This window comes from Undibacterium sp. GW821-FHT11H02 (genome assembly GCF_058808015.1).
On sequence record NZ_JBXARG010000002.1, the window covers coordinates 57,672 to 173,014 of the forward strand.

108 protein-coding genes (2 of these 108 cut by a window edge) are annotated in these 115,343 nt (G+C 47.4%); 69 read left to right on the forward strand and 39 right to left on the reverse strand.

Annotated elements, in window-relative coordinates:
• The 3 genes from AC1RR2_RS02530 to AC1RR2_RS02540 form a co-directional block, all read right to left on the reverse strand.
• A protein-coding gene (locus AC1RR2_RS02530) for an SPFH domain-containing protein (RefSeq protein WP_493220737.1) crosses the window boundary here: on the reverse strand, window positions 1–1,336 show its 5' portion. Its footprint begins 779 nt before the window's first position; 1,336 of the gene's 2,115 nt are visible here — the first part of the coding sequence; its start codon is at window positions 1,334–1,336; its stop codon lies beyond the left edge, outside the window.
• A 251-nt stretch (window positions 1,337–1,587) separates the two neighbouring features.
• On the reverse strand, window positions 1,588–2,067 hold the full coding sequence (locus tag AC1RR2_RS02535; RefSeq protein ID WP_493220738.1) for a 2OG-Fe(II) oxygenase: 480 nt from the start codon (window positions 2,065–2,067) through the stop codon (window positions 1,588–1,590).
• Between the two features lie 282 nt (window positions 2,068–2,349).
• On the reverse strand, window positions 2,350–3,060 hold the full coding sequence (locus AC1RR2_RS02540) for a hypothetical protein (RefSeq protein WP_493220739.1): 711 nt from the start codon (window positions 3,058–3,060) through the stop codon (window positions 2,350–2,352).
• Window positions 3,061–3,280: 220 nt separating this feature from the next.
• On the opposite strand from AC1RR2_RS02540, the gene AC1RR2_RS02545 reads away from it, so the two are divergent.
• A complete protein-coding gene (locus tag AC1RR2_RS02545; protein ID WP_493220740.1) occupies window positions 3,281–4,138 on the forward strand; it encodes an alpha/beta hydrolase in 858 nt (285 codons plus the stop codon).
• A gap of 69 nt (window positions 4,139–4,207) precedes the next feature.
• On the opposite strand, the gene AC1RR2_RS02550 is transcribed toward AC1RR2_RS02545, so the two are convergent.
• The gene (locus tag AC1RR2_RS02550) at window positions 4,208–5,026 is read right to left on the reverse strand and encodes an alpha/beta hydrolase (RefSeq protein WP_493220741.1); all 819 of its coding nucleotides are present in this window, start codon (window positions 5,024–5,026) and stop codon (window positions 4,208–4,210) included.
• A 231-nt stretch (window positions 5,027–5,257) separates the two neighbouring features.
• On the opposite strand from AC1RR2_RS02550, the gene AC1RR2_RS02555 reads away from it, so the two are divergent.
• Window positions 5,258–5,773, forward strand: coding sequence for a GNAT family N-acetyltransferase (locus AC1RR2_RS02555; RefSeq protein WP_493220742.1), 516 nt, complete (start codon window positions 5,258–5,260; stop codon window positions 5,771–5,773).
• Between the two features lie 57 nt (window positions 5,774–5,830).
• Here the strand turns inward: AC1RR2_RS02555 and AC1RR2_RS02560 are convergent, their stop codons facing one another.
• The gene (locus AC1RR2_RS02560) at window positions 5,831–6,466 is read right to left on the reverse strand and encodes a LysE family translocator (protein ID WP_493220743.1); all 636 of its coding nucleotides are present in this window, start codon (window positions 6,464–6,466) and stop codon (window positions 5,831–5,833) included.
• Window positions 6,467–6,651: 185 nt separating this feature from the next.
• Between AC1RR2_RS02560 and AC1RR2_RS02565 the strand changes: the two genes are divergently transcribed.
• Window positions 6,652–7,107, forward strand: coding sequence for an Lrp/AsnC family transcriptional regulator (locus AC1RR2_RS02565; RefSeq protein ID WP_493220744.1), 456 nt, complete (start codon window positions 6,652–6,654; stop codon window positions 7,105–7,107).
• A gap of 63 nt (window positions 7,108–7,170) precedes the next feature.
• Here the strand turns inward: AC1RR2_RS02565 and AC1RR2_RS02570 are convergent, their stop codons facing one another.
• The gene (locus AC1RR2_RS02570; RefSeq protein WP_493220745.1) at window positions 7,171–8,010 is read right to left on the reverse strand and encodes a substrate-binding periplasmic protein; all 840 of its coding nucleotides are present in this window, start codon (window positions 8,008–8,010) and stop codon (window positions 7,171–7,173) included.
• A 141-nt stretch (window positions 8,011–8,151) separates the two neighbouring features.
• Window positions 8,152–8,382, reverse strand: a complete 231-nt coding sequence (locus AC1RR2_RS02575; RefSeq protein ID WP_493220746.1) for a hypothetical protein — start codon at window positions 8,380–8,382, stop codon at window positions 8,152–8,154.
• A gap of 159 nt (window positions 8,383–8,541) precedes the next feature.
• Between AC1RR2_RS02575 and AC1RR2_RS02580 the strand changes: the two genes are divergently transcribed.
• Complete coding sequence (locus tag AC1RR2_RS02580; RefSeq protein WP_493220747.1) at window positions 8,542–11,649, forward strand: TonB-dependent receptor; 3,108 nt, start codon at window positions 8,542–8,544, stop codon at window positions 11,647–11,649.
• A 216-nt stretch (window positions 11,650–11,865) separates the two neighbouring features.
• Here AC1RR2_RS02580 and AC1RR2_RS02585 read toward each other — a convergent pair whose 3' ends face one another.
• Entirely contained in the window at window positions 11,866–12,630 is a 765-nt protein-coding gene (locus AC1RR2_RS02585; protein WP_493220748.1) for a hypothetical protein, read from the reverse strand.
• 214 nt (window positions 12,631–12,844) lie between these two features.
• Here AC1RR2_RS02585 and AC1RR2_RS02590 point away from each other — a divergent pair, with 214 nt between their 5' ends.
• The 5 genes from AC1RR2_RS02590 (at window position 12,845) to sugE (ending at window position 15,377) form a co-directional block, all read left to right on the forward strand.
• Window positions 12,845–13,486 carry a Vat family streptogramin A O-acetyltransferase gene (locus tag AC1RR2_RS02590; protein ID WP_493220749.1) on the forward strand — a complete coding sequence of 214 codons (642 nt, stop codon included), beginning with the start codon at window positions 12,845–12,847 and terminating at the stop codon, window positions 13,484–13,486.
• A gap of 12 nt (window positions 13,487–13,498) precedes the next feature.
• A complete protein-coding gene (locus AC1RR2_RS02595; protein ID WP_493220750.1) occupies window positions 13,499–13,900 on the forward strand; it encodes an ACT domain-containing protein in 402 nt (133 codons plus the stop codon).
• 149 nt (window positions 13,901–14,049) lie between these two features.
• A complete protein-coding gene (locus tag AC1RR2_RS02600; RefSeq protein ID WP_493220751.1) occupies window positions 14,050–14,418 on the forward strand; it encodes an NINE protein in 369 nt (122 codons plus the stop codon).
• Window positions 14,419–14,455: 37 nt separating this feature from the next.
• A complete protein-coding gene (locus AC1RR2_RS02605) occupies window positions 14,456–14,953 on the forward strand; it encodes a GNAT family N-acetyltransferase (RefSeq protein ID WP_493220752.1) in 498 nt (165 codons plus the stop codon).
• A gap of 103 nt (window positions 14,954–15,056) precedes the next feature.
• On the forward strand, window positions 15,057–15,377 hold the full coding sequence (gene sugE / locus AC1RR2_RS02610; RefSeq protein WP_493220753.1) for a quaternary ammonium compound efflux SMR transporter SugE: 321 nt from the start codon (window positions 15,057–15,059) through the stop codon (window positions 15,375–15,377).
• 375 nt (window positions 15,378–15,752) lie between these two features.
• Here the strand turns inward: sugE and AC1RR2_RS02615 are convergent, their stop codons facing one another.
• From AC1RR2_RS02615 to AC1RR2_RS02645, 7 genes are all read right to left on the reverse strand, one after another.
• Window positions 15,753–16,829 carry a branched-chain amino acid ABC transporter permease gene (locus AC1RR2_RS02615; protein WP_493220992.1) on the reverse strand — a complete coding sequence of 359 codons (1,077 nt, stop codon included), beginning with the start codon at window positions 16,827–16,829 and terminating at the stop codon, window positions 15,753–15,755.
• Between the two features lie 61 nt (window positions 16,830–16,890).
• Window positions 16,891–17,907, reverse strand: a complete 1,017-nt coding sequence (locus tag AC1RR2_RS02620) for a branched-chain amino acid ABC transporter permease (RefSeq protein ID WP_493220754.1) — start codon at window positions 17,905–17,907, stop codon at window positions 16,891–16,893.
• A 314-nt stretch (window positions 17,908–18,221) separates the two neighbouring features.
• Window positions 18,222–18,956 (reverse strand): ABC transporter ATP-binding protein, encoded by a 735-nt coding sequence (locus AC1RR2_RS02625; protein ID WP_493220755.1) that lies wholly within the window; start codon window positions 18,954–18,956, stop codon window positions 18,222–18,224.
• Window positions 18,949–19,737 carry an ABC transporter ATP-binding protein gene (locus tag AC1RR2_RS02630; protein ID WP_493220756.1) on the reverse strand — a complete coding sequence of 263 codons (789 nt, stop codon included), beginning with the start codon at window positions 19,735–19,737 and terminating at the stop codon, window positions 18,949–18,951. The genes AC1RR2_RS02625 and AC1RR2_RS02630 overlap by 8 nt, the downstream gene beginning before the upstream one ends.
• A gap of 7 nt (window positions 19,738–19,744) precedes the next feature.
• Window positions 19,745–20,971: a substrate-binding domain-containing protein gene (locus AC1RR2_RS02635; protein ID WP_493220757.1), complete on the reverse strand. Its 1,227-nt coding sequence runs from the start codon at window positions 20,969–20,971 to the stop codon at window positions 19,745–19,747.
• A 47-nt stretch (window positions 20,972–21,018) separates the two neighbouring features.
• Complete coding sequence (locus tag AC1RR2_RS02640) at window positions 21,019–21,903, reverse strand: alpha/beta fold hydrolase (RefSeq protein ID WP_493220758.1); 885 nt, start codon at window positions 21,901–21,903, stop codon at window positions 21,019–21,021.
• 243 nt (window positions 21,904–22,146) lie between these two features.
• Complete coding sequence (locus AC1RR2_RS02645; protein WP_493220759.1) at window positions 22,147–24,432, reverse strand: TonB-dependent receptor; 2,286 nt, start codon at window positions 24,430–24,432, stop codon at window positions 22,147–22,149.
• Window positions 24,433–25,009: 577 nt separating this feature from the next.
• Here AC1RR2_RS02645 and AC1RR2_RS02650 point away from each other — a divergent pair.
• Both AC1RR2_RS02650 and pbpC read left to right on the forward strand, forming a co-directional pair.
• Window positions 25,010–25,948 (forward strand): LysR family transcriptional regulator, encoded by a 939-nt coding sequence (locus AC1RR2_RS02650; RefSeq protein ID WP_493220760.1) that lies wholly within the window; start codon window positions 25,010–25,012, stop codon window positions 25,946–25,948.
• A 143-nt stretch (window positions 25,949–26,091) separates the two neighbouring features.
• On the forward strand, window positions 26,092–28,464 hold the full coding sequence (gene pbpC, locus AC1RR2_RS02655) for a penicillin-binding protein 1C (RefSeq protein ID WP_493220761.1): 2,373 nt from the start codon (window positions 26,092–26,094) through the stop codon (window positions 28,462–28,464).
• Between the two features lie 44 nt (window positions 28,465–28,508).
• Here pbpC and AC1RR2_RS02660 read toward each other — a convergent pair whose 3' ends face one another.
• Window positions 28,509–29,117 (reverse strand): dienelactone hydrolase family protein, encoded by a 609-nt coding sequence (locus AC1RR2_RS02660; protein WP_493220762.1) that lies wholly within the window; start codon window positions 29,115–29,117, stop codon window positions 28,509–28,511.
• 194 nt (window positions 29,118–29,311) lie between these two features.
• Here AC1RR2_RS02660 and AC1RR2_RS02665 point away from each other — a divergent pair, with 194 nt between their 5' ends.
• Complete coding sequence (locus AC1RR2_RS02665) at window positions 29,312–29,767, forward strand: FKBP-type peptidyl-prolyl cis-trans isomerase (RefSeq protein ID WP_493220763.1); 456 nt, start codon at window positions 29,312–29,314, stop codon at window positions 29,765–29,767.
• A gap of 349 nt (window positions 29,768–30,116) precedes the next feature.
• On the opposite strand, the gene AC1RR2_RS02670 is transcribed toward AC1RR2_RS02665, so the two are convergent.
• Window positions 30,117–30,869 carry a helix-turn-helix domain-containing protein gene (locus tag AC1RR2_RS02670; RefSeq protein ID WP_493220764.1) on the reverse strand — a complete coding sequence of 251 codons (753 nt, stop codon included), beginning with the start codon at window positions 30,867–30,869 and terminating at the stop codon, window positions 30,117–30,119.
• A 179-nt stretch (window positions 30,870–31,048) separates the two neighbouring features.
• On the opposite strand from AC1RR2_RS02670, the gene AC1RR2_RS02675 reads away from it, so the two are divergent.
• Window positions 31,049–31,810: a hypothetical protein gene (locus AC1RR2_RS02675; RefSeq protein WP_493220765.1), complete on the forward strand. Its 762-nt coding sequence runs from the start codon at window positions 31,049–31,051 to the stop codon at window positions 31,808–31,810.
• A gap of 9 nt (window positions 31,811–31,819) precedes the next feature.
• Here AC1RR2_RS02675 and AC1RR2_RS02680 read toward each other — a convergent pair whose 3' ends face one another.
• Window positions 31,820–32,896: an MBL fold metallo-hydrolase gene (locus AC1RR2_RS02680; RefSeq protein WP_493220766.1), complete on the reverse strand. Its 1,077-nt coding sequence runs from the start codon at window positions 32,894–32,896 to the stop codon at window positions 31,820–31,822.
• A 210-nt stretch (window positions 32,897–33,106) separates the two neighbouring features.
• Here AC1RR2_RS02680 and AC1RR2_RS02685 point away from each other — a divergent pair, with 210 nt between their 5' ends.
• From AC1RR2_RS02685 to AC1RR2_RS02795, 23 genes are all read left to right on the forward strand, one after another.
• Window positions 33,107–33,499 carry a MerR family transcriptional regulator gene (locus AC1RR2_RS02685; RefSeq protein WP_493220767.1) on the forward strand — a complete coding sequence of 131 codons (393 nt, stop codon included), beginning with the start codon at window positions 33,107–33,109 and terminating at the stop codon, window positions 33,497–33,499.
• A 284-nt stretch (window positions 33,500–33,783) separates the two neighbouring features.
• Window positions 33,784–34,968, forward strand: coding sequence for an isovaleryl-CoA dehydrogenase (locus AC1RR2_RS02690; RefSeq protein ID WP_493220768.1), 1,185 nt, complete (start codon window positions 33,784–33,786; stop codon window positions 34,966–34,968).
• Between the two features lie 194 nt (window positions 34,969–35,162).
• Window positions 35,163–36,926 (forward strand): bifunctional isocitrate dehydrogenase kinase/phosphatase, encoded by a 1,764-nt coding sequence (aceK, locus tag AC1RR2_RS02695; protein ID WP_493220769.1) that lies wholly within the window; start codon window positions 35,163–35,165, stop codon window positions 36,924–36,926.
• Between the two features lie 200 nt (window positions 36,927–37,126).
• Entirely contained in the window at window positions 37,127–38,308 is a 1,182-nt protein-coding gene (locus AC1RR2_RS02700) for an acetyl-CoA C-acetyltransferase (protein ID WP_493220770.1), read from the forward strand.
• Window positions 38,309–38,520: 212 nt separating this feature from the next.
• The gene (locus tag AC1RR2_RS02705) at window positions 38,521–39,189 is read left to right on the forward strand and encodes an SDR family oxidoreductase (protein WP_493220771.1); all 669 of its coding nucleotides are present in this window, start codon (window positions 38,521–38,523) and stop codon (window positions 39,187–39,189) included.
• Between the two features lie 222 nt (window positions 39,190–39,411).
• Complete coding sequence (locus tag AC1RR2_RS02710; RefSeq protein WP_493220772.1) at window positions 39,412–40,545, forward strand: acyl-CoA dehydrogenase family protein; 1,134 nt, start codon at window positions 39,412–39,414, stop codon at window positions 40,543–40,545.
• 203 nt (window positions 40,546–40,748) lie between these two features.
• Window positions 40,749–41,354 carry a 2-hydroxychromene-2-carboxylate isomerase gene (locus AC1RR2_RS02715; protein WP_493220773.1) on the forward strand — a complete coding sequence of 202 codons (606 nt, stop codon included), beginning with the start codon at window positions 40,749–40,751 and terminating at the stop codon, window positions 41,352–41,354.
• 113 nt (window positions 41,355–41,467) lie between these two features.
• Entirely contained in the window at window positions 41,468–41,869 is a 402-nt protein-coding gene (locus AC1RR2_RS02720; RefSeq protein ID WP_493220774.1) for a rhodanese-like domain-containing protein, read from the forward strand.
• A gap of 30 nt (window positions 41,870–41,899) precedes the next feature.
• A complete protein-coding gene (locus AC1RR2_RS02725) occupies window positions 41,900–42,178 on the forward strand; it encodes a hypothetical protein (protein ID WP_493220775.1) in 279 nt (92 codons plus the stop codon).
• A 93-nt stretch (window positions 42,179–42,271) separates the two neighbouring features.
• Window positions 42,272–42,649 carry a YchJ family protein gene (locus AC1RR2_RS02730; RefSeq protein WP_493220776.1) on the forward strand — a complete coding sequence of 126 codons (378 nt, stop codon included), beginning with the start codon at window positions 42,272–42,274 and terminating at the stop codon, window positions 42,647–42,649.
• 149 nt (window positions 42,650–42,798) lie between these two features.
• Window positions 42,799–44,421, forward strand: a complete 1,623-nt coding sequence (locus AC1RR2_RS02735) for a carboxyl transferase domain-containing protein (RefSeq protein WP_493220777.1) — start codon at window positions 42,799–42,801, stop codon at window positions 44,419–44,421.
• 219 nt (window positions 44,422–44,640) lie between these two features.
• Entirely contained in the window at window positions 44,641–45,423 is a 783-nt protein-coding gene (locus AC1RR2_RS02740; RefSeq protein ID WP_493220778.1) for an enoyl-CoA hydratase/isomerase family protein, read from the forward strand.
• Window positions 45,424–45,731: 308 nt separating this feature from the next.
• Entirely contained in the window at window positions 45,732–47,096 is a 1,365-nt protein-coding gene (gene bioA, locus AC1RR2_RS02745; protein ID WP_493220993.1) for an adenosylmethionine--8-amino-7-oxononanoate transaminase, read from the forward strand.
• Window positions 47,093–48,277: an 8-amino-7-oxononanoate synthase gene (bioF, locus tag AC1RR2_RS02750; RefSeq protein ID WP_493220779.1), complete on the forward strand. Its 1,185-nt coding sequence runs from the start codon at window positions 47,093–47,095 to the stop codon at window positions 48,275–48,277. The genes bioA and bioF overlap by 4 nt, the downstream gene beginning before the upstream one ends.
• 248 nt (window positions 48,278–48,525) lie before the next feature.
• The gene (gene bioD, locus AC1RR2_RS02755; protein ID WP_493220780.1) at window positions 48,526–49,212 is read left to right on the forward strand and encodes a dethiobiotin synthase; all 687 of its coding nucleotides are present in this window, start codon (window positions 48,526–48,528) and stop codon (window positions 49,210–49,212) included.
• Window positions 49,213–49,223: 11 nt separating this feature from the next.
• A complete protein-coding gene (bioB, locus tag AC1RR2_RS02760) occupies window positions 49,224–50,279 on the forward strand; it encodes a biotin synthase BioB (protein WP_493220781.1) in 1,056 nt (351 codons plus the stop codon).
• Between the two features lie 220 nt (window positions 50,280–50,499).
• Window positions 50,500–52,494 (forward strand): acetyl/propionyl/methylcrotonyl-CoA carboxylase subunit alpha, encoded by a 1,995-nt coding sequence (locus tag AC1RR2_RS02765; RefSeq protein WP_493220782.1) that lies wholly within the window; start codon window positions 50,500–50,502, stop codon window positions 52,492–52,494.
• Window positions 52,495–52,688: 194 nt separating this feature from the next.
• Complete coding sequence (locus tag AC1RR2_RS02770; protein WP_493220783.1) at window positions 52,689–53,111, forward strand: endonuclease domain-containing protein; 423 nt, start codon at window positions 52,689–52,691, stop codon at window positions 53,109–53,111.
• Between the two features lie 36 nt (window positions 53,112–53,147).
• Window positions 53,148–54,077, forward strand: a complete 930-nt coding sequence (locus AC1RR2_RS02775; protein WP_493220784.1) for a 2-hydroxyacid dehydrogenase — start codon at window positions 53,148–53,150, stop codon at window positions 54,075–54,077.
• Window positions 54,078–54,080: 3 nt separating this feature from the next.
• Window positions 54,081–55,013: a hydroxymethylglutaryl-CoA lyase gene (locus AC1RR2_RS02780; protein ID WP_493220785.1), complete on the forward strand. Its 933-nt coding sequence runs from the start codon at window positions 54,081–54,083 to the stop codon at window positions 55,011–55,013.
• Between the two features lie 8 nt (window positions 55,014–55,021).
• Window positions 55,022–56,086, forward strand: coding sequence for an acyltransferase family protein (locus tag AC1RR2_RS02785; RefSeq protein WP_493220786.1), 1,065 nt, complete (start codon window positions 55,022–55,024; stop codon window positions 56,084–56,086).
• A gap of 144 nt (window positions 56,087–56,230) precedes the next feature.
• Complete coding sequence (locus AC1RR2_RS02790) at window positions 56,231–57,022, forward strand: TIGR00266 family protein (protein ID WP_493220787.1); 792 nt, start codon at window positions 56,231–56,233, stop codon at window positions 57,020–57,022.
• Window positions 57,023–57,648: 626 nt separating this feature from the next.
• Window positions 57,649–58,182 (forward strand): hypothetical protein, encoded by a 534-nt coding sequence (locus AC1RR2_RS02795; RefSeq protein WP_493220788.1) that lies wholly within the window; start codon window positions 57,649–57,651, stop codon window positions 58,180–58,182.
• A 26-nt stretch (window positions 58,183–58,208) separates the two neighbouring features.
• Here the strand turns inward: AC1RR2_RS02795 and gshA are convergent, their stop codons facing one another.
• Window positions 58,209–59,795: a glutamate--cysteine ligase gene (gene gshA, locus AC1RR2_RS02800; protein WP_493220994.1), complete on the reverse strand. Its 1,587-nt coding sequence runs from the start codon at window positions 59,793–59,795 to the stop codon at window positions 58,209–58,211.
• A 357-nt stretch (window positions 59,796–60,152) separates the two neighbouring features.
• Between gshA and AC1RR2_RS02805 the strand changes: the two genes are divergently transcribed.
• Window positions 60,153–61,433 carry an Hsp70 family protein gene (locus AC1RR2_RS02805; RefSeq protein WP_493220789.1) on the forward strand — a complete coding sequence of 427 codons (1,281 nt, stop codon included), beginning with the start codon at window positions 60,153–60,155 and terminating at the stop codon, window positions 61,431–61,433.
• 160 nt (window positions 61,434–61,593) lie between these two features.
• Window positions 61,594–63,819, forward strand: coding sequence for a bifunctional diguanylate cyclase/phosphodiesterase (locus AC1RR2_RS02810; protein WP_493220790.1), 2,226 nt, complete (start codon window positions 61,594–61,596; stop codon window positions 63,817–63,819).
• 69 nt (window positions 63,820–63,888) lie between these two features.
• Here AC1RR2_RS02810 and queC read toward each other — a convergent pair whose 3' ends face one another.
• Genes queC through AC1RR2_RS02825 form a run of 3 tightly spaced genes read right to left on the reverse strand, consistent with a single transcriptional unit; the run spans window position 63,889 to window position 66,520 of the window.
• Window positions 63,889–64,599: a 7-cyano-7-deazaguanine synthase QueC gene (gene queC, locus AC1RR2_RS02815; RefSeq protein ID WP_493220791.1), complete on the reverse strand. Its 711-nt coding sequence runs from the start codon at window positions 64,597–64,599 to the stop codon at window positions 63,889–63,891.
• Between the two features lie 54 nt (window positions 64,600–64,653).
• Window positions 64,654–65,412, reverse strand: coding sequence for a DUF3108 domain-containing protein (locus tag AC1RR2_RS02820; RefSeq protein WP_493220792.1), 759 nt, complete (start codon window positions 65,410–65,412; stop codon window positions 64,654–64,656).
• On the reverse strand, window positions 65,402–66,520 hold the full coding sequence (locus AC1RR2_RS02825; RefSeq protein ID WP_493220793.1) for a DUF3108 domain-containing protein: 1,119 nt from the start codon (window positions 66,518–66,520) through the stop codon (window positions 65,402–65,404). The genes AC1RR2_RS02820 and AC1RR2_RS02825 overlap by 11 nt, the downstream gene beginning before the upstream one ends.
• A 141-nt stretch (window positions 66,521–66,661) precedes the next feature.
• On the opposite strand from AC1RR2_RS02825, the gene AC1RR2_RS02830 reads away from it, so the two are divergent.
• On the forward strand, window positions 66,662–67,510 hold the full coding sequence (locus AC1RR2_RS02830) for a PhaM family polyhydroxyalkanoate granule multifunctional regulatory protein (protein ID WP_493220794.1): 849 nt from the start codon (window positions 66,662–66,664) through the stop codon (window positions 67,508–67,510).
• A 111-nt stretch (window positions 67,511–67,621) separates the two neighbouring features.
• On the opposite strand, the gene AC1RR2_RS02835 is transcribed toward AC1RR2_RS02830, so the two are convergent.
• The gene (locus tag AC1RR2_RS02835; protein WP_493220995.1) at window positions 67,622–68,161 is read right to left on the reverse strand and encodes a glutathione peroxidase; all 540 of its coding nucleotides are present in this window, start codon (window positions 68,159–68,161) and stop codon (window positions 67,622–67,624) included.
• Window positions 68,162–68,521: 360 nt separating this feature from the next.
• Here AC1RR2_RS02835 and rfaE2 point away from each other — a divergent pair, with 360 nt between their 5' ends.
• The gene (gene rfaE2, locus AC1RR2_RS02840) at window positions 68,522–68,998 is read left to right on the forward strand and encodes a D-glycero-beta-D-manno-heptose 1-phosphate adenylyltransferase (protein ID WP_493220795.1); all 477 of its coding nucleotides are present in this window, start codon (window positions 68,522–68,524) and stop codon (window positions 68,996–68,998) included.
• Window positions 68,999–69,083: 85 nt separating this feature from the next.
• Here the strand turns inward: rfaE2 and trmL are convergent, their stop codons facing one another.
• Both trmL and AC1RR2_RS02850 read right to left on the reverse strand, forming a co-directional pair.
• A complete protein-coding gene (gene trmL, locus AC1RR2_RS02845) occupies window positions 69,084–69,554 on the reverse strand; it encodes a tRNA (uridine(34)/cytosine(34)/5-carboxymethylaminomethyluridine(34)-2'-O)-methyltransferase TrmL (RefSeq protein ID WP_493220796.1) in 471 nt (156 codons plus the stop codon).
• Between the two features lie 269 nt (window positions 69,555–69,823).
• Window positions 69,824–70,576: a ComF family protein gene (locus tag AC1RR2_RS02850; protein ID WP_493220797.1), complete on the reverse strand. Its 753-nt coding sequence runs from the start codon at window positions 70,574–70,576 to the stop codon at window positions 69,824–69,826.
• Window positions 70,577–70,731: 155 nt separating this feature from the next.
• On the opposite strand from AC1RR2_RS02850, the gene AC1RR2_RS02855 reads away from it, so the two are divergent.
• The 7 genes from AC1RR2_RS02855 to AC1RR2_RS02885 all read left to right on the forward strand — a co-directional run bounded on the left by AC1RR2_RS02855 (window position 70,732) and on the right by AC1RR2_RS02885 (window position 76,817).
• Window positions 70,732–71,643, forward strand: a complete 912-nt coding sequence (locus AC1RR2_RS02855; RefSeq protein WP_493220798.1) for a methyltransferase domain-containing protein — start codon at window positions 70,732–70,734, stop codon at window positions 71,641–71,643.
• A 226-nt stretch (window positions 71,644–71,869) separates the two neighbouring features.
• Window positions 71,870–73,060 carry a cytochrome c oxidase subunit II gene (gene coxB, locus AC1RR2_RS02860; RefSeq protein WP_493220799.1) on the forward strand — a complete coding sequence of 397 codons (1,191 nt, stop codon included), beginning with the start codon at window positions 71,870–71,872 and terminating at the stop codon, window positions 73,058–73,060.
• A gap of 17 nt (window positions 73,061–73,077) precedes the next feature.
• Complete coding sequence (gene ctaD / locus AC1RR2_RS02865; protein WP_493220800.1) at window positions 73,078–74,682, forward strand: cytochrome c oxidase subunit I; 1,605 nt, start codon at window positions 73,078–73,080, stop codon at window positions 74,680–74,682.
• A 113-nt stretch (window positions 74,683–74,795) separates the two neighbouring features.
• Window positions 74,796–74,900: a cytochrome oxidase small assembly protein gene (locus AC1RR2_RS02870; RefSeq protein WP_222612416.1), complete on the forward strand. Its 105-nt coding sequence runs from the start codon at window positions 74,796–74,798 to the stop codon at window positions 74,898–74,900.
• A 54-nt stretch (window positions 74,901–74,954) separates the two neighbouring features.
• Window positions 74,955–75,521 (forward strand): cytochrome c oxidase assembly protein, encoded by a 567-nt coding sequence (locus AC1RR2_RS02875; protein WP_493220996.1) that lies wholly within the window; start codon window positions 74,955–74,957, stop codon window positions 75,519–75,521.
• 13 nt (window positions 75,522–75,534) lie between these two features.
• A complete protein-coding gene (locus tag AC1RR2_RS02880) occupies window positions 75,535–75,750 on the forward strand; it encodes a DUF2970 domain-containing protein (protein ID WP_493220801.1) in 216 nt (71 codons plus the stop codon).
• 206 nt (window positions 75,751–75,956) lie between these two features.
• Complete coding sequence (locus AC1RR2_RS02885) at window positions 75,957–76,817, forward strand: cytochrome c oxidase subunit 3 (protein ID WP_493220802.1); 861 nt, start codon at window positions 75,957–75,959, stop codon at window positions 76,815–76,817.
• A gap of 66 nt (window positions 76,818–76,883) precedes the next feature.
• Here AC1RR2_RS02885 and AC1RR2_RS02890 read toward each other — a convergent pair whose 3' ends face one another.
• The gene (locus AC1RR2_RS02890; protein ID WP_493220803.1) at window positions 76,884–77,084 is read right to left on the reverse strand and encodes a twin transmembrane helix small protein; all 201 of its coding nucleotides are present in this window, start codon (window positions 77,082–77,084) and stop codon (window positions 76,884–76,886) included.
• A 33-nt stretch (window positions 77,085–77,117) separates the two neighbouring features.
• On the opposite strand from AC1RR2_RS02890, the gene AC1RR2_RS02895 reads away from it, so the two are divergent.
• From AC1RR2_RS02895 to AC1RR2_RS02915, 5 genes are read left to right on the forward strand one after another with little or no spacing between them, the layout of a single operon-like run.
• Entirely contained in the window at window positions 77,118–77,837 is a 720-nt protein-coding gene (locus tag AC1RR2_RS02895; protein ID WP_493220804.1) for an SURF1 family protein, read from the forward strand.
• Window positions 77,818–78,414: an SCO family protein gene (locus AC1RR2_RS02900; protein WP_493220805.1), complete on the forward strand. Its 597-nt coding sequence runs from the start codon at window positions 77,818–77,820 to the stop codon at window positions 78,412–78,414. The genes AC1RR2_RS02895 and AC1RR2_RS02900 overlap by 20 nt, the downstream gene beginning before the upstream one ends.
• 42 nt (window positions 78,415–78,456) lie before the next feature.
• Window positions 78,457–79,509 (forward strand): COX15/CtaA family protein, encoded by a 1,053-nt coding sequence (locus AC1RR2_RS02905; protein WP_493220806.1) that lies wholly within the window; start codon window positions 78,457–78,459, stop codon window positions 79,507–79,509.
• A 47-nt stretch (window positions 79,510–79,556) separates the two neighbouring features.
• Window positions 79,557–80,441 carry a heme o synthase gene (gene cyoE, locus AC1RR2_RS02910; RefSeq protein WP_493220807.1) on the forward strand — a complete coding sequence of 295 codons (885 nt, stop codon included), beginning with the start codon at window positions 79,557–79,559 and terminating at the stop codon, window positions 80,439–80,441.
• A 1-nt stretch (window position 80,442) separates the two neighbouring features.
• Window positions 80,443–81,060 (forward strand): SCO family protein, encoded by a 618-nt coding sequence (locus AC1RR2_RS02915; protein WP_493220808.1) that lies wholly within the window; start codon window positions 80,443–80,445, stop codon window positions 81,058–81,060.
• Window positions 81,061–81,160: 100 nt separating this feature from the next.
• Here AC1RR2_RS02915 and rpoH read toward each other — a convergent pair whose 3' ends face one another.
• The 4 genes from rpoH to ftsY all read right to left on the reverse strand — a co-directional run bounded on the left by rpoH (window position 81,161) and on the right by ftsY (window position 85,133).
• A complete protein-coding gene (gene rpoH / locus AC1RR2_RS02920; protein WP_493220809.1) occupies window positions 81,161–82,060 on the reverse strand; it encodes an RNA polymerase sigma factor RpoH in 900 nt (299 codons plus the stop codon).
• Window positions 82,061–82,298: 238 nt separating this feature from the next.
• Window positions 82,299–83,216, reverse strand: a complete 918-nt coding sequence (locus tag AC1RR2_RS02925) for a cell division protein FtsX (protein WP_493220810.1) — start codon at window positions 83,214–83,216, stop codon at window positions 82,299–82,301.
• A 27-nt stretch (window positions 83,217–83,243) separates the two neighbouring features.
• Window positions 83,244–83,978, reverse strand: coding sequence for a cell division ATP-binding protein FtsE (locus AC1RR2_RS02930; RefSeq protein ID WP_493220811.1), 735 nt, complete (start codon window positions 83,976–83,978; stop codon window positions 83,244–83,246).
• A 57-nt stretch (window positions 83,979–84,035) separates the two neighbouring features.
• Window positions 84,036–85,133 (reverse strand): signal recognition particle-docking protein FtsY, encoded by a 1,098-nt coding sequence (gene ftsY, locus AC1RR2_RS02935; RefSeq protein WP_493220812.1) that lies wholly within the window; start codon window positions 85,131–85,133, stop codon window positions 84,036–84,038.
• A gap of 229 nt (window positions 85,134–85,362) precedes the next feature.
• On the opposite strand from ftsY, the gene rsmD reads away from it, so the two are divergent.
• From rsmD to AC1RR2_RS02950, 3 genes are all read left to right on the forward strand, one after another.
• On the forward strand, window positions 85,363–86,004 hold the full coding sequence (rsmD, locus tag AC1RR2_RS02940; RefSeq protein WP_493220813.1) for a 16S rRNA (guanine(966)-N(2))-methyltransferase RsmD: 642 nt from the start codon (window positions 85,363–85,365) through the stop codon (window positions 86,002–86,004).
• Between the two features lie 106 nt (window positions 86,005–86,110).
• The gene (gene coaD, locus AC1RR2_RS02945; RefSeq protein WP_493220814.1) at window positions 86,111–86,599 is read left to right on the forward strand and encodes a pantetheine-phosphate adenylyltransferase; all 489 of its coding nucleotides are present in this window, start codon (window positions 86,111–86,113) and stop codon (window positions 86,597–86,599) included.
• Window positions 86,600–86,646: 47 nt separating this feature from the next.
• On the forward strand, window positions 86,647–86,907 hold the full coding sequence (locus AC1RR2_RS02950; RefSeq protein WP_493220815.1) for a YfhL family 4Fe-4S dicluster ferredoxin: 261 nt from the start codon (window positions 86,647–86,649) through the stop codon (window positions 86,905–86,907).
• 21 nt (window positions 86,908–86,928) lie between these two features.
• On the opposite strand, the gene AC1RR2_RS02955 is transcribed toward AC1RR2_RS02950, so the two are convergent.
• Window positions 86,929–88,062 (reverse strand): GGDEF domain-containing protein, encoded by a 1,134-nt coding sequence (locus AC1RR2_RS02955; protein ID WP_493220816.1) that lies wholly within the window; start codon window positions 88,060–88,062, stop codon window positions 86,929–86,931.
• A gap of 120 nt (window positions 88,063–88,182) precedes the next feature.
• Here AC1RR2_RS02955 and AC1RR2_RS02960 point away from each other — a divergent pair, with 120 nt between their 5' ends.
• The 4 genes from AC1RR2_RS02960 (at window position 88,183) to AC1RR2_RS02975 (ending at window position 91,255) form a co-directional block, all read left to right on the forward strand.
• A complete protein-coding gene (locus AC1RR2_RS02960; RefSeq protein WP_493220817.1) occupies window positions 88,183–88,977 on the forward strand; it encodes a hypothetical protein in 795 nt (264 codons plus the stop codon).
• 244 nt (window positions 88,978–89,221) lie between these two features.
• The gene (locus tag AC1RR2_RS02965; protein WP_493220818.1) at window positions 89,222–90,208 is read left to right on the forward strand and encodes an RHS repeat domain-containing protein; all 987 of its coding nucleotides are present in this window, start codon (window positions 89,222–89,224) and stop codon (window positions 90,206–90,208) included.
• Window positions 90,192–90,572, forward strand: coding sequence for a hypothetical protein (locus tag AC1RR2_RS02970; RefSeq protein WP_493220819.1), 381 nt, complete (start codon window positions 90,192–90,194; stop codon window positions 90,570–90,572). Before AC1RR2_RS02965 ends, AC1RR2_RS02970 begins: the two co-directional genes overlap by 17 nt.
• A gap of 152 nt (window positions 90,573–90,724) precedes the next feature.
• Window positions 90,725–91,255 carry an REP-associated tyrosine transposase gene (locus AC1RR2_RS02975; RefSeq protein ID WP_493220820.1) on the forward strand — a complete coding sequence of 177 codons (531 nt, stop codon included), beginning with the start codon at window positions 90,725–90,727 and terminating at the stop codon, window positions 91,253–91,255.
• A 262-nt stretch (window positions 91,256–91,517) separates the two neighbouring features.
• On the opposite strand, the gene AC1RR2_RS02980 is transcribed toward AC1RR2_RS02975, so the two are convergent.
• Window positions 91,518–92,570 carry an alpha/beta fold hydrolase gene (locus tag AC1RR2_RS02980; protein WP_493220821.1) on the reverse strand — a complete coding sequence of 351 codons (1,053 nt, stop codon included), beginning with the start codon at window positions 92,568–92,570 and terminating at the stop codon, window positions 91,518–91,520.
• Window positions 92,571–92,771: 201 nt separating this feature from the next.
• Between AC1RR2_RS02980 and AC1RR2_RS02985 the strand changes: the two genes are divergently transcribed.
• Window positions 92,772–92,960, forward strand: a complete 189-nt coding sequence (locus AC1RR2_RS02985; protein WP_493220822.1) for a hypothetical protein — start codon at window positions 92,772–92,774, stop codon at window positions 92,958–92,960.
• A 906-nt stretch (window positions 92,961–93,866) separates the two neighbouring features.
• Here AC1RR2_RS02985 and ychF read toward each other — a convergent pair.
• The gene (gene ychF, locus AC1RR2_RS02990) at window positions 93,867–94,958 is read right to left on the reverse strand and encodes a redox-regulated ATPase YchF (protein ID WP_493220823.1); all 1,092 of its coding nucleotides are present in this window, start codon (window positions 94,956–94,958) and stop codon (window positions 93,867–93,869) included.
• Window positions 94,959–95,099: 141 nt separating this feature from the next.
• The gene (locus AC1RR2_RS02995; RefSeq protein ID WP_493220824.1) at window positions 95,100–96,485 is read right to left on the reverse strand and encodes an MATE family efflux transporter; all 1,386 of its coding nucleotides are present in this window, start codon (window positions 96,483–96,485) and stop codon (window positions 95,100–95,102) included.
• A gap of 229 nt (window positions 96,486–96,714) precedes the next feature.
• Here AC1RR2_RS02995 and AC1RR2_RS03000 point away from each other — a divergent pair, with 229 nt between their 5' ends.
• The 5 genes from AC1RR2_RS03000 to AC1RR2_RS03020 all read left to right on the forward strand — a co-directional run bounded on the left by AC1RR2_RS03000 (window position 96,715) and on the right by AC1RR2_RS03020 (window position 101,841).
• Window positions 96,715–97,671 carry an SPFH domain-containing protein gene (locus AC1RR2_RS03000; RefSeq protein WP_493220825.1) on the forward strand — a complete coding sequence of 319 codons (957 nt, stop codon included), beginning with the start codon at window positions 96,715–96,717 and terminating at the stop codon, window positions 97,669–97,671.
• Window positions 97,672–97,686: 15 nt separating this feature from the next.
• Window positions 97,687–97,815, forward strand: a complete 129-nt coding sequence (locus AC1RR2_RS03005; RefSeq protein ID WP_493220826.1) for a hypothetical protein — start codon at window positions 97,687–97,689, stop codon at window positions 97,813–97,815.
• A gap of 3 nt (window positions 97,816–97,818) precedes the next feature.
• Window positions 97,819–98,313 (forward strand): hypothetical protein, encoded by a 495-nt coding sequence (locus AC1RR2_RS03010; RefSeq protein WP_493220827.1) that lies wholly within the window; start codon window positions 97,819–97,821, stop codon window positions 98,311–98,313.
• Window positions 98,314–98,319: 6 nt separating this feature from the next.
• The gene (locus AC1RR2_RS03015; RefSeq protein WP_493220828.1) at window positions 98,320–98,517 is read left to right on the forward strand and encodes a type II toxin-antitoxin system antitoxin; all 198 of its coding nucleotides are present in this window, start codon (window positions 98,320–98,322) and stop codon (window positions 98,515–98,517) included.
• Between the two features lie 540 nt (window positions 98,518–99,057).
• On the forward strand, window positions 99,058–101,841 hold the full coding sequence (locus AC1RR2_RS03020; RefSeq protein ID WP_493220829.1) for a TonB-dependent receptor plug domain-containing protein: 2,784 nt from the start codon (window positions 99,058–99,060) through the stop codon (window positions 101,839–101,841).
• A 117-nt stretch (window positions 101,842–101,958) separates the two neighbouring features.
• On the opposite strand, the gene pth is transcribed toward AC1RR2_RS03020, so the two are convergent.
• Both pth and uvrA read right to left on the reverse strand, forming a co-directional pair.
• Window positions 101,959–102,537 carry an aminoacyl-tRNA hydrolase gene (gene pth / locus AC1RR2_RS03025; protein WP_493220830.1) on the reverse strand — a complete coding sequence of 193 codons (579 nt, stop codon included), beginning with the start codon at window positions 102,535–102,537 and terminating at the stop codon, window positions 101,959–101,961.
• 550 nt (window positions 102,538–103,087) lie between these two features.
• Window positions 103,088–105,955 carry an excinuclease ABC subunit UvrA gene (uvrA, locus tag AC1RR2_RS03030; protein WP_493220997.1) on the reverse strand — a complete coding sequence of 956 codons (2,868 nt, stop codon included), beginning with the start codon at window positions 105,953–105,955 and terminating at the stop codon, window positions 103,088–103,090.
• A 371-nt stretch (window positions 105,956–106,326) separates the two neighbouring features.
• Between uvrA and AC1RR2_RS03035 the strand changes: the two genes are divergently transcribed.
• The 3 genes from AC1RR2_RS03035 to AC1RR2_RS03045 all read left to right on the forward strand — a co-directional run bounded on the left by AC1RR2_RS03035 (window position 106,327) and on the right by AC1RR2_RS03045 (window position 109,303).
• Window positions 106,327–107,574: an MFS transporter gene (locus AC1RR2_RS03035; RefSeq protein ID WP_493220831.1), complete on the forward strand. Its 1,248-nt coding sequence runs from the start codon at window positions 106,327–106,329 to the stop codon at window positions 107,572–107,574.
• 237 nt (window positions 107,575–107,811) lie between these two features.
• Window positions 107,812–108,321, forward strand: a complete 510-nt coding sequence (gene ssb / locus AC1RR2_RS03040; protein WP_493220832.1) for a single-stranded DNA-binding protein — start codon at window positions 107,812–107,814, stop codon at window positions 108,319–108,321.
• Between the two features lie 190 nt (window positions 108,322–108,511).
• A complete protein-coding gene (locus AC1RR2_RS03045; protein WP_493220833.1) occupies window positions 108,512–109,303 on the forward strand; it encodes an EAL domain-containing protein in 792 nt (263 codons plus the stop codon).
• Window positions 109,304–109,361: 58 nt separating this feature from the next.
• Here the strand turns inward: AC1RR2_RS03045 and AC1RR2_RS03050 are convergent, their stop codons facing one another.
• The 3 genes from AC1RR2_RS03050 to AC1RR2_RS03060 all read right to left on the reverse strand — a co-directional run bounded on the left by AC1RR2_RS03050 (window position 109,362) and on the right by AC1RR2_RS03060 (window position 114,355).
• Window positions 109,362–109,778, reverse strand: a complete 417-nt coding sequence (locus AC1RR2_RS03050; RefSeq protein ID WP_493220834.1) for a hypothetical protein — start codon at window positions 109,776–109,778, stop codon at window positions 109,362–109,364.
• Between the two features lie 479 nt (window positions 109,779–110,257).
• The gene (locus AC1RR2_RS03055) at window positions 110,258–113,590 is read right to left on the reverse strand and encodes an EAL domain-containing protein (RefSeq protein WP_493220835.1); all 3,333 of its coding nucleotides are present in this window, start codon (window positions 113,588–113,590) and stop codon (window positions 110,258–110,260) included.
• Between the two features lie 330 nt (window positions 113,591–113,920).
• Complete coding sequence (locus tag AC1RR2_RS03060; RefSeq protein WP_493220998.1) at window positions 113,921–114,355, reverse strand: Lrp/AsnC family transcriptional regulator; 435 nt, start codon at window positions 114,353–114,355, stop codon at window positions 113,921–113,923.
• A 336-nt stretch (window positions 114,356–114,691) separates the two neighbouring features.
• Here AC1RR2_RS03060 and ocd point away from each other — a divergent pair, with 336 nt between their 5' ends.
• Window positions 114,692–115,343: the 5' portion of an ornithine cyclodeaminase gene (gene ocd / locus AC1RR2_RS03065; protein WP_493220999.1), read on the forward strand. Its footprint extends 422 nt past the window's final position; 652 of the gene's 1,074 nt are visible here — the first part of the coding sequence; it begins with the start codon at window positions 114,692–114,694; the stop codon falls past the right edge of the window.

Genomic DNA, 115,343 nt, shown 5'->3' on the forward strand with positions numbered 1-115,343 from the left:
CCAGATTCGCGACATTGCCGAAGCGCGCGATGACCTTCGGTGCATCGGTGCGCGGGATATGAATGATCTGCGATACATCCAGGTTGAACGTAAAACCGTCCGAGCTACGTACTGTAATCGTCGACAAATTCTTATCCAAATTATGTGCTTCGGTTTTACCTGTTGCCCAATTCAACACGACGTTGGCGGTCGGTACACATTCAACCTTGTGAGTATAAGGATTGATAGGATATTTACCCGGATCGAGTGGCTCTACCCACACGCCTTTTTGGCTTTTTCTAACCAGATTGCCGTGTTTGAAACTGTCACCTGTGACATCTTCACCTTCGCCTCCAACATAGGCGATGACGACACCCGCGTTGGCGATAGGTACTTTCGTCATTTCAACGATTTCCACGGTCGCGAACATAGGATTGATAAAGTAACGACCGGCAAGAATGACTTGTTCTTGTAAGCCTTTGTAGCCACCTGCATCGATAAACGCTTGTCCGTGCTGGTACATATTGTGATTCGCGATTTCCTTGCCGGCGATTTCGCCGGTATTCAGTGGTGCACCTTCTTTGGTGGTGACTACGCCGACCATATTGTCTGGAATGTCGATGACATTCACAGCTTTCACGCTAAATAAGCGTGGATTGATACGATACTGACCATTCGGCACGACCGAAATTTGCGGGCCACGTTCGCCGCCGCCTTTTAAGAAAGCCTGGGCATCTTGGAACATATTCGATTCAACATGACGTGCCAATACGCGACCGTTTGGAATCGGGAATCCACCATGGGCTTCGACGATGCCGATTTGATTTTTTTCGATAGAGGTAACGGGTTCTTTGCTCACACGAAAGAGCAAAGTATTGACACGGTATGAACCTTCAGGCATGACCAAACCTTGCGGACCACGCTGACCACCACCTGTTAAAAAGGCGCGTGCATCCTGGTACATATCGCAATCGACGTGCTGGCCTATGATGTCGCCGTCGTTCAAAGGATTGCCGTCGCGTGACTCCACCACACCGATAAAATTCTCAGGAATGATGGTCAGTTCCGCATTCACCACCGTGTATTGCCATGGCCATAAAGCATAGTGCACCCCGGATGCTAAAGTGTCGACCTGATCACCCGCTTCGCCGTTTAATGCCACGATTTTGCCGGGTGGCAGATCTTTGTGCTCGCCCCATAAAACGAATTTCTTCGTCACCAGCCCTATCATATTGTCGGGGATGATGATGACCCCAAAAAACCAAAGCACGCGCCGCCATGCCAGCACGAGTAACACCAACACCACTACCCATGAGTACGACCAAGGTAAGGCACCCACATTCTCAAAACCATTCATTTTATACTCCCTCATTTGGATGTTAACGAAACCGCCCTTCGCAATATCCGGCTCAACATCGATGATCTTATTGTCGTTTGTTGACCGAACTGCTGCGGTTCGTGTGAGTAGTATAGTAATTGAATATTTTTCAACAATGGCAAATTTTTTAATTTTTAACCAGCCGGTTTTTGTTGATTATTTGCTTGATCAGGAGTGCGAAATCGCGTTGAAGGATAGTCTCTCGTACAAGAACGATGAGCGCAATGTCCTCAATTTTGTGCGCTCGCTCGCCGTCTGAACCATCCAGTCAAAGACATTCTGTCCCGTGTCGCAGGCAAGACTTCATGTAACATTTCCGCCGATAAAAATACCACCATGCGGCAAGCTAACGGCGAAATATCTTGTGTTGCGCAATTGAACGGATGCAAGCGCAGAGCGCCACCTTCCTCTGCTTGCCAGTCATTGTTGAGATAAATCACGACAGAAATAGTGCGCACATCATCGTTGTGAAAGCGATCCACATGTTGGCTGTAGGCTGCGCCCGGTGTGTAGAAGGAAAAATGACTCTCGTAGTTGTCCAATCCCAAATACAGAGATTGATTAAGTAAGACACGTATCTGTTCCATCATTCCTAAGTAGAAGTCGCAGGCAATTGATTGTCCGGCATGCAGCCAGGCGATTTGGTCGCCGCGTATTTGGGTTTGCAAGCTCGCTTGATGAGCGTGACCGACACGCGCAAGTTTCAGCATCTTCGTTTTGCGTAGGGCGATGCATTCTGCTGCTAGAAGCGTATTGAGTTCTTCGGATAAAAATAGATTGTGTTGCGACCAGCCGTGCTGGACTAAGTTGTCGCATAGCGTGGCGCGAACCGAGGCGGAAATGTCATCGTCGCCCGCTGGGCGAACGAGATTGGGGGTGCGTGAAATAGGTAGCCTCTTTGCTTGAGATTATCGTGCATGTGCATCGTGTGACCCAAAAAAAGAGGGGGCGTTTTTTATAGTAAAGTAAGCGTTGTGTAAAACGTGGTTTGGCTATTCACCTAACAAGGCTAAAGTGTCATGCCATTGCACCGCCCAAGGCATCAAAAAATCATGCTCCATGAATACACGTTTCAAACGTGACATAGGAACGCGATAATTGTCGTTCAAACCTAAAGCTAGTGTCACTGGATTCCATAGCCATTTATTTTTCGCCGCTTTAGTACTGCTTTTTATGCGCGCACCGTCGTCGCCAAAAATTGCTTCGCCACTCATTAAAGCAGCTTCGAAATTGATTTTGACTAAACCAGCAAAGGCGAGCAAAGCTTGTTCCTTTGTGATGCCCTTATTTGATTCTGAAATAATGGCTTTTTGTTCTTTAACAGGCTGTGCATCTTTCTTAATCTGCTCTGAAAGTCGGCTCAAATCCTTACGCAAAAAGCGCAAATCGCTTAAGGGGGCGTGTATCCCAGGCGGTGGCAATTGGATGGCGATTTTGTCGGCATCCTTGGTCATGGTAATTAAGACGTCTTCACTACCAGCGGCTAATCGTTGGGTATCGCCTTGAAAGAATATGGGTGCTGCGTAGCCGCCTGTGGCATCACCAAATAGTTCAGGACACTGTTCGTTATAGTCCAGCCACACATAGGGGGTAAGGCCGTGTGCGATCAGGCTGGATAAATTCCACGGCTTGCCGGTTTGTGCTTGCAGCCAGGCGCAGGCTTCAGTCAGTGTTGCACGGTAAGCTAATTCGGTATTGCTCATGGCGATGGTCTTTGTCGAGGAATCAAACACAGGCCTTGAGTCACTGTGGCTGTTGTGATTTGTGATGGGCACTTGATTATAGGCGAGAGTAGGCTGAACTGTGCGGTGATAGTGTCCGTATCTTGAATAAAAAGAAAAACATTGGAATAATGTACGCGCTCTTCTCGCTAAATGAAGTGAACTTTGCAGTGAAACATGACTAAATCTGATTAGGAAAATTATGCGACTTTTGACGGTATTACTCAGCGTGTGTGCACTCAGTGCATGTCAATCATATGTAGTGAAGGACTTAGACTTAATTCGTCCAGATAATCTGACAGGATATAAAACTAAGGGCGTATTTGATACGGATAAATTGAATAAGGTATTGCCGCAAGCGATGTTGAGCGAAGAGGCGATTAAGGTGTCGCAGGCGAATGCAGACGAGGTCTTAATTAAAGGCGTCAGTGTGAGCTTGCCTGAAGCGAAGGCGACGGTTTTGTATTTTGGCGGCAATTTGACACACGTTGATGAAAACGGCCCGCACCTTTCGAATTTGTCTGCCTCTTGTCCGGCGAACTTTGCGACTTTCGATTATCGTGGGTATGGCCGTACCAATGGTACGCCCGACGTTTTGGTTTTGAAAGAAGATGCCTTGCGTATTTACGATCATGTGCGGGCCAAGACTCAGGGCAAACTCGTGGTTTATGGATTTTCTTTAGGGAGTTTCATGGCGGGTTATATTGCCGCTAACCGTCCTGTTGATGGACTGGTATTGGAAGGTAGTAGCACCAATCCTGACGAGTTGATCAACGCGAGAATTCCCTGGTATTACAAGCCATTCGTGACAGTGACGATTTCCGATAATTTGAAGACGGTTGATAATCAAGCTGCGGTCTCCCGTTATATGGGAAAAGCCTTGGTGATCACGGGTGAAAACGATGTCTCTACACCCCCACAATTGGGACGTAAACTATTTGAAAGTATTGCTAGCCCAGACAAGAATTATTATATGGTGCCAAACGGCACTCATAATGGCTTGAGTACAGACCCTCAGGTGAAGACGATGTACTGCAATTTTATTCAGAAGCTGAGTTAAGTCAGCCTGGGGAGTTATCAATTAGCCTGGCATTGTTTTTTTGGTGTCAGGCTAAGAATTACCCTAGGTTTATCGTAAGGCATTTTGCAAAAACGGTATCACGCGAGAACGGTAAGCCTCATCTGCATCTCGATACGCGAAGGTGTGATCCACACCCGCTAATACCAACAGTTCTGTTTTCGCTGCGGTGCCGAATGCCCGTTGCAGTCGTTCGCCGTGGCTTGGTGGCGTGTAGTTATCGGCATCGCCATAGATTAACAACACGGCGGGATTATTCTTGACTAAGGCTGCTTGTCGTTCTGGTCTGAGATTGCGCTCCAGGCTTGGCCATAGTACCTGTGACGTACGCAATGCTGCATGGGCGACGGGATAATGCTTCCAAAAATCTGGCAAAGTGGGAAAAGTGGCTTCGAGTACCGCCGCTTGATAAGGACTGCCGTCGCGTGCCATAGAACATAGCCCCCAAGCAGCACCAAATGAAGCGCCGACTAGGCCGACTTGTAATGCCGGTTGACGTTGCTGGGCCCAGACGCCTGCTGCGAGTATGTCAGCGGGATAATCGAAGGAAGTCGCTTTACTCTCACCAAAACCATTGGCATCGAATGCCAATACATTAAAACCTGCTTGCCTGAATAAATCAGCATGGCCGTAGCGCAGCCAGAATCCTTTGGCCGCCTTTCCCATAGGGTGCGCAAGTACCAAAGTCGCCCTTGCACCGTCGGCCTCTGAATTTAGTGCCGCACCCCACAGGCCTTGTAAATGCGCGCCATTGCCGCTTTGAAAGCTGACACGTTCCCACATCGTTTGGTTCGTATCGGTCGGCCAGATCCAAGGTACTTCAAAACGTCCGAAGAAAGGTTTGCGCAGCAGGCGGTGTAGTTGGCTCATGTGGCTTCTCTCATTGATGTGGGCGTGATCGCAACTCTGGAGTAATCATAACAGTGAAGCTAAGTACGCTTCAAAGTGCAAAGACTCTAATGCGTAAAACATAATGACGAAGATGTAAACTACAATATGATGTCGTCTGACTTTCGAAGTCTGGCCGCGCAGCGAGTTTTGAACGTGTGACCTTAAGTCTATAAAACGATTAATAATTGACGATGTTTTGAAGCTTGTTATATGAAAATCTTGGAAACTCCTCGCTTGATCTTGCGTCAGATGACGATTGATGACGCCGCTTTCATGCTCGATTTACTCAACGATTCCTCGTGGTTACGTTTTATCGGAGATCGTGGCGTACGTACGCTCGACGATGCACGCAACTATATTCTGCAGGGCGCGATGGCAAACTATGCGCGATTCGGCTATGGTTTTTATTTGGTTGAATTGAAAGACACCGCAATGGCGATAGGCATGTGCGGATTGGCTAAGCGCGATTATCTTGAGCATGCAGATATCGGTTTTGCCTTTTTGCCCGCCTATTGTGGACAAGGATACGCGCTTGAAGCCGCCGCAGCGACCCTGAATTATGCAAAACAGCAATTGCATTTGCCGCGAATTTTGGCGACTACGCGCTTGGATAATCTAGCCTCTTCCAAATTACTGGAAAAGCTGGGCATGCGATTGGATAAGATCATCATGCATCCAGACGGTGATAGAGAATTAAAATTGTACGAGATCGATTTAGCTTCTTGAGCTACTTACTAGGGCCTCAATTTTTTCTCTAAGTTAGACAGTAAGCCTAGAACCTAGTTAAGCATGCATCAAGCCACTATACAAAGTTAACAGGGCAGCAGCGATCAATAAGGCGCCGATCCCTTTTGCCAATATCGCGTTGGTGCGCGGTTTGTTTGCTAAGACTTGTTGTGCCCGCACCGCCATGATAGCGACTGCACCATACACCATCATTTGTGTACCGGCCGTAATGAGCGACAAGACGCTCGTTTGTATCCATATCGAATCGCCATTACGCCGTATGAATTGCGGGAAAATCGCCAGCATGAAGACGTAGGCCTTGGGATTAAGCATGCAAGTCGCCAGAGCACCGATAAAACTCTTTTGCAGATTTGCCGTACCTTGTCCCGCGTCAGGGCCAGCCAGGCTATTGACTCGAATTAAACCCCAGCCCAACCAAGCAATATAGGTGGCGCCGGCGATCAACATGGCATTGTAGGCCCAGGGAATTAAAGTTAAGACAGCGCTGACGCCCGTTGCGCCTATGATCATGTGGCAGATGCCGCCGACCACGGTTCCTGCCACTGCCGCGAAGCCAGCGCGATAGCCACCTTTCATGCTACTGCCCATGACATAGGCCATGTCCATACCGGGCAAAATAATGACGCCTGAGATAACTAAAAAATACAGCCAAAGATTGCTCGTTTCGCCCACGCTATTTCCTTTCGTTTGATGATTTTTCTACCTGATTCGTCTCTATTTCGAACGCTGATCTAAACAAGCCAGATCGAGTGTTTGAGCTGACTATGGTAGAGTGCCAGGCATTAGAGCACCATGCGAAGTTAAAGGTTTTAGGCTTTGAATTCCGGCATAATCGAAAGTCTTTTGAGAGGTTTACTTTGAAGTTTGAAATCGACAGCTATGACCGCAAAATTCTTGCGCTTTTGCAAAGTGATGCGCGCTTGAGTTTTTCTGAAATTGGACGACGCATACACCTGACTTCGCCAGCAGTCGCCGAGCGCGTCAGGCGTTTAGAAGAAGCGCAAATATTGCAAGGCTTTACGACACGTTTAAACTTGCGCGCCCTGGGTTATAGTTTCGAAGCGCTGATTCACATCACTGTCGATTCGCATGCGGCGCTTGATCAATGGGCCTTGCAACATCCTGAAGTGTTGGGATTATATGCGACCACCGGAGAACAATGCGCAATGATGCGGATAGCGGTGGTAGCGCCTGAGCATTTACAGAGCTTGATTCAGTCTTTGGGGAAAATCGGTAAGACGCAGACTTCGATTGTGCTTTCAACGCAATGCGCTGAACGTGAAGTGCTACCAGCAGATCAAATTACTTGGTAGGCATGCGGCATGGTTGACGAGGTTTGTCAACGCAGACCACTGGAGTGGAATGCTCAATGTCGACTAATCAAGCACGCTGACCAGCTTAGTCAGTTCGCCCGTTTTAAAACCAAGTTTAATGGCAGCATCTATTCTCTGCATTTCATTTTCCAGTTGGCCTTTGGCGCTGGCAAAATGAATAGAGTCATAAAACAGCGGAGTTTTTGAAGTGTAAAATTTTTTCCCTAATAGTTCTGGATCGCGCAAGCCAGGCAAATAGGTCGTATGCAGATAATCTAAAAATAAGTCTGGATGCTCAAACTGGACCAGTCCCCACAATAAGACATCAGAGCGCTTTGCAATCAGTTTCCTGAAACGTGCCGAAGCTTGTGCTGAATCTTCATCAATTTTGAATATCTTGTTTTTAGCTAGCTCAAACTCCATGCCGTGGCTGACGCCACGTTCTACGCTGACAGTTTTATTTTTCAGATCATCGACGCTAGCTAATGTGAGCTGTGGTTCACCGTAGCCTATAGCCCAAATCCTTGACTTCAAAACAGTTTCAGAAAATCGATAGCTCATCATGCGTTCCGGCGACTTAGAAAATCCCCAGATGATGCCTTTACCGCTTAAAGTCATTTGTTTAGCACGATTCCAGGGCACCGAGACAGCTTGCATGCGTAGGCCAGCATTGCGTTCAAAAAACTGAAAAAAATTAAGTAAGCCAGGACTGATCGGTAACGGGTGTCCTTTGGAATCTAAGGCTTCTTGTATAAAAACAGTTACTGGCGTTAGGGGCGTAGCTAAGGTAGATTGGGTATTTACCGCCGCCGCACTAGTGGTGTTGGCAGCACTGGCGACACTTTTAGCACAGAGTAAACTCCATAGGCAGGCGATGAACAATGCGTAGAAAAAACGTGCCATGTTTCTGACGATCGAATGGGGGTTTAAGACGATTTAGAAAAAATTGTACAAAGTAAGCTGAGACAATTAGATCTGGAACGATCTTAACCCAAGATGAACATGACCGAAAGCAGATAATTGCAAACGGTCGATATCCATGCTTTAGCCCCAATACGGAGGTCGGGTTTCCGCTACCCATTTCATGAGTTTTTGTGTGCGCTCGGCACTATGTTGGCAATCAGCATAATGCAGTGATACAGGCAATGCAGGTGCTTGAATAATCCCAAATTTGACCCAACACGCAGCTAGATAGGTATCGCTGCCATTGACATTTAATTTGCCGCGCATAGACAAGCTATGAATTTGTGACGGGCCTCTTTCTTGTTGCTTCACGCCGACTTTGATCCCATCATCCCGGCGTTCTATCCCTTCCTTTTCGGCTTGCCTAAAAAAAATGACATAGTCGCACGGTCAAGAAAATTCACGAGATTTTCATGGCTCTACTCATGTTTCAGCGACTGTGGTTTTAATTTCTCTAGAAGGTAAAAGAATATGACGAATAAGAAACAAGCGTTTAAGAAAACGCTCGTAGCGCATGCATTAATGATGGCGTTTGGTATCGGTGTAGTGACTGTCGGCGGTACTCAAATCGCTTATGCACAATCGAATGCAAGCGGTACGATTTACGGTAAGGTCGACTCTCCTATGGGAGCCTCGATCGTCATCCAAAACATAGACACGGGATTAAAGCGTCAAGTCACTCTTGATAGTAATGGACGCTATAACGTGAGCGCGCTGCCAGCGGGACATTACCGGGTTGAGGTCCTACGTGAAGGCAAAGTCGCAGGCACTCAGGACTTTGAGATGGTGATCGGGCAGGGGATGGATGCTTCATTTGGCGCGGCAGCAACGCAACAAGTGACGGTCAGTGCCACCCGTTCGCGTATTGATATCTCGAACACGAATAATGGTGCTGTTTTCACAGCGAAAGAGCTGGCCAAACTGCCGGTACAAACCAATCTGACCGCGGTGGTTTTGTTGGCCCCGAATACTACGCGTGGTGATGCCGCCTACGGTAATGTTGCCAGTTTTGGTGGCGGCGGTGTCTCTGAGAACTCGTACTATATTAATGGTTTGCCTGTAACGAATCCCTTGTCACAAGTGGGTTTTACCCAACTGCCATGGGGCGCGATTGCTCAGACTTCTATCATCACCGGCGGTTTCGGTGCGGAATTTGGCCGATCAATTGGTGGTGTACTCAACGTTACGACTAAGAGCGGTACGAATAAATGGGAAACCGGTGCTTCATTTAGTTTAACGCCTAATTCTTTGCGCTCTAAGGCGAAAGATATCTACTATCCGGTGACAGGCAGTGATAGTCATGTCGATGGTAAATTGCATTTCAAGAATAGTGTCAGCACCAATAATATCTATCAATATGGTGCCTACCTTGGCGGCCCCTTGGTCGAAGATAAATTGTTCCTGTTTGCGGCGGTAGAAAAAACGGTGACGGAAGCGGGCACCGCAGGCGATCTGGTTAATAGCAATACCTTGGCACGCGATGGCTGGACCAATACGCGCAATGAAACCAATCGTTATCTGGCAAAGTTAGATTGGAATATCAACGACGACCATCGCATAGAGTGGACCTCGATTGGTGATACCAACCATGCTTTGACCAGTACCTATGGCTATGACGTAGCCACAACTAAACACAATAATACTTTGTGGACGCAAATCAATTCGAAAAATGCCGGCGCTTCTGGTGCGACTTCAAATGCTTTGAAATACACGGGACAATTGACTGATGCCTTGACACTGACAGCCTTGGCGGGACAGCTTAAAACCCCACGTGGTATTTCTTACTTTTCTGGTGATCCGAACGGTAGTATTCATTCTATAGGTTCTTCCGCCCGTGCCCGTGTGCCCGAGCTTGATCAGAGCCTATATGTGAATAAAGTGCGCTATGGTGGAACTCGCGCTCGTCCGGGTGAGGATGAAGTCAAATCGCTACGCCTCGATCTGGAATATAAAATTGGCGCGCATACCATACGTGGCGGTATCGACAGCAATGAGCTTGATTCCGGCAATGTTGGTGTGGCTACTGCGGGTGGCGGAACTTGGACCTATGGCAAAGTGGCTGACGGCAAAGAAAATATTGCACAAAATCTGACCTTAAGCCGTCCCGCCATCGTTGCAAATTATGGTGGCTTCGGCACCCGAGGTTATTATGTGACTGAGTTCAAGTTTAGTAGCTTGACCGAGGCTAGCTCTAAGCAAAGTGCGCAATATTTGGAAGACCGCTATCAAGCCACTAAAGATTTATTGATCATCGCCGGTTTGCGTAATGATCAGTATAGTAACGTCAATGGCGACGGGCAAAAATTCATTAATATGAAGAATCAGTTAGCGCCGCGCTTGTCTGCTTCATGGGACGTCAACGGCGATGCTTCACTCAAAGTGTTTGGTAGTGCGGGGCGTTATTTCTTGCAACTGCCAACGCAGGTGGCGGCACGTGCTGCCAGTCGCTCCACCTACACTTTGCAGGATTTCACTTACTCCGGCATTGATATTAATGGTCAGCCAACAGGCTTACGTGCGATCAACCCGCCGGGTACACCTGACGGTGAACTGGGACAAGCGAAAGATCCTCGTTCTGTCGTTGCACGTGACTTGAAACCCAATTTTCAGGATGAGTTGACTTTGGGTTTTGAGAAAGCCATGAGTCGCCAATTGAATATTGGCGCTAAATTTACTTATCGTAATTTGGGCGCCGGTATTGATGATAACTGTGATGTGCGTCCATTAGCGGCTTATTCCGAGCGTGTAGGCTTGAAGCAGGAAGGCGATGCCCGTTCTTATCTGAATTGTTTCATCTTTAATCCAGGCCGTGATGCCACATTATGGCTGGAGAGTCATAACAGTCAAGGCTTGGCAACAGGCAATGGTCGCTGGGTGACGTTCACAGCGAAAGAGTTGGGATTTCCAAAAGCGGAACGCAAATATGCAGCTTTGGATTTCTTTGCCGAACATCCTTTGAGCAATTCCTGGTACGGCAAGATCAATTACACCTTGTCTCGTAGTAAGGGCAATATGGAAGGCCAGACCAATTCGGATACCGGTCAGTCTGATATCGCCACGACTGCCAATTGGGATTTTCCGGAGTTCATGAGCTTCACCAACGGCGTGTTGCCGAACGACCGTACCCATTCAATTAAAGCATTTGGTTTTTATGAATTGAGTAAGGAATGGTCTATGGGGACCAATCTCTTATTGCAATCGGGTCGTGCCAAGACTTGCCAAGGCACCGATCTTGATGCTGAAGCGGGCTTGAAGAATCAATATGGACACGATTGGGGTGGCCCGGGTTATGGTGCCGTCTATATGTGGTGCGACGGCAAACCTGCGCCACGTGGCAGCATAGGTCGTATGCCATGGGAAACACGTATGGATTTGAGTTTGACGTATAAGCCAGCAGCACTCAAAGGCCTGTCGTTTGGATTCGACATTTTTAATGTGTTCAACAATCAAGTGGTGCTGACGCGTCAAGAAGCTTACGATGGCGGTGATGGTTCGATTACGCCAAGCTATGGCGAAGTGCGTCAATATGCAGCGCCACGTACGATGAAGTTGAAGGTCGAATTCAATCACAAGTTTTAATCGCTTCACCCAGTAGTAGCTTGTAGTACCTTGTAATACCTTTGTCTTTAGCTTGTTGAGGTGGATAGTGGGGCTGTTAATAAATCCTGCTACCACCTCTTTTTTTATTCGATTCAGCAGTTGGTTTGGTAAGTGTTACGATGGTTCACTGCCCGACCCTGTTCACGACAGCCGCAATCTGAAATCTGGAGCCGCTCTCATGACTTGCGTGCTGACTTATTTGAGATCCTCGGTTTCAAAGTAAATAATTTTTTTCACTTTCCATTCTTTGCCCAATTGATACATCAGGGTTTCGTTCAAGAGTTGCGTATCGGGTAGTTGGAGAGTATTGGTAGGCAGTAACAGCTCAGACGCCGGTTTGGATTTTGGCACGGGTTTTAAGCTAACTAATAGGTCAAAGTCTGGCCGACGGTCTATTTTCTTCATCAAGAATTTTTCACTGCCGCTGCCAATGACATAGTAGTGCCCGGTACTTTGTGCTTGTTCTTTGGGGCTCAGTGTATTGAAGACGATGATTTCGTCTATCACGACGGTTTGTTGCGTGTAACGCTCTTTTCCGCCACGTTCAAAATGCCCCTGCACCAGTCGTCCGGTAAATTGTCGTAAAGCATTTGGTGTCTTTGCTTGCAAGCGATTTAAATCAAACTCTTCTGGCTCTAAAGTCCACACTTCTGGCGCCCGCGCTAAGCTGGCACGCAGCGCATTATCAATTTTTGTATCGAGTAGATGAAAGCGAAAAATAAGCTGACGATCATGGGGCGCATGGAACATAGGCAGATGCGAAGCATAGAGACCTTCCTTCCCACCAAAAACTAACATGCCGTGCAAGCCCCAGTGACTGGCTTTTTGTGTTGAAACATCTTTACTCTTAGCATTCGTTGAAGTCTGCCAAGCTAATGCACTTTCGGACGCAAATAGTGTCAATGTGAATGACAAAAGTAGGGAAACTATTTTGCTAAATTTGTTTGAGTTACAAAACATCGTGATCCCTCGTCAAATAGAGTTAGATACTTTAATACCGTATAGTGTCTTGGCGCTGCGACCGATTGTTGAAATGGGCGATTCAGTTTACTCTAAAGTATCCGGACTTGCTGGTTGAAGGGCTAGAGTTGCAGGCATCTAATTTTTTCTCATGACCCTTTTTAAACTTGATAGTAAAATTTAGCACAGACTTAATATTTTTTAGGAGTTTAATTTGTTTGGTCCTGATCCTTTGAACCCGCATCCTATGCCGGGTTTTCCGCAAGTTTGTTACATCAAAAATAAAATTCAAAACCCTGCAATTATTGTGGGTGACTATACCTATTACGATGATCCCGATGGCGCGGAAAATTTTGAACGCAATGTGCTCTACCATTTTCCTTTCATCGGCGACAAACTCATCATAGGAAAATTCTGTGCGATTGCGCGTGGTGTCCGTTTTATTATGAATGGTGCCAATCATCCCATGTCGGGTTTCTCCACTTATCCCTTCTATATTTTTGGCGGAGGTTGGGAAGCGGCGGCACCCGTGGCAGGTGATTTGCCGTTTAAGGGCGATACCGTGATCGGTCATGATGTTTGGCTAGGTTACGATAGTTTGATCATGCCAGGCGTGAAAATTGGTGACGGTGCCATCATTTCTTCGCGTTCTGTTGTGACGCGCGATGTTCCCGCTTACACCATCGTTGGTGGCAATCCAGCGCAGCCAATTAAGCAAAGATTTGAGCCTGACGTGGTCGCACAATTGTTGGAGATCGCCTGGTGGAATTGGCCAGCGCAAAAAATTAGTCAGCATTTGAAAGCGATCACTGCCGGTGATATTGCAGTGCTCAAGCAAGCAGCGCTTTCTGAATAATGAGACTGAGCGATGGCAATTTCTGATTTAAGTACGCTGTTAAGTAGCATGGATCCCGTCTTGCACGAGGGGCAGTATGTTTTTGCGACTCTCCCTGCGAATCACGCTGTGCCTTGGGATGATGTCATTGCAGCTGTTCGTGAGCCTGAAGGTTGGTCCGTCGTCATGCATGAAAGCGTCGCCCGAGGCTTAGGTTTGGTCTTTGCCTATCGGTGTGCCTGGATCACGTTGAACGTGAATTCAGATTTAGCCGCGATAGGATTGACGGCGGCTTTTTCGACTGCATTAGGAAAAGCTGGAATTAGCTGTAATGTGGTGGCGGGCAATCAGCACGATCATATTTTTGTCGCTTCTCATCAGGCGCAAATGGCGTTGACATGCCTGTTGCAATTGCAAACATCCCTACGTGACTAATCGGCGATAGCGGATCAGTCTGAATAGGAGTGTGAGCACCCTACCAGCTGAAAAATTGTGATAATTTCTATCTGATGTTGCTATACTGTTTCGTTTCTACTGTTACCCCAAAACGGAAACCTGGTGCTCTTATTTGCGAAGGACTTAAAATGACTGAAGCTGTTTTTAATAGTAGCGGCAAAAATGTCGATGAAAAATTTTGTATGGACTGTGGTTCGCTGATTAAATTGAAAGCGGAGATTTGCCCAAAATGTGGGGTGCGCCAAATGCCTGCGCCTGCATCAAGCAATATTGGTGCGGTGGCACCGAATGGTAAAAGCAAAATTGCTGCGGCTCTGTTTGCGATATTTTTAGGCTGGCTGGGCGCGCATAAATTTTATTTGGGTGATACTGGTTGGGGCATTGTGTACCTTGTTTTCTTTTGGACTGGAATCCCAGCGTTCATTAGCCTTATCGAATTTATTTTGTTACTGACCATGAGTGATGAGGCCTTTAGTCAGAAATACGGGCAGATTTGAATCGGCACAGATTTTATGGATACGCAGTGAAGCATAGATGAAGCAGCTCACAATTCGACCTATGCGTGGGACTGATATCGATAGCGTGATGTCGATACAGGCTGCCTGCTATTCCGGTGATATTCCAGAATCACGTACTTCCTTGATGGCAAAGTTTGAGGCCAGCCCTGAGACTTGCGTCGTTGCCGAGTATGAAGCTCAGGTCTTGGCTTACTTGTTTGCCTTGCCTTGGTTGTCGGCAGCGCCCCCGAGTTTGAATGCCGCTACCTGCGAACTGCCTGTCAATCCAGACTGTTTGTATTTACACGACTTGTCAGTTTCGCCCGAGTTACGTGGTGCGGGCGCTGGCGCTGCTTTAGTTGCGACATTTTTTGAACTGCAACAGCAAGCCCGTTTGCCTTCAGCTTGTCTGGTCGCCGTACAAAACTCGATAGCATTTTGGCGGCGCTTTGGCTTTCAAGTCACTCAAGCCGATACAGTTTTGCTGAAAAAACTCGCCAGCTATGGCGAGGATGCCCGGTTTATGCGGCGCTGAGCAGAGCTAATTTCAGTGATGTAAACTAATGCTGTGGGGACGACCTCACGGTTGGCATTTTTTGATCGGGGACGACCCCAATTTTTAATTGATGGGGGTAGTCATGAATTGGTTCATTTTGGTAGTAGCAGGACTGTTTGAAATCGCGTGGGCTATAGGATTGAAGTATACAGAAGGATTTACAAAATTCTGGCCCAGCGTCCTGACCGCGACTGCAATGCTGATCAGTGTGGGTTTGCTTGGAATTGCAATGAAGGGCTTACCTGTGGGAACCGCCTATGCGGTGTGGGTCGGCGTCGGGGCAGTGGGCACTGCATTGCTAGGCATAGTTCTATTTGCCGAGCCAGCGAATGCGGGGCGCCTCATTAGTCTATTACTGATCGTTGCCGGCATCGTCGGACTGAAATTAAGTACGCCGAATTAGACCTTCTGATCGGTTAATTCTGTATCGCCTATCGCATACCGCATGAGTGTGCGATTTCATAATCGCTCAATACACCCAAATAGATAGTCCGAAATTCAAGGTGCTGGACTAGGGCCTGTTAACATTTAAATCGGGAGTGCGAATGCGGAAAAACGGGCACAGGGCTAGGCGTCAAGGCGCGCCGCAGTGCGAGCACTGTAAGCGACTTGCAACAACGCCATGTGCCCGTTTTACCCATTCCCGAAGGGTTCAAGCCAAAACGCGCGATGGACAGCGTTGTAGCTCTTGCCGAGGCACCAGCCTCGGCGGCGAACTACGCCTTGCCATCCCACCTTTTGGCTTGAACGCATCTCCCAATTTAAATGTTAACAGGCCCTATTTCTGGCCACGATTATTTTTTGTATTACGCAATTTCCCTACTATGCCAGTGGGGAAAAAGTAGACCGACAAAATAAATAGCACGCCCAGCCATAGCATCCAACGGTCAGGATGAAATATCTGCGCCAGCACGGGATAGTCGACCAAGGCCTCGGAACCTTGTGCCATGAGATTCTTGAGATAATTCTGCGCAATGATAAAAAGTGTCGCACCTATTACCGCGCCATACAGTGTGCCCATGCCACCTATCACTACGATCAGCAAGATGTCTGTCATGACTTCAAATCCCAGCATGGTTTTCGGCCCTACATAACGTAACCATAAAGCCATCAATGCCCCAGCCAGTGCCGCTACTAGAGCAGCAAGACAGTTGGCTAACACGCGGTATAAAACCGTACGGTAACCAAGCGCTTCGGCACGAAATTCATTTTCACGTATCGCTTGCAACACGCGGCCGAAAGGTGAGTTGACGACGCGCAGCAGGAATAAAAACAAAACTAAGCAGGCAAAGAATACGATGTAGTACGTGATAACTTTGCCGTCCACCGTGCGGCCAAAAATATCGTTTTCGAATAGTTGAAAACTGGGTGTTAATAGCTCGGGGACACGGAATGTTTTACCATCTTCGCCGCCAGTGAAATCGGATAACTGCGATGCCAATACCGCGAACGAAGAAGCCACCGCTAACGTAATCATAGAGTAGAAAATCGCCCTGACACGCAGGGCAAACAAACCTATCAGTAATGCCAGTCCCAGTGTCAATAACAGAGCCAAGATGACGCCAATTAAAATCCAGCCCCAACTTGGATTTTGGCTCGCCAGTGCCAAACCGACGCCATACGCACCGATGCCAAAAAACATGGTGTGGGCAAAGGACACAATGCCCGTATAGCCCAGTAATAAATCATACGAGGCCACCAAAATAATGTACACACAGATAGTTGCGGCGGTATTTAATGGACGTGCGCCACTGGTGATGAAGGGTGCCGTAAGCAGTCCCAAAAAAATCAAAATTAACAGGCCGGACAAGACCCGGCTGCGTGGCTGATCATCGGAGAGTAGTTGGCGAAACAGGGCGTTAGTCATAGGTGCAGTCTTGGTTATTTATCTTGGGTGTGGTCGGAAAAAAGGCGGTCTAAGCCCCACGTCGACCGATCGAATACAGCCCGGCGGGACGCCATAGTAAGATGCTCATCATCAGCACAATATTCGAAATCAAAGCAAGTTTTGGTGCCAGAAAACCCGCGTAATTGCTGACCAGTGCCATCAACAAAGCACCGATAAAGCAGCCACCGACAGAACCAAGTCCGCCTATGATAACCACGATAAACACCATCACCATGATTTCACTTCCCATCGTGGTCGTCAGGGTTTCTTTGTATAAGCCCCACATCACGCCACCTAGTCCGGCCAGTGCTGATCCTGCTGCAAATACGGCGATGAAGAGGCGGCGTATGCGATAGCCCAGCGCTTCCACCATTTCACCGTTTTCGACACCAGCGCGTATCAATAAGCCGAGTTTGCTGCGATTCAGAATAAGGAACATGGCGGCAAAAACGCTCAGGCCGACGACCACGGCGATCAAACGATATTTCTCGATTGCCGCATCGCCGATAAAAATCGCACCACGCAGACTCTCAGGCAAGGGCAGAGGAATTTGTTCCGCACCCCAGATCACGCCCAGCAATTGCTCTGCAACAATCATGCCGCCCATGGTGATTAGAATTTGTTTCAGATGCTGTCCATATACAGGCATGATGATCAGTCGCTCAAACGCCCAACCTATGACGGCAGTCACCAGCATCGCGACCAATATCGCCAGACCTAGCACTGCCAGATTCGTCCCCAAGGAGTCTATCTCCAACCAGCCTTTGAGTGGAATCAACACCATAGTCGCAGCGTAAGCCCCGACGGCGACAAAGGCGCCATGACCAAAGTTAAGTACATCCATCAAACCAAAGACTAGTGTCAATCCACTGGCCATAATAAAGATCATCATCCCCATCGCGAGTCCAGCAATGGTTAAGGTCAGCCAAGTCGGAAAGCTGCCAACCAAGGGCAACATGATTAGTGCCAGGAGTGGCACTAATAATAGAGGCGCGAGGTCTCTTGGTGTTTTGGGTAAGCTATTGGCTGCATCAGTATTGTTCATTTCAAGTCCTAAATTCCTTTTTGTCGCTAATATGCGTGCGCAGGCCCGGGGGTGGCCCGGCAGCCACATACTTTCTTTGCTTCGCCAAAGAAAGTATGCAAAGAAAGGCGACCGCGCTACGCCGCCCTTCGGGTTCCCAATTGTGCATGACAAAAAATGGGAAGTGTCTACAACTCGCTTCGCTCAGACAAAGACACTTCTTTTTCCATTTTCTGTCACGCACAATTGGCGGCGCAGAAGCGGAATATACGAGGTCTCAACCAACACGGCCATGATCAAGTCATATCAAAAAAATAGAGTCAAACCTAAGTACTTCACTGATGACTCGCCAAAGACAATCCAAGTAACTTCTGCTGCAATTCCTCATCCTCAGCCAATTCACGCATGTTACCTGCATGAACGATACGTCCGTCATCCATCACCGATACGGTATCACCCAGATTGCGCACAAAACTGAAATTTTGTTCTACTAGTAGGATCGTGGTGTTGTTTGCCTTGAGTTCTTGAAAGGCGGCGATCAGGCTCTGGATGATGGCGGGAGCCAGACCTTTGGTTGGCTCATCGACTAGTAACAATTTGCGAGGCTCTATGATGGCGCGAGCGATTGCCACCATTTGCTTTTGTCCGCCTGATAGATTACCTGCCGGGTAATTCCAGAATTTTTTCAGGGCAGGAAAGAAACCGAAAATCCATTCCAGTCGTGCGGTGTCCATAGGGCCATTGCGTGCAGCTAAATGGAGGTTTTCTTTCACCGTCAAATCAGAAAAGATCGCCATACTTTCGGGCACATAAGCGATACCCGTTTGTGCGATGTCGGGCGTGGTTTTGCTAGTAATGTCTTCGCCATCGAAAACAATCTTGCCGCTACTGGCATGCCACAGACCCATGATGGTTCTTAGCGTGGTAGTTTTGCCAGCACCATTGCGACCTAGCAGGACAGATAGTTGGCCGCGAGGCACAATCAAATCCACGCCTTGCAAGATATGGTATTCGGCTATGTGGGTATGCACGCCTTCTAAAGTGAGTAAGGCAGGAGACGGATTATTCATGAGCGACACCTGTCCCTAAATAGGCTTCTTGTACGATGCTTGATGCCATCACTTCTACCGGATCGCCGTCGGCTACCAGCGTGCCATTATGTAAGACGATGATGCGATCGGCTAAGCTGCGTACCACATCCATTTTATGTTCCACCAAGAGTATGGTTTTCTTGTGGTCGTTTTTTACTTCTTGTATCAGCTTGAGTACTACTGGTACTTCATCGACACTCATGCCCGCGGTTGGTTCGTCGAACATCATCACGTCAGGTTCTAGTGCCAGCAGTAATGCGACTTCCAGTTTGCGCTTATCGCCATGCGATAAGTTAATCACCTTGTCTTGTCGGCGCTCTGCCAATGACACTCGCTGCAGATAGTATTCAGCGCGCTCGATTAATTCTTTATGGACGGACCACAAGGAAAAAATATTGAAACCGATGCCAGCGCGACTTTGCACCGCTAGTCGTACATTTTCTATTACCGATAAATGCGGAAACAAATTCGTCAGTTGGAATGCCCTACCTATACCAGCACGCGTACGTTTGGCTGCGCCTAATGCCGTGATATCTTTACCAGCTAAATGCACGCTACCTGAGCTGGCGCTTAACTGACCTGAGATTAAGTTGAAGTAGGTAGTTTTACCTGCACCGTTAGGGCCGACTATAACGGTTAATGTCCCAGGATAGAAGTCGGCACTGACTTGATTCACCGCGACATGACCGCCGAAGCGTATGCTCAAATCGCGCGTGCTCAAGGAGGGTGAAAGCAAAGAAGGGCTACTAGGGTTTTGCATGAAAGTCTTATCGCTTATTTTTGACAGGAACCGGAATTTCACTGGCGGGGATTTCACGCACCAGTTCTAACAAATCCCACTCATTCTTTTGATCTTTTTTGATCTTGAAGTGATACATGGATTGCAGCGCCTGATGATCTTCTTTACGGAAGTTCATCTTGCCTTTGGGCGTTTCAAATTCCATGCCTTCCATCGTTGCGATCAGTTTTTCGGTGTTGGATGATTGTGCTTTACTTAAAGCCGTATAGACCGCACTCGCTGCCGCAAAACCACCAGCGGTGAAAAAATCGGGTGGTGCTTTAAAGCGTTTATTGTGTTCGGCGACCAACCAATCATTCATTTTATTTTTTGGGAAATCATAGTAGTAGTAAATCGTGCCTTGGGTGCCGACGTAAGACTTCCACAATTTCATGACCGGCAAAATATTGCCACCGGGTGCTAGGTTAATACCGAAACGTTCGGGCTTTAAGTCGGCTAATTTATTCATAGGACTAGGGCCAGCCCAAACGATTTGCAAGATGCGGGGCTCAGGTTTGTTTTTTAGCGCATCAAAAATTCTTTGTGCCGGTGCCGTGAAATCGGTGCTAGTTTGTGCCGCATATTCTTCATGCACCACTTTGGCTTTGGAACCTGAGGTCGTTAAAGCTTCTTTGGCCGCTTTCACGGCATCGCGTCCAAAAGCATAGTCTTGCGCTAAAAAGGCGATGCTGCCGCCAGATTTAATGGTGCTGGCGGCGGCTAAGGCGTCTTGCATAGAATTGCGACTGGTGCGGAAGATATAGCGATTCCACTTGTCGCCCGTAATCGCATCTGCAACGGCGGGTTCAATAATCAAAATCTTTTTGTATTCTTCGGCGACGGGCAGCATGGCTAATGCAGAACCGGATGAGGTGGTGCCGACCGCGATATCGACTTTGTCATCACCGTAGGCTTCCGCTAATAAGGTGCGTCCCATATCCGGCTTGCTTTGATCGTCTTTGATAATGACTTTGATCTTCTTGCCATTGATCTCCATCTTGCCGCCGGTCATGTATTCCAGGCCCATCATGAAACCGGTTTCGGTTTCTTTGGCATAGGCTTCTAAGGCGCCGGTTTTTCCTGCAATCAGTGCGATCTTAATATCTTGCGCGAGCGCATAGCTAGTACTAAGACAACTGCCGAGCAATGCGCCGAATAGACTAAGGCTGATGGCAATCCGTTTGCGTTGGTAGGGTTTTGTTGACTTGGTTTGCATTTCTTTGTCTCCTGCGATTTAGTTTTTCGACCAATGAAGTAGTCGACTCATTCCACTTGGCTTAAGAATTTTTGTATGGCTGATTTTGCTTCCGGTTCCGTGAGCATGGGAGCATGGCCTATTCCTGGCACTTCTACAAATTGCAAATGGGGCGCAACATTCAACATATAACTGGCCTGTTCCTGCTCTAGTAAATCAGAAATCGCACCACGTACCAAGAGGCAAGGACGTTTCTTCGTCAGTCGGCGAAAGGCCCATTTGGCGATCCAAGAGCTGGCCTTAAGTTTGCCCGTTTTTAGTGGTGTCGCGATCAAAGGATCATACTGCAATTCCAATTTCCCCTGTGCATTCTGTGCGAAGGCACGGTGCGCCCATTTGTCCCATTCTTGTTCGCTATTATTGGGAAATGCCGATTGATTGATTTCACGGATGTAATCTCTGGCTTGCTCCCAATTGGCACAATCGCTGCCTTCACCTGCGTAAGAGGCGATACGATTCAAGCCCTTTTGTGATAGCACGGGACCCACGTCGTTTAAGATTGCCGCAGCGATTAAATTGGATTTACGCAGTGCCAAGCTCATGGTGATCAGGCCACCCATAGAAGTGCCGATGAAGACGGCGCGACGAATGCCCAGAGTTTGCGCCAGACTGATGATATCGGCGGCGTACACCATGGGATGATAGTGGCTAGCTTTGCTGGCATGTTGTGAACGTCCGCGTCCTCGCACATCGACGGCAATGACGCGTCGGCCTTGTTGCGCGATCCAAGGTGCGAGTTCGTCGAAATCAGAGGCATTGCGGGTGAGGCCGTGAATGCAGATCACAGCTAACTTGGATGTAGGCTTGAGCGCAATATCGTCGCTTGGATAGTCGCGTGCATACAGACGCAGACCGTCCTTACTCTGAAAATAGATTTCTTTAAAATCGCTCACGATGTCCCAGCCCTGGTGGAATTAGTGTAACGAGTTCAGGTACAGTCTCGTCACTTTATTATGGTCAATTTGCCTGAAAAAAAGCGACCAACCCAGTCTGAGCTGGTCGCCGAAATTTTCTAAAACGCGTTTTTAAAATGAGGCGGCAAGCGCATACCAGAACCGCCCCTCATTTAGGTTTTAGAAACAAGTTTTAGAAGCAAGTTTTAGAAACAAGTTTTAGAAACAAGTTAATGAAGCTGCTTAGAAACGATAATCCAAAGTCAAAGTATAAGTGCGTGGATTACCGTAGAAAGCGGTCGTGCTGCCTTCGCCTAAAGTTGGGAATAAATAGCCAGCGACTTTGTAGCGAGCATCATTCAGATTCTTGCCATGCAGACCTACACGCACCGCGTTATCTGAACGTGTCCATACCAAACTGGCGTTCCACAATTTGTAACTGTCTTGATCAAGGATAGGCGTTGGGGTTTCGAACTGATAAGTTTTGCCACGGAAGGCCAGACTGCTGCTCAAGGACAGTTTGCCGGAATGCCCCATCACAGGCATAGACCAGTCGTAATTGGCACGTAAACTAGAGCTCTGTTTGGGCGTATTTTGAAATACACGCAGAGATGCCACGTCGACGTTACCGGCACCGACGTACTTAGTGTATTTCGCATCAATGTAGCTGAACATGCCTGACAAGCTGAATGCATCGGTGAGACGCGCCGTTGCTTCGATCTCTATGCCGTCGATTTTCGCTTTACCTGCATTCGTGGTCACGCCAGCGAAACTGTCATCTTTACCGTCGCCGTTGGTATCAATTGCCACCGAGCCTGGAATCTGCACATCTTGGTAGTCGCTGTGGAATACGGCGACATTCGTGAACACGCTATTGTTTGCGAATGCGGATTTGAGACCGAGTTCAAAGGTGTTGATTTTTTCAGGTAAGAAACCTTGTTTGGCTTTGTCTAAGCTGAGTTTGGAGCCTACCAAATTCATACGTGGATCAAAGCCACCGCCTTTGAAGCCTTCAGTCCAGGATGCATACACATTTTGATCGGCGCTGAGTTTCCAGCTAGCGGAGATGCGCGGTGTAAATTTTTTGTCCTCGCGGTGCAGATCAGATTTGCTCAAATTGGTGTCGGTTCTGAAAAAGACCGCTGATGGATTACCCATGCCCGGAGAGCCTGCTGTGCCGAGATAGATTTGACGCAGGATACTGGCTTCGCGCTTGTCCACCGTGTAGCGACCACCAAGCGACACGCTAAAGTCTTTGCTCAGATCAAAACTGGCATCGGCAAATGCCGCCCATGCTTTGGTGTCGATATCGCCTTCGGTGAAAGTAGACGTGCCTAGCAGACGTACATCAAATTTATCGTAGGCATTGGCATCAATGTAGTACACGCCCGCCACGCCTTGCATGGATTTGCCGGTGTAGGTCAATTGGAATTCTTGGCTGAACTGTTTGTTTTTGTAGAGCGCAGGTACATCAAAGTCGACCGTGCTTAAAGAATCAAAATCGATAGGCGCATAGGATTTGTCGTGGCGTGATGCAGTGACCGATTTGAACATTAAATCCGGTTGGATTTGGTATTCAACTAAAGCGGAAACCCCCGATTGCGTTACCTGTTGTTTATGACCTAATGCGGTATTCAAGTTAGCGCGAGTGTCGTACACATTGCTGAGTATAGGCGCGCCCGTGATTTTGCCGACGGTTAAACGATGGCCGTGTTTTGCATTGGAATCGTCTTGCGTCGTGTCAGCGGAGATGCGGATAAACAAGGAGCTGTTCGGCATAAATTCTGCGCTCAAACGTGCAGCAGAAATATCTTTGTTATAGTTATCTTCACCTGTAGTGAAATCGGTACCAAAGCCGTTGCGCTTGAATTTGGCCAGAGTGCCGCCTACACGTACGGTGTCGGAGATGGCCGTGCTAGCCGTGAATACGCCATCCATTTGTCCATAGCTACCAACCGAAGCTTTCAGACGCATATCCGTGTTAGGCCCCATTTTACGAGTCACATATTTGACTGCACCACCAATCGTATTCCGACCATACAAGGTGCCTTGCGGACCGCGCAAGACTTCGATGCGTTCCACGTCGTAAATGTCGGCCACTGCACCTTGTGGACGCGCCAGATAAATATCGTCGAGATAGATACCCACGCCAGATTCAAAACCCGCCAGAGGATCTTGCTGACCCACGCCGCGCATGAAAGAGGTCAAGGTAGAGTTAGTACCACGCGATGCACTCAAGGTGGTATTGGGTAAGGTCAATGACAAGCCTGTGATATCGGCGATACCGTTTTTGGTAATTTGATCGGCACTAAACGCTGTCACTGAGACAGGTACATCTTGCAAAGTCTCTTCGCGGCGACGCGCACTGACGACGACTTTAGCGATTTGGGTATCATCGTTGGCTTTGGCTGTGGCCTCGTTAGATTGTGCTTGTGCGTAGCCTAAGCCACTGCCGTAGATAGCAAAAATGGCGGCTGCTGAACGGCTGAGCAGGACGAGCTTGCGCTGTGATTTTTTTGATGCAGTCATGAAGGTCTCCAGAGTTGTCGATTTTTTTTATTCGATCAAACCGAAGCTTGCGAAGTGCTTGCAATGGGCGGCTTATCGAAGTGGTCTTGCGTTAGTCTTATAAAGTGCTTTTGTTTCCGGGGACCTTTACACAAGCTACTGCGCGGTTGTGTAAAGGTCCCTAGGTGGTATGCATCAGCATTGGTATCAGCAACAGCACGGATTGCAGTGTGTCTGAATTCAAAGCGCTTCGAAAGACGAGGAACTGCCCACTGACTGTGCATAAATGCACATGCATATTTTTTTAATACTAAAAAGCGGGAATTCAAGGCAAAATCTTGATTTTTTTGAAAATCCTGAGCAAATTGGCGCCAAAATTGTGCGGTATGGGCAAAATCATGCACGTGGTAAGTGCGCAACAAACTAGTCAATGCGCTAATTCGGCGCATTTTTATCTTAATGAAAAAGTAATTTCGATTAAAAAGGGAGCATTTGCTAAACTTATGTGCTTTGATGCACAATGAAACTACACGCGCTCGTGTAGGCGAAGTTTGTTTTCAGCGTCAAGTTCACGCTCAATTGATCAACCGGGAGTTCTATGACTACTTTGCCTGAATGGACGGACTTACGTTACTTCTTAGAGCTGGCACGTTCTGGTACTTTGTCTGGTACCTCGCGCCGGCTTGCGGTTGAACATACGACGGTCGCACGCAGGATAGATCGTTTAGAGGAGCAATTGGGCGCTACTTTGTTTGATCGTAGCCGTGAAGGCTATCAGCTGACAGAAATGGGGCAAGCTCTATTGCCGCATGCCGAAGCGATGGAAAGTGCCGTGACTGCTGCCCAAGATGAATTGACAGGGGCGCAGATTTCGGTGCGAGGCATAGTGCGTTTAGGTGTGCCCGAAATTTTTGGCTCACGCATCGTAGCGCCGGCCTTGGTTGAGTTATTGCAGGCGCATCAGGATCTGAGCGTGGATCTATTATTGCTGCCACGATTTGCTAATCTCGCCAATCGTGAAGCCGATCTGGGTGTCATGCTCGATCCGCCGAGCACGGGGCGTTATATGGTGACCCGGCTGGCTAGTTTTCGCATGTACATTTATGGCGCTCCTTCGTATTTGGCTAAACATCCGCCGATCAGGGAACATGCTGATTTGATTAAGCATGATTTTGTCGATTATGTGCAAGATAGGCTCGCCAGCAGTGGACTCAATTACATGGGCGAGCTGGGTTTTACCCCGCATAGGCGCATGTGTTGCACTAGCCTGGCAGCGCAATGCGAAGCGGCTGCATTAGGCTTAGGTTTGATTTTGGCACCGCCTTATGCGGTGCCCAATGATGGGCGCTTAGTGCGTGTCTTGGCCAATCATTTTTATGCGGAACGATCATTCTGTCTGGTGGCGCCAACCGACTTGTATCGCTTGCAAAGAGTGCGCGTCGTGTGGAATTTGTTGCGCGATCTGGCGGAAAAAAATCCCCACTTGTTTATCTTGTCGGGCGATGCGGAAAGTCTGCCTGAAAAATTCAATAGATAGAGCAAAAAATAAACTAAGAAATGAACCAAGGTTTGCACAAGTGGGGTATTTCTGGCGTATTCTCTGCGCTTGCATAATTGTCGTAAAATTTTTACTAGCCACTTCACATCAAGTGATCACAACATCTACTCTAAACCATCGTAATGCACAGTCGTTTTAAAGCGGTTTTTCATTGGTGTCGTCGGCATCCACTACGTGCTAGCGCCGCGTTTTTTTTGACCTGTGTTCTCTTGCTAGACCAATTATTCCCGCCGTCTATTCCTGTAGATGCGCCAGGTTTAGTGGTGGTGGCGCGCGATGGCACGCCGCTGCGGGGCTGGCCTGATGCCGATGGTATGTGGCGTTTTCCGGTCACCCCTGAGCAGGTTTCGCCGAAATATCTGGATGCTTTGTTGACCTACGAAGATCGTTGGTTTTATTGGCATCCCGGTGTCAATCCTTTAGCTTTGGGACGCGCTGCCTGGCAGTGGTTGCGGCACGGTGAAATTATTTCGGGTGGTTCCACTTTGACGATGCAGGCAGCACGCGCGATAGAACCCGTGCCCCATAGTTTGTCGGGAAAATTACGACAAATACTGCGTGCTTTGCAGCTGGAGCTGCGCTTTTCTAAACGTGAAATTTTGACCTTGTATCTGAATCATGCACCTATGGGCGGTATCGTTGAGGGTGTAGAGATGGCCAGCCGTAGTTATCTGGGTAAGAGCGCGACACAATTGTCGTCGGCCGAAGCGGCCTTACTGGTGGTGCTACCGCAAGCACCTTCACGCTTACGTCCCGACCGCCATCCTGAATTAGCACAAAAATTTCGCGATAAAGTATTGCGCCGTATGGCGCAATTACAGCACTGGAGCGCTGCCGAAGTTGAAGATGCCTTGATAGAAAGAGTAGGCGCGAATCCAGCGCGTAGCGCCTGGCTGGCCCCCCTGGCCGCCGAACGTCTGCATCAGGCTGCTCGTCGCGACCGTGCGTCGGCTCGTGCCTCGACTCAAAATCCGATAGAAACAACGATTGTTCGCTCGACTTTGGATCGTGAAGTGCAAACCATGTTGGAGCGCATGCTATCAGATAAGGTCGGGCAATTACCGCGTTTCGTTTCTATGGCTGCCTTGGTGATGGACAGTAAAACTATGGAGGTATTGGGCTATGCCGGCTCGGCAGACTTCTCCGATGCGCGGCGTTTTAATCATGTGGATATGGTGCGCGGCATACGTTCTCCGGGGTCGACTTTAAAACCCTTTTTGTATGCGATGGCATTGGACGATGGCATTATCCACTCCGAGAGCTTGCTGGCAGATACGCCGCAGTCTTTTAGTGGCTATGATCCGGGGAATTTTCAAGCGAATTTTTCGGGACCTGTGAGCGTGTCCGAAGCGCTGCAGCGTTCTTTAAATGTGCCTGCCGTTGATCTCTTGGACAGAATTGGTTCGACTCGTTTCACCGCACGTCTATCGAGTGCGGGTTTGCGCCTGCGTTTGCCTAAAGACGGAGTGCCGAATCTGAGTGTGATCTTGGGCGGTGCGGGAACCAGTTTAGAAGAACTGGTGGGTGCTTATCGATCCTTGGCCATGGATGGAATGGCTGGCACGCCAAGAATTACTCCTGATGCGCCAATACGCGAATCTCGCATGATGAGTGCAGGCGCAGCGTTTATCATTCGCAGTATTTTAGAACGAGGAGGACATCCCGATCAGCCCTTTGTTGAAGATGATAATAGTGGCGTCCGTCTGGCGTGGAAAACTGGTACCAGCTACGGTTTTCGTGATGCCTGGGCGGTGGGGGTCAGTGGCCGATATACCTTGGGCGTCTGGATAGGTCGACCTGATGGCACGCCGAATCCCGGTTTTTTTGGCGCCAATATTGCTGCCCCTTTATTGCAACAAATCGCATTGGCATTGCCGCGTAGTGAGCCTTTGAGTCAGGTGCGTCCTAAGGATGTTAGCGTCGCGCAGATTTGCTGGCCTTTGGGTGTTGCCGCCAACAGTACCGCAGCCGAACATTGTCATCAAAAACGCACAGCCTGGGTGTTGCGCGATACGATCCCACCGACCTTACCAGACCGCTTGCGCGCGCGTAGTTTGGTGGAAACCATATGGATCGATCCGTTAAGTCATTTGCGCACGACGCCAGCCTGTCATACGCAAGCGATACAACGCGAAGTGGCGCGTTGGCCTGCCTTGCTCGAAGCCTGGTTAACACCGCAACAAAAGTTAGACTTAGGATTGCTTCCATGGTCGCCCGATTGCCCCCAAGTAAACAGCGTTGGCAGCATACGATTGATGGGCCTAAATCAGGGCAGTCGCTTGCGAACTGTGCCAGGCAAGAGCGACATACTCGTCACGCTGGATGCCGTGGGTGGCAGCGGGCAACACTATTGGCTGTTGGATGGCAGACAAGTTGCACTGGGTCAGAAGAAGCGGCAGGCTTTTATGATTAACAGCGCCGGCGCGCACAGCATCACCGTCATTGATGCTGCGGGCCATGTGGCGAGTGTGAGTTTTAATGTCGATAAAAAATAATGGCGGATCTGCATCTCTTGCACATCTCTTGCTTATTTCTTACTTCATGCCACCAATTTGTTATCGCTGCTAGAGTGAACTGGTATAGGCGTGGGTCTAGCGCTATTGATTTTTTGACTCAAAATTTCCAAGTAATGGGCCTGAGTCTTCAGCGAAAAACCTGAGGAATAGGGATTCATAAAACCATGTTTGCACGCAAGGGCAATCTCGGCCTGATGTCCGCGTTGCTGCAAACTTTTTACGACCTGACTGACTTGAAATGCCGCCTCGTGTTCCGCGAAAACAAAATGTGTGGGACAGTGGCTTGGTAAATCCAGATAGTTTCGTATCCGTGAACCATAAAAGAGCGTTGCGGTTGTTAGCTGTGCAGCGCAGTCTGCGTTGTCCATCCACCAGGCACTGGCACCTATACTAAATCCAATAAAGTGTTTTAATTGAGACTGTTGCTCGATGAGCGCGCGGATTTTTCTTGCATAGGCAGCCACGCCGCCACTCGCCAGAAAAGCTTGATAGGCTTGCTGCTCGGTTTGAACTTGAAAGTCGGCTTCGAAGGGACTAACGATGAGGCAGGAGGCACGGAGTTGGCGACTGAGACTGGCGATGGCCGGAGTATTTCCAAAGACATCTGTGGCGATTAAAACGGTGGCGCGCATTGCAGCTAAATTCAGCGAAAACTGAACGGAAAACAAAAAGAGCGCGCAGCGTAGCGGACATCAGTGTAAAAGGCAAGTTGGATTTTGTGTTGGTATTCTTGGCGTGGGTGTCGGAGGCAATAAGCTTGCGGCTTTTTTCGAGTGTAGATCAGCGCTTAAAGTATACTGACGCCTTTTCAGAAAGTAAAAATAGTATGAAGACTTCTTGGTTGTTGGCTATCGGTTTGTGTCTGATAAGTTTGAGTGGATGTCAGCGTAGTGACGGACCTGCTGCACAGGAAAACCTGGCGCGCGGTTCAGCACAAGTTCGTGAACTAAAAATGATAGATGAGGTGCTCGGCGGTGGCGTAGAAGCCCGGGCTGGAAGTGTAGTCACTGTTCATTACACAGGCTGGTTATACGATGCACGCGTCGCTAATTTGCAGGGCAAGAAGTTCGATAGCTCATTAGACCGTGGCACACCGTTTAGCTTTACTCTGGGTGCGCAGCAAGTGATTAAGGGATGGGATGCTGGTGTAGCTGGCATGCGCGTGGGTGGTAAGCGGACTTTGATTATTCCTAGTGAGATGGCGTACGGCAGTGGTGGTCGTGGTCCGATTCCAGATGATGCGGCTCTGGTGTTTGAAGTCTTATTGGTCGATGTGAAATAGTTCGCGCTCTAGACTGTAGTGCCGTTCGCTTAAGACGAAGTGTGAACATGTCAGCGAGAGGATACGAGGCAGCTGTCCGCATTGACTTTGTGGCTTTGGACAAAGATGAAAACCCATCAACGCCGAGACGCCGAGACGCTGAGGCGCTGAGATACGCAGAGAAACCCAGTAAAATCGTCGCTTTTCTCTGCGCTCCTCTGCGTCTCGGCGTTGCGGGGTTTTGAAGCATAATTAAAACCTTGTTCGCTTAACTGAACGGCATTACGTTCTAGACAAAGGATTTTGCATCAAGTAGTTATAGGCTGACGAATGCAGGTCAACGCTGCGTAACGCAGGTCAGCATTTCTTTCTAAGTAGATTGCTTTTTGCGCAGCTTGGCAAAATCGTCTGGTTCCCAAGGACGCATCGCCATCAATAGGCCTATGCCTTCGCGTTTCTTTAACGGCGATTGCAAACTCTCAGCATGTAACTCGGCAAAACGGCGTTTTAATTGACGCAACTCCGTTTGCAATTTCATGGCAGCCGTTTCGGTGAGCATGCCATGCGTGAAGATGAAATTTTCTTTGGCTTGGTGAAAGTGGGCATCCAAAAAATCAGGTAAGGCTTCTTTTTCAAAATAAGTTTTGATCGGCCCCTGTGGCAACCAATCAAAGTCGCGGCTGATATTGAGGCGTATGCGATTGCCGGGTAATAAATTGATCAAACCGAGCTGATCAAGCTTCAATAATTTTTTCAAGCAATTCGTTTCGCTGAGTTCGTACACTTGCAGCATTTCTTGCATGCTCCAGTGATTGATCGCGCACACCGCAACCAGCAGCAATTGATTATCAGAGACTAATTCTTTTTCCTGCAAAGCTGTGAGTGTGCTCAATTTTTCCTGAGCCAGGCTGGCTTCCTGTGCCAATTCAGCGAGACTAAAACCCAGGTAATGGCTAATCTGTATCACACGTTCCAGACTTATCATCGTGTCGCTACTTTCAGCGAATAGACGTTTGATGCTGGCTTCGGACAATTGCAAGGCCTGTGCCAAATCGCGATAGGTTTTGCCTTGCAATTTAAGCTGCTGCTTAATAGTTTTGAGGAGTTGTGTGATTTCGGTCATGAGCGGGAGGGACTAGGTTTGCAGCGACGCAGGATATTAAGCTAAAAATAGCATAATAATTGCGGCAAGTATTAAGAAACGCGACTTTGTTTTGAATTTCCTGTCACTTTGCAGGATATTCTGTCGCTGAAAAATAGACGCGGGCATGCTGTGCTTTCCGATTTTTTTGGAAGATCATGATGAAACCAAACCAAAAATTCTTCCCCGTTAGCTTTATCTTGTTTTTGATAGCGGTATTGCTATGGCATGGACCCATCGCCCAACTGAGCAATTATCATGCTTTTGCTGATCAGACTTTATTCCTTGGTATCCCTCATGCAATGGATGTCTTGAGTAATCTAGCGTTTTTGGGCGTCGCTTTATTTGGTTTATTGAAGTTACCTTATGCGCAAGGGCGGACTTCTTACTGGGCGTTTTTAGTATTCTTTATTTGTCTTGTCGCGACTAGTGCTGGATCTACTTTTTACCATTGGGCGCCAGATGATCAAAGGCTGTTTTGGGATAGGCTGCCGATTGCTCTGGCATGTGCCGCATTGTTAGCGGCGGTGAGGGCGGATTTGGTACCGGGCATGAATCGGAGAAGCGCTTTGATCGAATTGGGCTTTTTAATCGCTTGTGCGGTAGGCTCGGTAGGCTGGTGGCAACAAACTGCCGACTTGCGCTGGTATTTGTTATTGCAGATTTTGACCTTGTTCCTGATTCCTATTTGGCATTTTGTTTATGCAGCACCTAGGCGGCAGCGTCGTCTATTTGCTATCGCGATAGCGTTTTATGTGCTGGCCAAAATTTGTGAAGTCTTCGATCACGCCATTTTGTTTCATCTCAGCTTAATCAGCGGCCATAGTTTGAAGCATATTTTGGCGGCACTGGCTGCCGCGCTAATCGCTTATTCACTGCGTGGTGAACAAGCGATTAACGATACAGGTGGGCGCCTTGCTTAGCCTGTATATTTATTTCGATGCGAGGCTCGTTACGAATCGATAGACATCATCATCACCCAGAGTTCGCTTAAGTTTGCCCTCGAACCAAAGATGATGACAATGCGCTAGCGCTTCACCTAATGCGAAAGTGAGTTGGTGCGCATCGAGTGGGCGCTTAAACATGATGGGGACGATGTCGTTGGCCGACAATGGCGTGCTGCAGGCATCTAAAACTTCTTGCAAACGTTCCGCATGATGATCGTGCAATTGTTGGATGCGCGTATGAATGCCGGTAAAAGGTTTGCCATGGGAAGGCAGGACTAGAACATCGGCTGGCAGATCCGCATATTTTGCTAAAGAATCGAGATACTGTTTAACGGGATTCGCTTCCGGTTCCGCGGCAAATACCGAGACATTAGTAGAAATCCGCGGCAGCACCATATCGCCCGAGATCAGGCAATTTAGGGCCGCACAATAGAGCGAGACGTGTTCTGGTGAATGCCCAAACCCCGTGATAATGCGCCATTCGTGTTGACCTATCGTGATGCTGTGGCCATCTTGCAGGCGATGATACGAGGTGGGCACAGTCGGCACTAAACGTGTGTAATAGGTCTTACGCTCTTGTATTTTGTCCTGCATTTCAACAGTGACCAAACCGTGTTTGCGGAAATGCGGAAACATGGCGGAGCCATCAACGCCCGGCAAGCCAGCCGACATCATGCGCGCAAAGGCGTATTCACCGGTACTCATGTAGAGCGGCGCATTCCACAAAGTGCACAACCAATCTGCACTGCCGACATGATCGGGATGGCAGTGGGTAGCGATCACGCGCACTATCGGCCAACCTTTGAGATGCGAGGCAAATAAAATTTCCCAGGCATCGCGCGTCGCATCACTATTGATGCCGCAATCAACCACCGTCCAGCCGCGGATTTTGCCTTTGTCCGTCTGGTAGTCGTCTTCGATCAACCACAGATTGATATGATTGAGGGCAAACGGCAATCCCATCCGTACCCATAAAACTCCCGGCGCAATTTCTATGGTTTGACCTGCTTCAGGTAATTTGTCATTCAGTGGGTAATGCAGTTCTTGTTCTAAGTGATTCATAGCGATGTGTATGTGACGCAACAGGAATTCGGAGCAGGCTTGATAAATTGACGTTTACGTTAACTGCGTTTCAGGTAAGATTCTAAATTCAAAACACAATTGATGTTGGGCTTATCTCGACTTTTACGAGTATTCACCGAGATTTTTTAGGTGTTTTTAAGGCAATTTTCTTGTGTCGCATACAGAAAGACTTTTGAAAAAACTTTAGCAATGGCAACTTATACAATTACCGAATTAGCAAAAGAGTTTGATATTACGCCCCGTGCAATTCGCTTTTACGAAGACCAGGGCTTGATCAGTCCAAGCCGTGAAGGCCCGAGTGGACGTAATCGTGTGTACTCAGCACGTGAGCGCACACACCTCAAATTAACCTTACGGGGCAAGCGTTTAGGTTTGAGCCTATCGGAAATTAAACATCTGGTGACGATGTATGACTCACCCAAAGACACCGAAGTTCAACTCAAAAGTTTCTTGGATGTGCTGGCCAAACACCGAGCTTCTTTGGAGCAACAAAGAGAAGACATTGAAGTCATGCTGGATGAAATCACTGCGCATGAAGAAGAAAGCCAGCGTTTATTGGAAATTGTTAATAAAGCAAAATAAAGCGCATAAGAAATAATTACAAATAGCATGAATTGACGTTTACGTTAACGTCAATTAGAAGTATCATTTTTCTTGTTTGATTTATTCTCATTTATCGTTTTAATTAGGAACATGGGTGTAATCTAAAACCCCTCAACACAGAGGCACAGAGACACAGAGGAAAAGCGGAGAAAAACTATTTTCCTCATGTTTTGATCTTCTTTGGTCTTTCTCCGTGCCTCTGTGTCTCTGTGTTGAGAGGTTTTGATTTACCTGATCTAAATTTTGTAGGAATCGAGGACACTATGTTGCACTTACCAGGTTTAACGTTTGATCACGGCGAAGACATCGCCGCTTTGCGCGAAGCTGTTCAGCAATTTGCTGCCGCCGAAATCGCACCACTCGCTGCGGAAATGGATAGAACCGATCAATTCCCTATGCATCTGTGGAAAAAAATCGGCGAGATGGGTTTGCACGGTATGACAGTTTCCGAAGAATACGGTGGCGCGAATATGGGTTATCTCGCGCATATCATCGCGATGGAAGAAATTTCCCGCGCTTCTGCTTCCGTCGGTTTGTCTTACGGCGCGCATTCCAATCTGTGCGTGAATCAAATTAACCGCAACGGCAATGCAGAACAAAAAGCCAAATATTTACCAAAATTGATTTCTGGCGATCACGTCGGTGCGCTCGCGATGTCTGAACCAAATGCCGGTTCTGACGTCGTCAGCATGAAGTTGCGTGCAGATTTGAAAGGCGACCGTTACGTTTTGAACGGTTCCAAAATGTGGATCACGAATGGTCCTGATGCGGATACTTTAGTGGTCTACGCAAAGACCGATCTGGAAGCTGGCCCACGTGGCATGACCGCTTTCATTATCGAAAAAGGCTATAAAGGTTTTAGCATCGCGCAAAAACTCGACAAGCTAGGCATGCGCGGTTCGCACACTGGCGAATTGGTTTTCCAAGATTGTGAAGTGCCAGTAGAAAACGTCTTGGGTGGCGTAGGCAAAGGCGTTAACGTCTTGATGTCGGGCCTCGACTTTGAACGCACTGTTTTATCCGGCGGCCCACTCGGCATCATGCAAGCTTGTATGGATGAAGTCGTGCCTTACATCCACGACCGCAAACAATTCGGTCAAGCGATTGGTGAATTCCAACTCATGCAAGGCAAACTGGCGGATATGTATTCCACCATGATGGCATGCAAAGCTTATGTCTACGCAGTAGGTCAAGCTTGCGACCGCGCTAAAACACCAGAAGCAGTGCGCGCTTTGCGTAAAGACGCAGCTGGCGCAATCTTGTACTCAGCAGAAAAAGCGACATGGATGGCGGGTGAAGCGATCCAAACTCTGGGCGGTAATGGTTATATCAACGAATATCCAGTTGGCCGTTTGTGGCGTGATGCGAAGTTGTATGAAATTGGTGCTGGTACGAGTGAAATTCGTCGTATGCTGATAGGTCGTGAGCTCTTCGCCGAGACGATGTAAAGAATTGGAAACCCCTCAACACAGAGGCACAGAGACACGGAGGAAAAACAGGAGTTTTTTCATAAACGTTTAATAGCGTAGATGATTTAAAAGATCGATTGATAGGTTCAAAGAAGCGAACTTGCCTTTCTCTGTGCTCCCTCTGTGTCTCAGTGTCTCTGTGTTGAGAGGTTCTAAAAAGGTCACCATAGCCTATGCCCCAAATCGCCTTTCCTAAATTGTTGTCTTCGCAAATTGCATTCGACATTGCAAGGACCATACTCGACGGTTTTGATAAGCATTACCGCTTGTTCCGCGCAACGACGCAGATGGCGAAGCAGCGTTTTGAACGCGGCGATTGGAAAGCGGCGCAGGACGATGCGCGTGAGCGGATTGCTTACTACGATAAGCGCGCCAAGGAATGTGTACAGATTCTGGAAGATGAATACGACAGCGATGATTTGACCGATGAAGTGTGGCGCGAAGTCAAGCTGCACTATATGGGTTTGCTGATTGATCATTTGCGCCCCGAATTGGCTGAGACTTTTTTTAATACGGTCTGCACCAAACTTTTACATCGCACTTACTTCCACAATGATTTCATTTTTGTGCGTCCTGCCACCGCCACTGACTACATAGAACGTGACGATACGCCAGCGACTTATCGCGTGTATTACCCATCCGCTGATGGCTTGAGTTTTAGCCTGAAACGCATAGTCACGAATTTTCAACTGCAAACGCCGTTCGCGCATCTGGATGCCGATATCGCTAAAGTCGAAGCGCGTTTGCTGGAGCAATTTGGCGATACGCGCTTTGAACCGAATCATCAGTTGCAAGTATTGGCGAGTTTGTTCTTTCGCAATAAAGCTGCCTACATTATCGGCAAAAGCATTAACGGCAACCAAGAAATGCCGTTTGTGATTCCTATCATTCACGATAAAAATCGTGAATTGATTTTGGATACGGTGCTGTTCGATAACATGCATATCACGGTCTTGTTCTCATTTACCCGCGCTTACTTCATGGTCGATATGGATGTGCCGTCGGCTTATGTGCAATTCATACGCAGTATCTTGCCGCGCAAACCGCGCAGCGAGATTTACACCATGCTGGGTTTGCAAAAACATGGCAAGAATTTGTTCTATCGTGATTTCTTGCATCATCTGAAGTATTCGTCCGACATGATAGAAGCCGCGCCCGGTATTCGTGGTTTGGTGATGTTGGTGTTCGCACTGCCATCGTTCCCGTATGTGTTTAAGCTGATCAAAGATAGCTTCCCGCCACCGAAAGAAACGACCAAGGCTTTGATCAAAGAAAAATATCTGCTGGTGAAAAACCATGACCGCGTTGGTCGCCTGGCGGATACTTTGGAATATTCTGATGTGGCCTTTCCACGTGCACGTTTTTCCGAAGATCTATTAGCCGAGATACGTCGTTACGCACCATCGATACTCGAAGTGAACGAAGACGAAGTTATCATCAAACATCTGTACATCGAGCGTCGCATGACGCCATTGAATATCTGGCTGACAGAAGCGGAACAGAAAGGCGATGACGCCGCGATGGAACATGCGATAGTCGAGTACGGCAATGCAATCAAAGAATTGGTCGGCGCGAATATCTTCCCCGGCGATATGCTGTATAAAAACTTCGGCGTAACGCGTCATAAACGTGTCGTTTTCTACGATTACGATGAGATAGAAACGATCGTCGATTGTAATTTCAGGACGATACCTTTACCGCGCAATGAAGAAGACGAAATGTCGGCCGAGCCTTGGTATCCGATAGGAAAATACGATGTATTTCCCGAACAGTTCGGTACCTTCTTATTGGGCAATGCCAAGGTCAAAGAATATTTCATGAAACACCACGCCGACTTGCTGACAGCGCAGTATTGGCAAGAGCGTAAAGACAGAATTGTGAGAGGTAAGGTAGATGATGTATTTCCTTATCCTCAGAGTATTAGATTTATGAATTAATGATTCAAAACCTCTCAACACAGAGGCACAGAGGGAAAAGAGAGGAAAGCGATTTAAATTTTTTTTGCCACTTGAGTTCAACTATTTATCTGACTCGATTTCACAAAAAACTCCTGCTCTTCTCTGTGTCTCCGTGCCTCTGTGTTGAGAGGTTTTAAAAGATTTTTGAAAAACTACGAACAATTTAATTGGAGAAAACTATGAATGATCCTATCGTAATCGTCGGCGCGGCTCGTACCCCTATGGGCGCGTTTCAAAGTGATTTCGCTTCTTTGACTGCGAGCCAATTAGGTGCAGTGGCGATCAAAGCGGCAGTAGAACGTGCAGGCGTGAAGCCAGAGTTGGTCGAAGAAGTCTTGTTCGGTAACTGCTTAATGGCAGGTCAAGGTCAAGCACCAGCACGTCAGGCATTATTGGCGGCGGGCTTGCCGTTTTCTACTGGAGCGGTCACTTTATCGAAGATGTGCGGTTCCGCGATGAAAGCGACGATGATGGCCTACGATTCCTTGCTGGCTGGTAGCAATGAAGTGCTGGTCACAGGTGGTATGGAATCAATGACGAATGCCCCGTACATCATTCCAAAAGCACGTGGCGGCTATCGCATTGGTCACGGCACGATCATGGATCACATGATGCTCGACGGTTTGGAAGACGCTTATGACAAGGGTCGTAGCATGGGCACTTTCGCTGAAGATTGTTCCGCGAAATATGGCTTTACACGCGAAGCGCAAGACGCCTTTGCGATCGCCTCCGTAACACGCGCACAAAACGCAGCCAGCAGCGGTGCATTTTCTTGGGAAATCGCACCAGTCACAGTTTCTGGTCGCGGTGGTGATGTCGTCATCGATAAAGACGAAGGTCCATTAAAAGCCAAGCTCGACAAGATTCCAAATTTAAAAGCAGCATTCAAAAAAGACGGCACGATTACTGCCGCGTCTTCCTCTTCAATTAATGACGGTGCCGCAGCTTTGGTCTTGATGCGTGAATCTAAAGCTAAAGAATTAGGCTTGACACCTATCGCTAAAATCTTGGGTCATGCAACGCACGCGCAAGAGCCAGGATGGTTCACCACAGCGCCAGTCGGCTCTATCGAAAAACTCTACAAAAAAATCGGCTGGACAACAGCGGATGTCGATTTGTTCGAAGTCAATGAAGCCTTTGCGGCAGTACCGATGGCAGCCATGCATGATCTCGGTATTTCACACGACAAGATGAACGTGCACGGTGGTGCATGTGCACTCGGCCATCCTATCGGCGCATCTGGCGCACGTATCATCGTGACGCTGATTGGTGCATTGAAAGCACGCGGCGGTAAGCGTGGGGTTGCTTCTTTATGTATCGGTGGTGGTGAAGCGACTGCGATGGCGATTGAGTTGGTGTAATTGTTTTATGTTCCCTCTCCCGCAAGCGGGAGAGGGCTAGGGTGAGGGCGGTTCAGACGCAGCAGAGCTGATTATTTAGTCAAATCACAAGCATACAAAATATCGGTTTTAAGAAATGTGTATGAGACTGAACCACCCTCATCCCCGACCCTTCTCCCGCTTGCGGGAGAAGGGGGAATTAAATAGTTGAATAGAAAAACGGAGTACAAGCAATGCCCACAGCCTTAATCATCGGAGCTTCTCGCGGTATAGGACATGAATTTGCGCGGCAATACAAAGCTGCTGGTTGGCGCGTCATCGCCACCGCACGTAAGCCAGAAGATCTCGCGCAATTGACAGCACATGGTTGTGAGGCTTTGCCTCTGGATGTAAATAATCTCAATGATTGCGCCGGTCTGGCATGGCGACTTGATGATGAAAAGATTGATGTTGCGATTTTGAACGCGGGTGTATTTGGCAGCAGAACGAACGGTTTGCAATCGCCGCAACAAGTCGAATTTGATGAAGTGATGCACACCAATGTATTAGCCGCGATGCGCTTACTGCCCTTGGTATTGCCTATGCTTGAAAACGCTAGCGGTAAGTTGGCAGTTTTGTCTTCGCGCATGGGTTCCATCGGTTTGCGTGAAAACAATGTGGCATGGCTGTATCGCGCCAGCAAAGCGGCCTTGAATTCGGTATTAAAAGATGTTTCGCTCAGTACGCAAAAAGTGACATGCATCGCATTTCATCCGGGTTGGGTACAAACCGACATGGGCGGCGCGGGCGCTGAGATTAGCGTCGATGTCAGCGTTACTGGCATGCGCAAAGTGATTGCAAATAGCAGTCGTGCGCAAAATGGGCAGTTTTTGAATTATGACGGAACACAATTAGGCTGGTAATGAGAAAACCTCTCAACACAGAGGCACAGAGACACAGAGAAAGACAGGAGTTTTATGAATATTGAACCCTGCTACTCGTTTAATAAAAGTCCTTCTTTGATGCATGAAATTCGCCTTAGAGAATAAAAAGACTTTCTCCAGTTTTTCCTCGGTGTCTCGTAAAGGTGTACCTTTACCTCTGTGTTGAGAGGTTTAAATAAATTTTTTAGAATCGAGTAACACATGCAACTAACATCAGAACACGAAATGATCCGCGACGCAGTGCGTAGCTTTGTGCAGGAACGCATCACGCCAAATGCAGCGCGTTGGGATAAAGAACATCATTTCCCTGCTGAGGAATTGAAAGAGCTCGCAGCGATGGGCGCGTATGGTGTGGCGGTGCCAGAAGAGCTCGGCGGTGCAGGTATGGATTACTTGTCTCTGGCTCTTGTGCTGGAAGAAATTGCTGCTGGTGATGGTGGTACCTCAACCGTCGTGTCAGTCAACAATTGTCCAGTCTGCAGCATAGGTATGATGTACGCGAATGCCGAACAAAAAGAACAATGGCTTCGCCCACTGGCGCAAGGTGAGATGTTAGGCGCATTTTGCTTAACAGAACCCCATGCAGGTAGTGACGCTTCCGATTTGCGCACTACCGCAAAGCGAGAAGGTGATGAATACGTCTTGAATGGCGTGAAGCAATTCATCACCAGCGGCAAGCATGCCGACGTGGCGATCGTGATGGCGGTGACCGATAAAGCAGCAGGCAAAAAAGGTATCAGCGCATTTTGGGTCGATACCAAAACGCCGGGTTATATCGTTGCGAGTCTCGAACATAAAATGGGTCAACACTCTTCTGATACCGCACAGATTCTGTTTGAGAATTGCCGTATCCCGGCCGCGAATTTGATCGGTGAAGAAGGCCAAGGTTACAAGATTGCCTTGTCTGGACTTGAAGGCGGCCGCATCGGTATCGCTTCACAATCGGTGGGTATGGCACGCGCAGCGTTTGAAGCTGCTTTAGCCTACGCCAAAGATAGGCGTACTTTTGGCAAAGCGATTTTTGAACATCAAGCAGTGCAATTTCGCTTAGCGGATATGGCGACACAAATTGAAGCAGCACGCCAATTGATCTGGCATGCGGCGAGCATGAAAGATGCAGGTAAGCCATGTTTGAAAGAGGCTGCGATGGCGAAATTGTTTGCTTCTGAAATGGCCGAGAAGGTTTGCTCTGATGCGATACAAATTCACGGCGGCTATGGTTATGTGAGTGACTTCCCAGTTGAACGCATCTATCGTGATGTGCGTGTGTGTCAGATTTATGAAGGTAGTTCGGACATTCAGAAGATTTTGATTGGTCGTGGGTTGTTGGATTGAGGTTTTAGGACATTAACTTTTGCTGCGAACTATTTTGCTGTCATTCCCGCGCAGGCGGGAATCCAGTGACTTTTTGTTCTGTTGGCTAATGCAAATGTGTTTGGCGGTGCAGCGGACGACGCTGGATTCCCGCCTACGCGGGAATGACAGAAACGAAGTATGCAGAACCTGCAATAAATCACGAATTGAATTGGAGAGTGGAAATGAACAAACGCATCGAATACTGGTTTGACTATGTTTCACCTTACGCCTATCTGATCACGCAAGTGATAGCAGAACTCGCCGCAAAATATGGTCGCGAGGTTGAGTGGAAACCGATGTTATTAGGTGTGGTGTTCAAGACGACCAATTCCAGCCCATTAACCATGCGTCCACCGATGATGGCGAGCTATCACAAGCATGATATGGAACGTTCGGCTCGTTATGCGGGTTTGCCGTTTGTTTTGCCTGAGCCATTTCCTATCAATACCCAAAACACTGCACGCGTGTGTTTATGGATGAAAGAAGTCGCTCCTGAACGCGTGGGTGAATTTACACGCGGTGTGACCAAGGCGTATTTCTCTGGTCCTGCAGGCTTGAATGATATCGTGTGGTTAGCAGAGTACGTGAATCAAATGGGCTTAGATGGCGCAGCAGCTGCTGCCGCATGCAAAGACGAACGCTACAAAGCGCAATTGAGCGAAGCTTGTGAAGAAGCGGTCAGCAAAGGCGTGTTTGGCGCACCATGGGTGATTGTGGATGGTGAGCCATTCTGGGGTAATGATAGGTTGCCGCAATTAGAAAAATGGTTAGCGACGGGCGGGTTTTAATTTGATGTAGGGCGGGTGAAACCCGCGCCGCCAACACGTTAAGTACCTAAGCAGCGCGGGTTGCACCCGCCCTACGAGAACTGAGCTGACGTAAAAACCAGATTGGAAGAGACATGAAAAAAGGCTACAAACAATTAGTCGACGAAGCAAATGCGCAAATCAAAACCTATAGCGTGGCGGAAGCACAAGCGAAGTTAGGTGACCCGCAAGTACAATTCATCGACGTGCGTGATATTCGTGAACTCGAACGCGAAGGCATCATCCCCGGCGCATTCCACGCACCACGCGGCATGATCGAATTTTGGGTTGACCCTGATTCGCCTTACTTCAAACCGGTGTTTGGCGAGAACAAGGAATTCATCTTGTTCTGCGCTGCAGGTTGGCGTAGTGCTTTGACGACTAAGACCGTGCAAGACATGGGCTTAGAAAACGTGGCGCATATTGATGGTGGTTTTGGTGCATGGAAAGCAGCGGGGGCGCTTACGGCGGTGAAAGAAAGTAAGAAGCCAATTTAAACTTTTTCATTTGACGAATTGTTGATTGTTATGAACAAAATGAAGGTCACTAGACCTAAAGCAGAATTGATATGGTTTGGTACTGTTGATGACGGTAAGAAGCTTATTATCAATACGAAAGACGGCGATTTATCACATGATCTTGTAACTATTACCGCAGATGATAACGATGAAAGTCTTTGGTTTGAAATAGAGCAAAACGGTGAGTTGGTACAAATTCCATTGGCTGTGGTTAAGGATGCACTTGAGCTCGCTGGTGAGGTTCATTCAGAAGCGTGGTATGAAAAGAATGTGTATAACAACACTTAAGTAACAACGTAGGGCGGGTGCAACCCGCGCCGCCAGACAGTTGAACAACAGCGCGGGTTGCACCCGCCCTACAAAGAAACGTTTAGGTAAAGTGTGAGTAAAACAATCTGCCCCTGTGGCTCAAACAAAGAATTCGCTGTCTGCTGCAATCGCTACATCAGCGGTGCAGAAGTCGCACCCACGGCAGAAGCCTTGATGCGGTCGCGCTACACCGCTTATACGCTCAACGATGAAGCGTATCTGCGTGCGACATGGGATGAACGTACCTGTCCCCATGAGCGTATTACAGATGGTGGTGCATCGAAGTGGTTAGGTTTGGAAGTAAAGAAACATGAAGCACAAGAAAAAGAGGCGATGGTGGAATTCGTCGCCCGTTACAAAATTGGTGGCAAAGCCCATCGCTTGCACGAGAAAAGTCGGTTCGTGAAGTTTGATGGCAAGTGGTTTTATGTTGATGGAATTTATGAATAAAAACCTCTCAACGCCGAGACGCTGAGACGCAGAGTAGAACCTTAAAAGAGAGTTTTTCTCTGTTTTCGATTTTCTCGGTGACTCTGCGCCTCGGCGTTGAGGGGTTTCAAAAAAATGAGCAATTGCGTAATACGTAATCTGGAAAAATTATGACAACCCTAGAATCCAAATTAAACCCTCGCTCCGAGGACTTCAAAGCCAACACTGCAGCGATGCAATTAGTGGTTGATGACCTTAAGCAAAAAGTTACCAAGATCGCTCTGGGCGGCGGTGAAGAAGCACGCCAAAAACATTTAGGCCGCGGCAAACTCTTGCCACGTGATCGTGTACAAAACTTGCTCGATCCAGGCACACCTTTCCTTGAGTTTTCCCAGCTCGCCGCTTTCAATATGTACAAAGAGAAGAACGATGTTGATGCAGCACCGAGCGCAGGTGTGATCACCGGTATCGGTCGCGTAGCAGGTCAGGAATGTGTCATCGTTTGTAATGATGCGACGGTGAAGGGGGGTACTTATTATCCGATGACAGTGAAGAAGCATTTGCGTGCGCAAGAGATCGCCGAGCAAAACAATTTACCTTGTATTTACTTGGTCGACAGCGGCGGTGCGAACTTGCCAAACCAAGACGATGTGTTCCCAGATCGCGATCACTTCGGTCGTATCTTTTACAACCAAGCGAATATGTCTGCTAAAGGCATTCCACAAATCGCCGTGGTGATGGGTTCTTGTACCGCCGGTGGTGCCTATGTACCAGCGATGAGTGATGAGTCTATCATCGTGAAAAACCAAGGTACGATTTTCTTGGGCGGCCCACCATTGGTGAAAGCGGCAACTGGTGAAGTGGTCAGTGCCGAGGACTTGGGTGGTGGTGATGTGCATACACGTCTGTCGGGTGTAGTCGATCATTTGGCACAGAACGATACGCACGCACTGGCGATGGCGCGTCAAATTGTGTCGAATCTGAATCGTCAGAAACCACAAAACGTGGTGATGAAGGCGGTAGAAGAACCGAAGTATCCTGCCAGTGAATTGTATGGTGTGATTCCCGTCGATACGCGCAAACCTTTCGATGTGCGTGAAGTGATTGCCCGTGTTGTCGATGGCAGCCATTTCGATGAATTCAAAGCGCGTTATGGCACGACTTTGGTCTGCGGCTTTGCGCATATCCATGGCATGCCAGTCGGCATTATCGCTAACAACGGTATTTTGTTTTCGGAATCCGCATTGAAGGGCACACACTTCATCGAACTGTGCTGCCAGCGTAAGATCCCACTGATATTTTTGCAAAACATCACCGGCTTTATGGTTGGACGCAAATACGAAAACGAAGGTATCGCGCGCAATGGCGCCAAGATGGTGACGGCGGTAGCGACGGCCAATGTGCCAAAGTTCACCGTCATTATCGGTGGTAGTTTTGGTGCGGGTAACTACGGCATGTGTGGCCGTGCTTATTCTCCGCGTTTCATGTGGATGTGGCCAAACGCACGTATCTCGGTGATGGGTGGGGAGCAAGCTGCCAGCGTGTTGGCGACAGTGCGCCGTGATGGTATCGAAGGCAAAGGCGGTACTTGGAGTGCCGAAGAAGAAGCTGCTTTCAAACAACCAATTAAAGATCAGTACGAGCACCAAGGCCATCCTTACTATGCATCAGCACGTTTGTGGGATGACGGTGTGATTGATCCGGCGGATACGCGTATGGTGCTCGGTCTCGGTTTAAGTGCCGCTTTGAATGCGCCGATTCCTGACGCGAAGTTTGGTATATTCCGCATGTAATGTGTATTGATGTTTGCACTGTTCGAAGATCGATAAAAGAATTGACCGTCATTCCTGCGTAGGCAGGAATCCAGTGGCTTAATTTGATGGCAAATAAAAGAAAAAGTCTCTGGATTCCCGCCTTCGCGGGAATGACAAATAAATTAGGCTAACTCCACCGATTAAATTTTGCATCCTCGGCATCTCTCCTGCTAAGTTTTTGAATGGAAATGGATAGAAATGTACCAAACCCTCACCCTCACCCACGACAACAAAGTCGCGACTGTCACTTTAAATCGTCCTGATGTGCGCAATGCGTTTGATGAAACGACGATTGCTGAGATTACCCAGGTGTTTAACGAATTGAGTAGCGATAGCAGTATTCGTGCAATTGTGTTGGCAGCGAATGGCCCAGCGTTTTGCGCTGGAGCGGATCTCAATTGGATGAAGAAAATGGCGGACTATACGCATGCTGAGAATCTTGCCGATGCGGGGCAATTAGCGGCGATGTTGGCAGCGATTTATACCTGCGCTAAACCAGTCGTAGCGCAAGTGCAAGGCGATTGCTACGCAGGTGGCATGGGTTTGGTCGCCGCTTGCGATGTGATCGTCTCAGTCGATACAGCACAATTTTGCTTGAGCGAAGTCAAGTTAGGATTGATTCCTGCCACCATTTCGCCGTATGTGATTAAGGCCATGGGCGAGAATGCCGCACGCCGTTATTTCTTGACGGCAGAGCGTTTCGATGCGGCGCAAGCTTTGCGCATAGGTTTTGTGCATGAAGTGCTTGCTGCGGATGGCTTGACAGCGAAAGTCGCTGAAATCGTGAAAGCACTGGTGACGAATAGCCCGAATGCTGTCGCACAAGCCAAAGTCTTGGTGCGTGATGTAGGTGGACGTGAAATTACGCCTGAGTTGATTGCGAATACGGTTGAGGGTATCGCTGTGATCCGCGCATCCGAGGAGGGGCGTGAGGGCGTGCGATCTTTCCTCGAAAAGCGCAAGCCGGGCTGGTTAGTGTGATCACGTATAATGGCGGGTTAGGTAGTTTTTCTCCCTTCTCCCGTAAGCGGAAGAAGGGTCGGGGATGAGGGTAGTTCAGGTTTCTGCAAAGTAAGCGTAGTACAAAAATTGCAGATTTCTGAACTACCCTCACCCTAACCCTCTCCCGCTTGCGGGAGAGGGGACTAAGAATAAAATCGTAGGGCGGGTGCAACCCGCGCCGCCAAGCGCTTGAACAACAGCGCGGCTTATACCCGCTCTACATTTAGATATCTCAGTGCCGAGTAGCAAAGTAAATCATTAAAATAATTGGGAACAATTTGAACGCAGTGCAAACATCAAGTAAGTCATGGGTAGAGCGTAGCCTGCAAAGCGTCTGGCATCCGTGTACGCAAATGCAACACCACGAGACCATGCCTTTGATTCCGGTGAGCCATGGCCGCGGTGCATGGCTGGTCGACATGGAAGGCAAGCGTTACCTCGATGGTATTAGTTCGTGGTGGGTGAATTTGTTTGGCCATGCCAATCCGCGTATCAACGCCGCACTCAAAAATCAGCTTGATCAATTAGAGCATGCGATGTTGGCCGGTTTTACACATGAGCCTGTGATTCGCTTGTCTGAAAAATTGTCTGCCTTAACGGGCGGTGTACTTGGTCATTGTTTCTACGCATCCGATGGTGCATCGGCAACGGAAATTGCCTTGAAGATGAGTTTTCATTTTTGGTGTAACCAAGGTCAAACTGAGAAGCAAGAATTTATCTGCCTCAAAGGTAGCTACCACGGTGAAACAATAGGCGCGCTGGCGGTCACCGATGTGCCTTTATTCCGTGATGCTTACGGCCCTATGATACGCAATGCGCATGTCGTAGATTCACCCGATGCGCGTCAGGCGCTTGATGGCGAAACCGCCATCGATGTCGCACGCCGTGCCGCGGCCGATATGGAACGCTGCTTGCAAGAGCGCGCAGGCAAAATTGCCGCCGTGATTTTAGAACCCTTGGTGCAATGCGCCACAGGCTTCGCCATGCACGATCCAGAATATCTGCGTTTGGTGCGTGCTTTGTGCGATCAGTATCAAGTGCATTTGATTGCTGATGAGATTGCCGTTGGTTGTGGTCGCACAGGCACTTTCTTCGCGTGTGAAAATGCGCAAATCTGGCCTGACTTTGTGTGCCTGTCGAAAGGCATCAGTGGCGGTTATTTACCCTTGTCTCTGGTGATGACGCGTGATGACATTTATCAAGGTTTTTATCATAGCGATGTGCGTCGAGGATTTTTGCATTCACATTCTTATACCGGTAATCCACTCGCCTGCCGGGCGGCTTTGGCGACCTTAGAAATTTTTGAGTCCGACGATGTGCTGACGCAAAATCGTGTGAAGGCAAATGCAATCACACAGGCTTTGCAGCCATTAGCACAACACGCTCAAGTCAAACACTTCCGCCAACAAGGCATGATGTGGGCGTTTGATGCCGTGTTCCATGATACAAAAAAGGATGCCAAAGATGATCAAGCGGCTAAGACATTTTCGCGCCGTTTCTTTACGCAGGCTTTGCAGGAAGAATTATTGTTGCGCCCTATCGGCAACACGGTGTATTTGATGCCACCGTATATTTTGAATCCAGAAGAAATTAGTTTAGTTGGCGAGCGCATGCTGAAGGTCTTCAATCAGGTGATGGGAGGCGCAACATGATTTTGCTCGATCAAATTCAAAACGAATTGGCGGCCTTAGATAGCAAGAGCTTGCGCCGTCGCCGTCGTCATGCCGAGAGTCCAAGTGCGCCACGAGTCAAAGTCGATGGCCGTGATATGTTGGCGTTTTGCAGCAACGACTACCTTGGATTGGCTGCGCATCCTAAGATCATCGCAGCCTTGCAAGAAGGTGCGGATTTGTATGGCGTTGGCAGCGGCGCATCGCATTTGATTAGCGGCCATAGCCGTGCTCATGCCATCCTTGAAGACAGACTCGCTGAATTTATGTCACCGCATTTAGTGGATGCGCGCGCCTTGTATTTTTGCACCGGTTACATGGCGAACCTCGCCGTGCTGGCGGGCTTGGCTGCGGTATCAGGCAAAGACACAGAATTGTTTTCCGAATCGTTGAATCATGCTTCGCTGATTGATGGCGCGAAACTCTCGCGTGCGAAATTGCAGGTTTATCCGCATGGCGATGTCGCCAGCTTGCGAGTGCTGCTACAAGCTTCATCTGCTGCGACCAAAATCGTGGTCAGCGATAGCGTCTTTAGTATGGATGGCAATTTAGCTCCTGTGCCCGAATTGCTCGCTTTATGCGAAGAATTTAATGCTTGGTTGGTCATCGATGATGCCCATGGATTTGGCGCTTTAGGTGCGCGTGGCCGTGGTGTGCTTGAACATTTTAATTTGCGTTCGCCCAACATCGTCTACATGGGAACCTTGGGCAAGTCCGCCGGTGTTGGCGGTGCCTTCGTTGCAGCGCATAAAGATGTGATTGAGTGGTTAGTGAATAAAGCGCGCCCTTATATTTATACCACAGCAGCACCACCGGCTTTAGCGCATGCTCTGTTGACCAGTTTAGATATTATTCAAGGCGAAGAAGGACAAGCGCGCCGCGCCCATCTGCAAACCTTGATCGCGCAGTTGCGACGCGATTTGAAACTCAAACGTTGGACGCTGATGCCATCTGACACCGCAGTGCAGCCTATCGTGATTGGTGACAACGCCGAAAGTTTACAAGCAGCAGCGACTTTGTACGAGCAAGGTTTTTGGGTGCCAGCGATACGACCACCGACAGTGCCGGTCGGGACAGCACGTTTGCGTATTACTTTGTCTGCGGCGCATACAAGTGAAGATTTGGCGACCTTGATTGATGCTGTGAATTGTATTGAAGATTGATGTTTTAAAGTTCCCTCTCCCGCGGGCGGGAGAGGGTTAGGGTGAGGGTAGTTCAGCAACTGCAATGTAAAAATTTAGACTAATGTTTTTTTTGTTCGTCTTGAAATAATGCTCGAAACATCTGAACCTCCCTCATCCCCGGCCCTTCTCCCGCTTGCGGGAGAAGGGAGCGAAGATAAAGCACGGCGTGCATCCGCCCTACAAGATTGGCGATGTAAGGATTATTTTTGAAGGAACGAAGTTAGAAAATGCAAAACAGAACAAACGATTATTTCATCACAGGCACCGACACAGAAATCGGTAAGACGTTCACCACGTCCGCCTTGCTACGCGCTTTCGCGCAGCAGGGATGTTCGACGCTAGGGATGAAGCCGATAGCCTCGGGTGCTGATGAAATCGATGGTGTTTTGCATAATGAAGATGTAGATAGTTTAGTCGCGGCATCCAGCGTCAAAGTGCCACAGGAAATCGTTGTACCGTACTTAATGCGAACACCAGCAGCACCGCATATCGTTGCTTCGATGGAAAACGTGACGATGGATGTGCAGCACATTCATAATTGTTACCAACAAGCACAACAATTGGCAGAGGTAGTATTAGTCGAAGGCGTCGGTGGATATTGTGTGCCCTTAGACGATGAGACGAGCACGGTAGATTTGGCGCAGGCATTGTCTCTGCCAGTGATTTTAGTGGTTGGTATGCGTCTCGGTTGCATTAATCATGCACTACTGACGGCTCAGGCTATCGCTGCGAGTGGATTGCGTCTGGCAGGCTGGGTCGCGAATACGCTTGATCCAGAGATGAAGTTTTTTGAAGAGAATGTGCAGGCACTCAAACAGCGTTTAGATGCACCTTGTCTGGGTGTGATGCCGCGTTTAGGCGCAGGCGACGAAGTGCAAGCGAGCCAGTATTTAGATTTGAATTTATTGAAGTGAAGGAAATGAACATGGAACACCTGGAACAAACGGTCGATAACGCAAAAGCTAAAGAGTCAGTGCAAGGCATACAGTTTCACGCACCAGTGAAAGCCATCGAAGCGGAAACCTGGCCGGTTGACGATGTGATGGCATTGTTTGATTTACCTTTCAATGATTTGCTGTTCAAAGCACAGGTGCTGCACCGTGAGAATTTTCCAAATGGTGATGTGGAACTGGCGACTTTGCTGTCGATTAAAACCGGTGGTTGCGAAGAAGATTGCGGCTATTGCCCACAAGCAGCGCGTTACGATACCGGTGTTGAAGCGAAGAAGTTGATGGACGTGCGCGAAGTCTTGAACGCAGCCAAAGCAGCCCGCGAAAGTGGCGCGACTCGCTTCTGCATGGGCGCAGCATGGCGCTCGCCGAAAGATCGCGACATGGAAAAAGTCGAAACTATGGTGCGTGAAGTCAAAGCCATGGGCTTAGAAACTTGCGCGACCTTGGGCATGCTCAAAGAAGAGCAAGCGCAGCGTTTGAAAGATGCTGGCCTTGACTACTACAACCACAATCTCGATACCGCACCCGAGTTCTACGATAATGTGATTTCCACACGCGACTATCAAGATCGTCTCGATACGCTGGGCCACGTGCGTACCGCGGGCCTCAAAGTGTGCTGCGGCGGCATCGTCGGCATGGGTGAAACGCGTCGTCAACGTGCTGGCTTGATCGCGCAATTGGCAAACCTGAATCCCTACCCAGAATCAGTACCAGTCAATCATTTGGTACAAGTCGAGGGCACACCGCTGCACGGTCTCGATCCACTCGATCCTTTGGAATTCGTACGCACGATCGCGGTAGCACGCATCACGATGCCAAAAGCACGCGTGCGCTTATCTGCAGGCCGGCGTCAAATGGGCGAAGCGGTGCAGGCCATGTGTTTCTTGGCGGGTGCGAATTCGATTTTCTACGGTGATAAATTGTTGACGACGGATAACCCAGAAGCAGAAGATGACAAAGTCTTGTTGGAAAAACTGGGTTTGAAAACGCGTGGTGTGGTGGAGAAGAAGGCCGGTAGTTGTAGTTAATTATATGTTTAAACCTCTCAACACAGAGGCACGGAGGCACAGAGGAAAAACGGAGAAATGCTTGATGTTCATATCGACGTATTGAACTGAACTTAAGAATTCTAGTTTTTCTCTTGTCTTTCTCTTGTCTTTCTCTTGTCTTTCTCTTGTCTTTCTCCGTGTCTCTGTGCCTCTGTGTTGAGAGGTTTTGGTTTTTAAAAATTTCCGAAAGATTAAAATCATGTTTAGCAAAATCCTCATCGCCAATCGTGGCGAAATTGCTTGCCGTGTTGCCGCGACAGCGCGTCGCATGGGTATCAAAACGGTCGCGGTCTATTCCGAAGCCGATGCCAATGCCAAGCATGTGGCGGTGTGTGATGAAGCGGTCTTGATTGGCCCTGCGCCTGCCAAAGAAAGTTATCTGCGTGCCGATAAAATTATCGAAGTGGCGTTGGCCACTGGTGCACAAGCGATTCATCCTGGTTATGGCTTCTTGTCTGAGAACAGTGAATTTGCAAATGCTTGCGCGAAAGCCGGTATTGCATTTATTGGCCCACCAGCATCTGCGATCGAAGCGATGGGAAGTAAGTCTGCAGCTAAATCCTTGATGGAAAAAGCCAATGTGCCTTTAGTGCCCGGCTACCATGGCGATAATCAAGATCCTGATTTCTTGCAAAACGAGGCTGATCGCATCGGTTATCCCGTATTGTTAAAAGCCAGCGCTGGTGGCGGTGGTAAAGGCATGCGTGTGATTGAACACAGCAAAGATTTTAAAGATGGTTTGGCTTCGTGCAAACGCGAAGCGATCAATTCTTTTGGTGACGATAAGGTCCTTGCTGAAAAGTATTTGCAACGCCCTCGTCATATCGAGATTCAAGTATTTGCCGATACGCATGGTAATTGCGTCTACCTGTTTGAACGTGATTGCTCAGTGCAACGTCGTCATCAAAAAGTATTAGAAGAAGCACCTGCGCCGGGCATGACAGCAGAGCGTCGCGCAGCGATGGGCGACGCGGCAGTCGCTGCAGCAAAAGCAGTTGGCTATGTTGGCGCTGGCACAGTCGAGTTCATCGCCAATCAAGATGGTTCTTTTTATTTCATGGAAATGAATACGCGTTTGCAGGTCGAACATCCAGTGACAGAAATGATCACTGGTACCGATTTGGTCGAATGGCAACTCCGTGTCGCCGCTGGCGAACAACTACCTTTGCAGCAATCCGAATTGCAAATTCACGGACACGCAATCGAAGCGCGAGTGTATGCAGAAAATCCGGAAAAAGGTTTCTTGCCTTCGATCGGCACTTTGCGCCATGCACGTACGCCGGATGCCGTGAATTTTGAACTTGGCGGTACCACGAACCCAGCTGCTTTCCGTATCGATAGTGGTGTGCGCGAAGGCGATACGATTTCGCCTTTCTACGACCCCATGATCGCCAAGATGATCGTGTGGGGCAAAGACAGAACCGAAGCCTTGGCTCGCATGGCACAAGCTTTGTCGCAGTACCAAATCGTCGGTTTGAATTCGAATATCGCCTTCTTGTCGCGTTTGATTACTAGTCAGGCTTTCTCGTCTGCAGATTTAGATACAGGTTTGATTGAACGTAATCAAGAAGCCTTATTCCCAACGCCAGCTCCCGCCAGTTTGAATGCATTATCTTTTGCAGCCGTTGCTTTGATCACGAGCGAGAAACAACATGGCAACGATCCTTGGCAAGGCAATCAAGGCTGGCGCATGAATACGCAAATGCAACGCGGTTTGCAATTTGTGGAGGAACATCAAACGCATGCTCTGCAGGTCACTTACACCAACGACGCTTGGCGTATTGCAGCCAATGGCATGAGTCAATCAGTGCGCTTGGTGCAGCAAAAGGCGAATGACTTTGTATTAGCGATAGCCGATCAAACCGTCACTGGCACCGTAGTGCGCGACGGCGAACACTTCCACGTTTTCAGTCAAGGTGTGCATACTGATTTGCATTACAACGACGTGTTAGCGCATGCCGGCGAAGCCGAAGCAGAGGGTGGTCGATTAACCGCACCGATGCCAGGTAAGATTGTTGCCGTGTTAGTTAACAATGGCCAAGAAGTCAAAAAGGGCGAAGCCTTACTGATCATGGAAGCGATGAAAATGGAGCACACAATCTCTGCGCCGCATGATGGTGTAGTCGACGAAGTTTTATATGCGGTTGGTGATCAAGTGACTGAAGGTGCTCCTTTGTTGAATTTCAAGCAGTGATGATTGTAGAACCCTTCTCCCGCTAGCGGGAGAGGGGCAGGGGGTGAGGGTGGTTCAGTTTAGTTAAACGTAAGAAATAACATTGAAATATTTGATGAAACCTTAGAACATCAAGCGATTTTGTCGATCAACCACCCTCATCCCTAACCCTTCTCCCGCTTGCGGGAGAAGGGGACTGAAAAGCAAAGGCGATAATGGAAGAACTTTTTCCCCACCATCCGCAACAGATCCCCGAAGATCTGAAAGCGTATGCACGAGAGATGCGTAAAAAGATGCCAGATGCGGAGCAATTGCTTTGGTATTTGCTTAGAAATAGAAGAGTGGCTGGAGCGAAGTTCCGCCGACAGCACCCAGTAGGTCGTTATATTCTCGACTTCTATTGCGTAGAGAAAAAGTTAGCGGTTGAGTTGGATGGCGGTCAACATAGTGAGCAAATCGATTATGATCAAAAACGAGATACTTACTTAAATCAGAAAGGTATTAAGGCCTTGCGTTTCTGGAATAATCAAATGTTGCTGGAGACAGAGGCAGTCCTTGAATCGATATACTTGAACCTCATGGAGAATAATCCCTCTCCCGCAAGCGGGAGAGGGGTAGGGGTGAGGGTAGTCGAGTAACCGCGCAATTGTTTCTCCAAATTAGTGAATAAAAAAATGAACATAATCTATTACGCAGCAGGTGCCAATCCTGAAGTTTGGTTAAACGCTTTCCACCGCTATCTGCCCGGCGCGAATATCCGTATTTGGGAAGAAGGCGATAACGCGCCAGCCGACTACGCGTTGGTGTGGAAACCACCCGTAGCTATGTTACGTGGACGTAGCGACCTCAAAGCCATCTTCAATCTCGGCGCGGGGGTTGATGCGATTTTGCAATTAGGCGATGCCTTGCCACAAGGCGTACCCTTGATTCGTGTCGATGACGCCGGCATGGGTGTGCAGATGGCGGAGTATGTGAGTCACGCGGTGCTGCGTCACTTCCGTCGTTTTGATGAATACGATGCACTACAAGCAGACAAGCAATGGCGACCATTGCCGCAGCATCAAAAAGACGATTTTAGTATCGGCATTTTAGGCTTGGGGGTTTTGGGAAATCGCATCATTGATGGTTTGCGTAGTTTCGATTTTCCTCTGCTCGGCTGGAGTCGCTCAGCAAAGCAGATAGCCGGTGTGCAGTGCTTTCACGGTGACGATGGCTTGGATACTTTCTTAAGTCAAACTAAAGTGCTGGTCTTAATTTTGCCGCTGACCAAAGATACTGAAAATTTGATGGATAAAACCAAGCTGGCGAAGTTAAAGCAAGGCGCGTATATCGTGAATGTCGCTCGTGGTGCGCACTTAGTAGAAGAAGATTTATTAGCGCTGATACAGCAAGGACACATCGCTGGTGCCACGCTCGATGTGTTCCGTGAAGAACCATTACCGCAAGCCCATCCATTTTGGAATGAAAGGCGCATCCACATCACGCCGCATATTTCGGCACTAACCGTGCGCGATGAAAGCGCCAAACAAATCGCGCATAAGATTGCCGCATTGCAGCGCGGTGAATCCGTGATCGGCGTGGTCGATCAAAGTAAGGGATATTAAAAAATGAGCACACAACTGAATACGCAACCGAGCTTACCTAAACAAGTCAAAATCGTCGAAGTCGGTCCACGCGATGGTCTGCAAAACGAAAAAGAAACCATCTCCGCCGAAGTTAAAATTGAATTGGTCAATCGTTTGACCAAGGCAGGCTTTGTGAACATTGAAGCGGCTTCGTTTGTCTCACCGAAGTGGGTGCCGCAGATGGCAACCTCGACCGAAGTGATGGCGGGCATTACGCGCGAAGCGGGCGTGATCTATTCTGCTTTGACACCGAATATGAAAGGCTTTGAAGCAGCCTTAGCAGCGGGTGCGCATGAAGTCGTGATTTTTAGTTCTGCCTCTGAAGCCTTTGCACAAAAAAATATTAATTGTTCGATTGCAGAATCGATAGAACGTTTCCGCGATGTGGCAGCGGCGGCGAAACAGCATGGTCTGCGTTTGCGCGGCAGCATCAGTTGCTCGTTCGGTTGTCCTTATCAAGGTGAAGTGACGCCTGAGCAGGTGGCCGACGTGGTCAAGCTCATGCGCGATTTGGGATGCGATGAGATCGATATCGCCGATACGATAGGCGTTGGCACACCGCGTCATGTGCAGGCCGTGATGCAACGCGTTGCGCAAGAATTTCCGATTGCGCAAATTTCTGGTCACTTCCATGACACCTATGGTCAAGCCTTGGCGAACATCTATGCCAGCATGGAAGTCGGTGTCAGTATTTTCCATTCTTCGGTCGCCGGTCTCGGTGGTTGCCCGTATGCCAAAGGTGCGACGGGCAATGTTGCTACCGAAGATGTGCTGTTTATGATGCAGGGCTTGGGCGTAGAGACTGGCATTGATTTGAACGCCGTGGTCGATGCGGGTCAATTCATCTCGCAACATCTGGGCCGCAAAGCTGTCAGTCGCGCCGGTAATGCGATTGCGGCGAAGCGTGCTGCTTAATTGTTGACGTGCTGAAGTTATTTTCCTCCTCTCCTACGCTGGGCGAACTCGCGGTCGGCAAAGACAATAATTTCAATTTATTGCGCTTGCTGGCAGCGTTCGCCGTCTTATTCAGTCACAGCTTTGCCATGCTTGCTCAGCCCGAACCTTTTGCCGCGAGTGTGGGCAAGAATCTGGGTGCAATGGCGGTCGACGTCTTCTTCGTGACTAGCGGATTTTTAGTCTGTGCGAGTTTGATGCGTAGCCAAAACGCATTCGATTATTTGCGGGCGCGCGCTTTTCGAATTTTCCCTGCTTTGTGGGTGATGTTGGTGTTCAGCGGTTTCATTTTGGGCGCAGGTTTGAGTCGACTCGATTTTGTGAGCTATCTGCATGAGGCTCAAACTTGGCATTACTTTCTGAAAAATGCGGTCTTGATGGGCGGTGTGGAATTTTACTTACCAGGATTGTTTGAACAAAACCATCTGAAAGGCATCGTCAACGGTTCCTTGTGGAGCATGATCTATGAGTTGAGTATGTATGTCTTGTTGCTGCTCACCTGTTCTGCATATTTTTACGTGTCGAAATTTCGCTCGCATACAGTGGCTTTAACCCTCGCACTCATGGTGTTTTTGTGTGCTTGGTTTGTGTCGGATCGCTTCTATTTGTTAGAGCATATTCAGTTGCTACGATTTGTCTGGTTCTTTTTTATCGCCAGTATTTTTTATTGGCTACGTCATCGTGTGCCTATGTCGGGGAAATTTATCGCCTGCATAGTTGCGGCTGGCTTGATCGCGCTGAGTTTGAGTGGTCATGCGTTTTTGATCGTGTATTACCTTGCTTTACCTTATGTGCTGTTCTATCTGGCTTATGTGCCTGCTGGAAAAATTCGCGCTTTTAATCGCTTCGGCGACTATTCCTATGGCGTCTATTTGTACGCCTTTCCTCTACAACAAGCCTTGCTTGTTAGCTACTCTGGTTGGACGGTTTCCACCCTCGCCATCAGCACCAGTGTGCTGACCTTGATGTGTGCGTTGGGTTCTTGGCATTGCATAGAGCAGCCCGTGCTGGCTTTGCGCTCACGTTTCCGCTGAGCTTTCCTGCGCGGTATTCACAAAAAATTTTTACCGGAAGAATTTTCGAATTTGATAGGAAATTCTGGTTAAAATGCACAGCACTTTCTGCAATTATTCTCATTTTCCGCAGAATTATTTCAATCAATCATAGAGGGATTTGTCATGGCAATGGATGTAATTGATTATCAAATTTTTGGCGACGACATGCAATTCGTAGAGATCGAACTCGATCCTCGTGAGGCTGTGGTGGGTGAAGCGGGTTCTATGTTTTACATGGAAGACCAGATACAGATGGAAACCATTTTCGGAGATGGTTCCGCATCACAAGGTGGTTTGTTGGGTTCATTGATGGGCGCCGGCAAACGCTTGTTGACGGGGGAATCTTTGTTCACCACGGTGTACACCAATCAAGGTGCTGGAAAACGTAAAGTCGCGTTTGGCGCGCCTTATCCAGGACGCATCATCCCTATGCATTTGGATCAATTAGGCGGTACTTTATTGTGTCAAAAAGATGCCTTCTTATGTGCCGCGAAAGGTGTGTCATTAGGTATCGCATTTCAAAAACGCTTAGGTGCGGGCTTCTTTGGCGGCGAAGGCTTTATTCTGCAAAAACTCGAAGGAGATGGTTTGGCATTTGTACATGCTGGCGGCGCCTTGATCGCAAAAGATTTACAGCCGGGAGAAACTTTGCGCGTCGATACTGGCTGCGTGGTGGCATTTACCAGCAATGTGGATTTTGATATTCAATTTGTCGGCGGTGTGAAAACTGCGCTATTTGGCGGCGAAGGAATTTTCTTCACTACCCTGCGTGGTCCCGGCAAAGTATGGTTGCAATCCTTACCTTTGGCACGCATGGCAAACCGCATCGTTGGTGCTTCTAAAATGGGGGGCAGTCGCGGTGGTGAGGAGGGATCAGTGTTAGGTGGATTGGGAAATCTGTTCGAACGCGATTAAGTTTTGCATGCTGGAAGTCGGCTCCGTTCCAGGTGCTTTAACATACTCTTTACAGCCGGATTGCTTAGCGCAATCCGGTTTTTTTTGTCAATTGAAATGACCGCAATATCATTCTTCTGGACTTAGTCGGGGTCTTCTCATCCATTCAAATTTCTTCTTCCCTTAGGCTTATACCGGCTGCTACCTAAGCGAATTTTAGTTTTGCGGTGCTCGCATTGTTCTGGCATCGCTGCGCTGCCCGACTCAGGCTTGGATTGTTCGCGACGCTTGTGCAAAGGTGATAAGAAATACTTGAAAAAACACGAAGTGCCAAAGTGGCTATCTTTTGTTTAATTACTAAATAATTTCAAGTAATTAGAAAACCACACAGGGGCTTTGCCGATACAAAGTTATGTTTCACATGGACTTAATTTCGTGTAAATTCTGCCATTAGATTCTCTTCGATTTCAGCTACTTGAACTAAGAATTGTGAAGTAATTTAAAGGCTTTATTTTTTAACTTTTAAAAATGGCTAATTTTTATTTAATGGCGTTTACTATTCTCTAGTGGAAAAAACTTCGTATTCTTTACTCGCCTTGTTTTGTGTCTTCTCGCTGAATGAAGCGAGGGCGGACATTTTTCGCTGTGTGAATGCAGAAGGTAAATTAGTTACATCGGATCGGCCCATTCCAGAGTGTGCGAATCGTACGGTAAAAGTATACAAAAACAATGGTCATTTTAAGAATGAAATTGCGCCGCCGGTCTCCGCCGAAGAGAAAAAGCGCTTGGAACTTGAGGCCCAAAAAAGAAAAGCTCAGCAATTAGCCGATGATGAGAGAAAACGCGAAGAACGTTATTTGCTCGCACATTATCAAGATGAAGAAGATATTCAGATCGCGCGCAAGAGAGCGGTCGATGCTTTGTTAGAGAAGAAACGCCTTGCGAATGAGCAACTCCTGGGATTGAGTCAAATCATTTCTAGCCTGCAGGGCGAGTTAAAGAATTCAAAAAAGACCTCTAAAGAAGCAGAATCTATTCAACAAAGAGCGAACGACCTGAGTACCAGCATCAGTAATAGTCGCAATGCCATTAACTTTTACGAGCAAGAGATAGTACGAACCAACCAAGAATATGATCAGACCTTGTTACGCTATCGTCAGGTGGTTAGAAAAGTAAAATAGTCCCTCGCTCGCTATGTCTCAGGTAATCACAGGCTATCACAACAAATTTGGCTAGAAGTGCGGGAGCGATAATCCTCAATGAATTCGTCAAAGCTACCGTGCTGAGCTTGCTCCATTTGCAGCTGTTGCGTTAAAGAGTTACGCGCCAATTCTTCAAAATACGCAATATCCTCAGCAGACATCGGCTGCGCTTTGAATTGTTCGGCAAAGTAATGACTTTGCTTTAACGCAAATTGATTGAATGAACCTTGTTCCTGACGAATCGCAGCTAGCACACGCGCTGAAGGTGTCAGATCAGGGTCACGCAACTTATCTAACTGCGCTTGCAGGCTAAGCTGATGTTCATTACTGCCAGCTTGTTTATCTAGGAGTGCCGCTAGTGGCGTAATTTTTGCGATGAGTTGCTCGCCCCAATTTTTCAGGCTGATTGCTTCCCCCTGATTTTGCAGCATCAAGTTTGCTGCTCTGCCTTGCTTGACGGTTAATGCAAAATTACTGAGGTTTTCTTCGCCCTCAGTATCATTGGTCAACACGCTTTCATCGAGTGCACAAAACAATAAAAAGGCATCAAGGAAGCGAGATGTTTGTAAATTAATACCTAAAGCTTCGAATGGATCGACATCGAGGCAACGCACTTCTATGTATTGCACGCCACGCGCACACAAAGCTTCAACCGGACGCTCTCCGACTTTGATGACGCGTTTCGGACGTATCGTTGCATAAAATTCGTTTTCAATTTGCAGTACATTGGCATTGATTTGCATCCATTCGCCGTCTTTTTTTACACCTAAGGATTCATAGGCTGGGTGAGGCTTTCTTACGGCCAGAGACAGGCTACGCATGTATTCAAGCAAGCTGTTATACGGTGGCACTAATCCGTCTTGCACATTGTTTTGATAACCCAGATCACTCATACGTAAGCTGGTCGCATAAGGCAAATATAGGGTGTCATCGGACAAGGACGCTAAGTCATGCGAACGACCCCGTAAAAAGTTTTTTGAGAGCGCTGGCGAGGCGCCAAATAAGTACATCAGCAGCCAACTGTAGCGATGAAAATTGCGGATTAAAGCGATATAGCTTTCCGATTGATAGTCTTGATCCGAGCGCGTATCGGCAGCATCGTTTTTCAGCAGCTTCCACAGATCTTCGGATAAAGAATAATTGTAATGTATGCCCGCAATGCACTGCATGCTTTTACCGTAGCGTAGCGCTAAACCGCGTCGATACACATGCTTGATCATGCCTATATGCGATGTGCCGTACCAGGCAATCGGAATATCCTTTTCTTCTGGTAGTTCGCAGGGCATGGAATTATTCCATAACATTTGTGCGCCAAAGCGCGCGTAACTAAATCTATGTATCAGTTCGAGTTTATCAAGTGCGATAGAAATGTCCTGTTCAGCCGGTGTGATAAATTCCAGCAGGGATTCTGAATAGTCAGTGGTAATCAAGGGATGCGTCAATGCTGATCCCAGCGCAACTGGATGCGGTGTCAACATCAATTTACCTTGAGCATCGACCCGCAAAGTCTCTCGTTCAATACCACGTAAACCTTGAGCGAGCAGAGGTAAATTAGACGTAGTATCGAGTAGTTGCAGACGCTGTTTGAGCATATCGCTGAGTAAACTTTTCAAGGGAAATATCCTTCATGAGTGCTGTATTTCATAGCCTGAAATAACTAAGACATATAGCATAGCCGAAATTTGCAAAACGCATATTGATGTGACATTTTTTTTGCCTGGGCTCGAGCATTGCTAGGATCCTAGATAACAGTCAATTATTTCAAGCGTGTGAAAGACAATCGGCCAATTACGTTTTTGCTTTTCGATAGGGCGCAAAGATTTGAAGTGAAGCAGCTTATGTGGTTGAAATGTAAATGGCCTTTGATGGTATCCAGGCATTTAAAGCTCACAGGCTAAGGTCAAGTAGTTTAAGATCTCGCCTGGATGGAATTTTTGAATAGGCTAGTGATGAAGGCTGTATGTGGTGTTGATTTTGGAACCTCGAATTCGACTGTGGGATTGGCCGATGGTAAACGGGTTCAGTTGCTAAATCTCGAGGAGGGCAAAGCAACTTTGCCTTCGGTCATTTTTTTTAACGCGGATTTAGACGAAGTCAATTATGGCCGCGCCGCTTTGAGCGCGTATCTAGATGGCTATGAAGGTCGCCTGATGCGCTCTATGAAAAGCCTGTTAGGAACCAGTCTGATAGAAGGTCAAACGGAAGTGCTGGGGCGTCGTTTGCCGTATAAGCAGTTATTGACGCAGTATATTGCCGAGTTAAAACGACGTGCAGAATTGGCTGCACAGAAGCCGTTTGAGCAGGCAGTTTTCGGTCGGCCCGTGCATTTTATTGACGATAGTCAAAGCGCCGATCAATTGGCGGAGCAGACTTTACGCGAGATAGCGCAAGCGGTCGGATTTAAAGAAATTGCTTTTCAGTTTGAACCGATTGCAGCAGCCTTAGATTACGAGTCGCGGATTGATGCAGAAGAACTGGTCTTGGTGGTGGATATTGGCGGTGGTACCGCGGATTTTTCGGTGATTCGACTTTCACCTGAACGTCGTAAAAAAATTGAACGGCATGAGGATATTCTAAGTAATACTGGGGTACATATCGGCGGTACTGATTTTGATAAGTACCTAAGTTTGCAGCAGCTCATGCCTCGTCTCGGGATGGGAGGGCGACTCAGTAGTGGCATAGAAATGCCGTCGGCAAATTACTTTAACTTGGCAACCTGGCACACAATTAATCTGGTGTATTCACAAAAAGTGGTGCGCGAGATACACGATATTTGTCGAGATATTAATGATGCGACTTTACGTTATCGTTGTGAATGCTTGCTGAATTTGATTGAGCAAAGGGATGGTCATTGGCTGGCGCTCAAAGCGGAGCAGGCAAAAATTTTATTGAGTGATCAAGTCAGTATCTCGGTCGAACTGGAGCGTTTGCGCAGTAAGTCCAGGCCAGCGCAAGAGACGGAATTGCTGGTTATGACACAAGCGCATTTACAGTTGGCGATTGCCCCCTTATTTACCCAACTCAATCAAACTATCGCAGAAGCCATAAGCAGCGCGAACGTCAAAAATGAGCAAATTGACACAGTCTTCTTTACTGGCGGCGCTAGTGGTGTACGTGGTTTGCGCGAAGATTTGAATCGCTTACTGCCACAGGCAAAACTAGTGCAGGGCGATATCTTCGGTAGTATCGGTGCTGGTTTGGCGTGGGATGCTCAACGTCGTTATGCTTAAGACATGAATTGAAACGCAAAAAAGTGAGGTCTGATTAATTTGCATTTTGTGTTGTAAAGTCGCTTTGATTTTGTTGTGTTTTGTTGTTGCAGGGCAAAGTAGTTGTTATATACTGAAAGCACTTTGTTTGTGTGAGTTTCCAACAAAATTTGGGGGCGGCATGTCAGAAAATCTTGAGGATGACGAGATTCTTATCGAGGAAGATCTTGATAACGATGCCTTGGCCAACATTTCTCAACGTACTTGGAAGATTGCGATTGTCGACGATGACGAAGACGTGCATCGTGCGACAGAGTTCTCTTTGCTTGATGTCAAAATCCTTAATCGCCGCTTAGAATTCATACACACTTATTCCAAAGCTGAAACCCACGAGCGCTTTGCAGTCGAATCCGATATCGCCGTTGTTTTGCTTGATGTGGTCATGGAAACCGAACATGCAGGTTTGGATTTGGTTTGTTTCATCCGTGACGATTTGAAATGGCGCGATACCAGAATTATTCTGCGTACTGGACAGCCCGGATATGCGCCAGAAGAAGATGCAATCCGCGATTACGACATCAACGATTACAAAACAAAAAACGAACTCACCCGTAAAAAATTATTGACGGCGTTGACGGCTGCCATCCGTTCTTATGATCAATTGCGCACGATAGAAGCGAGCCGGCGCGGACTGCATCAAATTATTACCTCCAGTGCCGCGTTTTCTATGCAAGATGGCATTGAAGGCTTTGCATCTGGCGTGATTACCCAAATCGCAGCCCTATGCGGCGTTCCATCTGAGGGCTTGTTATGTGCGCAGTGCGATGAGGCACTGCAGTTTGATAACAGCTTTCGGTATAGCGTCATCGCCTCAGCCGGGCATTATCGCAATTTGATGAATCGTCCTATCGATGAGATTGACAATCCTGTCATTCGCGATGCCTTGCGCCGGGCGCTATCTGAACGTGTATCTTTGTTCGAAGAAAACAATATGACATTGTATTTTTCGGGTAGAGGCAAACGTGCGATCGCCGCGTTTATAGAATTACCTTATGCCTTAACTGCCATTGATCAGCAACTATTGGAAATATTTTGTTTTAATCTCGGCGTGTGCCTAGATAACTTGGGTCTGGTCAGCCAGTTAAAGAACTATGCTTTCCGCGACCAACTTTTGATGTTGCCCAACCGTTTGAGGTTTATTGAACAAGTTAATTCATCGATAGAGAATGTGACGCCGGACCAGATGTTGGTCTTGATTGATATTGATGATTTTGCGGAGATCAATGATGTGTTGGGACATCGGTATGGCGATCTCTTGTTGCGGGCGGTTGCGAATCGCTTGCAGCAGTCTTTGGGTAATCAGGTTTTTTTAGCGCGTATAGGTGGTGATGTATTTGGTCTGTTAGGAAGTAGCACGGCTTTGTTGCCAGAAAAACTGCAGAAGTTGTTTGACGATCCTTTTATTATCGACGACACCTCGCATTCAGTTTCTATGTCTATGGGTTTGGTGGCGCTGGATTCTTATTCTCAATCCGGTGCCGATGTGCTGAAAGATGCCAGCATTGCATTGAAACGTACTAAGGGTTATCAACGTGGTTCGCACACCATGTTTACGCGTGAGATGGGAATTGAAATTCGCGAACGCGCATTGTTGATGCAGCATCTGCATAAGGCATTTGATGCTGAGCGTTTGTTCTTGATGTATCAGCCACAAATTAGTTTAGGCAATCGTAAAGTCATAGGATTTGAAGCTTTGTTACGCTGGCGTACCGATGAAGGTCAGATGATTGCGCCTACTGATTTCATCCCGTTGGCTGAACATTCTGGCTTGATCATTAGTTTGGGTGCCTGGGTGCTGCGTACCGCTTGTTACACCATGGTGCAGCTCTTGGAAAAGGGCTTTGCTTTAGAGCGTATGGCGGTGAATGTCTCGGTCATACAGTTCCGTCAACCGGATTTTATTGAATTGGTAAAACGCGCCTTGCAAGACAGTGGATTGGCACCGCATTACCTTGAATTAGAAATTACAGAATCGGTGACGATGAGTGGCGTCGGTCAGTTTGAAGAGGCTTTAGCGAATTTGAAAGCGATAGGCGTACAGATCGCGATTGATGACTTTGGTACTGGATTCTCTTCATTGAGTTACCTGGACAAATTACCGGTAGATCGTTTAAAGATTGATCGCGCATTTGTGATGCAGATCGATACGCTAGGTGGTCCAAGAATCGCAGAGTTAATTACCCAACTAGGCGAAAAATTGGGCTTAGCGGTGATCGCAGAAGGCATAGAAACCGAAACGCATCTCGATGTGCTGCGCAAGATGGGGTGCGCTGAAGGGCAGGGGTTTTTGATCGCGCGACCGATGTTGGACAATGCGATTGAGACTTGGCTGAAAGAATGGAAATAGCGCAATCCTCAAGCCTGGTGTTTAAAACGGACTCTGATACATGCTGGCGCCTAAATGGGCGCCAGTTTCTTATGTCGATGCTTGACGGTAGGTTTCGTAGCCTTTAGCGCGTAAATCGCAGGCGGGACAAGTTCCGCAGCCATGCCCCCAAGCGTGCAGTTGACCACGCTCGCCCAGATAACATGTGTGCGTATCTTGTCGTATTAATTCTATTAATGCGCTGCCACCTAATTGTTCTGCCAGACGCCAGGATTGCGCTTTATCTATCCACATCAAGGGCGTCTCTATATTCAGACGAGTTGCCATGCCCAGGTTGATGGCAACTTGCAATGCCTTCATGCTGTCATCGCGACAATCAGGGTAACCAGAAAAATCAGTTTCACACATGCCGCCCACCAGGACTTCTAGGTTTCTGCGATACGCGAGTGTTGCGGCTGTCAACATGAACATCAAATTTCGTCCCGGCACGAAGGTATTTGGTAATCCATTTTCTTGCATTTCTATTGCAATATCTGCAGTCATTGCCGTATGCGACAGCTGCGAAATCAAAGACAAATCGATGATGTGATCATCGCCTAGTTTGCTATTCCACTCAGGTGACAGTGCGCGCATTTTTTTTAAGAGTTCAGGGCGCATGGTCAATTCAATCGCATGGCGTTGACCATAATCGAAACCTATGGTTTCAACATAGTCATAGCGCTCCAATGCCCAGGCCAGGCAAGTGGTCGAGTCTTGTCCGCCACTGAATAAAACTAAGGCACGTTTGGATAAATTTTTCATGTTGAAATCTTAAAGAATGCAGGTGATCAAGTAATTGGTCGTATCGAGTTTATCTCATTGTTTTTTAATTGAGACGATTTTTTGCTCTAGCTTATCGCCGTTGGCATCTTGAAAGCTGATACGTATAGGGTAGTAGTCTAGTGTGGTCGCCAGCCATAATTCTATGTGCTGTGTTTTTGCATCGGGGGGCGGCGCTTTGAGAATGTGGAGTACTTCCAATTCACCTAAGGCAGTTTGAATTTTATTGATTTCAATTAATTTGAAGACCCAAGGATCGGCATCGCGTAAGCCTGCGACAAACATCTTCCATTCATGCCCCGCTTGCAATGATTCGCCCGCGCTTCTCGCTAAATTGACTAGTTGCCAGGTCGCGCTTAAACGATCTTGTTCGCCTCCTTTAATCGGATAGCTTAGATCAGAATCGGAGAAGGTAATGGTCTTGTTTTGACGATCGAAGGTGGTGCTTGCTTCATCGCGGCGAAAACGTTTTTCCAGAAATTTTTCTGGCGCCAGGCCCAATGAATCGATGAAGCCTGCGCTGCTGGTTCTTAAAATTTTGCCAAACAGAGCTACACTGGTTTCCGAGTTTAGACGGTAAGATTTAGCTCCAGTAGCGGTGTCTTTGACTTGCCATGACACGCGCGCTTCGCCGCTCACCGGTATGCCTTTTTGACTCGATTTCACTGCATACACCAGCTCAGCGGAGGGCGCTAAATCGACCGCCTTGGCATGCACCGTTGTGCTGCTCATCAATTCAAAAATACTAAAAGCGATTAGGGCTAATCGCGAGCTAAAAGTCAGTTCATTTATCATCTGCTACGACTCGTTTCTTAATTTCGGTGACGATTTGATACGTTACCGTACCATTACTTTCGGTATTCTTGATTTGGACCGGATACCAGCTCAACGAGGGCGCCAGCCAGATGTCGAGTCGCGAATTATAGACACCAGGGCGCGGCGGCCGGACTATATGAACGGTCTTTAACTTGCCTGACTCGACTAGCTTGCTGTCAATTTCCTCTTCATCGACCACCTGAAAGAGGAATTCTGCAGCATCACGACCTTCTGCGACTTGTATCGTAAATTCTTTACCACTGGTAAATTGCGCTGCCTGACCATTTCCTATCGCTGCTAATTGCAAAAGCAGGCTGGCTGCATCTTGTACACCGTCTTGCATAGGCACCGTTTTATTGCTGGCAGAAAAAGTAATTGTTTTAGCAAAATGATTAAAGTGTATGGCTGTCGGTGCTTTGGTTTTTCGCTCATCGGTACTCGTGCCAGGCATTAAGCCGTGCGGGCCAATGTCGCCCTCGCTGCTTAGTGTAAATAAATTCAAAGTTGTGATGATTAAATTGACACCTACTTCCAGCTGGAGTTTGTAGCGGTTGTTATAGACCTGCCAGGATAGAGTAGCAACGCCTCTGGTCGGCGTGTCGTTGACCTTGGTGTGTGTTACATCTAAACGCATTTCTATCGAACTTGGTACCTGAGTGACTAATTTCGTGAGCTTGCTTTCTTCCGTAAGCGTGTTGGCCGCAGCGGGCTCTTCAGGAGGTGGTGTGAGTTCTGCTGGCGTCTCTTCCGGCATGACTTCTGATGTGATGACAGGTTCGGGCAGCGGTTCTTGCGTTTGTGGTTGCGGTATATTCCTGACTTTTTTGTTGGGTGCAGGTTTGGGTTGCGGTTTTAATGTAGGTGTCGCCTGCCTACTCGGGCTGGTATTACTTACGGGTTCTGGTGTCGGACGCAAGTTGACTTGTATTGACGCATTCGATGCCTGTAATACTTGTGGCTTCCAATCCTTCCATGCCGCCGATTCAAAAAACAATACGTGCAGCAGCAGAGTCGCAAGCGAAAAAACCACAGTTTTGCGCTTGATTGCGTGTTTTAATTGCTGAAAGAAAGAAAAGACTTGTGCCATAACGCTAGTGTAATCGTTCTGGCTTATTCTTGCGACAAGTGCAAACCTTGTTGCGGACTCGTTTCTTCATGCTCGCGATGGTTTATGAAATTTAATTGGGTTTGCAAAATAGCTAGTCCCAATATGTTTAAGGAGAAAGATATGCAAAATCCATTTCAGCAGAACAATGCAGGCAGTATGGGGGGAATGAATGACCCCTTAGGATTCGTGAAAAAATTATGGGGCGATATGCAATTGCCTGGCATGGTGACACCCACGCTTTCGGTGGATGAATTGGATAAGCAAATTAAGGATTTGAAAACGGTCGAATCGTGGTTGAACGTGAATATGAATATGTTGAAGGGCACGATACAAGCCTTGGAAGTGCAACGCGCCACTATCGCTGCTTTAAAAACGATGGGCGAGAGTTTTGCGCAAGCCACGGGCAACAGCGAAAAGGCCGCTACTTCGACTTTTTCTTCGCAATGGCCTATGCCGGAAACGGGCAGTAGCAATAAGGCGCAGCCCAAACAAAAGGTGCCGGAACCTGCCGTTGAAGACGAAATGGATGAAGTCGACGACGAAGAACCAGAAGTGGATGAGTTGCCTCAAGCAGAGGTGCCAGCGGCTGCGAAAGAAGAGCAGGGGGAGCAAACGAGTACAGCCAAGTCCGATGGAGGTGCTTTCAGTAATCCAGCAGCTTGGTGGACGGTATTGCAGGATCAATTTAAACAAGCATTGAGTCACGCGATGCAAGATGAAGTAAGTACCAAGACCCCATCCGTCAATCAGGGAAGTGTGAAGAACGTAAAAGAAGGCAAGTCCGCTGTAAGCAAGGAGAAGAGTGGGAGTGCCAAAGTAGCGGTACGCAAAGTGCCTATGGCACCCAAAACACCCAAAAAGAATCCATCCAGCACATCATCGACGACCGCCAAGCGTAGTGAAAAAACGAGCGTAGCTAGTAAGGCACCCCTGAAACGCCGTGTAACAAGTAAATCAAAATTGGGCTAAGTAAAGCGTTGCGTTAAACGCCTTCTTCTTGAAAAAAGGAAGAAGGCGTTTTGCATGTTGACTCACTTATTGCCAACATCTAAGAACCCGAAGATCAATTTGAGTTAGTGCTTATTTCCCTAAAGCCTTTTCAATTTCCGCAACCAAGCCCTTATTCTCAGGTGTGGTCGTGCTGGCGTAAGCCGCTAAGACTTTACCATTACGGTCAATTAAATATTTATAGAAATTCCATTTTGGCGTAGTGCCCGTGGCCTTAATCAATTGCGCATAAAAGGGATTAACCTCACTACCTTGCACTGAAGTTTTGGCAAACATAGGGAATTTCACGCCGTAAGTATTGAAGCAAAAATCGGCAATTTCCTTACTATTGCCTGGCTCTTGTTTGCCAAAATCATTGGATGGAAAACCGAGTACCACTAAACCGCGCTGCGCGTATTTTGCATACAGTGCTTCCAGCCCTTCGTATTGTTTGGTGAAGCCGCAATAACTGGCCGTGTTCACCACCAGGGCGACCTTACCTTGATACTGGCATAGGTTTTGTGGCGCATCGTCCTGCAGGCGATTAAAACTATGTTTTAAAATATCGGGACAGGCTGCATCTTGAGCTAATACTTGACCCGAAGTGGACATAAGTAGAGCGCTAAATAGCATGCTAACTAAAGTCGACAGGCGGACTATTTTTTTGGAAAATGACATAACAACTCCCTGATCTAAGAAGAAAATCATCTTAGCGCAATTTGCTGTTATTTGCAGTTTAATGCTGAGCGCGTTACAGTAAGCGCCTCATTTGTTTTTTTGACCCAGACTATCGCTTGGAATTTGCGTTGATGGCGGATGCACTTGTCGAGATAATTTTGAAGTGAATCAGGCGCCAGTAGCCAGCTATGGGCAACGAAGAGCCACAAAACTAACCTAAAGTGCATCGTTAGCGCGAAAATCGCACCGCAGTTGCGCCCAATAGATAATCTGGGTTTGATTTTTATCTTGCACTTTAAATAGTCTTCTCTACTTATGCCTGACTTTGAAAATAAAATTGGCGACCCCAGTCGCTTGATCGAACAGCTGCAATCATTGCCGCATCCAGTCGTGATGACAAATGGTGTGTTTGACCTCTTGCATCGTGGTCATGTGACTTATCTGGCACAGGCGAAAGCTTTGGGCGCTTCCTTGGTGGTTGCCGTGAATACCGATGCATCGGTACGGCGCTTGGGTAAAGGTGAAGACAGGCCGATTAATGTTTGCTCGGATCGCATGGCGGTGTTGGCTGCCTTGGCATCGGTTGATTTGGTTTTGGCATTTGATGAGGATACTGCCTTGCAAGCGGTGCAATTGGTGCGGCCAGATATTTATGTCAAAGGTGGCGACTATGATATGCATGCGATTCCGGAAGGGCAGGCGGTCTTAGCATACGGTGGTCAAGTGCGGGCTATCGATTTTGAGTACGATAGGTCTACGACCAAAATTCTGCAAAAGCTAACTCAGAAATGAGCGTGAAAATAGGGTAGAGAAAAACTAGGCCTGTGTGAGTCCAAACCAGCCTAGGTTAACCCGAAGACGGTCGCAGGGCGCAGTCTTAACTGCCACCTAGAAAATCATTTTGTCGCCAAGCTTCATATACGACGATGGCGACAGTGTTGGACAGATTCAGGCTGCGATTATCTGGCCGCATTGGCAGGCGTATGCGCTGCGTGGTGGGAAATGATTCGCGTAAAGCGGGTGCTAAACCACGGGTTTCTGCTCCAAATACAAAGTAATCACCGGGTTTGAATTCAGTTGCTGAGAAGTTGGATGAACCGTGGGTGGTGAGAGCAAATAAACGATCCGCGGGTGGCTGCTCTGATGCTAAAAAAGCTTCCCAATTCTTATGTACTTTCATTCGTGCATATTCGTGATAGTCCAAACCAGCACGCTTTAATTTGCTGTCTTCTAAGGGGAAGCCAAGCGGCTCAATTAAATGCAATTGCACGCCAGCATTGGCGCACAAACGAATAATATTCCCCGTGTTGGGCGGAATTTCTGGCTCGACTAAAACGACATTAAACAAGGTACGTCCTTTTTTTACTTTTTGAATGTGAAATCATAACGTAAAGGATGGCGGAATGTTTGAACGTTTGTAGCTACCACTAGGTCGATCACATGAGCGTACTTCGAATTAAACGAAAGGCAAAAGCGCTAGCCGCAGAGGCGCAGAGGACGCGGAGAAAGCCCAAAAACAAGTTTTTCTCTGCGCTCTCTGCGGCGAGGCTTTGCTTGGATGTTCAATTTTTTCAGCGATTATTCTACTTGCTATTCTTATTTCAAGCTCGACTTCGATTAAACCCAAATCGTGCGGGCGAATACGAAGTTACTGACTTTTCTTGCGCCAAATCGTTTGAGTACTTTGGCTGCCTCATTCAAAGTCGTGCCAGTCGTAATGACGTCGTCAACGAGGGCAATGTGCCTGGCTTGAATCAGGTTCGACAATTCAGAATGAACAGTAAAGGCATTGCGCACATTTTTGTGCCGGGCATCGGGATGCAAGCTACTTTGCTGAACGGTGTCACGCAGGCGTAGTAATAGATCGTGCCGTACTGGGATACCGAGGTCATTGCCTAAAGGCTTGGCGATTTCTAAGGATTGATTAAATCCTCTTGCGATTAAGCGTTGTGCTCCCAAAGGGATAGGGCAAATCAAATCCGGCAGTGTGTCTTGCGGCATAGCACTGATTTGGTTTCTGAGTTCTTTTGCGAATGCAGTAGCTAAGCCTAATTGATGTGCGAATTTAAGTGCGAGTACCAGATGATCAATCGGAGGCACGTAATTGCATGCAACGATGGTGCGGTCGAAGTGCGGGCGATTCTTTATACATTCACCACATATTTGATTTGCCGAAGAAGCTGGTAAAGGCAAGGCGCAACTTGGACAACGCTTGCTTTGCCCGGGGAAAAAATCAATCTGGCACTGCGCACAGATTAAATTTTCACTTTGATTCTTGCAAATCGCGCAAAAATTCGGCAATAGCTGTTGCAGCAAATGCTTCCACAGTTTGCTGTTGTATCCGAGTTGTTGCAAAGAGCGAAATGGCATGCTGAGGCGAATAGTTTTGAGTGAGGGGGAACGGAATGTTATTTAAGTATCACCTAAAAAACGAGAAATTTATTTTTGCTGTGGATCGACGAGGTAAACTAGCTGCTTCCTCATCTCTAAACATTGGTGTGACTTTAGCATGCCAAATTTGAACTATGCTTAGTGCTCCTATCGATTTGCCTTTAGTCCGTCGTTTGTTTGCAACGCCCGAGCGGGTGCAAGGTTCGCAATTTTTACGCAGGGAAATCGCGAGTCGTATGCGGGAGAAGTTGGAGTTAGTCAAGATCGTAGCGGCTACCGTGTTAGACGCTGGTTGTGGTGACGGTATTGATTTGCCTTTGTTGGGGCAACGATTTCCGCAGGCACAGATATTCGGACTCGATGCCTCTTTGTCTGCACTGCAAAGTGGTGCGCAAGTGCAAGCAAATACACGCCAAGGCTTGGGCCAATTACTGGGTAAGTTCGTGGCGGATGCGTTTCGAAGTAAGTCGAATACGCTTTTAATTTGCGGCAATTTTGCGCAGCCCAGCTTGAAGAAAAATAGTCTCGATGTACTTTGGTCAAATTTGGCATTGCATTGGCATCCACAGCCGCATTTGGTGCTTAGCGAGTGGATAAATCTGCTGCGCGTGAATGGTCTGGTGATGTTCTCCAGTTTTGGCCCCGATACCTTGATAGAGCTACGCCAAGCATTTTCCGTGGTGGATGATTTTCCACACACCCTAGCTTTCGTTGACATGCACGACTTGGGCGATATGTTGGTGCAGGCAGGCTTTGCCACGCCGGTGATGGATGTCGAAAGAATTACTTTGCGTTATCAAGACGTACAGCAATTGTTTGCCGATGTACGTGCCTTGGGCGGCAACCCGTTATCGAATCGGCGTCGTGGATTGTTGGGGCGCAAAGATTTTGCCAAAGTGGTGGCTGAACTAGAAAAAACACGTGGCGCAGATGGGCGTATTCCGCTTAGTTTTGAAATTGTTTTTGGACATGCCTTTAAGCCACAAGCGACCCGGTTGGCGACTGGCGAGTCGATTATTCGCCTCGATTTTCCCAAGAGAAACTAAAGAATGAATTGTCAAAATGGCTAATAAATGACTATATTGGCTAGTTTGTAAAATGCGCTTTGTGCTAGCAGAATTGCTGACTGTCAACATGATTTTGCTTAGGCGAACCGTGATTTCTTCTTGATATAGCGCAGCTTTACGCTTTATACTCTCGCAGTTGTGGAAGTTGCCAGCGTTTTTTTTGAGCAACTTCTGTTGAAAATTCTAATAGGTTTTTGGGGAAATCATGAAACATGCTATGCGATTAAAGTCGAGAACGCTGGGTGCCTCCTTGGTGCTCGGTGCTTCGCTTTTGGCTGCTGGGATGCCAGCTTGGGCCGTTAAAGATAGCCCAGGTGGTCCTGCCGTCAAGCAGTTAAACCTGCAAACACCCGTGACTCAAATCGCGGAGCAAATCTACTCCATCCATAACCTCATGCTGTATATCTGCTTGGCAATTTTTGTCGCAGTATTCGGCGTGATGTTTTATTCCATTTTGAAGCATCGTAAGTCTTTGGGTCATAAACCAGCTACTTTCCACGAAAGTACTACGGTAGAGATTCTGTGGACTATCGTGCCTTTCTTCATCGTGATCGGTATGGCATTGCCTGCAACCAAGACTGTGGTGGCAATGAAAGATACTTCCAACGCCGATATCACGATCAAGGCAACTGGCATGCAGTGGAAGTGGGGTTACGATTACCTCAAAGGCGAAGGCGAAGGTATTTCCTTCTTGTCTACCTTAGCAACGCCACGCACGCAAGTTGGCGCGCCTGGCTTAGCCCCAACTGAGGCACGCGGCGTCAATTATTTGTTGGAAGTTGATAACGAAGTCGTTGTGCCAGTCAATAAGAAAATCCGCATTATCACCACCGCCAATGACGTGATTCATGGTTGGACGATTCCAGCCTTTGGCGTAAAACAAGATGCGATTCCAGGTTTCGTTCGTGATACTTGGTTCAAAGCAGAAAAAATTGGTACTTATCGCGGTCAATGCGTTGAATTATGCGGTAAAGAGCATGCCTTTATGCCTATCGTGGTGCGCGTTGTATCTGATGCAGATTACACCGCCTGGGTCGATGGTAAGAAAAAAGAAATGGCCGCGAAAGCCGATGATCCAAGCAAAGTTTGGACGGTAGATGAGTTGAAACAACGCGGTGAAAGTGTCTATGCTGCCAATTGCGTTGCTTGTCATCAAGCAAACGGTAAAGGTGTTCCAGGTGCATTTGCTGCACTCGATGGCTCCGCTATTGTGAACGGACCGAAAGCGGCACAGCTCAATATCTTGTTGAACGGTAAAGCCGGTATGCCAGCATGGAAAGCAACTTTGTCTGATACAGAAATTGCAGCGGTAATTACTTATACCCGTAATAGCTGGTCGAATAAGGCAGCAGAAAATATCGTCCAGCCAGCCGAAGTTTTGGCTGCGCGTAAGTAATTGAACAGGAGATAGAGATGAGTAATACAGCAGTTGATCACGCACACGATCACTCTCATGGTCATGACGACCACGCCCACGATCACCCACATGGCTGGCGTCGTTATTTGTTCGCGACCAATCATAAAGACATTGGTAATTTGTATTTGTGGTTCGCTTTCACGATGTTGATGGTCGGCGGCGTTATGGCATTGGCAATTCGTAGTGAATTGTTTAAGCCTGGTTTGCAATTAATGGAACCGGAATTCTTCAATCAGTTGACTACCATGCACGGCTTGATCATGGTTTTCGGTGCGATTATGCCGGCCTTTGTTGGATTTGCTAACTGGATGATTCCTTTGCAAATCGGCGCATCCGATATGGCATTTGCCCGTATGAATAACTTTTCGTTCTGGTTGATGCCACCTGCTGCTTTGTTGTTGGCTGGCTCCTTCTTCGTTCCAGGTGGCGCAACTGCTGCTGGCTGGACTTTGTATGCACCATTGTCGACCCAAATGGGACCTGGTATGGATATGGCGATTTTTGCTGTACATATCATGGGTGCGTCGTCCATCATGGGCTCGATCAACATCATCACAACGATTTTGAACATGCGCGCTCCTGGCATGACTTTGATGAAGATGCCAATGTTTTGCTGGACATGGTTGATCACAGCTTACTTGTTGATCGCGGTGATGCCAGTGTTGGCAGGTGCAATCACCATGACTTTGACAGATCGTCATTTCGGTACTTCTTTCTTTAATGCTGCTGGCGGTGGTGACCCAGTCATGTACCAACACATTTTCTGGTTCTTCGGACATCCAGAGGTGTACATCATGATTTTGCCAGCCTTCGGTATTGTTTCTCAGATCATCCCAGCATTCGCACGTAAGCCTTTGTTTGGTTATGCATCGATGGTGTATGCAACTGCTTCCATCGCGATTTTGTCTTTCATCGTTTGGGCGCATCACATGTTTACAACTGGTATGCCAGTCACAGCGCAGTTGTTCTTCATGTACGCAACGATGTTGATTTCTATCCCAACTGGCGTGAAAGTATTTAACTGGATCGCAACGATGTGGAAAGGTTCGATGACTTTCGAAACGCCTATGTTGTTTGCGGTGGGTTTCATCTTCGTATTTACCATGGGTGGTTTCACTGGTTTGATCTTGGCTGTTACACCTATCGATATCCAGTTGCAAGACACTTACTACGTGGTCGCTCACTTCCACTATGTCTTGGTGGCGGGTTCTTTGTTTGCCTTGTTTGCAGGCTACTACTACTGGGGACCAAAATGGACAGGTTTTATGTACAACGAAGCGCGCGGCAAGTTCCACTTCTGGGCATCGTTGGTAACATTTAACATTACTTTCTTCCCTATGCATTTCTTGGGTCTCGCAGGTATGCCACGTCGTTATGCGGATTATCCAGCGCAATTCGCTGATTTCAATATGATCGCTTCATTCGGCGCATTTGGCTTCGGTTTGATGCAGGTGTACTTCATTTTGTTCGTGGTGATTCCATCGATCAAAGGTGGTAAACCTGCGGATGCAAAACCATGGGAAGGCGCAGAAGGTTTGGAATGGACAGTACCAAGTCCTGCACCGTTCCATACGTTTGAAGAACCGCCTATCGTTAAGTGATTCATGAAGTGAGTTACTAAGTAAGCCGTTAAGTAGGCCACTAAGTAAGCCGCTAAGTAAGCCATCAAGTAATTAATGAAACTAAGCCCGGCGCAAGCTGGGCTAGCCAGAAAATGAAAAACCAAAAGAAAAGTAATCTCACCACAGCATTGATTTTGGCATCGGTCGTGTTGGTGTTCTTCATTGGTATTTTTGTGAAACAGACTTTGTTTCGTTGAGCTTGAATCGGAATACGCATGTTGGATGAACTAAAGCCGGAAAATAAGCAAGAGATGTCAGAAGATCAGGCTGAAAATAAGAAGCTCAATTTTCAGATGTTGAAGAAATTGGTGATCATTGCCATAGTGATGTTCGGTTTTGGCTATGCTTTGATTCCAATTTATAAGCAGATTTGTGAAATTACTGGCATCAATATTTTGACGCCAAAGGACATATCTGCTGATGCGGTCGTGAATTCTCAGGTTGATAAAAGCCGTTTAATTACCATTGAGTTCGATGCAAATACGCAAGGCCCGTGGCGTTTCAGGCCCACTGTGTCTAGCTTGCAAGTGCATCCCGGTGAAATGGCGCAAGTGGTGTATGAAGTCGTGAACAAGCAATCTTATAAAATGGATGCACAAGCGATTCCTAGTTATGCACCGCAGCAGGCAGCGGCATTTTTCAAGAAGATGGAATGTTTTTGTTTTAAGCAGCAAACTTTAGAAGCAAATGAAGCTCGACAAATGCCTGTATCATTTTTTATTGATCCTGCGTTGCCAAAAGATGTGAAGACCATCACTTTGTCTTACACTTTTTTTGAGGTAGGTCTAAAAGCTGAGTCTGGTAAAGCTGGATCATAGAGATAGGCAAGTGATGGATGACTTAAAGCAGGCAAGCAAACGTAAGGCATCATTTCTGGCGACGATGAAAGCGGTACTCTGGTCGTTTCTAGGCATACGCAAGAAAAGTGCTTACGAAAAAGATGCGGCGCAGTTGAATCCGGTGCATGTCATCATTGCAGGTTTGATAGGCGCGGCGATTTTTATTACGATCTTAATTATGATCGTAAAGAACGTCGTAGCGAAGTAAAGATATTAGTTTAGGACTTACACAAAACAGAGGCTAGCGTTGTTGTGTTCGTCTCGTCGTGAAATTGCACTGTCTTAGGCTTCACGCCCCCGATACAAACATTCGAGGGCAGGCTCGCCAGCGCAATTTTAGGTAAGCCCTATAGTAAATATTAGTTAATAAATTAGTTAATAATTGAGTTTAAAAAATTGTATCGGGAGATGGAAATGAGTTCTCATAACACTAGTGCACCGTACTACTTCGTGCCAGGTCCTTCACAGTGGCCAGTATTAGGTGGCATTACTTTATTGCTGACTATGCTTGGTGCATCCGCGTGGGTCAATGGCGCAACCTGGGGTGCCTATTTGAATTTTGCAGGTATTTTCCTGACCTTAGTGGTTTTATATAAATGGTTTGGTGACGCTATCGCTGAATCTGAAGGTGGTAAATACAGTGCTCGCATTGACACTTCCTTCCGTTGGAGTATGAGTTGGTTCATCTTCTCTGAAGTGATGTTTTTTGGTGCGTTCTTCGGTGCTTTGTTCTACGCGCGCAGCGTCACCATGCCGTGGTTGGCAGATCTGGATCACAAAGTGTTGTGGCCTGATTTTGCTGCGCATTGGGGCAATATCGGTCCTGCTGGTACTGTTGAAGCGTTTAAGACCATGGGACCATTCCCAATTCCAACGATTAATACCGCATTGTTGTTGGCATCTGGCGTGACTTTGACGATCTCTCACCACGCTTTGCGCGAAGGTCAGCGTTCCAAGACAGCTTTTTGGTTGTTCGCGACGATATTGTTGGGTGCTGTGTTCATGGGTTTCCAAGTCTATGAATATATGCATGCTTACAGTGAATTGAATTTGAAACTGACTTCTGGTATTTACGGTTCAACTTTCTTTATGTTGACCGGCTTCCACGGTTTTCACGTAACGATGGGTGCCATCATGCTGTCAGTTGTCTTGTATCGTTTGATGAAAGGCCACTTCACTGCAGATCATCATTTTGCATTTGAAGGCGCCGCTTGGTACTGGCACTTTGTTGACGTGGTTTGGCTAGGTTTGTATGTGGTCGTGTATTGGCTGTAATGACAAGATGTAATTAAACAAAAAGCCGCACTCAGTGCGGCTTTTTGTTCATAGAGAGCTTAGGTCTTAGTGTATGCCGGTTGGTTGTATCAAACCGAAGTGATGCGCGATCAGGATCAGGATAAACAGACTTATCGAGAAGCCTACGCGAAAGGCTAGGGCTTTCACCGTGCGGTTGCTCTTACCTTTATCCTTCATCAGGTAGACTAAAGCTGAGCCCAGACTGAAAAGTATCAGTAAGAAGGCGATGGCGACCAGGATTTTCATATTAACCACTTTTTCTGCAAAACCTCTATTGTAATGCTTAAGTCTGTCTTGATCCGTATCCTACCTTTTGTCGTGACCGCTTTGTTGTGTGCACTGGGTATCTCGTTGGGGAACTGGCAGACCCGACGCGCGGAGGAAAAAGAAGTCTTAGCGCAGCTCATGCAGGAACAAATGCGTAAGCCCGCGTTAAGTGTTACTAATGAAGTCGTAATAGCTGATTTACCCGCATTTCAACGTTTGAAATTGCGCGGTCAGTTTGTCCGCAGTTGGCCTCTGTATCTCGACAATCGACCGCTAAATGGGGTGGCGGGTTTCTATGTTTTGATGCCGTTCAAACTACAAGATAGCGATGTAACTATTCTGGTCGCGCGTGGCTGGCGTCAGCGCAATCCGGTAGAACGCACTAAAATGCCGGAGCTTGTTACCAATGAGGGAATGGTAGAACTTGAAGGTGTGATTCGCGATCATTTAGATCGCACCATGCAGCTTGGGCAAAGCGATGCTTTAAAGCCAGGCGCGATTGTGCAAAGTTTATCTTTGGATGAATTGCGTAAGCAAAGTAGTTTAAAAATGGTCGACAAAGTGCTTGAGCAAACCTCGGAAGCGAACGATGGTCTGGTGCGTGACTGGCCTAAACCTTCCGCTGGCGCCGATAAGCATAGAGCGTATGCATTTCAATGGTATGGATTGGCGCTGATGGCAGCCATCTTTTTTGTAGTGACAGGAATTCGTCGTGGAAAACGTAGACAATAGAAAAATAGCAGGTCGTTGGAAATTATTTGCCGTGCTCGCTGTATGTGCGGCACCGATGATCGCGTCCTACTTTACTTATTATGTGATTAAGCCAACTGGGCGTAATAATTACGGAACGATTATCGATCCGCGCCAGTATCCCATGCCTGAGCTTAAGATGGTGAGCGAGGAAGGAGCAAAGCCTGTGGCTTTGAGTGAACTAAAAGGTAAATGGATGATGTTGCAGGTTGACACAGGAAGCTGTGCTGAGGCGTGTCAGAAAAAGTTACTCGAAATGCGACAGTTGCGTTTGGCGCAAGGCAAGGCGATGGATCGTATCGAGCGGGTTTGGTTAATTACCGATACTCAAGCTATTGATGAAAAAATGAAACCTGGTATAGCTGGCACGCATTTGTTACGCACCGATCGCGCTGCGTTGGAGAAATGGTTGCCGACGGATGCCGGGACACAAATTCAAGATCATATTTACTTAATTGATCCCTTAGGTAATTTGATGATGCGCTTCCCTAAGGATGCTGATCCCAACAAAGTTAAGAAAGATCTTGGTAAATTGCTCAAAGCTTCAGCCATCGGCTAGGCGCTTGGCTCTTTTATCTAACGCTGTTTGATCCGACCTATTATGTTCATCCAAATCGCTATTTATGGACTATTGATTGCCTTGTTTCCTTTGGCAATCGTTTGGGCTTCCAAAGACAACAATAAGTACCGCAAGTTGATCGCGGTCACTTTATTTCTTACTTTTGACCTGATCGTGTTTGGTGCATTTACGCGCCTGACTGATTCAGGTTTGGGCTGTCCCGATTGGCCAGGTTGTTATGGCCAAGCCAATCCTTTTCAGGCGCATACAGAAATAAAAGCGGCAGAAGCTTTAATGCCTACCGGTCCGGTGACGGTGATGAAGGCCTGGATAGAAATGATACATCGCTATTTGGCGACCTGCGTTGGTGTCTTGATTACTGCTCAGATGATAATCGCCTGGTGGCGTCGGTCCAGCTTGCGCCATTCACCTTGGTTAGCGACAGTGTTGTTCGTCTTAGTGCTGGTGCAAGGCGCATTTGGTAAATGGACCGTCACAATGAAGTTGCAGCCGATTATTGTGACTATTCACTTATTGTTGGCGTTGACCTTGTTGTCACTGCTGGTTTGGGCTTGGATGCGCGAATCGCCCTCGGTAGAAATTGGTATCCAAGCCTGGATGCGAACTTTAATTCCCATCGTGTTCTTGGTGCTACTCACGCAAATAGCATTGGGCGGCTGGGTCAGCACGAATTACGCCGCATTAGCTTGTCATGATTACCCGTCTTGTAACGGTGAAGTGATACCTGAGTTGGATTTTGAGCATGCTTATGTCTTATGGCGCGAATTGGGCAAAACTGCCAGCGGTGATTATTTGCCTTATTCAGCGCTAGTGACTATACAATGGGTGCATCGTAGTTTTGCCTGGATCGTTTTCTTGAGCTTGGGACTGACTGCCTTCCTATGCCGTAAGCATGAAACTCTAAAAAGCAATAGCAACGCTATCTTGGCCGTGCTCGTGGTGCAATTCTTAAGTGGCGTGGCGACAGTTTATTTTTCCTGGCCTTTAGCCATTGCGGTTTTGCATAATGCGGGAGCGGCCTTACTTGTGCTGCTGCTGAGCATGTTAAACTATCGCGTTCGCGCCAGCACTTAAGTTAGGCGTTATTTGAACTCTTAATCGCCGTCCCCGATCGCCTCTACATGACTAAGTCCAGTAATTTAAATAATCGTTTTTTTCAATATCTTGCCCTGACTAAACCCAGGGTCACACAGCTCGCAGTGTTTTGCGCTGTGATAGGTATGTTTCTGGCGACGCCAACGCTACCCAACTGGGAGCGTGTGGTCGCTGCAACGATAGGTATATGGTTACTCGCAGGTGCTGCTTTTGCGGTTAATTGCCTGGTCGAGCGCGAGATTGATGCGCGTATGGCACGCACAGCACGTCGCCCCAGTGCGCAAGGTGAGTTGAGTGCCACTCAAATTATGGTCTTCTCAGCAATCATAGGTGGTGCCGGCATGTGGGTGTTATATGCCCTGGTAAATCCTTTGACGATGTGGTTGACCTTCGTCACCTTCGTTGGCTATGCCGTCATTTACACCATTATTTTGAAGCCCTCCACACCGCAGAATATTGTGATTGGTGGTTTATCTGGCGCCATGCCACCGGCTTTAGGTTGGGCGGCAATTGCCAATGAAGTACCGATGCAAGCCTGGTTGCTGGTCTTGATTATTTTCGTTTGGACGCCACCGCATTTTTGGGCGCTTGCGATGTATCGCCGTGATGATTATGCAAAGTCGGGCTTACCTATGCTGCCGATTACGCATGGCATGGAATTTACGGGCTTTCATGTTTGGCTGTACACCATCGCCTTATTTGCCACAACATTGTTGCCCTATGCTGTCAAGATGAGTGGCTTGATTTATCTGGTGAGTGCAGTGGTTTTAGGCCTGGGGTTCTTATGGTATGCATGGCGTATTTATCGTCATTACGATGACGTATTGGCGCGCAAGACCTTTACCTTTTCTATCGTGTATTTATCCTTGCTGTTTGTCGCACTTCTGGTCGACCATTACATAAAGCTGTGATATGAAAACCTCTTTTTTGTCTTCACCTTGGACTCGCCGCAGCTTATTGAGTTTTTCCTTGGTGTCTGCGTTTAGCTTAGTCGCTTGCAATAAGACGGACACCGCAGAAAAATTCATCAATACTGATCTGACGGGCTTACCCTACGGTAAAGAATTCACGCTCACTGATCAGAATGGTAGAACACGTACTTTGCAAGATTTTAAAGGCAAAGCAGTGGTCTTGTTTTTTGGCTACACGCAATGCCCGGATGTCTGTCCGACCACGATGTTTGATATGGCCAAAGTGATGACGCAGTTAGGACCTTTGGCTGACAAGGTGCAAGTTCTTTTCGTCACAGTCGATCCTGAGCGCGATACGCAAGCTTTATTGGCTGCCTATGTACCTAACTTTGATAAACGTTTCCTGGGCTTATATGGAGATGCAGCGGCAACTGCCAAAGTAGCTAAAGAATTCAAAGTGTTCTATCAAAAAAGTGCGGGTAGTACGCCTGAAAATTATTCCATGGATCATACTGCAGCAAGCTATGTGTTCGATCCAGAAGGTCGTATTCGTCTTTATGTGCAGTATGGACAAAAGCCAGAGGCGATCGTGCATGACTTAAAGATTTTGCTGAAATAAGTAAGCGATTCAAAACGCTCAGCACAAAGAAAAAGGCACTCAATTTAACTTGAGTGCCTTTTTTATTCAGCTTGAGAGCGGATACTACATCGCTTAAACCTTATGCATAGCTGCTTAAAGAGCCCTTCATTTTTTTCAAGGCTGCGCTTTCGATCTGACGTATGCGCTCGGCTGAAACGCCATATTCATCGGCCAGGTCATGCAAAGTTGCGCCAGAGCCATCATCATTTTGTAACCAGCGTGATTCGATGATATGGCGGGAGCGTGGATCCAGTTTGGCTAATGCAGATTCCAAACCTTCACTTTGCAAACGGTCATATTGCTGCGCTTCAATGACGCGGGTTGGTTCTTCTGCTTCTGTTTTCAGGTAAGCGATAGGTGCAAATTTTTCATCTTCGTCATCGCTGGAACCATCTAAAGCCACATCGCGACCCGACAAACGCATTTCCATTTCGATTACGTCTTCACGTTTGACATCGAGTTTGCTCGCCAAGCTGTCAATTTGAGAAGGTGTCATGGAATCCAGACCTTCTTTGTTCGAACGCAGATTAAAGAACAATTTACGTTGCGCTTTCGTCGTCGCGACTTTGACCAAGCGCCAGTTTTTCAAGATGTATTCATGCATTTCGGCCTTGATCCAATGCATAGCATAAGACACCAAGCGTACGCCTTGGTCAGGATCAAAGCGTTTGACCGCTTTCATCAAACCAATATTACCTTCTTGAATCAAATCGGCATGAGGCAAACCGTAACCTAAATAACCACGCGCGATAGAGACCACCAGGCGTAAGTGGGACATAACCAATTGCTGCGCGGCGTTGAGGTCGTTGTGTAATTTTAATTTGGTCGCGAGATCAATTTCTTCTTCGTGCGACAGCATAGGCAAACGATTGACGGCAGAGATATAGGCATCAATATTGCCTAGTGTGCCAGTGAAACCCAGTGCTAAAGCTGTGCTGTCCGAAGAATGCAAAATGCCTTGTGCTGATGTTTGTGTCATGTTTCCTCCTGATATCAAATCAGATTATTTCCGTAATGCCGTACCAAAAATTATTTCTCAGTACTTTCAAGTTCTAATATTAGCACTCAATCGGGATGAGTGCTAATAATCTGTTTGTTTTGTCGAATTTCAAGGGGAAATGTATAAAAAGTCTAATTTTTTACCGATTTGTTAGCGCACTTATTCGTGCCTTTAAAATACGATTGAAATCGTAGGGGGAATCGCTAAGTAATTGATCTTAATGTGGAATTTTCGATAATTGACGTCGTACGGACAGATAGGCGCCACACAGGCCTAAAATTTTGCTGACCGCGATTAAACACAGACTTGGTAGGAGCCCGAGCGGGCTGAGGTGAAATTCCGACGCATACAATTTCGCGAATTCAGCGATGGCCTGATTTAATGGCTGTAAAGATAAGGCGACTAAACCCAATGCCAAACCACCCGCCAATACGCCCAGCATCGCCCCCGTGTAGTAATAGGGCTTATGAATGAAACTATTGGTCGCGCCTAACATGCGGCTGACGCTGATTTCGGCCTGATGCGAAATCACCTGCAAGCGGGTCGCATTAAATACCACCACGATCACCACGACTGCCAAAGTGCCAGCCAGAAATAACAAGGCCATCTGCAATACTTGCAATAATGCCGCCAGACGTTTGACCCATTCCGAGTCAACTTGCACGACATCGATATTGTCCAGGCCGCGCAAGGCGGTGGTGAGTTGTTCTGCTTTGTTGCTATCCGCATTCGCTAAAGACAATACATAGGCATCCGGTAGTGGATTGCCACCTAAAGTCGCAAGCACTTCTGCCAGACTATTCGTGCCTTCCATGGCAGCCAGCGCTTTATCCTTTGGAACAAATTTTACTTTGGCACTGACTTTAAGTTCTTTCAATACTTGCTTAATCGGTGCTGCCATCGCTGCCGCGTCGGTGCTAGCTAAGTCAGGTTTCAAAAATACACTGATTTCAGGTTCGATAGAGAGTTGAGAGGCGACTGGGCGTATATTTTCTAATACCGTTAGACCCGCGATAGGCAAAGCCAGTGCAATCGCGACCACCAATACATTGAACAGAAAGTTGCCGGGGGCTGCTCGCAAATGGGTCAGCGCAGCGCGTGAAGCGTAGGCATGTTGGCGAAACCAGTTAGTCATAATGAATTCTATCCTTACGATTCTTGTTCAGGCATGTGCCATTGACGTGGACAGCGTAGCGTTTGGCGCCATCACTGTAGCTGGAACTGAGGGAATAGCAGCAGACGTCCATGAATCAGTGACCTCACCTTTACTCAAATAAATAACGCGGTTCGCTTGTTCCAGAAATTGCTCATCGTGACTGGAAATGATGCAAGTGACACCCGAGCGTTGAAAGGCTTTTAACGCATTGATGACGATGATTGCATTCTCACGATCCAGATAGGCGGTTGGTTCATCTGCCAGAATGATTTTGGGACGATTGACAATGGCGCGGGCAATAGCGACACGTTGTTGTTCCCCGCCCGAGAGTGAAAGTGGAGAGGCATCAGCTTTGTCTTGAATATTTAATCGTTCTAAGGCCGCATAGGCACGGGCTTCGGCATCAGCTCTCGATTCACCCACCACGATCATCGGTAACATCACATTCGCCAGTACACTGCGGTCCAAAAGCAGGCCTTGTCCTTGCAAAATCAGACCGAGTTTGCGCCGTAAGTAGGGCAGGCTGCCGCTTTTTAACTTACTGATGTTCTGGCCATTCATCATGATCAAACCACTGCTCGGTTTCTCTAGACCTGCAATCATTTTGAGTACGGTGGATTTACCAGCACCGGAGGGACCGGCTAAAAAAACTAACTCACCATCGCCGATAGAAAACGAGACATCGCGCAAGGCGTAAATGTCGTGGGCATAGGCTTTCGATACATGTTGAAATTCAATCATTGAGATCTATCTTTCTATTCACATCCTTACTACTTGGTTATTTGCGTCGCTATTTACTTAGTTGAGCAAAGCATCCACGAATTCTTGTGCATTAAAAGCTTGTAAATCTTCGATTTGCTCGCCAACGCCGATGAAATACACAGGAATCGGACGGGTTTTGGCAATTGCAGCTAAGACGCCGCCTTTGGCGGTGCCATCCAGTTTAGTGATGATCAAACCAGTCAATTGCAATGCATCGTCAAATGCTCTGACTTGTGCCAAAGCATTTTGGCCGGTATTGCCATCAATGACCAGTAAGACTTCCTGCGGTGCGCCCTCCATGCCTTTGGCAATGACGCGCTTAATCTTTTTCAGTTCTTCCATCAAATGCAATTGTGTCGGCAAACGGCCTGCTGTATCCACCATGACAACATTGGTGCCACGTGCTTTGGCTGAAGCGACCGCGTCAAATGCCACTGCCGCCGGATCGCCAGACTCTTGGGCAATGACGGTAATATTATTGCGCTCACCCCAGACCATCAATTGCTCTCGGGCTGCAGCACGGAAAGTGTCGCCAGCCGCCAAGACCACCGATTGCTTATGCACTTGCATATGTTTGGCAAGTTTGCCTATGGTCGTGGTTTTGCCTGCGCCATTGACTCCTGCAATCATCATGACTAAAGGTTGATAGCGCCCCAATTCAAATGGTTTTTGCAGAGGTGTTAATAAGTCCAGCAATAAAGTTTTGAGCGCTGCTTTGACTTGTTCGGCCTCAGTTAATTTTTCTTCTTTGACTTTGCGTTTCAAGTTGTCCAACAAATGTACGGTGGCTTCAACGCCGGCATCGGAGGTCAATAAAGCAGCTTCTAATTCTTCATATAAATCGTCATCGATTTTGGCACCAACGAACAAGGTCGTTAAGCTAGAGGAAGTTTTTGCTAAGCCTTGTTTTAAGCGCGCAATCCACGACAACTTAGCAGGTGCGACTTCGGCTTGTGTTTCGACTCTTGCTTCTTGTGCTACCTTGTTTGCAGTCGACTGGTCTAAAGCTGCGTGTATAGTTTGAACTGAGGTCGATGTGTCGATTGCGGCATTGCTAGGCGCTGTCCCACTGGCTTCAGGACTAAGGCTGGTGCTGACTGGCTCGGGTGTTTTTTTTCTGAAAAAGCTAAACATGGATCAGGGTTGACTCGAAAAAGGTAAATGTTGAGATCGTTCGCGGACAGTGGTATTTGACTTGTCAAATACGTATGTTAAATCAGGAAAATGGGTAAAGAAGCTCAGAGAACACCAGACCTGCTGCGAAAAACCTTTAGAATGCTGCCATTCTAACAGAGCACACTGACGATTTTCCGCCCCCGCTATGAATCACAACAAGAATCGCCCCAAACCTTCGTTCTCCTCCGTGAGCAATGTAAATAAGCGTGCTAATCATAGCCAGGCTAGCCATCAAGTCCGCATTATTGGCGGCGACTGGAAGCGTACCCCTTTGACTGTGATCAGCGCGGATGGCCTGCGCCCAACACCGGATCGGGTGCGTGAGACGGTATTTAATTGGTTGAATCATGTGTTTAACAGCCAGTGGACGCACATTGTTTGTCTTGATATGTTTGCCGGAAGTGGTGCTCTGGGCTTTGAGGCAGCGAGTCGTGGTGCCGCGAAAGTGACTATGTTTGAAGCGTTTACGCCAGCTTTCAAGCAATTAGAACAAACTAAAGCGAAGTTAAATGCAGAACAGATTACTTTGCAGCGTGGTGACGCTTTGCTATTGGCTCAACATCTGGTTTCCCGTGCTGAAAAGTTTGATCTGATATTTCTTGATCCACCGTTTAACCTCGGTTTCCTAGAAAAAATTATGCCACTGTGTGCGGATATATTGAAGCCTGATGGTGTTTTGTATGTGGAATCCGAGCAGACTGTCAGCGCGCAGGACGGTGTTGGTGTGCCGGCATGGTGTACAGGTTGGCAAGTCTTGCGCCAAGATAAGGCAGGCAGTGTGTACTTTCATTTGTTGCAACGCAACACTGAGTCCGGTGAAGCGGATTAAAATCTGGGATAATGCGCATCTAAAATTAAATACTAAGTCTGTCGATAAAGAGCAAGCGTCGATATGAATTTGGTAAAAATCGCACACTACACACCAAGGAAAAAAAATGGTTACAGCTGTTTATCCAGGCACCTTTGATCCGCTCACGCGTGGCCATGAAGACTTGGTGCGTCGAGCTTCAGGCTTGTTTGACACCTTGATAGTCGGTGTTGCCGACAGCAAAAATAAAAAACCCTTTTTCTCACTCGAAGAGCGCTTAAGCATCGCGAACGAAGTTCTGGGACATTATCCCAATGTTCGGGTAGAAAGCTTTTCGGGTTTGCTCAAAGATTTTGTGCGTAAGAACGATGCGCGAGTGATTGTGCGCGGCTTGCGCGCGGTTTCAGATTTTGAATATGAATTCCAAATGGCAGGCATGAATCGCTATTTATTACCAGATGTTGAAACCATGTTTTTGACACCATCGGATCAATACCAATTTATCTCTGGCACGATCGTGCGCGAGATTGCGCAATTTGGCGGTGACGTTTCTAAATTTGTCTTTCCTTCAGTCGATGCCTGGCTGAAGAAAAAAATCACTGAACAAAATAACTAAGTTTCAACTAAGTTGAAACGACCTAGAAATAAGTAATAAAGACCACTATGGCGCTACTAATTACCGATGATTGCATCAATTGTGATGTATGTGAACCTGAATGCCCCAATGAAGCGATTTATATGGGGCCAGAGATTTACGAGATCGATCCGAATAAGTGCACGGAATGTGTAGGGCATTATGACGAGCCGCAATGTCAGCAAGTTTGTCCCGTCAGCTGCATTCCGTTTAATCCCGCATGGCGTGAGACCAAAGAGCAATTGATGGCGAAATACGAAACACTGCAAGCCGCCGCAAAAAAAACTTAAAACGGAAACTACCGCAAAGTGTCAGTCTTCCAGTGATTCACAAACGCGATTTCGCCCCTGATCTTTCGCCTCATACAAAGCCCGATCGGCGCGCAGCAATAAAGTCTGCGCCGCGTTTTCAATTTCTCCCAGATTGTGATCATCCGACAGGGTAGCAATGCCTATCGATAAAGTGACGTCACACAATCCTGTCATGCTCAAAATGAAGGCTTTATCGGCCACGCTCTTGCGTATCCGTTCCGCGACATGTTTGGCGTCGCTATGACTGGCGTTGACCAGTAACACAATAAATTCTTCGCCGCCAAATCGTCCCAAAGTATCGCTCAGGCGTAATTCTGCTTTGATGCGCTTCGCCGTCTCTTTTAGGACTTCATCACCGCCTTGATGGCCGTGTACATCGTTAATTTTCTTAAAGTGATCGATGTCCAGATACATACAAGAAATGCCGTAATGCTGACGACGTGCGCGCGCAATTTCTTCCAACATACGCAGCTCTACATGGCGACGATTACTGACATTGGTTAAGGCATCGGTTAGGCCGATTTGGGTCAGACGCTCACTATTAATCACATTCTCAAGGCAGATCGCGATAATAGAGCCAAGCCGCTCGATGAAATCGGTACCCATATCGCTGACAAAACGTTCAGGGTCGCTACTACCTAAATTCAAGCTTCCCAGTAATTTACTTTGTCGTATCAATGGGATAACCGCGATACTAATCGGCTGATCTGTGCAGGGCGCAAATAATTTGCTGTGTTGAATTGGGTCGTAGACACCAAGTACGGGTTTTCTGAGAGGTTTATCGTTGAGACGCAGTTCTGTCTCGTTTTGCACAAAAAGTAGCAAAGGGAATTCGGCATTATCAATTTTCAGATCGGCCAGCATTTCCTGCAAATTGTGCTGCGAATTGAGTAGCGATAAGCTCACTTGATCAAGCTCACAGATCTCCGCCAGCGTCACAAAAATATGTCCTATTAATTCGCGAAAACTGTGAGCACCTATGAGTTGTAAGTCCAGCGTTTGATGACGCGATAGTATCTCTTGATTGTGGCGCGCCTCTGCCAGCAAATCGTTCAACTGAGCTCGCACCACCTCGACTTCATGTTGCATAGGATCGCCATGTTGATTGGCCGTAAACGTAAGTGACTTATCCATGGGATCTCTCGCGAGCAGGGGGTTCAAATAAAAGCATTTTTGCAACAATGCTATTACTGTATCATAGCCCGCTATTGCCAACAAAAATTGCTAACAAAAACTCACATTTTTTCACATACTATGAATGTCTTTGTTTTGATGACAGGCTCACTGATTTCCTTCTTCCTCTCCACGGCTTCGCTTGTTTTTTCGGCACAGCACGCCCAAGTTGTATCTCCTGCGGACGAAAACGCAGTTGTCGTGAAGCCACGACAGAAACTGAGTCAGGCTGTGCAAGCGGTGCAGGTGAGTGGCATGAAAGATCAGGACTGGAAGCCTTATCGCCAAATGCTGAGTGGCTTGAATGCGTTCGAGCGACACCACGCATTGGCACCAGACACGCAATTGCGTTTTATTGTCAGGCCACAAGTTGAAGGGCTGGCGATAGCAGACATCCGTCTCAAGATTGTCGGTGATACGATACAGATACCCATTGCATTGGCCGATAATGGTAGCTTTGAATTGCCACGCAATCCGAAAGCAGCAGATGAAAATGCAGATCTGGTCTTGAATCAAAAACAAAATTGGGTGCGATGGAATTTGTTGGCACTGCGTACGCCAAGCTTATCCCAGCATCAGCGTCGCATGGGCGATCTGCGACTTACTTGCGAAGTGTTTGCGGCGATGGAAAATATCGAAAAATTGCGCAGAGAATTTAATTTGCGCGGTGTCACCGCAGACAATTTATGCCAGTCACCACGCTTGAACTGGACCTTTTATGAAAACCAACGCTTGATCAGCGCCAAAGTATTTAGTGAATCGCGCATAGAGGTGTTGCAGTTAAGTAAGGATGCGCGAGGATTCATTGTCAATTTATTTGATCTGTCCTTGGGGAATAATGCGCTAATTGAGCTTGAGTTTGCGGAGGAAGAATGAGGTATTCAGGCCGGTACTTATACGAACTAATTTGAAAAGACTGCCACAGAAAATACGATGTTTAAGGAAGGACTCTCCGTTTATTTTGGCTAATCAAATGGCTTATATCCACGCTAGTTTTAGTTAGCAAAACTTAGGTGGGATTATGGCTTGAGGGTTTTTTAGACTATAGGTTTTCTCAAAGGCGATACGGTGGGATATCGGGTTTGGCTTTATTTTTTATTGCTTTTTGAGGTGGGTGTCTTTGCTTTCTTCCCAAGAGACCTACAACTATCTGTGGGAAAACGTGACTCAAGGTAGTTACAACCTCACGGCCAAAGCGACTGACAACATAGGTGCGAGTACAACCACTAGCGTGGTACCAGTGAGTGTCACGGCCAGTGTGGCGAAGATTTATGATATTCATGCGGATCATTTGGGTACGCCTCGGATGGTGACTGATGCCAGTGGGAATAGTGTTTGGGAGTGGATCGGTACACCGTTTGGTGAGAGTTTGCCGAATCAGAATGCGGGTAATACTGGGGCGCAGAATGACTTTGTGATGAATTTGCGGTTTCCTGGGCAGGTGTTTGATAAGGAGACTGGGCTGCACTATAACTACTTTAGGGATTATGATCCGAGCATAGGGCGTTACGTGCAGAGTGATCCGATTGGGTTGGGTGGCGGGGTTAATACCTTTGGGTATGTGAATGGTTACCCTACTATTGATTCTGATCCACTCGGATTGCATCCATCTCAGAAAGGATTTTGGTATCTTCAGAGAGCTATCTATAATTCAACTATTCCACATAAATATTATTTGACGCTTGTTGATGCAACAAATTATGCAGACGGAAAGCAATTTCAGGATGCTGCTAGTGCTTTTAGGCATGGAATGTACAGCCCTACTTTTGACGGCACAAGAAAACAGGCTTGCCAGAAAGCACAAGATTTTATTGATAAACAATATCAGGCTGGTTGGGATGCTCAAGATCGCGGGCAACCGGAATGGGGGGCACGTCAGTTTGGTATCGGTCTTCATACGATACAAGATATGACATCTCCTTCACATCGTGGCTTTCAACCTTGGGGAGAAAAGGCAAATTGGTTTGTAAGAAAAGGGAGAGAAATTTCACATGTCTGGAAAGAGCTATCTTACGATCCCGCACTTGAAAATTTAACAAGCGAAGCGTGGAATGACTTTATGAATCGTCGATTACCTAAAAGGCTAAATTGTGAATGTTTTAACTAGAAAAAATGGGAGAGTTTGGTTTGCTATTTTGGCCATCACCATGAGTACCCCAGCGTATGCGAGCGGAGATCCCATGGTTCTTATCATTTTTTTATTCGGCTTGGTATTTCTTCAAATTTTTCTCATAGCGATGAATTATATTTACAAAGGGAAGAAACGTGATGAATTAGTCTTAAATGTAGGGTTTAGTTTTTTAGGATGGGTTTTGAATGTGATGATGCCAATCACTATTTCTACACAATTTGAGAATTTTTTTGGTATTGAAGATGGATTTTCAATTTTTTATTTTTCATTTTTTTTATTATTCTTGATGCCATACCTTATATTAGGGATGTGGCGGTTCATAAAACAAGGTCAACAATAGGGCAACGCATAAGATAGGGGTCATTGCGTCAGGCTAAGGACGGGGTCTGACCTTACATTTGACATTGAAGCCAGCGTAGGTACGATTAAAGCGAAGCGCAATCGTACGCATGCAATTAGAACCAATCACACCCAATCAAAACTCATAGATCCATGCCCAATTATCGACGTGCATTTGTTGCCGGTGGAACGTGGTTCTTCACGGTCAATCTGTTGCAGCGACATAAGAATGATTTACTTGTGCGAGAAATCGAATTGCTTAGGAATGTCGTTCAACAGGTGCGTCAAAAGCATCCCTTTCACATCGATGCATGGGTTGTGTTGCCAGAGCATCTCCACTGCGTTTTGACTCTGCCGCCCGGCGACAGCGATTTTAGTTTGCGATGGCGCCTGATCAAAGGCGCATTTTCTCGTGCTTTACCAAGGGAAGAAAGAATATCTGCGACGCGCCAAAAGTACGGTGAACGGGGCATTTGGCAGCGACATTTTTGGGAACACTTGATCAGAGATGAACTTGATTTTCAACGGCATGTCGATTATGTTCACTTCAACCCTTTGAAACATGGTTTGGTGAAATGCGTACGCGATTGGCCTTACTCTACCTTTCACCGTCACGTTGAGAACGGAATTTATCCATTGGATTGGGGCGGTGATTTGGAAATTCAAGTTGGTGGTGGCGATTGACATGCGTACGATTACGCTGCGCTTTAATCGTACCTACCTTGCTGACTTTACTTAGCATGTTAGAGGCTGGTTGTTAAGACGTGCCGTCACCGGCAAAATACACAAGACATCCACCTCAAAAGGCAATAAACTTAAATAAAAATGTCGCCAATTATTTACTAATTAAATAAGCTAATCCCACGTCAGTTTTAAATCGCAAAAACGGAGGTGGGATCATGCCTATGGCTCGTAAAAAATATTTGTCCTTAGATGCGACACCGTATTATCGCTGCATCGGGTGCTGTGAAATTTGTGCCATTACATCCGCAATGGCTTTGATCACAGCTTGTGGATGCGTGGCATGAATAATATGTCCAGCAGCTGGCACGATACGGACAGTGCCGCGTTGAGATAAGGCAGCGATCTCTTTTTGCATCGATAGATTTTCCGCCTCAACTGCTTTGTTGAGGGCACTTTGTGGCTTACCCGGTTGCGCGAATGGGCTGAGCCCACGCACCAAAACTATGACGGGAAGCGCGCCGAACGAACCGCGCGCGGCACGCAGTTCCGGATTTCCAGATGCCCAAACATCGGATTCAGCCTGGCGCAAACGCCAATACGCTGGTGACATGTTTTGAACCTTACGTGCGGCATCAAGTCCGCGACCATCGCTAACGGAGCCAATTTCAGTTTCGCTAAAACAAGTACGTTGCAGCTCGCTGCCTGGCAGGAATCCTTTTTCAGACTCTGCGAGACAGGCTTTTTCTATATCGGAAAACATCGTTTGTATCTGTGCGAACTTTCCCTGACTCGCCTTATTCAAACGGACAAGGCTATCTTCATGTTCCGCCTCTACCAACACTAATCCGCTCACTTCGGTCGGGTAACGATAGGCAAACAGTTGGGCGTTGGCGGTACCGAAGGAAGCTCCAACCATGATATATGGTGGCGCAATTCCGGCCGCAGCTAGCAGCGTGTGAAGATCTTCCACCGCATTGCCCGAGGTTGGTGGTCGCGTTGAAGGATCACTAAAACCCAAACCAGCACGGTCGTAAATACAGGCACGCGTTTGCTTGGCCACTGCTGGCTGCACATGCACCCAATTCCAGCCGGCTTCGCCGCCAGGTGCATCAAATATCACGGTGGTTTTTCCACTGCCGCTGCAATACAGATTAAGGCGCCGCCCGCCGATATCAACCAGTTGCTGCGGTTTGGCAAATTGACTGCGCTTGTCGCTTGTCTCATTGGTATTGATAGGCTTTACGGGAGCACCAAAAGCTAGCCCAGTAAAAACTACGCCGGCGAGTAGGGACAGGTTTAAAACTGGTTTGAACATGTTTGATCACTTATATGAATGGGTGGACACGCTGTAACTTTGGCGATCCAATTTAATCGTGGTGGAATGATAAATTAAATTGAACGTGACCGGGATCATTTCAACCCTGTCGCATATCGCCATTTACGCTAGGCGCGGCTCTAATGCCACCAATAGATACACAAGACAGTTTTATATCGCAAAAACAGAGGTGGGATCATAATGCTTATGGCTCGTAAGCATTATGTTTCCTTAGCCAGCGTAGGTATGAATAAAGCGAAGCGCAATCGTACGCATGCAATTAGAACCAATCACACCCAATCAAAACTCATAGATCCATGCCCAACTATCGATGTGCATTTGTTGCCGGTGAACGTGGTTCTTCACGGTCAATCTGTTGCAGCGACATAAGAATGATTTACTTGTGCGAGAAATCGAATTGCTTAGGAATGTCGTTTAACAGGTGCGTCAAAAGCATCCCTTGCGTATCGATGCATGGGTTGTGTTGCCAACGCGGTAAGGCGCAATAAGTAGGACATCAATAGCCGCAGGCGTATTGCGCCGCATGAAGGTGCTTGCAATATGTTGATGTTCCAAAACTGCTGATCTATCTTTATCTGTAAACAAAAAAAGCCACTCCCTCCGGTAACACGGATGCGAGTGGTTTCTTTTTTTAGCGGCTAAGTAAAAAGCAAATTTACGGCATAAAGCACTCAATCGCCAACGCAGTAAGGCGCAATAAGTAGGGCGTCAATAGCCGCAGGCGTATTGCGCCGCATGAAGACGCTGGCCATATGTTGATGTTCCAAAACTGCTGATCTTTCTTTATCTGTAAACAAAAAAAGCCACTCCCTCCGGTAACCCGGATGTGAGAGGTTTCTTTTTTTTAGCGGCTAAGTAAAAAGCAATTACCCGTTAGCTTGGGTCACCAATGCCTCTAAAATTTCAATCACAGACTTCTGTTTCGGTTTCGGCAAAGCGCTGATGCGCTCGATGCTGCACTGTAATTGTGAAGAAGGTCCACGCTTATTCGCCAACCGTTTCGCCTCTCCAAATAATTCATCTAGCGATACTGTCAGCAGTCGCGATACCACAGGCAAGGCGGAGACGGGAATTCTGCGCCGTCCAACCTCATACGCTTGTACGGTCTACTGTGACACATTCAAAGCTTCTGCTAACTGTACTTGAGTGATATTGCGTTCTTTACGCAAAGATGCAATGCGTGATTGAACTTTTAAAGGACGCACATCGTTTTTAGCAACAAAAAAGCCGCGTAAAAACGCGGCTTTGATAGGGGGATTGCAATTGAGACGCTATTTACACATTGAATAAGAAATTCAATACATCGCCATCTTTCACCACATATTCTTTACCTTCAGCGCGCATTTTTCCGGCTTCTTTCGCGCCAGCTTCGCCTTTGTGGGTGATGTAGTCATCGAATGCGATAGTTTGTGCACGGATGAAGCCGCGTTCGAAATCGGTGTGGATCACACCAGCTGCTTGTGGCGCAGTGTCACCCACATGAATCGTCCAGGCGCGTACTTCTTTGACGCCTGCGGTGAAGTAAGTTTGTAAGCCTAGTAGTTTGAAAGCGGCGCGGATCAGACGATCTAAGCCTGGCTCTTCCATGCCCATGTCGGCCAGGAATTCTGCTTTGTCGGCGTCTTCCAGATCTGCGATTTCAGATTCGATTGAGGCGCAAATGGCAACGATAGGCGCGTTTTGGGACGCGGCGTAAGTGGTTAATTGATCGAGTAAAGGATTATTCGTGAAACCATGATCCGACACGTTGGCCACATACATGGCTGGCTTTGCAGTGATCAGGCACATCGGTTTGATCAGTGCCATTTCTTCCTTGTCCAAGCCCATCGCGCGCACTGGTTTTGCTTCGTTTAAACCAGGCATGATTTTCTCAAGCAGGGTGACGAGTTTCATTGCGTCTTTGTCGCCTGAGCGCGCTTTCTTGTTTTCGCGATGAATCGCTTTTTCAACTGCACCCATGTCAGCTAAACAGAGTTCGGTTTGTATGACTTCGATGTCGTCCAGAGGGCTGACTTTGCCCGCCACATGAATCACATTGTCATCTTCGAAGCAACGAACCACATTCACAATCGCATCCGTTTCGCGGATGTGCGCTAAAAATTGATTGCCTAGACCTTCGCCTTTTGAAGCGCCTGCGACCAAACCAGCGATATCGACAAATTCGACGATGGCGTTTTGTATGCGCTCTGGTTTGACGATATCGGATAATTGTTTGAGGCGCGGATCAGGTACTTCTACCACACCTACATTCGGTTCTATCGTGCAGAAAGGATAGTTTTCTGCGGGAATGCCTGCTTTGGTCAAGGCATTGAAAAGAGTAGATTTGCCGACGTTAGGCAGGCCGACGATACCGCATTGAAGACTCATGATGAACTTTACTTAGAAATAACTGAGCTGACTCAGGTGAAAACAGAATAGGGTCAAAATTTGGGGGAAATCTTGAAATAAGGCGCTATTTTACACCAGTGTCTGTCAAAACGACTGTAAAACCACTGTCGTGCATTAAGCTCAGGCAGTCATGTGCGTGTCATAGGCGATCTTGGTACTAGACAGGCGATGCAGGAAAATCCCTAATAAAATTGCTGCTACGGTGAGGCCGAGCACTAAACCTATCCAAAAACCAGCGGCCTCCATAGGTTGCGCTGGGTGCCAAGGGAACCAGGTCGGTGATAGTCCTAAGATCGCGCCTATCGGTAGGGCAAAGCCATAAAACGCCATGATGTGAATAAACATAGGGATACGTGTCACTTTGTAGCCGCGTAGTGCGCAAGAAAGGGTTACCTGAGCCGCATCAGAAAGCTGAAAAATCGCGGCCAGCAGTAACAGATTAGCCGCGACGGCCTGGACAGCTGGATCTGAAGTATAGGCAGCGGCTACCTGGTGTCGCATTAGGGTCATAAAAGTCGCTGAAAAAACGGCGAATACCAAGGAAACGCCAACCCCAGTCCAGGAAATGAAGCGCGCTCTGACGACATCTCGCTCTCCCAAAGTCTGGCTGACCCGCGTGGTCAGTGCAATCCCGAGACTCATAGGCACCATGAACACCAGAGAAGAAAAATTCAAGGCAATTTGGTTGGCAGAGATCGCCACGACACCAAAGCGCGCCACTAATAAGCCGACGGCACAAAAGGCAGACACTTCCGCGAAATAGGTGACGCCAATCGGCAAGCCTATGCGCAGCATAGAGCGAATTTCGCTCCATTTGGGCGCCTCTCTGTGGGTGAAGGGAAAGGTCTCTTTATAAACCTGTGCCCGACGCGTCCACCAGATCATGGCTGCCAGCATCAGCCACATGCCAGCTCCGGTGGCAATCGCACAGCCTGTTGAGCCTAATTGCGGAAACCCCCATTTGCCATAGATGAATAACCAATTCACGACAACGTTAAAAGCCAAACCCAGTAAGGCGATGACCATCACCGGTTTGGTGTGATTCAAGCTGGTTGTGTAGCTATACAGAGCGCGATACATCGCAAAAGCCGGCATACCTGCGCTGATCACGCGTACAAATTCCGTTGCTTTTGCCTGTACAAATGGCTCTAGTTGCAGATAATCAAAAACGAAAGTGGATAGATTAAGTAAGAGACAGGCGATAAGGCCAACACCTAAGCCCATCCACATGGCCTGCCGCACAATATGCGGGACTTTATCAAGTGCCGCTGCACCGACTTCATGGGCGACCACCGCGTTGACTGAGATCATCACGCCCATCACCGTGACCAAAATAATTGACCAAAGCGATGCTCCAAGTGCTACCGCTGCTAAATCTTGAGCACTGAGGTGCCCAGTCATTGCCACATCGGCCACGGACATGCCGACAGTCGCCAATTGCCCGATCAGGACTGGCCATGCGATTTGCCAAAGTTTGCTAACTTCGGTGCGTATTTGGGTTTTCATGGATGAGAAAGACGGGCTTTTATATTTGCCCTCATCTTACCTGAAGCGCAAAAAATGGTGGTTGTTGTGGTTTTTTAAATTTTGCGAATTCCACTTGACAAGCCGAAACAATGATCTTAAAGTGATATCACTTTGATTTCATCTTGCTTATAAACCTGCATTTGTAATAAATGCTCTATGCGCTGTTAGTAATTCCGAATAAGTTGAAATTGATTCATTGGAGAAAAGAATGGATACGGTAAAAAAAGTTTCTGATCAAAGCAGCAAGCTGCAAGCCCCGAATGAGGAGCGGAAGCTGGCAATGCGCGAATTTAAATATGCGTCTATGGATGGCTATGCGATGATCGCATTTGGCTTGTTGCTAATTGTGGGTGGTATTTATACCTTTGTGAATTTACTGCTGGAAGGACAGCAGCCTGCAGTCAGTGCCGTTTTGATACGACTTGTTGTTGTCGCACTGGGAATCTTCCTGTTAACGGGTATGTATATGTTGCAGCCCAATGAGGCAGCCTTGTTGTCGCTTTTTGGTAAATACAAAGGCACAGACCGGAGCGAAGGCCTGCGCTGGGCGAATCCTTTTTTTAGTAAACGCAAATTAAGTCTGCGCGCCCGGACTTTGAATACGCCGCCATTAAAGGTCAATGATAAGCGCGGCAATCCGGTTGAGATCGGCGCCGCTATTGTTTGGCGAGTGCAAGAAACAGCTTTGGCCATTTACAACGTTGATGATTTCGAACGCTTCGTGAATGTGCAAGCCGAAGCGGCGCTGCGCCATTTGGCTTCACAGTACGCTTACGACGACGGTGAGGATTTGAGTGAAGGCGAGACGACGCTGCGGGCTGGTATGGACGTGGTCGCGGATGCCATGCGGCAAGAATTACATAATCGATTTGCCGCTGCGGGTATTGATGTGGAAGATGCAAAATTAACGCATTTGGCATATGCACAAGAAATTGCTCAGGTGATGTTGCGTCGCCAACAAGCAGAAGCCATTATCAGTGCTCGTAAAAAGATCGTCCATGGTGCTGTCAGTATGGTCGAAGAAGCGCTGCAGGGATTATCTGAAAGAAAAATTGTAGAACTCGATGACGAAAGAAAGGCGGCGATGGTTAGTAATTTGCTCGTCGTTTTGTGTTCTGATCGGGAAACCCAGCCTGTGGTCAACACAGGCACTCTGTATAATTAAAAAAGGAGTTATTTGATGAGCATACTGCCCGTATTTTTGATTATTTTTATCGCCGCCTTAGCGCAAAGTCATCAAAAGAAGAAGAAACGCCAACTCGTCTGCGCGCCCATGCAGACTATTGAGAAAATGAATAACGAGGTTTAAAACGTGAATACGATAAATCAAGCCGCTAATCCCGCGAACACGCAAGCGAGCTACCAAACTCGCCAGTGGGTAGCCCTATTGTGGATAATTCTGCCCTTACTGACTTTGGGCGTTGGCTTATTTGATGGGCGCCAACTGCCAGTGAGACAATTGCTGCAGAGCTTGTTATTGATAGCGGTGATTAATTTGCTGGTCTTAAGTGTATTCGGGCATCTGACGATTAAGATGAGCGCGCAAGAATTGCAATGGCAATTCGGCGTGTTTGGCTGGCCTAACTGGCGCTTAAAGTTGTCAGAGATTGCCCACGTTGAAGTATGTCAAACTTTTTGGTACGAAGGCAAAGGCATACGTTTTACGAGAGAAGGTATGTTGTATAACGCAGCGGGCAATGGTGCGGTACGTATCACCAAGGCCGATGGAAAAAAAATCCGTATCGGTTCGGCGCAACCCGAAGTTTTATGCGCCAAACTGAACGCGGCACTGGCAACACAATCTTGATGGCATATGGCAAGCCCTGGTAAAAAATCATTTCCACTGCGTATCGATCCCGCTCTGTGGAGCGAGATTGAACGTATGGCTGCGCAAGAATTGCGTAGTGCCAATGCGCAGGTGGAGTATCTGTTGCGCCAGGCTTTGCAGCAACGGGGCAGGAAACTCCCTGAGTTAAGTGCTGAGCAGACGACAGGATCAGATCAAGCCTAGGTCAACAGGCCCTAACTTGGTGATGGTCGTTTGCGCTTTTGTTTTTGGTTCTTGGCGGTCTCTACTTAAGTGACCCGCATCTTAATACTTCGCTTAAACTCTCTTATTTCCGATCGTAATTTCAGATCGTCAACTCCCTCTCTTTGCATTTCGCAATTTCCCTCGCTTTACTCCCTTCGGCCGCGAAATGCATTTCGATTCTACGACGTGCGGCGGGGAGCCACCTAGTTAATTTATTTTCATTTTTATCGCTTGCCTCGCGTGCTAAGTTTAAATTTTCTCAAGAGAAATATTTCTTGCCTTCACTTGTTAATATGTCTAATTTGAAATTAAATTTTCACTATACGTATAATTGTTTTCACACTTATGCATGGCAATGACAATAAACTGAAAAGATGTTTACGCAAAATATGTAAAATTCTTGTATTATTGCAAGCTGCTTTACCTTAATAATGAAAATAATGTTTCATAAATAGATGGCAGGGCAAGCCTGTTTTATCGCGGTATGTGAAATTTTTTCAATAACACAAGAGAGAAAACATGAAACTCAAACAGATGACCAAAGCTTTAGTAGCGGTCGGTGTGGTGAACACATTGGCGGCATTTACTCCTGCGTTCGCGCAACAAGCGCCAGAAAGAGTTCAGAGAGTTGAAATCACTGGTTCCAGTATTAAACGCACGAATACGGAAACAACTGCTTCTGTACAAGTGATGACGCGTGAAGATATTGAGCGTACTGGTGCTACTACTGCCTTGGGCATCCTCACGGATTCCGTCGCTGTTGGTACTAGCTTGAATGCGGCATCTAACTCCTCAGGTAGCTTTGCAACTGGTGCTTCTGCTGTTGGTATGCGCGGTTTAGGCAAAGTCGCTACTTTGGTTTTGGTGAATGGTCGTCGTATCGCACCTTATGGTTTGTCAGATGGCGCGCAAGACAACTTTACCGATTTGAACGCGATTGCTGCGGATTCTATCGACCGTATTGAAATCTTGAAAGATGGCGCATCGGCTATCTACGGTTCTGATGCGATTGCAGGTGTTATCAATATCATTTTGCGTAAAAATTTCCAAGGCGCACAAATTAAAGCGGGTTACACAACTACAGAAAATTTATCTGACCGTCGTACCCGTAACGTTTCTGCGATTTATGGCTTCGGTGATGTGGCTAAAGATGGTTTCAATACCTACTTAACTATCGAAGGTAATAAACGTGACGGTTACACCACTGGCGAAATGCGTAATCTGTATCCAGATTGGCACCGTTTGACACCAGGTCGTTCTACTTGGGATGCGAAGAGCGCTTACTCAGCAACTGGTAACTACTTCATCAGCAGCACCAATATCGTGGCGGCACCTGGTTGTCCAGCAAGCGATATCGATCCAGTCGACAAGCAATGTAAGTTTGACACGCTGCCTTATGCTGGTCAGACAACCAATAGCGAACGTTATGCATTGGCAAGTAACACACGTTTCAAAATTGGCTCCGATATCGATGCAAATTTTGAAGTCACTTACTCTAGTTCTTTCGACTCTTACATCTTGGCGCCACTCACCACTTTGGTATCAACTGGCAACGTTTGGTACAACGTGTACGGGAATAAAATGGTAGGTCCATTTTCCTATCCAAAATTGCCAGTAGGTCATCCAAGCAATCCGTATAAGACACCAACAGAATATCGTGCGCGTTTGATGGACACAGGTAATGGCTTTAACTTCAATAAGACTAACTCCGATCAATATCGTGCGATGTTGGCTTTGGAAGGTTCTTTGGGTAACTACGATTGGAAGTCCGCTTTCGGTCATATGGAAGCTAGCGCTGATAAAGTCACTCGTGCAACTAGTGCAAAAGGCTATACCGACGCGATCGTCAACAAGACTTATGTTTTCGGTAAGCAAAACGACAGTGCTTTGTTAGAAGCCATGTTCCCAATTCGTACCACTAAAGGTAAATCTGCGGTTACTTTCCTGGATGCTACTTTGACTGGCGAATTGATGCAATTGCCAGCAGGTCCATTGTCATTCGCGTTGGGTGCTGATTTCCGTCACGAAGCTTATGAAATGAAGAGCTCTGACAATGTCTTGAACGGCGAATTGGTTGGTATTTTTGGTTTGCAAGTAAAAGATACACGTAATCAATACGCGATCTTCTCTGAAGCAACGATTCCAGTGGTTAAAGATTTAGAAGCAAGTGTGGCTCTGCGTGCTGACAAACAAGGTGACTTCGATGCTCACTTGTCTCCCAAATTGGGTCTGCGTTACACAGTAACTGACAGTTTGTTGGTACGTGCAACGGCATCTGGTGGTTTCCGTGCGCCTAACATCGTCGAGTCCGGTAATGGTTTGGGTCGTAGTTCAGTATCCAATGGTAACAACGATTTGCGTCGTTGCCCTATCGCGAATGACTTGAATAATTTGATCCAGAATAACCCAGCAGCAACGACTGGCGACAAGGCATTGGGTAACGGTTATCGTGCGACTGATTGTTCCGCAAGCTTGCCAAGTTTCGTGTCTTCCAATCCAAATCTGAAACCAGAAACTTCACGTTCATTTACGATGGGTTTGGTATTTGCACCATCTAAAACATGGAATTTTGGTATCGATTACTACAATATCGAACGTAAAGACGAAATTGGTACACGCTCTGTAGTTGATATTCTGAAAGGCGAAGCTAGTTTGCCAGCAGGTCAATTGTTGCGCGTTGATAATTCAGCGGCTGACAATGAGTTCTTGGCATTGGTGAAAAAATATGCACCTGCAAATACCATCACTTTCCAAAATATCGGAAAATTGGGCTTGGTGTATAACCCGTACGTGAATAGTGGCAAAACACGCGCTTCTGGTTTTGATTTCGACGTTAAATCAAGTTTCAAATTGGATGGCGTAGGCACTTTGCGTTTGAATCTCGATGGTAATTACGAGATGAATTACCAAACTTACAGTGTTGCCGATGGCAAATGGAATAAGAACGTTGTCGGTACTTATGATCGCGGTGGTCAGTTAGGTGCGAAAGTAACTGCTGCATTGAAAACAGGCAATTGGGATAATTCGGTAGTCGTTAGTTATATCAGCGGCTACAGTGCTAACAGCTTGTCATCTCCAACTTATTGCGCAACACAAAAAGTAGCCGCTGAATACTTGTCAACTTGCGAGCGTATTGATGCTGGTATCACGACGAACTACAGCTTGACATACTCTGGTTTTAAAAATACTAAGCTCAATTTCTTCGTGGGCAATGTGTTCGGTGCAGAGAATCCAACTGATTGGCGTGGTGGCTGGGCGCCAAACTTCCGTACTTTCTATGTGAACGGTACTTACAAGTTCTAATGAAGTCGGTGTTCGAAATCTGAACAGAGTGTGAACTCTGTTCAATAAAAAACCCGCCGCACATTTTGTGCGGCGGGTTTTTTTTGTATCAAATGTCAGTGAAATCGCTGTGAAAAACTACTTTGTAATCGTATGCAATTTCGTCATCGCGTCGGCAAACTCTCCCTTGATCAGCATGGGAATAATCTCTAAGCCACGCGCAATCGACTCATCAATTAAAGGCTGCTCTTCTTTGCGTGGCCTATGCAAAACAAAGTCAGCGACGCCTTGTTGTAAATTCAAAGTACGTGGATGACCTATGCCTATGCGCATGCGCCAGTAGTCTTGGGTGCCGAGCGCTGCCGTGATATCTTTGAGGCCATTGTGTCCACCAGAGGAACCGCCTTTTTTGAGCTTCGCTAAACCAGGTGCAATATCGAGTTCATCATGCACGACCAAGACTTGCTCGGGTGTGATTTTGTAAAAGCGACAGATCGCACCGACCGATTGCCCGGAACGATTCATAAAAGTTTGTGGCTGCAATAGCCAAACTTCTTCACCTGCAATGCGCGTCCTCGCGACTAGGGCATTGAAATTTTTATCGCGTTGTAAGCTGCTGCCCGCGAGTTGATCGACCAGCCAGAAACCCGCGTTGTGGCGGGTTTGTTCATATTCAGGACCGGGATTGCCTAGACCTACGATTAGTTTGATGCTCATAATAATTTAAGAATTTTTAAAATCAAAAGCTTTGCCGCAGAGGCGCAGAGAGCGCAGAGTTTTTTTGAGGATTTTCTCTGCGTACTCTGCGCCTCCGTGGCGAGAGTTTGTTTTCTTCCTATAACGATGTATCTTTTCTTGTGTCGCTCCTGCGTAGGCAGGAGTCCAGCGGCGTTCGTTGATCAACTGACGACACTAGATTCCTGCCTGCGCAGGAATGACGTGAATTAAATCTGAATCATTTAACAAGCTTTACCGCAGAGGCGCAGAGAGCGCAGAGTTTTTTTGAGGATTTTCTCTGCGCACTCTGCGCCTCCGTGGCGAGAGTCTGTTTTCTTCCTATAACGATGTGTCTTTTCTTGTGTCGCTCCTGCGTAGGCAGGAGCCCAGCGGCGTTCGTTGATCAACTTACGACACTAGATTCCTGCCTGCGCAGGAATGACGTGAATTACATCTGAATCGTTTAACAAGCTTTTCCGCAGAGGCGCAGAGTGCGCAGAGTTTTTTGAGGATTTTCTTTGCGTACTCAGCGCCTCTGCGGCGAAAATTTCTATTTCTTCTTCAACAGCGGCAGCAAATAATGCCCTGTCACGCTATGCTCATTCGCCGCCACATCTTCCGGCGTGCCGCTGGCAATAATACGTCCACCGCCAGCTCCGCCTTCGGGGCCCATATCCACGATCCAGTCCGCCGTTTTAATCACATCTAAATTGTGTTCAATGATGACGACGGTATTCCCTTGATCGCGCAGACGGTGTATCACTTTCAACAGCAAGGCGATATCGTGGAAATGCAAACCGGTTGTTGGTTCATCCAAAATATACAAAGTGCGCCCGGTGTCGCGTTTCGATAACTCTAAAGACAATTTGACGCGTTGCGCTTCACCACCTGATAGCGTAGTCGCGCTTTGACCGAGGCGAATATAACCGAGTCCCACGTCTAGCAGGGTTTGCAATTTACGCGCGATCAAAGGCACGGGTTTGAAGAATTCATGCGCGTCTTCCACCGTCATCGCCAAGATCTCGTTGATGTTCTTACCCTTGTATTGGACTTCCAAAGTTTCGCGGTTGTAGCGCTTGCCGTGACAGACATCGCAGGGCACGTATACGTCAGGTAAGAAGTGCATTTCGACCTTGATTACGCCATCACCCTGACAAGCTTCGCAACGTCCGCCTTTGACGTTGAAAGAAAAACGTCCCGCGCTATAACCGCGTTCTTTGGCCACCGGCACCGTCGCAAACAAATCGCGTATTGGTGTGAAGAGTCCAGTGTAAGTCGCTGGGTTAGAGCGTGGCGTGCGGCCAATTGGTGCCTGATCAACGGCAATGACTTTATCAAAATGTTCTAGACCGCTGATACTCTCAAATGCGGCTGGTTCAGTTTGTGATCCATACAGATGACGCGATGCAGCCAGATACAAAGTATCGTTGACCAAGGTCGATTTTCCTGAGCCAGAAACACCGGTGACGCAAGTCAGTAAACCAACCGGTAATTTCATCGTCACTTTTTTCAGATTATTGCCAGTCGCACCCGCGATCACAAATTGTTTTTCTGGATTAAAGCTAGTGCGTTTTTTCGGCACTTCGATTTCCAAAGCGCCGGACAAATATTGCGCAGTCAAGGAACGCTTGCTTTGCATGATGTCATCGAGTGAACCTTGGGCGATGATTTCACCACCATGCACGCCGGCACCGAGACCCATGTCGACAATAAAATCGGCGCAACGGATCGCATCTTCATCGTGCTCAACCACCAGCACGCTATTGCCGATATCACGTAAATGTTTGAGCGTGCCGATCAGGCGATCATTGTCGCGTTGATGTAAGCCGATAGAGGGTTCATCTAAAACGTACATCACACCTGTTAAGCCTGAGCCGATTTGTGAGGCGAGGCGAATCCGTTGTGCTTCACCGCCCGACAAGGTGTCGGCGCTACGATCAAGTGAGAGATAGTCGAGGCCCACATTGTTTAAGAAAGTCAGACGTGAGCTGATTTCTTTAATGATGCGATCCGCGATATCGCGTTTCGATCCTGTGAGTTTCAATTTGCCGAAGAAGTCCATGCCTTCACGTAAAGGCATCGCGCTGATTTCATAAATCGCGCGTTCTTGTTTGCCCATGCCGACTTTGACAAAACGGGCTTCAACGCGCAAACGGGCGCCCTGGCAAGATGGGCATTCTTTCTCATTGATGAACTTGGCTAGCTCTTCTTTCACCGCCATAGAATCGGTTTCGCGATAACGTCTTTGCAGATTCGTTACCACGCCTTCAAACGTATGCTCCTTAACGACAGTGCGACCTTTTTCATTGATGTAAGTGAACGGTATGCTTTGTTTGCCGGAGCCATACAAGACCACTTGTTGTGCGGCTTCAGGCAACTGTTCAAATGGCACATCCAGATCAAAATCATAAAATGCTGCGAGATTCGACAACATCTGGAAATAGAATTGATTGCGTCTATCCCAGCCTTTGACTGCGCCACTCGCTAAGGATAAATTCGGAAAAGCGACGATGCGTTTAGGATCAAAGAACTCGATATGACCGAGACCATCGCATTCAGGGCAAGCGCCCATAGGATTATTGAATGAGAATAAGCGCGGTTCTAATTCTTGTAAGCTATAGCCACAAGTCGGGCAGGCAAATTTATTCGAGAATAATTGCTCGTGGCCGCTATCCATATCGACCACCAGTGCACGGCCTTCGGCGATGCGCAAACAGGTTTCGAAAGATTCAGCTAAACGTTGCTTGATTTCTGCTTTGACTTTGACGCGATCGACTACCACATCAATGGTGTGCTTTTCGGTTTTCTTGAGTTTCGGCAAATCATCAACATCATAAATCTTCGCATCGTGCGTGCCGCTTTGCACACGGAAACGTACAAATCCCTGCGCTTGCATCGCTTCAAATAAATCGACATGTTCGCCTTTGCGATTCGATACCACGGGCGCCAAAATCATCAACTTACTATCTTCCGGCATCGCTAACACCGCATCGACCATTTGCGAAACCGATTGCGCTGCTAAAGGATTTTCAGGATGATCGGGGCAGTACGGTGTGCCGACGCGTGCATACAGCAAACGCAGGTAATCGTGAATTTCGGTGACGGTGCCAACCGTTGAACGCGGATTGTGTGAGGTTGCTTTTTGTTCGATAGAAATCGCGGGCGACAAGCCTTCGATCAAATCCACATCGGGCTTTTCCATCAATTGCAAAAACTGGCGTGCGTACGCTGATAAGGATTCCACATAGCGTCGCTGACCTTCCGCATACAAAGTATCAAACGCCAGCGAAGATTTGCCCGAGCCGGATAAGCCAGTAATCACGACCAGCTTATTGCGAGGCAGATCAATGCTGATATTTTTCAAGTTATGTGTACGTGCACCACGAACCCGGATCGCATCCTTTTTGGGGAGCGGCATGTCCACCAGATCGAATTCGATTTCTGCTGGTGCGGACTTCAGGGATTTCTTAGTTTTGCTAGTGGTCATGAAACAATTCCTGCTGATTGAAGAGATTCTAAATGCAATAAAGAAAAGAGTATTTATTCAATTCAGGATATGTCCCATTTTTTGAAACAGGATTTAATCTTAGCTTATCGAATAAACACAATTCTGAGCCGCATTTCGAAATGAAAAGCGAGCAACCTGATACTATAACGGGTTTTCAAAAATAAGCGCGGGTGTCCAAGCAAATTGTCCCGAGAATCATGGTCAGGGATGCCGGCACTCGGTAATTGCCTGAATTTTGCTGTATTTTTTGCTGTATTGTTCTTATGAATAGCGCAACACCTATGAGCTCACAACCGCTCTCGCCAACCTCCGTCCCCAACAAAATGTCCTCGTCCGAAATTCGGGCTGGCGCATCTTTGGCCTCCATATTTGCTTTGCGGATGTTTGGCTTGTTTTTGATACTGCCTATTTTCGCAATTCACGCCAAAACTTTACCAGATGGCGACAATGCTGCCTTGGTCGGTATGGCAATGGGAATTTATGGTTTAACCCAAGCCTGCTTGCAGATTTTGTTTGGTATGGCTTCCGACAAATATGGTCGTAAACCAGTGATTATTGCCGGGCTGATTTTATTTGCCATAGGTGCAGTGATTGCGGCCATGTCAGATACCGTGATGGGCATCTTGATAGGTCGGGCTGTGCAGGGCGCTGGCGCAATTTCTGCGGCGATTACTGCTTTGCTTGCCGACACTACCAGAGAGGAGCATCGTACTAAAGCGATGGCAATGGTCGGTGGCTCAATTGGTATCAGTTTCGCCTTGTCGCTGGTGTTAGCGCCAGTCCTATATCAACGCATAGGCATGAACGGTATTTTTATATTAACCGCGATCATGGCGATTGCGGCGATAGGCGTGGTGACCTGGATTACGCCTGACGCACCGTCATTGCCGACTGTGAAAGTACCGCTCATTGAAGTATTGAAAAATCCCGAACTGATGCGTTTGAATTTAGGCGTGTTCGTATTACATTTAAGCCAGGTTGCGATGTTTGTGGTGGTTCCGTCAGCTTTGGTGCAGTACGCGCATTTGCCGCTCGACCAACATTGGATGGTGTATTTGCCTGTGGTGTTTGGTTCTTTCTTTGTGATGTTATTAGCGATTATGCGCGGTGAACGCAGCGGCAAGATGAAGCAAGTTTTTGTCTGTTCGATTGCCTTGTTGATGCTGGTGCAATTGGGTTTTTGGGGGTTCCTAGAAAACGCCACGATGTTGATTGCGATGCTGTTTGCCTTCTTCCTAGCATTTAATATTCTGGAAGCAAGCCAGCCTTCTTTAGTTTCTCGCCTAGCACCGCCGTCAGCGAAAGGCGCTGCACTCGGTGTGTACAATACTTTGCAAGCATTAGGTTTAGCCTGTGGCGGCTTTGTTGGTGGCTGGATGAAACAACATATCAGTGCCAGTTCTGTATTCATATTTACTGCAGTTTTATCGCTGATCTGGCTTATAATCGCAAGCCGTATGCCGGAATTGCCCAAGCGCGCCAGCAAACCGGATTCTGAAAATACTAGCGACATCGCCAGCGCGGTGTAAGCAGTATTTGAAGGAACGCAGTAAGCAAATTTGTCCTCCTATATGGAAAGCATTTTTGATCTATTGAAACACGCGAGTTACGTTGATAAATTAGCGATAAATATAGTAATTTAGTTATAGAATGTGAGTTCGAAGCTCCAAAGCTTTACAGTTCATCGTTTTTGTGAATTTTGAGCATTCGTGCTGGCTTCTTGGGTAAATTGTTCTGTTATCGCATTGAGAGTAGGAGACATAAAGATGGCATCACTAAATAAAGTGTTGATTATTGGTAATCTGGGACGTGATCCAGAAACCCGCTACATGCCAAGTGGCGATGCAATGACCACCATTGCAGTAGCAACCACAGAATCGTGGAAAGACAAACAAACGGGTGAAAAGAAAGAAGCGACCGAATGGCATCGCGTGACTTTCTTTGGCAAATTGGCAGAGATCGCTGGCCAATACCTGAAAAAAGGTTCCCAGGTTTATATCGAAGGTAGCTTGCGTACCCGTAAGTACACCGACAAAGATGGCGTAGAAAAGTACGCAACTGATATTCGTGCAGACGAAATGAAAATGCTGGGCAGTCGCCAAGGTATGGGCGGCGGTGGCGGCGCTCCTATGGATGATGACGGCTACGGCGGCGGTGCTCCAGCGCCACGTCAGCAACAGCAGCAATACAGTGCTCCGGTGCAGCAACCACGTCAAGCTCCAGCTCAACGTCCTGCGCCGAATTTCTCTGATATGGATGACGACATTCCGTTTTGAGGCGTTGCTACTTTTAGCTTGAACTGAGAAAACCCGGAACCACTCTTTGTGTTGCCGGGTTTTTTTATTAAGCGATGTACGGCGCTATTATCCAAGGATAGAGTAGTGCTATCAGGCAACTTAACGCTATACTTTCGGCGTAATGAAAACTGCTGCTCAGACCAGCACATGTGTGGAAAGGGATTTGTAAATGACTTCAACCGTTCCAATCTTTTCGGAAAGTGGCGACCCCATTGCTAGTGGCGCTTGTGTCGGTTGTCGAAGTGATATTCCCTTTGATTTTGCATTTGAATTTGCATACCAACCTATCGTTGATTTTGCGTCACGAACTATTTTTGCCCACGAAGCCTTGGTACGCGGGCCGAATGGTGAATCTGCCGCGAGTATTTTGGCTCAGGTGAACGATAGCAATCGTTACCAATTTGATCAATTGTGCAGGGTAAAAGCAGTGCAGGGCGCGGCAGGTTTGGGAATGCAAGAATTCTTGTCGATCAATTTTTTACCGAACGCTGTCTACAAACCAGAAGTGTGTATCCGAACCACGTTTGACGCTGCGCGAGAATATAGTTTCCCGATTGAGAAAATCATATTTGAAGTGACTGAAGGAGAGCGCGTGCAAGATCGACCTCACCTTGTCAATATTTTTAGACAGTATCGTAATTTCGGATTTAGAACGGCGATTGATGATTTCGGCGCTGGATATGCAGGCTTGAATCTTCTTTCTGAATATCAGCCAGATATTATTAAGATTGATATGGATCTGGTGCGAGGTATTGATGCGGATAAAGCACGTCAAGCAATTGTCAAAGGGATTGCTTCGATTTGCCAGGAATTGCATATTGAGGTCCTAGCAGAGGGAATTGAAACGCGTGCAGAGCGTGATTTCCTGTCGTCGATTGGTATTAACTTGATGCAGGGGTATTGGTTTTGCAAGCCTGTGTTTAAAGGACTTGGCACCATTCCAGCCTATGCTTGGGAGTAGACTCTGTGCGTAATTCTGCCAGTGAGAATATTCACTAGGGCTAGGCTCGCAGACTCAACTATTGCTTAAATTTGTTGGTCTTTATATCGAACACCGTATCCGGAATCCGCATTTGCGGTGCAATGGTATCGGGTGGGTCTTGGGGACTGATGGTATTAAGCCAGAGATCCAGTTTGCTGTTCGCCATTATGCCGCTGTCGGCCTCTAGCCTGTCATCATGTACTCGTTCGCCTTTTCTCTTCAATTGACGCATTTGCTCTTCAGTGTTTTTGGGTGAATTTGCAATGTCATTCGCTAATTGATCTCTAGTCTTAAACAGGCGCTCACGGCGTTGTTTCTCGGCATTTTCTTTTAGCTCTTTCTGTTTGCGTGCTTCGATGCGATCCAGCGCGGCTTGTATTTCAGGCGTGCGCTTCATGTTGGTCTTCGGTTTGGAAGACTTGCCGGTGCCAAATAATTTTTGTAGAAAGTTCACGATAGGTGTCCCGGGCAAGTATGTTTTTGGTCGGTGTTCGTTAGATAGCTAGACGTCTATTTTCTTAACGTCAAAATTTGTATCAAACTTAAGTCAGCAAAATATGTGCCTGTTACGCTTAGCTGCGCATTTAGTTGCATTATGGCAATCTTAATGGACTTCTCATGTAGTAAATCATCGACCTTGTGATGTGAAATTCAAGGGACGCACTCCTATTGGGTGGCCTCTCAATTCTGTGTAAAACGATCTTCTTGGCGTAAAAATCGCCATCCCAAAGTTTTTACATGTAATGGTTTTTGTCCAACGCCAGTCAAATTTTTTGCGGATGCGAGAAAGTCAGATTTTTGTATAGTAGTGCTTCAAAGCACGACTTCAATATCTATTTGGAAATGAGTGGCGTAAGGGCTGCCGAATGAAGTTCAAAGCGGGCAGGGCTGGAGTCAAGCTTGCTAAGTGTTATAGCGGACAGTATTGACTACTCAACCAGAATTTACTTCCTGATCTGCTTGGTGCGAGGGCGCACAATATTGAACACACCACGCTTGAAATAATTCAGGTGGCATGGGTTTCGCGATGAAATAACCTTGCGCAAAATCACATCCAAAGGCAACTAATTGATCCCAATCGGCCTGCGTCTCTACGCCTTCGGCGACCACTTTTCTTCCCAGATCGTGGGCTAAGTCAATCGTGGAACGGACAATCAAAGTGGAGTCATGGTTGACGGCCATATTGACCACGAATGATTTATCAATTTTGATGTAATCGACAGGCAGTTTTTGCAGATAACTTAGGGAGGAGTAGCCTGTACCAAAGTCATCAATATAGAGCGGGATACCTTGCTCGCGCAGGCTACTGAGTATTCGGAGCGAAAATTCGGGATCATCCATGACCATGCTCTCGGTAATTTCCATTTCTAACAAGCCGGGTGCAACATCCCAGACGCTGTGCAAATAGCGCACATTTTCTAACAGGTTTTCTTCACGTAAATTCCGCGTAGAGAGATTGATAGCGATCGGCAAGGCACATCCTGTCTGTTGCCATTCCTGATTGAGTTTCAGCGCCGCTACTATCACCCATTCAGTCAGCGGTTTGATGAGCCCCGTATGTTCGGCCAAACCTATAAACTCAATTGGAGGTATGATGCCGCGTTCTGGGTGATGCCAGCGTACCAGTCCTTCTGCACCACAAATTTGGCCGTCACTCATGCGAATTTTAGGTTGCAGGTAGAGTACTAACTCATCGTTTTCAATCGCACGTCGTAACTGACCCGCCATAGTTAGGCGCGTTGCTTGATCTTCATTTTTGGTCTGATCGAAAACGATGTAGTTCACTGCTTTTCGTTTGGCATGATGAACCGCAATATCCATGTGCCGCAATAGATCGTGAGTATTGTCACCATGTGCAGGGAAGAGTGCGATACCACTCTTCACTGACACGTCGAGTTCAATATCGGCAATCGGGAAGGGGCTTGCAAGCAGTCCCTCTATTCTGTGTACGGTGCGTATAGCGGCATTCACGTCGCTGTCGGGTAATAACATGGCGAACTCATCACCGCGCAAGCGAGCCAGCATAGCGGACTCTGGAATTGTCTTGGCTAATCTGATGGCGAGTTCACGCAAAATCTGATCGCCTTGACTAAACCCTAATGCGATGTTGATCTCATTGAGTCGCTCTACATTAATTTGTATCAGCGCGAAATGCTTAGCATTGCGTTTGCAAGTATCTATTGAGATCTTAACCAACTCAGTAAATTGTGTTTCGTTAGGAAGGCCAGTGAGTATGTCAAAGCGCGTTAGCTTGATCATGTCTTCTTGATTTTGTTTTTGTTCGGCGCGAGTTCTCAGGGTTGAAATGCCAAATGCCAAGTCATCAGCAGAGTCGGTAAGTAAGGCGACCTCATCCGTACCGAAAGCATCAGGTTCGACGGCGTAAATTACAATTCCCCCAATGATTTCGCCGTTCACCAGCAGTGGGCAGCCGACGCCGCAGGCGTAGCCCGGCAAAGCGGCACGCCATGGCGCGTAGGCGGAATCAGTCAAAATATTGTTAACAACAGCAGTCTTGCCAGTCCGAATCGCTGTTGCCACGACGCCTCGTCCCAAGTCATTATCAGCCCAACTTCCATGCAGTTTTTGTAAGGCTTGTATTCCACCGGTATGGCCATGCTCGGCCATCACTTTCAGTGAGTGAAAGTCATCATATTCTTTATACCAAACGGAAGCCATTGCATAGTTGCCGGCTTCGACAATCGCGGTACACATGTTTTGCAACAGACCATGTTCATCTTTAGCGCGCAGCATGGTACGGTTACCGGCGCTTAATGTTTTTAGCGCACGGCTGACATTTTCTAGTTGGTGTACATGCTGTGAGAGTTGAGTGTTGAGCAGGCTGATTTTTTCTTCGGCGTGTTTGCGCTCGGTGATTTCCGTACCCAACACATAGTATCCTATGACTTGATTGGCAGTATCAAAACGCGGCAGATAGTGTATGACTTGCCAGTGACCAGGGGACGGTTGCCAGTCATAATTCTGTGCTTCGCCTTGCAATACTTTTTCTATCAAGGGTGCCGCGATTACGTAGCGTTCTGCGCTGAGGATTTCTTGTACCAGGCAGCCCGTGATATCGTCACGGCCGGGTGCAAACCTTTCTTGATATTGTCGATTCGCATAGACATAACGTCGCTCCGCATCCACCAGGGCAATCAATGCCGGTAAATTATTGATTAAGCTACGCAGATGTTCTTCGCTGTGTCGTAGTTGCATCGTGCGTTCTTGCACACGTTGCTCTAACATTAAATTTTGATCGGTGATCATGCTCTGCGCTTTGCGTGCGGCGGTTTCGTCACGAAATACCAAAACCACACCTATCACTTTTCCTGCGTTATCACGTATGGGGGCTGCACTATCCGCAATAGGACATTCGCTGCCATCGCGAGCGATTAAAGCGGTGTGGTTGGCGAGCTCATGGATCTCGCCAGTAGCAAGTACTTCCGACACCGGCACGACCGCCGGCATACGGGTATTTTCATTGATGATGCGAAACACATCGTCGATAGGTCGCCCTGCAACTTCAATCAGGCGCCAGCCTGTAAGGCGTTCCGCAACAGGATTCATGCGAGTGATCAGACCGTGGACATCGGTTGCTAAGACCGCATCTCCGATAGAATTGAGAGTAATCGACAGGCTCTCTTCGCTTTCTCTGAGCGCCAGCCTTTGTTCTGCCGCCTCTTTTAATTGCCGTCGGATGAGTAAGAAGCTGGCGGTCAAAATGAGGATGAAGATAAGGGCAATCGACAGTCCGGATAACACCAGGAATTGTCTGGCTTGATGTTGTTCTTGCGTGCGACTCGCCAACAAGCTCAACTCTTCGGTTTGCATTCTCCCCAGAATCAGGAACATCTGCTCGCGGGTTTCTTTTAAGGGTGCACTTGCCACAAAAGAGCTTGCCGCTTCAGCGCCCTCGGTTTTACGAATCTCTTCTGTCTTTTTGGAAATGGCAATACGTTGATCAATCACAGCACGCAGTTCTTGCCAGCGTTGATATTGCCGTGGATTGTCTGCAGTCAAGCGCTTGATTTCGGCCAAAGTCGCTTCACGGCCTGCGATTGCTGCATCACGCTCTGCTAATCGTCTCGCATCACCGTGCAGCCGGTAGTTTTGTGTACTTAATTCGATCTGAAACGCATCACCGTTGGCCTGTGTTAAGTGGTTCAAAACCTGATAGGTATGCGCCACCATATCGGTCACCTGCAGGGTGTCGCGCGCAAGTTTCCATGTGACGGCACCTAAACCCGTGACGACGACGACCGCCAAGCTAAAAGCGAACAGAACTATACGTTCGAAATTTTTTTCTGTTTTCAGAAAGTACTCCTAGTATCGTGATCGAGCTACTATTTATGGAGAGTCTTGCAATCAAAAGGTACGCTGCTTCAGGGCTTCATTATAGGCACAGTTTTTAATGAAGTTGATAAGTTTAAATGGAATTAGTATTTGCCTATGTATGCGAAGCTAATCACTTACTTGGTAAGAAGTAAATGAGGTTCTACATAGGTTTTGGTATGGTCTGGTGTAGCAGTGAAGCTGGATCGATTGGTGTTTGTGTGCGTGTCTGTCTGTCTGTCTCTGTATTAATTCCGGGCGGAGTCAGGATTTGTTTGCCGTTCTATAGGTCTGCAAATGAATACTGGTTTCAGTATTTTGTATCGCTTTAATCAGGCGTATACGTTCTAGCACACTTGATAATTCGGACAAATTGGCGGCACGTAAACTGGCGAGTAGATCCCAGCGGCCATTGGTGTCATGGATTTCCTCTATGCCAGGCTCACCTAAGAGCGAGGCGATGACTGCTCTTGTTTCATTGCCTTCGACGGCAATACTAATCCAGGCATGAATTTCATTTTGTCTTGCATCGGGTCGTAGGCGCACGGTGTAACCAACAATGATGCCATCGTCTTCGAGTTTGGTAATCCGATTATTGATGGTGCCGCGCGATACTTTCAGTTTATGCGCCAGATTCGCGATACTGAGGCGGGCATTGGTGCGTAACAAGCTAATTAATTGTTGGTCTAGAGCGTCCATTTTGATCATTTCGTCATTTTGGTATGTCATTTTGGCAGAAATTTGACGATATTGGTACATTTTTGCCGATTCTGTTTAACACAGAACTTCCGTAAGATTCTCCCATCAAGTTTTTTTTAAAGAACTTACGCAAAGTTGTTGCAGCGAGATTTACCGAATCTGAGTGAACTAGTAAGAAGATTCCCAAGGTAAAAATGCTTTGATCGCTACTGGCTGGTTGTAGAAATTTTGCGCAAGTTCTCATTAGTCAGTAATAAACTAAGGGAGACCATCATGACGACCACCAAACAAAACACGAATTCAAGCCAAAACCCAACTATCACGCCACGCCGTGCAGTGACACAGTACCTCAGCGCAGAACGTGTTGCTGAAATCATTAACAAGCGCGGTATTGGTGCTTGCATTACGGGGGTAGCGTCTTACATCAATCAAGATTTTTTGCGTTGGAATTCTTTCGATAAGTGCGCTCGTGTCGCCAATCATTCTGATGTTGGCGTAATTGAATTGATGCCGATTGCCGACGATAAGTCTTATGCCTTCAAGTATGTGAATGGCCACCCAAGTAACTACCGTTTTAACCTGCCCACTGTGATGGCATTTGGTGTTTTGGCCGATGTAGAAACAGGTGTGCCAGAGTTGGTTAGTGAGTTAACTTTGACGACGGCGATACGCACCGCTGCGATGTCTGCAGTGGCGGCACGTGCGGTGGCGCGAGACAATTGCAAAACGATGGCGATCATCGGTAATGGCGCGCAAAGTGACTTCCAAGCTTTGGCTTTCCATCATTTACTTGGTGTCGAAATGTTCCATTTGTTCGATATCGATAGCGCGGCTACTGACAAATTAGAAGCGAATTTGGCAAAAATGGGTTTGCAAACCAAGCGTTTCACTAGCACGAAAGAGGCAGTAAAAGGCGTAGACATCATCACGACGGTGACGGCCGACAAAACCAATGCCACTATTATTACACCTGACATGATAGAGCCAG

What these genes read in the sequence shown, in the direction of transcription:
- AC1RR2_RS02535 (WP_493220738.1), bottom strand. Translation starts at nt 2,067, where the DNA reads ATGCTGAAACTTGCGCGTGTCGGTCACGCTCATCAAGCGAGCTTGCAA.
- AC1RR2_RS02540 (WP_493220739.1), bottom strand. Translation starts at nt 3,060, where the DNA reads ATGAGCAATACCGAATTAGCTTACCGTGCAACACTGACTGAAGCCTGC.
- AC1RR2_RS02545 (WP_493220740.1), top strand. Translation starts at nt 3,281, where the DNA reads ATGCGACTTTTGACGGTATTACTCAGCGTGTGTGCACTCAGTGCATGT.
- AC1RR2_RS02550 (WP_493220741.1), bottom strand. Translation starts at nt 5,026, where the DNA reads ATGAGCCAACTACACCGCCTGCTGCGCAAACCTTTCTTCGGACGTTTT.
- AC1RR2_RS02555 (WP_493220742.1), top strand. Translation starts at nt 5,258, where the DNA reads ATGAAAATCTTGGAAACTCCTCGCTTGATCTTGCGTCAGATGACGATT.
- AC1RR2_RS02570 (WP_493220745.1), bottom strand. Translation starts at nt 8,010, where the DNA reads ATGGCACGTTTTTTCTACGCATTGTTCATCGCCTGCCTATGGAGTTTA.
- AC1RR2_RS02580 (WP_493220747.1), top strand. Translation starts at nt 8,542, where the DNA reads ATGACGAATAAGAAACAAGCGTTTAAGAAAACGCTCGTAGCGCATGCA.
- AC1RR2_RS02585 (WP_493220748.1), bottom strand. Translation starts at nt 12,630, where the DNA reads ATGTTTTGTAACTCAAACAAATTTAGCAAAATAGTTTCCCTACTTTTG.
- AC1RR2_RS02595 (WP_493220750.1), top strand. Translation starts at nt 13,499, where the DNA reads ATGGCAATTTCTGATTTAAGTACGCTGTTAAGTAGCATGGATCCCGTC.
- AC1RR2_RS02600 (WP_493220751.1), top strand. Translation starts at nt 14,050, where the DNA reads ATGACTGAAGCTGTTTTTAATAGTAGCGGCAAAAATGTCGATGAAAAA.
- AC1RR2_RS02605 (WP_493220752.1), top strand. Translation starts at nt 14,456, where the DNA reads ATGAAGCAGCTCACAATTCGACCTATGCGTGGGACTGATATCGATAGC.
- sugE (WP_493220753.1), top strand. Translation starts at nt 15,057, where the DNA reads ATGAATTGGTTCATTTTGGTAGTAGCAGGACTGTTTGAAATCGCGTGG.
- AC1RR2_RS02620 (WP_493220754.1), bottom strand. Translation starts at nt 17,907, where the DNA reads ATGAACAATACTGATGCAGCCAATAGCTTACCCAAAACACCAAGAGAC.
- AC1RR2_RS02625 (WP_493220755.1), bottom strand. Translation starts at nt 18,956, where the DNA reads ATGAATAATCCGTCTCCTGCCTTACTCACTTTAGAAGGCGTGCATACC.
- AC1RR2_RS02630 (WP_493220756.1), bottom strand. Translation starts at nt 19,737, where the DNA reads ATGCAAAACCCTAGTAGCCCTTCTTTGCTTTCACCCTCCTTGAGCACG.
- AC1RR2_RS02635 (WP_493220757.1), bottom strand. Translation starts at nt 20,971, where the DNA reads ATGCAAACCAAGTCAACAAAACCCTACCAACGCAAACGGATTGCCATC.
- AC1RR2_RS02645 (WP_493220759.1), bottom strand. Translation starts at nt 24,432, where the DNA reads ATGACTGCATCAAAAAAATCACAGCGCAAGCTCGTCCTGCTCAGCCGT.
- AC1RR2_RS02650 (WP_493220760.1), top strand. Translation starts at nt 25,010, where the DNA reads ATGACTACTTTGCCTGAATGGACGGACTTACGTTACTTCTTAGAGCTG.
- pbpC (WP_493220761.1), top strand. Translation starts at nt 26,092, where the DNA reads ATGCACAGTCGTTTTAAAGCGGTTTTTCATTGGTGTCGTCGGCATCCA.
- AC1RR2_RS02660 (WP_493220762.1), bottom strand. Translation starts at nt 29,117, where the DNA reads ATGCGCGCCACCGTTTTAATCGCCACAGATGTCTTTGGAAATACTCCG.
- AC1RR2_RS02665 (WP_493220763.1), top strand. Translation starts at nt 29,312, where the DNA reads ATGAAGACTTCTTGGTTGTTGGCTATCGGTTTGTGTCTGATAAGTTTG.
- AC1RR2_RS02670 (WP_493220764.1), bottom strand. Translation starts at nt 30,869, where the DNA reads ATGACCGAAATCACACAACTCCTCAAAACTATTAAGCAGCAGCTTAAA.
- AC1RR2_RS02675 (WP_493220765.1), top strand. Translation starts at nt 31,049, where the DNA reads ATGAAACCAAACCAAAAATTCTTCCCCGTTAGCTTTATCTTGTTTTTG.
- AC1RR2_RS02680 (WP_493220766.1), bottom strand. Translation starts at nt 32,896, where the DNA reads ATGAATCACTTAGAACAAGAACTGCATTACCCACTGAATGACAAATTA.
- AC1RR2_RS02685 (WP_493220767.1), top strand. Translation starts at nt 33,107, where the DNA reads ATGGCAACTTATACAATTACCGAATTAGCAAAAGAGTTTGATATTACG.
- AC1RR2_RS02690 (WP_493220768.1), top strand. Translation starts at nt 33,784, where the DNA reads ATGTTGCACTTACCAGGTTTAACGTTTGATCACGGCGAAGACATCGCC.
- aceK (WP_493220769.1), top strand. Translation starts at nt 35,163, where the DNA reads ATGCCCCAAATCGCCTTTCCTAAATTGTTGTCTTCGCAAATTGCATTC.
- AC1RR2_RS02700 (WP_493220770.1), top strand. Translation starts at nt 37,127, where the DNA reads ATGAATGATCCTATCGTAATCGTCGGCGCGGCTCGTACCCCTATGGGC.
- AC1RR2_RS02705 (WP_493220771.1), top strand. Translation starts at nt 38,521, where the DNA reads ATGCCCACAGCCTTAATCATCGGAGCTTCTCGCGGTATAGGACATGAA.
- AC1RR2_RS02710 (WP_493220772.1), top strand. Translation starts at nt 39,412, where the DNA reads ATGCAACTAACATCAGAACACGAAATGATCCGCGACGCAGTGCGTAGC.
- AC1RR2_RS02715 (WP_493220773.1), top strand. Translation starts at nt 40,749, where the DNA reads ATGAACAAACGCATCGAATACTGGTTTGACTATGTTTCACCTTACGCC.
- AC1RR2_RS02720 (WP_493220774.1), top strand. Translation starts at nt 41,468, where the DNA reads ATGAAAAAAGGCTACAAACAATTAGTCGACGAAGCAAATGCGCAAATC.
- AC1RR2_RS02725 (WP_493220775.1), top strand. Translation starts at nt 41,900, where the DNA reads ATGAACAAAATGAAGGTCACTAGACCTAAAGCAGAATTGATATGGTTT.
- AC1RR2_RS02735 (WP_493220777.1), top strand. Translation starts at nt 42,799, where the DNA reads ATGACAACCCTAGAATCCAAATTAAACCCTCGCTCCGAGGACTTCAAA.
- AC1RR2_RS02740 (WP_493220778.1), top strand. Translation starts at nt 44,641, where the DNA reads ATGTACCAAACCCTCACCCTCACCCACGACAACAAAGTCGCGACTGTC.
- bioF (WP_493220779.1), top strand. Translation starts at nt 47,093, where the DNA reads ATGATTTTGCTCGATCAAATTCAAAACGAATTGGCGGCCTTAGATAGC.
- bioD (WP_493220780.1), top strand. Translation starts at nt 48,526, where the DNA reads ATGCAAAACAGAACAAACGATTATTTCATCACAGGCACCGACACAGAA.
- bioB (WP_493220781.1), top strand. Translation starts at nt 49,224, where the DNA reads ATGGAACACCTGGAACAAACGGTCGATAACGCAAAAGCTAAAGAGTCA.
- AC1RR2_RS02765 (WP_493220782.1), top strand. Translation starts at nt 50,500, where the DNA reads ATGTTTAGCAAAATCCTCATCGCCAATCGTGGCGAAATTGCTTGCCGT.
- AC1RR2_RS02770 (WP_493220783.1), top strand. Translation starts at nt 52,689, where the DNA reads ATGGAAGAACTTTTTCCCCACCATCCGCAACAGATCCCCGAAGATCTG.
- AC1RR2_RS02775 (WP_493220784.1), top strand. Translation starts at nt 53,148, where the DNA reads ATGAACATAATCTATTACGCAGCAGGTGCCAATCCTGAAGTTTGGTTA.
- AC1RR2_RS02780 (WP_493220785.1), top strand. Translation starts at nt 54,081, where the DNA reads ATGAGCACACAACTGAATACGCAACCGAGCTTACCTAAACAAGTCAAA.
- AC1RR2_RS02790 (WP_493220787.1), top strand. Translation starts at nt 56,231, where the DNA reads ATGGCAATGGATGTAATTGATTATCAAATTTTTGGCGACGACATGCAA.
- gshA (WP_493220994.1), bottom strand. Translation starts at nt 59,795, where the DNA reads ATGCTCAAACAGCGTCTGCAACTACTCGATACTACGTCTAATTTACCT.
- AC1RR2_RS02805 (WP_493220789.1), top strand. Translation starts at nt 60,153, where the DNA reads ATGAAGGCTGTATGTGGTGTTGATTTTGGAACCTCGAATTCGACTGTG.
- AC1RR2_RS02810 (WP_493220790.1), top strand. Translation starts at nt 61,594, where the DNA reads ATGTCAGAAAATCTTGAGGATGACGAGATTCTTATCGAGGAAGATCTT.
- queC (WP_493220791.1), bottom strand. Translation starts at nt 64,599, where the DNA reads ATGAAAAATTTATCCAAACGTGCCTTAGTTTTATTCAGTGGCGGACAA.
- AC1RR2_RS02820 (WP_493220792.1), bottom strand. Translation starts at nt 65,412, where the DNA reads ATGATAAATGAACTGACTTTTAGCTCGCGATTAGCCCTAATCGCTTTT.
- AC1RR2_RS02825 (WP_493220793.1), bottom strand. Translation starts at nt 66,520, where the DNA reads ATGGCACAAGTCTTTTCTTTCTTTCAGCAATTAAAACACGCAATCAAG.
- AC1RR2_RS02830 (WP_493220794.1), top strand. Translation starts at nt 66,662, where the DNA reads ATGCAAAATCCATTTCAGCAGAACAATGCAGGCAGTATGGGGGGAATG.
- AC1RR2_RS02835 (WP_493220995.1), bottom strand. Translation starts at nt 68,161, where the DNA reads ATGCTATTTAGCGCTCTACTTATGTCCACTTCGGGTCAAGTATTAGCT.
- rfaE2 (WP_493220795.1), top strand. Translation starts at nt 68,522, where the DNA reads ATGCCTGACTTTGAAAATAAAATTGGCGACCCCAGTCGCTTGATCGAA.
- AC1RR2_RS02850 (WP_493220797.1), bottom strand. Translation starts at nt 70,576, where the DNA reads ATGCCATTTCGCTCTTTGCAACAACTCGGATACAACAGCAAACTGTGG.
- AC1RR2_RS02855 (WP_493220798.1), top strand. Translation starts at nt 70,732, where the DNA reads ATGCTTAGTGCTCCTATCGATTTGCCTTTAGTCCGTCGTTTGTTTGCA.
- coxB (WP_493220799.1), top strand. Translation starts at nt 71,870, where the DNA reads ATGAAACATGCTATGCGATTAAAGTCGAGAACGCTGGGTGCCTCCTTG.
- ctaD (WP_493220800.1), top strand. Translation starts at nt 73,078, where the DNA reads ATGAGTAATACAGCAGTTGATCACGCACACGATCACTCTCATGGTCAT.
- AC1RR2_RS02870 (WP_222612416.1), top strand. Translation starts at nt 74,796, where the DNA reads ATGAAAAACCAAAAGAAAAGTAATCTCACCACAGCATTGATTTTGGCA.
- AC1RR2_RS02875 (WP_493220996.1), top strand. Translation starts at nt 74,955, where the DNA reads ATGTCAGAAGATCAGGCTGAAAATAAGAAGCTCAATTTTCAGATGTTG.
- AC1RR2_RS02880 (WP_493220801.1), top strand. Translation starts at nt 75,535, where the DNA reads ATGGATGACTTAAAGCAGGCAAGCAAACGTAAGGCATCATTTCTGGCG.
- AC1RR2_RS02885 (WP_493220802.1), top strand. Translation starts at nt 75,957, where the DNA reads ATGAGTTCTCATAACACTAGTGCACCGTACTACTTCGTGCCAGGTCCT.
- AC1RR2_RS02890 (WP_493220803.1), bottom strand. Translation starts at nt 77,084, where the DNA reads ATGAAAATCCTGGTCGCCATCGCCTTCTTACTGATACTTTTCAGTCTG.
- AC1RR2_RS02895 (WP_493220804.1), top strand. Translation starts at nt 77,118, where the DNA reads ATGCTTAAGTCTGTCTTGATCCGTATCCTACCTTTTGTCGTGACCGCT.
- AC1RR2_RS02905 (WP_493220806.1), top strand. Translation starts at nt 78,457, where the DNA reads ATGTTCATCCAAATCGCTATTTATGGACTATTGATTGCCTTGTTTCCT.
- cyoE (WP_493220807.1), top strand. Translation starts at nt 79,557, where the DNA reads ATGACTAAGTCCAGTAATTTAAATAATCGTTTTTTTCAATATCTTGCC.
- AC1RR2_RS02915 (WP_493220808.1), top strand. Translation starts at nt 80,443, where the DNA reads ATGAAAACCTCTTTTTTGTCTTCACCTTGGACTCGCCGCAGCTTATTG.
- rpoH (WP_493220809.1), bottom strand. Translation starts at nt 82,060, where the DNA reads ATGACACAAACATCAGCACAAGGCATTTTGCATTCTTCGGACAGCACA.
- AC1RR2_RS02925 (WP_493220810.1), bottom strand. Translation starts at nt 83,216, where the DNA reads ATGACTAACTGGTTTCGCCAACATGCCTACGCTTCACGCGCTGCGCTG.
- AC1RR2_RS02930 (WP_493220811.1), bottom strand. Translation starts at nt 83,978, where the DNA reads ATGATTGAATTTCAACATGTATCGAAAGCCTATGCCCACGACATTTAC.
- ftsY (WP_493220812.1), bottom strand. Translation starts at nt 85,133, where the DNA reads ATGTTTAGCTTTTTCAGAAAAAAAACACCCGAGCCAGTCAGCACCAGC.
- coaD (WP_493220814.1), top strand. Translation starts at nt 86,111, where the DNA reads ATGGTTACAGCTGTTTATCCAGGCACCTTTGATCCGCTCACGCGTGGC.
- AC1RR2_RS02950 (WP_493220815.1), top strand. Translation starts at nt 86,647, where the DNA reads ATGGCGCTACTAATTACCGATGATTGCATCAATTGTGATGTATGTGAA.
- AC1RR2_RS02955 (WP_493220816.1), bottom strand. Translation starts at nt 88,062, where the DNA reads ATGGATAAGTCACTTACGTTTACGGCCAATCAACATGGCGATCCTATG.
- AC1RR2_RS02960 (WP_493220817.1), top strand. Translation starts at nt 88,183, where the DNA reads ATGAATGTCTTTGTTTTGATGACAGGCTCACTGATTTCCTTCTTCCTC.
- AC1RR2_RS02975 (WP_493220820.1), top strand. Translation starts at nt 90,725, where the DNA reads ATGCCCAATTATCGACGTGCATTTGTTGCCGGTGGAACGTGGTTCTTC.
- AC1RR2_RS02980 (WP_493220821.1), bottom strand. Translation starts at nt 92,570, where the DNA reads ATGTTCAAACCAGTTTTAAACCTGTCCCTACTCGCCGGCGTAGTTTTT.
- AC1RR2_RS02985 (WP_493220822.1), top strand. Translation starts at nt 92,772, where the DNA reads ATGCTTATGGCTCGTAAGCATTATGTTTCCTTAGCCAGCGTAGGTATG.
- ychF (WP_493220823.1), bottom strand. Translation starts at nt 94,958, where the DNA reads ATGAGTCTTCAATGCGGTATCGTCGGCCTGCCTAACGTCGGCAAATCT.
- AC1RR2_RS02995 (WP_493220824.1), bottom strand. Translation starts at nt 96,485, where the DNA reads ATGAAAACCCAAATACGCACCGAAGTTAGCAAACTTTGGCAAATCGCA.
- AC1RR2_RS03000 (WP_493220825.1), top strand. Translation starts at nt 96,715, where the DNA reads ATGGATACGGTAAAAAAAGTTTCTGATCAAAGCAGCAAGCTGCAAGCC.
- AC1RR2_RS03005 (WP_493220826.1), top strand. Translation starts at nt 97,687, where the DNA reads ATGAGCATACTGCCCGTATTTTTGATTATTTTTATCGCCGCCTTAGCG.
- AC1RR2_RS03015 (WP_493220828.1), top strand. Translation starts at nt 98,320, where the DNA reads ATGGCAAGCCCTGGTAAAAAATCATTTCCACTGCGTATCGATCCCGCT.
- AC1RR2_RS03020 (WP_493220829.1), top strand. Translation starts at nt 99,058, where the DNA reads ATGAAACTCAAACAGATGACCAAAGCTTTAGTAGCGGTCGGTGTGGTG.
- pth (WP_493220830.1), bottom strand. Translation starts at nt 102,537, where the DNA reads ATGAGCATCAAACTAATCGTAGGTCTAGGCAATCCCGGTCCTGAATAT.
- uvrA (WP_493220997.1), bottom strand. Translation starts at nt 105,955, where the DNA reads ATGCCGCTCCCCAAAAAGGATGCGATCCGGGTTCGTGGTGCACGTACA.
- AC1RR2_RS03035 (WP_493220831.1), top strand. Translation starts at nt 106,327, where the DNA reads ATGAGCTCACAACCGCTCTCGCCAACCTCCGTCCCCAACAAAATGTCC.
- ssb (WP_493220832.1), top strand. Translation starts at nt 107,812, where the DNA reads ATGGCATCACTAAATAAAGTGTTGATTATTGGTAATCTGGGACGTGAT.
- AC1RR2_RS03045 (WP_493220833.1), top strand. Translation starts at nt 108,512, where the DNA reads ATGACTTCAACCGTTCCAATCTTTTCGGAAAGTGGCGACCCCATTGCT.
- AC1RR2_RS03060 (WP_493220998.1), bottom strand. Translation starts at nt 114,355, where the DNA reads ATGGACGCTCTAGACCAACAATTAATTAGCTTGTTACGCACCAATGCC.